This window comes from Lentzea pudingi (genome assembly GCF_014646255.1).
Taxonomy (GTDB): domain Bacteria; phylum Actinomycetota; class Actinomycetes; order Mycobacteriales; family Pseudonocardiaceae; genus Lentzea; species Lentzea pudingi.
This window is the reverse complement of record NZ_BMNC01000015.1, coordinates 55479-165971: the sequence shown is the minus strand read 5'-3', so window position 1 is coordinate 165971 and position 110493 is coordinate 55479. Positions and strand designations below refer to the sequence as shown.

Annotated in this window: 119 protein-coding genes and 1 tRNA gene (1 of these 120 cut by a window edge); 66 read left to right on the top strand and 54 right to left on the bottom strand. The window is 65.3% G+C overall.

Annotated elements, in window-relative coordinates:
- Positions 1-66: 66 nt before the first annotated feature.
- Entirely contained in the window at positions 67-2826 is a 2760-nt protein-coding gene (aceE, locus tag IEY88_RS35630; RefSeq protein WP_189159312.1) for a pyruvate dehydrogenase (acetyl-transferring), homodimeric type, read from the bottom strand.
- Between the two features lie 320 nt (positions 2827-3146).
- On the opposite strand from aceE, the gene IEY88_RS35625 reads away from it, so the two are divergent.
- The 3 genes from IEY88_RS35625 to IEY88_RS35615 all read left to right on the top strand — a co-directional run bounded on the left by IEY88_RS35625 (position 3147) and on the right by IEY88_RS35615 (position 4221).
- The gene (locus tag IEY88_RS35625; RefSeq protein ID WP_189159311.1) at positions 3147-3578 is read left to right on the top strand and encodes a DUF3052 domain-containing protein; all 432 of its coding nucleotides are present in this window, start codon (positions 3147-3149) and stop codon (positions 3576-3578) included.
- Between the two features lie 68 nt (positions 3579-3646).
- Positions 3647-4108 carry a peroxiredoxin gene (locus IEY88_RS35620; protein WP_189159310.1) on the top strand — a complete coding sequence of 154 codons (462 nt, stop codon included), beginning with the start codon at positions 3647-3649 and terminating at the stop codon, positions 4106-4108.
- 38 nt (positions 4109-4146) lie between these two features.
- A tRNA-Val gene (locus tag IEY88_RS35615) sits at positions 4147-4221 on the top strand.
- Here the strand turns inward: IEY88_RS35615 and IEY88_RS35610 are convergent.
- The 13 genes from IEY88_RS35610 to IEY88_RS35550 form a co-directional block, all read right to left on the bottom strand.
- The gene (locus IEY88_RS35610) at positions 4178-5911 is read right to left on the bottom strand and encodes a recombinase family protein (RefSeq protein ID WP_229694071.1); all 1734 of its coding nucleotides are present in this window, start codon (positions 5909-5911) and stop codon (positions 4178-4180) included. The two genes, IEY88_RS35615 and IEY88_RS35610, sit on opposite strands and share 44 nt — an antisense overlap.
- Before the next feature lie 295 nt (positions 5912-6206).
- The gene (locus tag IEY88_RS35605) at positions 6207-6473 is read right to left on the bottom strand and encodes a hypothetical protein (RefSeq protein WP_189159309.1); all 267 of its coding nucleotides are present in this window, start codon (positions 6471-6473) and stop codon (positions 6207-6209) included.
- A gap of 315 nt (positions 6474-6788) precedes the next feature.
- Entirely contained in the window at positions 6789-7100 is a 312-nt protein-coding gene (locus tag IEY88_RS35600) for a hypothetical protein (protein ID WP_189159308.1), read from the bottom strand.
- A 101-nt stretch (positions 7101-7201) separates the two neighbouring features.
- The gene (locus IEY88_RS35595; RefSeq protein WP_189159307.1) at positions 7202-7999 is read right to left on the bottom strand and encodes an antirestriction protein ArdA; all 798 of its coding nucleotides are present in this window, start codon (positions 7997-7999) and stop codon (positions 7202-7204) included.
- A gap of 19 nt (positions 8000-8018) precedes the next feature.
- Positions 8019-9074, bottom strand: a complete 1056-nt coding sequence (locus IEY88_RS35590; RefSeq protein WP_189159306.1) for a DNA-methyltransferase — start codon at positions 9072-9074, stop codon at positions 8019-8021.
- Complete coding sequence (locus tag IEY88_RS35585; protein ID WP_229694070.1) at positions 9071-9826, bottom strand: replication-relaxation family protein; 756 nt, start codon at positions 9824-9826, stop codon at positions 9071-9073. The genes IEY88_RS35590 and IEY88_RS35585 overlap by 4 nt, the downstream gene beginning before the upstream one ends.
- Positions 9827-9998: 172 nt before the next feature.
- A complete protein-coding gene (locus IEY88_RS35580) occupies positions 9999-12179 on the bottom strand; it encodes a type IV secretory system conjugative DNA transfer family protein (RefSeq protein WP_189159304.1) in 2181 nt (726 codons plus the stop codon).
- A gap of 731 nt (positions 12180-12910) precedes the next feature.
- Positions 12911-13489, bottom strand: coding sequence for an MT-A70 family methyltransferase (locus tag IEY88_RS35575; RefSeq protein WP_189159303.1), 579 nt, complete (start codon positions 13487-13489; stop codon positions 12911-12913).
- Positions 13490-13563: 74 nt separating this feature from the next.
- Entirely contained in the window at positions 13564-14271 is a 708-nt protein-coding gene (locus IEY88_RS35570) for a hypothetical protein (protein WP_189159302.1), read from the bottom strand.
- Entirely contained in the window at positions 14271-15314 is a 1044-nt protein-coding gene (locus tag IEY88_RS35565; protein WP_189159301.1) for a hypothetical protein, read from the bottom strand. Before IEY88_RS35565 ends, IEY88_RS35570 begins: the two co-directional genes overlap by 1 nt.
- Positions 15315-15352: 38 nt before the next feature.
- Positions 15353-16156: a hypothetical protein gene (locus tag IEY88_RS35560; protein ID WP_189159300.1), complete on the bottom strand. Its 804-nt coding sequence runs from the start codon at positions 16154-16156 to the stop codon at positions 15353-15355.
- A 96-nt stretch (positions 16157-16252) separates the two neighbouring features.
- Positions 16253-16516, bottom strand: coding sequence for a hypothetical protein (locus IEY88_RS35555; RefSeq protein ID WP_189159299.1), 264 nt, complete (start codon positions 16514-16516; stop codon positions 16253-16255).
- Positions 16517-16752: 236 nt separating this feature from the next.
- The gene (locus tag IEY88_RS35550) at positions 16753-17100 is read right to left on the bottom strand and encodes a hypothetical protein (RefSeq protein WP_189159298.1); all 348 of its coding nucleotides are present in this window, start codon (positions 17098-17100) and stop codon (positions 16753-16755) included.
- 140 nt (positions 17101-17240) lie between these two features.
- Here IEY88_RS35550 and IEY88_RS35545 point away from each other — a divergent pair, with 140 nt between their 5' ends.
- The 3 genes from IEY88_RS35545 to IEY88_RS35535 all read left to right on the top strand — a co-directional run bounded on the left by IEY88_RS35545 (position 17241) and on the right by IEY88_RS35535 (position 20993).
- Entirely contained in the window at positions 17241-19901 is a 2661-nt protein-coding gene (locus IEY88_RS35545) for an NACHT domain-containing protein (protein WP_189159297.1), read from the top strand.
- A 190-nt stretch (positions 19902-20091) separates the two neighbouring features.
- Entirely contained in the window at positions 20092-20460 is a 369-nt protein-coding gene (locus IEY88_RS35540; RefSeq protein WP_189159296.1) for a helix-turn-helix transcriptional regulator, read from the top strand.
- The gene (locus IEY88_RS35535; RefSeq protein WP_189159295.1) at positions 20460-20993 is read left to right on the top strand and encodes a hypothetical protein; all 534 of its coding nucleotides are present in this window, start codon (positions 20460-20462) and stop codon (positions 20991-20993) included. Before IEY88_RS35540 ends, IEY88_RS35535 begins: the two co-directional genes overlap by 1 nt.
- Positions 20994-21214: 221 nt before the next feature.
- Here IEY88_RS35535 and IEY88_RS35530 read toward each other — a convergent pair whose 3' ends face one another.
- Genes IEY88_RS35530 through IEY88_RS35520 form a run of 3 tightly spaced genes read right to left on the bottom strand, consistent with a single transcriptional unit; the run spans position 21215 to position 23978 of the window.
- Complete coding sequence (locus IEY88_RS35530) at positions 21215-21664, bottom strand: NUDIX hydrolase (protein ID WP_189159294.1); 450 nt, start codon at positions 21662-21664, stop codon at positions 21215-21217.
- A gap of 2 nt (positions 21665-21666) precedes the next feature.
- Positions 21667-22926, bottom strand: coding sequence for a DegT/DnrJ/EryC1/StrS family aminotransferase (locus IEY88_RS35525; RefSeq protein WP_189159293.1), 1260 nt, complete (start codon positions 22924-22926; stop codon positions 21667-21669).
- A complete protein-coding gene (locus tag IEY88_RS35520; protein ID WP_189159292.1) occupies positions 22923-23978 on the bottom strand; it encodes a Gfo/Idh/MocA family protein in 1056 nt (351 codons plus the stop codon). Before IEY88_RS35520 ends, IEY88_RS35525 begins: the two co-directional genes overlap by 4 nt.
- Before the next feature lie 480 nt (positions 23979-24458).
- On the opposite strand from IEY88_RS35520, the gene IEY88_RS35515 reads away from it, so the two are divergent.
- Entirely contained in the window at positions 24459-24662 is a 204-nt protein-coding gene (locus IEY88_RS35515) for a hypothetical protein (protein ID WP_189159291.1), read from the top strand.
- A 5-nt stretch (positions 24663-24667) separates the two neighbouring features.
- Here IEY88_RS35515 and IEY88_RS35510 read toward each other — a convergent pair whose 3' ends face one another.
- Both IEY88_RS35510 and IEY88_RS35505 read right to left on the bottom strand, forming a co-directional pair.
- The gene (locus IEY88_RS35510) at positions 24668-24925 is read right to left on the bottom strand and encodes a recombinase family protein (protein ID WP_189159290.1); all 258 of its coding nucleotides are present in this window, start codon (positions 24923-24925) and stop codon (positions 24668-24670) included.
- Positions 24926-25080: 155 nt separating this feature from the next.
- On the bottom strand, positions 25081-25269 hold the full coding sequence (locus tag IEY88_RS35505; protein WP_189159289.1) for a hypothetical protein: 189 nt from the start codon (positions 25267-25269) through the stop codon (positions 25081-25083).
- A gap of 137 nt (positions 25270-25406) precedes the next feature.
- On the opposite strand from IEY88_RS35505, the gene IEY88_RS35500 reads away from it, so the two are divergent.
- Together IEY88_RS35500 and IEY88_RS35495 are read left to right on the top strand one after the other, a co-directional pair.
- On the top strand, positions 25407-26834 hold the full coding sequence (locus IEY88_RS35500) for a helix-turn-helix domain-containing protein (protein WP_229694065.1): 1428 nt from the start codon (positions 25407-25409) through the stop codon (positions 26832-26834).
- Positions 26835-26964: 130 nt separating this feature from the next.
- Positions 26965-27246 (top strand): helix-turn-helix domain-containing protein, encoded by a 282-nt coding sequence (locus IEY88_RS35495; RefSeq protein WP_189159288.1) that lies wholly within the window; start codon positions 26965-26967, stop codon positions 27244-27246.
- Here the strand turns inward: IEY88_RS35495 and IEY88_RS35490 are convergent, their stop codons facing one another.
- On the bottom strand, positions 27247-28062 hold the full coding sequence (locus tag IEY88_RS35490) for an alpha/beta hydrolase (RefSeq protein WP_189159287.1): 816 nt from the start codon (positions 28060-28062) through the stop codon (positions 27247-27249). It abuts the gene before it with no gap.
- Between the two features lie 253 nt (positions 28063-28315).
- On the opposite strand from IEY88_RS35490, the gene IEY88_RS35485 reads away from it, so the two are divergent.
- Positions 28316-28699 carry a recombinase family protein gene (locus tag IEY88_RS35485; RefSeq protein WP_268241279.1) on the top strand — a complete coding sequence of 128 codons (384 nt, stop codon included), beginning with the start codon at positions 28316-28318 and terminating at the stop codon, positions 28697-28699.
- 14 nt (positions 28700-28713) lie between these two features.
- Here the strand turns inward: IEY88_RS35485 and IEY88_RS35480 are convergent, their stop codons facing one another.
- The 4 genes from IEY88_RS35480 to IEY88_RS35465 are packed head-to-tail and all read right to left on the bottom strand — an operon-like array spanning position 28714 to position 31791.
- The gene (locus IEY88_RS35480; RefSeq protein WP_189159285.1) at positions 28714-29364 is read right to left on the bottom strand and encodes an acyltransferase; all 651 of its coding nucleotides are present in this window, start codon (positions 29362-29364) and stop codon (positions 28714-28716) included.
- Between the two features lie 25 nt (positions 29365-29389).
- Positions 29390-29986, bottom strand: coding sequence for a histidine phosphatase family protein (locus tag IEY88_RS35475; RefSeq protein ID WP_189159284.1), 597 nt, complete (start codon positions 29984-29986; stop codon positions 29390-29392).
- A gap of 12 nt (positions 29987-29998) precedes the next feature.
- A complete protein-coding gene (locus IEY88_RS35470; RefSeq protein WP_189159283.1) occupies positions 29999-30649 on the bottom strand; it encodes an NUDIX hydrolase in 651 nt (216 codons plus the stop codon).
- 44 nt (positions 30650-30693) lie between these two features.
- A complete protein-coding gene (locus IEY88_RS35465; RefSeq protein ID WP_189159282.1) occupies positions 30694-31791 on the bottom strand; it encodes a tetratricopeptide repeat protein in 1098 nt (365 codons plus the stop codon).
- 522 nt (positions 31792-32313) lie between these two features.
- Here IEY88_RS35465 and IEY88_RS44600 point away from each other — a divergent pair.
- From IEY88_RS44600 to IEY88_RS35450, 3 genes are all read left to right on the top strand, one after another.
- Positions 32314-32934 (top strand): NucA/NucB deoxyribonuclease domain-containing protein, encoded by a 621-nt coding sequence (locus tag IEY88_RS44600; RefSeq protein WP_229694064.1) that lies wholly within the window; start codon positions 32314-32316, stop codon positions 32932-32934.
- Complete coding sequence (locus tag IEY88_RS35455) at positions 32922-33518, top strand: DUF6461 domain-containing protein (RefSeq protein WP_189159281.1); 597 nt, start codon at positions 32922-32924, stop codon at positions 33516-33518. Before IEY88_RS44600 ends, IEY88_RS35455 begins: the two co-directional genes overlap by 13 nt.
- Positions 33519-33631: 113 nt before the next feature.
- Positions 33632-34435: a hypothetical protein gene (locus IEY88_RS35450; RefSeq protein WP_189159280.1), complete on the top strand. Its 804-nt coding sequence runs from the start codon at positions 33632-33634 to the stop codon at positions 34433-34435.
- Positions 34436-34448: 13 nt separating this feature from the next.
- On the opposite strand, the gene IEY88_RS35445 is transcribed toward IEY88_RS35450, so the two are convergent.
- Together IEY88_RS35445 and IEY88_RS35440 are read right to left on the bottom strand one after the other, a co-directional pair.
- A complete protein-coding gene (locus IEY88_RS35445) occupies positions 34449-34808 on the bottom strand; it encodes a hypothetical protein (RefSeq protein WP_189159279.1) in 360 nt (119 codons plus the stop codon).
- Complete coding sequence (locus IEY88_RS35440; RefSeq protein WP_189159278.1) at positions 34786-35010, bottom strand: hypothetical protein; 225 nt, start codon at positions 35008-35010, stop codon at positions 34786-34788. The genes IEY88_RS35445 and IEY88_RS35440 overlap by 23 nt, the downstream gene beginning before the upstream one ends.
- 117 nt (positions 35011-35127) lie before the next feature.
- On the opposite strand from IEY88_RS35440, the gene IEY88_RS35435 reads away from it, so the two are divergent.
- A complete protein-coding gene (locus tag IEY88_RS35435; RefSeq protein ID WP_189159277.1) occupies positions 35128-35478 on the top strand; it encodes a histone-like nucleoid-structuring protein Lsr2 in 351 nt (116 codons plus the stop codon).
- Between the two features lie 82 nt (positions 35479-35560).
- Positions 35561-36310 carry a DUF5131 family protein gene (locus IEY88_RS35430; protein WP_189159276.1) on the top strand — a complete coding sequence of 250 codons (750 nt, stop codon included), beginning with the start codon at positions 35561-35563 and terminating at the stop codon, positions 36308-36310.
- Here IEY88_RS35430 and IEY88_RS35425 read toward each other — a convergent pair.
- Positions 36307-37401, bottom strand: coding sequence for a three-Cys-motif partner protein TcmP (locus IEY88_RS35425; protein WP_189159275.1), 1095 nt, complete (start codon positions 37399-37401; stop codon positions 36307-36309). The two genes, IEY88_RS35430 and IEY88_RS35425, sit on opposite strands and share 4 nt — an antisense overlap.
- A 155-nt stretch (positions 37402-37556) precedes the next feature.
- Positions 37557-37802, bottom strand: a complete 246-nt coding sequence (locus IEY88_RS35420) for a helix-turn-helix domain-containing protein (protein ID WP_189159274.1) — start codon at positions 37800-37802, stop codon at positions 37557-37559.
- A gap of 243 nt (positions 37803-38045) precedes the next feature.
- On the opposite strand from IEY88_RS35420, the gene IEY88_RS35415 reads away from it, so the two are divergent.
- The 4 genes from IEY88_RS35415 to IEY88_RS35400 all read left to right on the top strand — a co-directional run bounded on the left by IEY88_RS35415 (position 38046) and on the right by IEY88_RS35400 (position 44138).
- The gene (locus IEY88_RS35415; protein WP_189159273.1) at positions 38046-39164 is read left to right on the top strand and encodes a hypothetical protein; all 1119 of its coding nucleotides are present in this window, start codon (positions 38046-38048) and stop codon (positions 39162-39164) included.
- A 120-nt stretch (positions 39165-39284) separates the two neighbouring features.
- Entirely contained in the window at positions 39285-41918 is a 2634-nt protein-coding gene (gene hsdR, locus IEY88_RS35410; protein ID WP_229694063.1) for an EcoAI/FtnUII family type I restriction enzme subunit R, read from the top strand.
- Positions 41915-43357, top strand: a complete 1443-nt coding sequence (locus IEY88_RS35405) for an N-6 DNA methylase (RefSeq protein ID WP_189159272.1) — start codon at positions 41915-41917, stop codon at positions 43355-43357. Before hsdR ends, IEY88_RS35405 begins: the two co-directional genes overlap by 4 nt.
- Positions 43347-44138: a restriction endonuclease subunit S domain-containing protein gene (locus tag IEY88_RS35400; RefSeq protein ID WP_189159271.1), complete on the top strand. Its 792-nt coding sequence runs from the start codon at positions 43347-43349 to the stop codon at positions 44136-44138. Before IEY88_RS35405 ends, IEY88_RS35400 begins: the two co-directional genes overlap by 11 nt.
- A gap of 128 nt (positions 44139-44266) precedes the next feature.
- Here IEY88_RS35400 and IEY88_RS35395 read toward each other — a convergent pair whose 3' ends face one another.
- Positions 44267-45106, bottom strand: coding sequence for a DUF3846 domain-containing protein (locus IEY88_RS35395; protein WP_189159270.1), 840 nt, complete (start codon positions 45104-45106; stop codon positions 44267-44269).
- 350 nt (positions 45107-45456) lie between these two features.
- Between IEY88_RS35395 and IEY88_RS35390 the strand changes: the two genes are divergently transcribed.
- Both IEY88_RS35390 and IEY88_RS35385 read left to right on the top strand, forming a co-directional pair.
- Positions 45457-46275 (top strand): hypothetical protein, encoded by an 819-nt coding sequence (locus IEY88_RS35390; RefSeq protein ID WP_189159269.1) that lies wholly within the window; start codon positions 45457-45459, stop codon positions 46273-46275.
- Positions 46262-46885, top strand: a complete 624-nt coding sequence (locus IEY88_RS35385) for a ribonuclease D (RefSeq protein ID WP_189159268.1) — start codon at positions 46262-46264, stop codon at positions 46883-46885. Before IEY88_RS35390 ends, IEY88_RS35385 begins: the two co-directional genes overlap by 14 nt.
- A gap of 314 nt (positions 46886-47199) precedes the next feature.
- On the opposite strand, the gene IEY88_RS35380 is transcribed toward IEY88_RS35385, so the two are convergent.
- A complete protein-coding gene (locus tag IEY88_RS35380) occupies positions 47200-48468 on the bottom strand; it encodes a hypothetical protein (protein WP_189159267.1) in 1269 nt (422 codons plus the stop codon).
- 137 nt (positions 48469-48605) lie between these two features.
- Positions 48606-49037, bottom strand: coding sequence for a helix-turn-helix domain-containing protein (locus IEY88_RS35375; RefSeq protein WP_189159266.1), 432 nt, complete (start codon positions 49035-49037; stop codon positions 48606-48608).
- A 442-nt stretch (positions 49038-49479) separates the two neighbouring features.
- On the opposite strand from IEY88_RS35375, the gene IEY88_RS35370 reads away from it, so the two are divergent.
- From IEY88_RS35370 to IEY88_RS35350, 5 genes are all read left to right on the top strand, one after another.
- Positions 49480-49842, top strand: coding sequence for a hypothetical protein (locus IEY88_RS35370; protein WP_189159265.1), 363 nt, complete (start codon positions 49480-49482; stop codon positions 49840-49842).
- Positions 49843-49891: 49 nt separating this feature from the next.
- Entirely contained in the window at positions 49892-51091 is a 1200-nt protein-coding gene (locus IEY88_RS35365; protein WP_189159264.1) for a cytochrome P450, read from the top strand.
- 13 nt (positions 51092-51104) lie between these two features.
- Positions 51105-51590 (top strand): GNAT family N-acetyltransferase, encoded by a 486-nt coding sequence (locus IEY88_RS35360; protein WP_189159263.1) that lies wholly within the window; start codon positions 51105-51107, stop codon positions 51588-51590.
- A gap of 76 nt (positions 51591-51666) precedes the next feature.
- Positions 51667-51960: a hypothetical protein gene (locus IEY88_RS35355; protein ID WP_189159262.1), complete on the top strand. Its 294-nt coding sequence runs from the start codon at positions 51667-51669 to the stop codon at positions 51958-51960.
- A gap of 9 nt (positions 51961-51969) precedes the next feature.
- Entirely contained in the window at positions 51970-52995 is a 1026-nt protein-coding gene (locus tag IEY88_RS35350) for a saccharopine dehydrogenase family protein (RefSeq protein ID WP_189159261.1), read from the top strand.
- A 40-nt stretch (positions 52996-53035) separates the two neighbouring features.
- On the opposite strand, the gene IEY88_RS35345 is transcribed toward IEY88_RS35350, so the two are convergent.
- Positions 53036-53299, bottom strand: coding sequence for a CsbD family protein (locus IEY88_RS35345; protein ID WP_373294253.1), 264 nt, complete (start codon positions 53297-53299; stop codon positions 53036-53038).
- A gap of 151 nt (positions 53300-53450) precedes the next feature.
- On the opposite strand from IEY88_RS35345, the gene IEY88_RS35340 reads away from it, so the two are divergent.
- From IEY88_RS35340 to IEY88_RS35300, 9 genes are read left to right on the top strand one after another with little or no spacing between them, the layout of a single operon-like run.
- Complete coding sequence (locus IEY88_RS35340) at positions 53451-54008, top strand: RNA polymerase sigma factor (protein WP_189159260.1); 558 nt, start codon at positions 53451-53453, stop codon at positions 54006-54008.
- Positions 53999-54547 carry an anti-sigma factor gene (locus IEY88_RS35335; protein ID WP_189159259.1) on the top strand — a complete coding sequence of 183 codons (549 nt, stop codon included), beginning with the start codon at positions 53999-54001 and terminating at the stop codon, positions 54545-54547. Before IEY88_RS35340 ends, IEY88_RS35335 begins: the two co-directional genes overlap by 10 nt.
- A 4-nt stretch (positions 54548-54551) precedes the next feature.
- A complete protein-coding gene (locus IEY88_RS35330) occupies positions 54552-54899 on the top strand; it encodes an Asp23/Gls24 family envelope stress response protein (protein WP_189159258.1) in 348 nt (115 codons plus the stop codon).
- Positions 54893-55186, top strand: coding sequence for a hypothetical protein (locus IEY88_RS35325; protein ID WP_189159257.1), 294 nt, complete (start codon positions 54893-54895; stop codon positions 55184-55186). The genes IEY88_RS35330 and IEY88_RS35325 overlap by 7 nt, the downstream gene beginning before the upstream one ends.
- A gap of 57 nt (positions 55187-55243) precedes the next feature.
- Positions 55244-55684, top strand: coding sequence for an Asp23/Gls24 family envelope stress response protein (locus IEY88_RS35320; protein ID WP_189159256.1), 441 nt, complete (start codon positions 55244-55246; stop codon positions 55682-55684).
- Between the two features lie 11 nt (positions 55685-55695).
- On the top strand, positions 55696-55872 hold the full coding sequence (locus IEY88_RS35315; RefSeq protein WP_093600157.1) for a hypothetical protein: 177 nt from the start codon (positions 55696-55698) through the stop codon (positions 55870-55872).
- Positions 55873-55874: 2 nt separating this feature from the next.
- Complete coding sequence (locus tag IEY88_RS35310) at positions 55875-56222, top strand: Asp23/Gls24 family envelope stress response protein (RefSeq protein WP_189159255.1); 348 nt, start codon at positions 55875-55877, stop codon at positions 56220-56222.
- Entirely contained in the window at positions 56219-56737 is a 519-nt protein-coding gene (locus IEY88_RS35305) for a DUF6286 domain-containing protein (protein ID WP_189159254.1), read from the top strand. Before IEY88_RS35310 ends, IEY88_RS35305 begins: the two co-directional genes overlap by 4 nt.
- Positions 56734-57273, top strand: a complete 540-nt coding sequence (locus IEY88_RS35300; protein ID WP_189159253.1) for an alkaline shock response membrane anchor protein AmaP — start codon at positions 56734-56736, stop codon at positions 57271-57273. The genes IEY88_RS35305 and IEY88_RS35300 overlap by 4 nt, the downstream gene beginning before the upstream one ends.
- Positions 57274-57285: 12 nt before the next feature.
- Here the strand turns inward: IEY88_RS35300 and IEY88_RS35295 are convergent, their stop codons facing one another.
- The 4 genes from IEY88_RS35295 to IEY88_RS35280 all read right to left on the bottom strand — a co-directional run bounded on the left by IEY88_RS35295 (position 57286) and on the right by IEY88_RS35280 (position 61040).
- Positions 57286-58521: a phospholipase D-like domain-containing protein gene (locus tag IEY88_RS35295; protein ID WP_189159252.1), complete on the bottom strand. Its 1236-nt coding sequence runs from the start codon at positions 58519-58521 to the stop codon at positions 57286-57288.
- A gap of 72 nt (positions 58522-58593) precedes the next feature.
- A complete protein-coding gene (gene lipA / locus IEY88_RS35290; RefSeq protein ID WP_189159251.1) occupies positions 58594-59595 on the bottom strand; it encodes a lipoyl synthase in 1002 nt (333 codons plus the stop codon).
- 210 nt (positions 59596-59805) lie between these two features.
- Positions 59806-60696, bottom strand: a complete 891-nt coding sequence (locus tag IEY88_RS35285; protein ID WP_189159250.1) for an oxidoreductase — start codon at positions 60694-60696, stop codon at positions 59806-59808.
- Positions 60693-61040, bottom strand: coding sequence for a hypothetical protein (locus IEY88_RS35280; protein ID WP_189159249.1), 348 nt, complete (start codon positions 61038-61040; stop codon positions 60693-60695). The genes IEY88_RS35285 and IEY88_RS35280 overlap by 4 nt, the downstream gene beginning before the upstream one ends.
- Positions 61041-61088: 48 nt before the next feature.
- Here IEY88_RS35280 and IEY88_RS35275 point away from each other — a divergent pair, with 48 nt between their 5' ends.
- From IEY88_RS35275 to IEY88_RS35265, 3 genes are all read left to right on the top strand, one after another.
- Complete coding sequence (locus IEY88_RS35275) at positions 61089-61679, top strand: TetR/AcrR family transcriptional regulator (RefSeq protein WP_090070887.1); 591 nt, start codon at positions 61089-61091, stop codon at positions 61677-61679.
- Between the two features lie 67 nt (positions 61680-61746).
- Complete coding sequence (locus IEY88_RS35270; RefSeq protein ID WP_189159248.1) at positions 61747-62430, top strand: SDR family NAD(P)-dependent oxidoreductase; 684 nt, start codon at positions 61747-61749, stop codon at positions 62428-62430.
- A gap of 287 nt (positions 62431-62717) precedes the next feature.
- Entirely contained in the window at positions 62718-63323 is a 606-nt protein-coding gene (locus tag IEY88_RS35265; RefSeq protein ID WP_030474540.1) for a response regulator transcription factor, read from the top strand.
- A 174-nt stretch (positions 63324-63497) separates the two neighbouring features.
- On the opposite strand, the gene IEY88_RS35260 is transcribed toward IEY88_RS35265, so the two are convergent.
- Positions 63498-64469 (bottom strand): sensor histidine kinase, encoded by a 972-nt coding sequence (locus IEY88_RS35260; protein ID WP_189159247.1) that lies wholly within the window; start codon positions 64467-64469, stop codon positions 63498-63500.
- 546 nt (positions 64470-65015) lie between these two features.
- On the opposite strand from IEY88_RS35260, the gene IEY88_RS35255 reads away from it, so the two are divergent.
- The 3 genes from IEY88_RS35255 to ilvN are packed head-to-tail and all read left to right on the top strand — an operon-like array spanning position 65016 to position 67824.
- On the top strand, positions 65016-65831 hold the full coding sequence (locus IEY88_RS35255) for an AfsR/SARP family transcriptional regulator (protein ID WP_189159246.1): 816 nt from the start codon (positions 65016-65018) through the stop codon (positions 65829-65831).
- Between the two features lie 20 nt (positions 65832-65851).
- Positions 65852-67558 carry an acetolactate synthase large subunit gene (locus tag IEY88_RS35250; RefSeq protein WP_189159245.1) on the top strand — a complete coding sequence of 569 codons (1707 nt, stop codon included), beginning with the start codon at positions 65852-65854 and terminating at the stop codon, positions 67556-67558.
- Positions 67558-67824: an acetolactate synthase small subunit gene (gene ilvN, locus IEY88_RS35245; RefSeq protein ID WP_189159244.1), complete on the top strand. Its 267-nt coding sequence runs from the start codon at positions 67558-67560 to the stop codon at positions 67822-67824. The genes IEY88_RS35250 and ilvN overlap by 1 nt, the downstream gene beginning before the upstream one ends.
- 72 nt (positions 67825-67896) lie before the next feature.
- On the opposite strand, the gene IEY88_RS35240 is transcribed toward ilvN, so the two are convergent.
- Positions 67897-68379 carry an SRPBCC domain-containing protein gene (locus tag IEY88_RS35240; RefSeq protein ID WP_189159243.1) on the bottom strand — a complete coding sequence of 161 codons (483 nt, stop codon included), beginning with the start codon at positions 68377-68379 and terminating at the stop codon, positions 67897-67899.
- 162 nt (positions 68380-68541) lie between these two features.
- Here IEY88_RS35240 and IEY88_RS35235 point away from each other — a divergent pair, with 162 nt between their 5' ends.
- From IEY88_RS35235 to IEY88_RS35225, 3 genes are all read left to right on the top strand, one after another.
- Complete coding sequence (locus IEY88_RS35235) at positions 68542-68967, top strand: nuclear transport factor 2 family protein (protein ID WP_036013177.1); 426 nt, start codon at positions 68542-68544, stop codon at positions 68965-68967.
- A 25-nt stretch (positions 68968-68992) separates the two neighbouring features.
- On the top strand, positions 68993-70072 hold the full coding sequence (locus IEY88_RS35230; RefSeq protein ID WP_189159241.1) for an acyl-CoA dehydrogenase family protein: 1080 nt from the start codon (positions 68993-68995) through the stop codon (positions 70070-70072).
- A 246-nt stretch (positions 70073-70318) separates the two neighbouring features.
- Positions 70319-72070, top strand: coding sequence for an MFS transporter (locus tag IEY88_RS35225; RefSeq protein WP_189159240.1), 1752 nt, complete (start codon positions 70319-70321; stop codon positions 72068-72070).
- Positions 72071-72860: 790 nt separating this feature from the next.
- Here IEY88_RS35225 and IEY88_RS35220 read toward each other — a convergent pair.
- Positions 72861-73334, bottom strand: a complete 474-nt coding sequence (locus IEY88_RS35220) for a hypothetical protein (protein WP_189159239.1) — start codon at positions 73332-73334, stop codon at positions 72861-72863.
- Between the two features lie 144 nt (positions 73335-73478).
- On the opposite strand from IEY88_RS35220, the gene IEY88_RS35215 reads away from it, so the two are divergent.
- Positions 73479-74954 carry an amino acid adenylation domain-containing protein gene (locus IEY88_RS35215; RefSeq protein WP_189159238.1) on the top strand — a complete coding sequence of 492 codons (1476 nt, stop codon included), beginning with the start codon at positions 73479-73481 and terminating at the stop codon, positions 74952-74954.
- 51 nt (positions 74955-75005) lie between these two features.
- On the opposite strand, the gene IEY88_RS35210 is transcribed toward IEY88_RS35215, so the two are convergent.
- Positions 75006-76046 (bottom strand): ketoacyl-ACP synthase III family protein, encoded by a 1041-nt coding sequence (locus IEY88_RS35210; RefSeq protein WP_189159237.1) that lies wholly within the window; start codon positions 76044-76046, stop codon positions 75006-75008.
- A gap of 9 nt (positions 76047-76055) precedes the next feature.
- Positions 76056-76280, bottom strand: coding sequence for an acyl carrier protein (locus IEY88_RS35205; protein ID WP_189159236.1), 225 nt, complete (start codon positions 76278-76280; stop codon positions 76056-76058).
- 173 nt (positions 76281-76453) lie between these two features.
- Here IEY88_RS35205 and IEY88_RS35200 point away from each other — a divergent pair, with 173 nt between their 5' ends.
- Complete coding sequence (locus IEY88_RS35200) at positions 76454-76906, top strand: hypothetical protein (protein ID WP_189159235.1); 453 nt, start codon at positions 76454-76456, stop codon at positions 76904-76906.
- Positions 76907-76976: 70 nt separating this feature from the next.
- On the opposite strand, the gene IEY88_RS35195 is transcribed toward IEY88_RS35200, so the two are convergent.
- Positions 76977-77813, bottom strand: coding sequence for an NAD(P)H-binding protein (locus IEY88_RS35195; protein ID WP_189159234.1), 837 nt, complete (start codon positions 77811-77813; stop codon positions 76977-76979).
- Between the two features lie 142 nt (positions 77814-77955).
- Here IEY88_RS35195 and IEY88_RS35190 point away from each other — a divergent pair, with 142 nt between their 5' ends.
- On the top strand, positions 77956-79164 hold the full coding sequence (locus tag IEY88_RS35190) for a cytochrome P450 (protein WP_189159233.1): 1209 nt from the start codon (positions 77956-77958) through the stop codon (positions 79162-79164).
- A 51-nt stretch (positions 79165-79215) separates the two neighbouring features.
- Here the strand turns inward: IEY88_RS35190 and IEY88_RS35185 are convergent, their stop codons facing one another.
- Together IEY88_RS35185 and IEY88_RS35180 are read right to left on the bottom strand one after the other, a co-directional pair.
- A complete protein-coding gene (locus tag IEY88_RS35185) occupies positions 79216-80622 on the bottom strand; it encodes an MFS transporter (protein ID WP_189159232.1) in 1407 nt (468 codons plus the stop codon).
- On the bottom strand, positions 80619-81743 hold the full coding sequence (locus tag IEY88_RS35180) for an epoxide hydrolase family protein (RefSeq protein ID WP_189159231.1): 1125 nt from the start codon (positions 81741-81743) through the stop codon (positions 80619-80621). The genes IEY88_RS35185 and IEY88_RS35180 overlap by 4 nt, the downstream gene beginning before the upstream one ends.
- 119 nt (positions 81744-81862) lie before the next feature.
- Here IEY88_RS35180 and IEY88_RS35175 point away from each other — a divergent pair, with 119 nt between their 5' ends.
- Entirely contained in the window at positions 81863-83077 is a 1215-nt protein-coding gene (locus IEY88_RS35175; RefSeq protein ID WP_189159230.1) for a cytochrome P450, read from the top strand.
- A 13-nt stretch (positions 83078-83090) separates the two neighbouring features.
- Positions 83091-84101 carry an MDR family NADP-dependent oxidoreductase gene (locus IEY88_RS45185; RefSeq protein ID WP_189159229.1) on the top strand — a complete coding sequence of 337 codons (1011 nt, stop codon included), beginning with the start codon at positions 83091-83093 and terminating at the stop codon, positions 84099-84101.
- A 48-nt stretch (positions 84102-84149) separates the two neighbouring features.
- On the opposite strand, the gene IEY88_RS35165 is transcribed toward IEY88_RS45185, so the two are convergent.
- The gene (locus tag IEY88_RS35165) at positions 84150-84479 is read right to left on the bottom strand and encodes a hypothetical protein (protein WP_189159228.1); all 330 of its coding nucleotides are present in this window, start codon (positions 84477-84479) and stop codon (positions 84150-84152) included.
- 99 nt (positions 84480-84578) lie between these two features.
- On the opposite strand from IEY88_RS35165, the gene IEY88_RS35160 reads away from it, so the two are divergent.
- Positions 84579-85337, top strand: a complete 759-nt coding sequence (locus tag IEY88_RS35160) for an SDR family NAD(P)-dependent oxidoreductase (RefSeq protein WP_093600074.1) — start codon at positions 84579-84581, stop codon at positions 85335-85337.
- A 30-nt stretch (positions 85338-85367) separates the two neighbouring features.
- Positions 85368-86597, top strand: coding sequence for a cytochrome P450 (locus tag IEY88_RS35155; RefSeq protein WP_189159227.1), 1230 nt, complete (start codon positions 85368-85370; stop codon positions 86595-86597).
- Between the two features lie 48 nt (positions 86598-86645).
- Here IEY88_RS35155 and IEY88_RS35150 read toward each other — a convergent pair whose 3' ends face one another.
- Positions 86646-88064 carry an alpha/beta fold hydrolase gene (locus IEY88_RS35150; protein WP_189159226.1) on the bottom strand — a complete coding sequence of 473 codons (1419 nt, stop codon included), beginning with the start codon at positions 88062-88064 and terminating at the stop codon, positions 86646-86648.
- 115 nt (positions 88065-88179) lie between these two features.
- A complete protein-coding gene (locus IEY88_RS35145; protein WP_189159225.1) occupies positions 88180-88620 on the bottom strand; it encodes a DinB family protein in 441 nt (146 codons plus the stop codon).
- A gap of 152 nt (positions 88621-88772) precedes the next feature.
- Between IEY88_RS35145 and IEY88_RS35140 the strand changes: the two genes are divergently transcribed.
- From IEY88_RS35140 to IEY88_RS35130, 3 genes are read left to right on the top strand one after another with little or no spacing between them, the layout of a single operon-like run.
- Positions 88773-89096, top strand: coding sequence for a 2Fe-2S iron-sulfur cluster-binding protein (locus tag IEY88_RS35140; protein WP_189159224.1), 324 nt, complete (start codon positions 88773-88775; stop codon positions 89094-89096).
- A gap of 14 nt (positions 89097-89110) precedes the next feature.
- Positions 89111-89890, top strand: coding sequence for an SDR family NAD(P)-dependent oxidoreductase (locus tag IEY88_RS35135; protein WP_189159223.1), 780 nt, complete (start codon positions 89111-89113; stop codon positions 89888-89890).
- 1 nt (position 89891) lies between these two features.
- A complete protein-coding gene (locus IEY88_RS35130) occupies positions 89892-91109 on the top strand; it encodes an NAD(P)/FAD-dependent oxidoreductase (RefSeq protein ID WP_189159222.1) in 1218 nt (405 codons plus the stop codon).
- Between the two features lie 30 nt (positions 91110-91139).
- On the opposite strand, the gene IEY88_RS35125 is transcribed toward IEY88_RS35130, so the two are convergent.
- Complete coding sequence (locus IEY88_RS35125; protein WP_189159221.1) at positions 91140-91745, bottom strand: response regulator transcription factor; 606 nt, start codon at positions 91743-91745, stop codon at positions 91140-91142.
- 108 nt (positions 91746-91853) lie between these two features.
- Here IEY88_RS35125 and IEY88_RS35120 point away from each other — a divergent pair, with 108 nt between their 5' ends.
- Positions 91854-92441, top strand: coding sequence for a flavodoxin family protein (locus IEY88_RS35120; RefSeq protein ID WP_189159220.1), 588 nt, complete (start codon positions 91854-91856; stop codon positions 92439-92441).
- A gap of 5 nt (positions 92442-92446) precedes the next feature.
- Positions 92447-93454 carry a ketoacyl-ACP synthase III family protein gene (locus IEY88_RS35115; protein WP_189159219.1) on the top strand — a complete coding sequence of 336 codons (1008 nt, stop codon included), beginning with the start codon at positions 92447-92449 and terminating at the stop codon, positions 93452-93454.
- Here the strand turns inward: IEY88_RS35115 and IEY88_RS35110 are convergent.
- The 5 genes from IEY88_RS35110 to IEY88_RS35090 all read right to left on the bottom strand — a co-directional run bounded on the left by IEY88_RS35110 (position 93438) and on the right by IEY88_RS35090 (position 100814).
- Positions 93438-95294 (bottom strand): sensor histidine kinase, encoded by a 1857-nt coding sequence (locus IEY88_RS35110; protein WP_189159218.1) that lies wholly within the window; start codon positions 95292-95294, stop codon positions 93438-93440. The two genes, IEY88_RS35115 and IEY88_RS35110, sit on opposite strands and share 17 nt — an antisense overlap.
- Positions 95295-95345: 51 nt before the next feature.
- Positions 95346-97613: a sensor histidine kinase gene (locus IEY88_RS35105; protein WP_189159217.1), complete on the bottom strand. Its 2268-nt coding sequence runs from the start codon at positions 97611-97613 to the stop codon at positions 95346-95348.
- A 102-nt stretch (positions 97614-97715) separates the two neighbouring features.
- The gene (locus IEY88_RS35100; RefSeq protein ID WP_189159216.1) at positions 97716-98360 is read right to left on the bottom strand and encodes a hypothetical protein; all 645 of its coding nucleotides are present in this window, start codon (positions 98358-98360) and stop codon (positions 97716-97718) included.
- 19 nt (positions 98361-98379) lie between these two features.
- Positions 98380-100638 carry a TOMM precursor leader peptide-binding protein gene (locus IEY88_RS35095; protein ID WP_189159215.1) on the bottom strand — a complete coding sequence of 753 codons (2259 nt, stop codon included), beginning with the start codon at positions 100636-100638 and terminating at the stop codon, positions 98380-98382.
- A complete protein-coding gene (locus IEY88_RS35090) occupies positions 100635-100814 on the bottom strand; it encodes a hypothetical protein (RefSeq protein WP_189159214.1) in 180 nt (59 codons plus the stop codon). The genes IEY88_RS35095 and IEY88_RS35090 overlap by 4 nt, the downstream gene beginning before the upstream one ends.
- Positions 100815-101024: 210 nt before the next feature.
- Between IEY88_RS35090 and IEY88_RS35085 the strand changes: the two genes are divergently transcribed.
- The 7 genes from IEY88_RS35085 to IEY88_RS35055 all read left to right on the top strand — a co-directional run bounded on the left by IEY88_RS35085 (position 101025) and on the right by IEY88_RS35055 (position 107591).
- Positions 101025-101834, top strand: a complete 810-nt coding sequence (locus IEY88_RS35085) for an AfsR/SARP family transcriptional regulator (protein ID WP_189159213.1) — start codon at positions 101025-101027, stop codon at positions 101832-101834.
- A 158-nt stretch (positions 101835-101992) separates the two neighbouring features.
- Positions 101993-102244 (top strand): acyl carrier protein, encoded by a 252-nt coding sequence (locus tag IEY88_RS35080; RefSeq protein ID WP_189159212.1) that lies wholly within the window; start codon positions 101993-101995, stop codon positions 102242-102244.
- A gap of 28 nt (positions 102245-102272) precedes the next feature.
- Positions 102273-103208, top strand: a complete 936-nt coding sequence (locus IEY88_RS35075) for an aromatase/cyclase (protein WP_189159211.1) — start codon at positions 102273-102275, stop codon at positions 103206-103208.
- Positions 103209-103402: 194 nt separating this feature from the next.
- A complete protein-coding gene (locus tag IEY88_RS35070; protein WP_189159210.1) occupies positions 103403-104131 on the top strand; it encodes a hydroxymethylglutaryl-CoA lyase-like TIM-barrel protein in 729 nt (242 codons plus the stop codon).
- Entirely contained in the window at positions 104128-105396 is a 1269-nt protein-coding gene (locus IEY88_RS35065; protein WP_189159209.1) for a beta-ketoacyl-[acyl-carrier-protein] synthase family protein, read from the top strand. The genes IEY88_RS35070 and IEY88_RS35065 overlap by 4 nt, the downstream gene beginning before the upstream one ends.
- Positions 105393-106607, top strand: a complete 1215-nt coding sequence (locus IEY88_RS35060; protein ID WP_189159208.1) for a ketosynthase chain-length factor — start codon at positions 105393-105395, stop codon at positions 106605-106607. Before IEY88_RS35065 ends, IEY88_RS35060 begins: the two co-directional genes overlap by 4 nt.
- A 66-nt stretch (positions 106608-106673) precedes the next feature.
- Entirely contained in the window at positions 106674-107591 is a 918-nt protein-coding gene (locus tag IEY88_RS35055; protein WP_189159207.1) for an acyltransferase domain-containing protein, read from the top strand.
- A 183-nt stretch (positions 107592-107774) separates the two neighbouring features.
- Here the strand turns inward: IEY88_RS35055 and IEY88_RS35050 are convergent, their stop codons facing one another.
- Positions 107775-108551, bottom strand: coding sequence for a cyclase family protein (locus IEY88_RS35050; protein ID WP_189159206.1), 777 nt, complete (start codon positions 108549-108551; stop codon positions 107775-107777).
- A gap of 105 nt (positions 108552-108656) precedes the next feature.
- On the opposite strand from IEY88_RS35050, the gene IEY88_RS35045 reads away from it, so the two are divergent.
- The 3 genes in view from IEY88_RS35045 to IEY88_RS35035 are tightly spaced (at most 11 nt apart) and all read left to right on the top strand, a layout consistent with a single transcriptional unit that may run on beyond the window.
- Positions 108657-108956 carry an antibiotic biosynthesis monooxygenase family protein gene (locus IEY88_RS35045; protein ID WP_189159205.1) on the top strand — a complete coding sequence of 100 codons (300 nt, stop codon included), beginning with the start codon at positions 108657-108659 and terminating at the stop codon, positions 108954-108956.
- Positions 108956-109951 carry a CaiB/BaiF CoA transferase family protein gene (locus IEY88_RS35040; RefSeq protein ID WP_308426037.1) on the top strand — a complete coding sequence of 332 codons (996 nt, stop codon included), beginning with the start codon at positions 108956-108958 and terminating at the stop codon, positions 109949-109951. The genes IEY88_RS35045 and IEY88_RS35040 overlap by 1 nt, the downstream gene beginning before the upstream one ends.
- An 11-nt stretch (positions 109952-109962) precedes the next feature.
- A protein-coding gene (locus IEY88_RS35035) for an LLM class F420-dependent oxidoreductase (RefSeq protein WP_189159204.1) crosses the window boundary here: on the top strand, positions 109963-110493 show its 5' portion. Its footprint extends 399 nt past the window's final position; only the first 531 of its 930 coding nucleotides appear in the window; it begins with the start codon at positions 109963-109965; the stop codon falls past the right edge of the window.

The following is a 110493-nucleotide window of genomic DNA, read 5'->3' as shown; positions in this document are numbered from 1 at the left end:
GCCGTCCCGCACGGTGGCGGAACGGCCCCTCAGATCGCCTCACAGCGCCTTGATCGGCCTCTGGGACTACGCGAGGCCCGCGTCGCCCGTGGACGGGCCAGCGGCCTGCACGTCGTCGATGCGGTACTTGCGGGCCGCCTCGACGACCTTCGCCTGCTCGACCTCGCCGCGCCTGGCCAGTGCGGCCAGCGTGGCGACGACGACGGACTCCGCGTCCACCAGGAAGTGGCGGCGGGCGGCCGGGCGGGTGTCGGAGAAGCCGAAGCCGTCCGTGCCCAGGGTCGTCATGTCGGTCGGGACGTACGGGCGGATCAGGTCCGGGATCGCCGACGCCCAGTCGGACACGGCGACGACCGGGCCCTGCACGTCCTTCAACACCTGCGTCACGTACGGCACGCGCGGCTCGGCGTCCGGGTGCAGCAGGTTGTGGCGGTCGGTGTCGACGGCGTCGCGGCGCAGCTCCGAGTACGACGTGGCGGACCACACGTCCGCGGAGACACCCCACTCCTCGGCGAGCATCTTCTGGGCCTTGAGAGCCCACGGGAGGCCGACACCCGAGCCGAGGATCTGGGCACGGGGGCCACCGGTCCGCGGGCCGTCCTGGTACTTGTAGAGGCCCTGCAGGAGGCCTTCCACGTCCAGGCCCTCCGGCTCGGCCGGCTGCACGTACGGCTCGTTGTAGACCGTCATGTAGTAGAAGATGTTCTCGGCGTTCTCGCCGTACATCCTGCGCAGACCGTCCTTGACGATGTGCGCCACCTCGAACGACCACGCCGGGTCGTACGAGACGACGGCCGGGTTCGTGTGCGCCAGCAGCAGCGAGTGGCCGTCGGCGTGCTGCAGGCCCTCACCGGTCAGCGTGGTGCGGCCCGCCGTGGCACCGAGCACGAAGCCGCGCGCCATCTGGTCCGCCGCCGCCCACAGGCCGTCGCCCGTGCGCTGGAAGCCGAACATCGAGTAGAAGATGTAGATCGGGATCATCGGCTCGCCCTGCGTGGCGTAGGACGTGCCGACCGCCGTGAACGACGCCGTGGAACCCGCCTCGTTGATGCCCTCGTGCAGGATCTGGCCCTGCTCGGACTCCTTGTAGGCGAGCATCAGGTTCGCGTCCACCGAGGTGTACGCCTGGCCGTTCGGGTTGTAGATCTTCTGCGTCGGGAACATGGAGTCCATGCCGAACGTTCGTGCCTCGTCCGGGATGATCGGCACGATGCGCGGGCCGATCTCCGGGTCCTTCGCGAGGTCGCGGACGAGCCGGACGAACGCCATCGTCGTGGCGACCTCCTGCTTGCCGGAGCCGCGCTTGATGCCGTCGTAGACCTTGTCGCCCGGCAGCACGAGCGCCTTGGACTTCGTGCGGCGCTCCGGCAGGAAGCCACCCAGCTGACGGCGGCGCTCCAGCATGTACTGGATCTCCTGGTTGTCCTGCCCGGGGTGGTAGTACGGCGGCAGGTACGGGTCCTTCTCGAGCACTTCGTCGGAGATCGGGATGCGCAGGCTGTCCCGGAAGCCCTTGAGGTCCTCCAGGGTCATCTTCTTCATCTGGTGCGTCGCGTTGCGCGCCGCGAAGTGCTTGCCGAGCGAGTAGCCCTTGATGGTCTTCGCGAGGATGACGGTCGGCTGACCGACCGTCTCGGTCGCCGCCTTGTAGGCCGCGTAGACCTTGCGGTAGTCGTGGCCGCCGCGCTTGAGGTTCCACACCTCGTCGTCGGTCATCGGGTCGACGAGCGCCTTCGTCCGCGGGTCGCGGCCGAAGAAGTGCTCCTTGATGTACGCGCCGTCGTTCGCCTTGTACGTCTGGTAGTCGCCGTCCGGCGTGTTGTTCATCAGGTTGACGAGCGCGCCGTCGCGGTCGGCGTGCAGCAGCGCGTCCCACTCGCGGCCCCAGACGACCTTGATGACGTTCCAGCCGGCACCGCGGAAGAACGACTCCAGCTCCTGGATGATCTTGCCGTTGCCGCGCACCGGGCCGTCGAGGCGCTGCAGGTTGCAGTTGACCACGAACGTCAGGTTGTCGAGCTGCTCGTTCGCGGCGAGCTGCAGCAGGCCGCGCGACTCGGGCTCGTCCATCTCACCGTCGCCGAGGAACGCCCACACGTGCTGGTCGGACGTGTCCTTGATGCCGCGGTCACGCAGGTAGCGGTTGAACCGAGCCTGGTAGATCGCGTTCATCGGGCCGATGCCCATGGAGACCGTGGGGAACTCCCAGAAGTCCGGCATGAGGCGCGGGTGCGGGTACGACGGCAGGCCGCCGCCCGGTCCGGCGTGCGAGTACTCCTGGCGGAAGCCGTCGAGCTGGTGCTCGGACAGGCGGCCCTCGAGGAACGCGCGGGCGTAGACACCGGGGGAGGCGTGACCCTGGATGAAGATCTGGTCGCCGCCACCGGGGTGGTTCTTGCCGCGGAAGAAGTGGTTGAAGCCGACCTCGTAGAGCGACGCGCTGGACGCGTACGTCGAAATGTGTCCACCGACACCCACGCCGGGTCGCTGCGCGCGGTGCACCGTCATCGCGGCGTTCCAGCGGATCCACGCACGGTAACGACGCTCCACCTCCTCATCACCGGGGAACCACGGCTCCCGCTCAGTGGGGATGGTGTTGACGTAGTCGGTGCTGATCAGCGAGGGCACACCGACGTGGCTCTCACCAGCGCGTTCGAGCAGACGAAGCATCAGGTAACGCGCCCGCTGCTGGCCGCCGCCCTTGAGCACCTCGTCGAACGACTCGAGCCATTCCGAGGTCTCCTCGGGGTCGATGTCCGGCAGGTGCGCTGCCAGACCGTCGCGAATGACACGCACCCGCTCGGGGCCGGTGTTCTGCGGGCTCAAGGTGTCTCCTCGGCTTCGTTGGCGGTACTTCGCGCTGGCCCGGCAACCGTGCCACGCGTTCCTATCGTTGTCCTTGCGCGACGACTTCGTCATCGCTACCGGTCGGTAGTTCTGGATCGTGTCGCTCACGCGCGCGCGATAAGAGGTATGTAGAGCGTGCCTCATGCCAGTGTAGGTGTCTTCACAGGGGTGCCCGTTCCGGCGTGTCAAGTGGTCAACAGTTGCGCCGGAGGTAGCTGACAGTGTTCGCTAGCCCGAGTAACGGACTCTGGCGGCAGTCTTAGGGCTGTCGCTCTTGCGTAGTTGGAGGAGTGAAAACCGTGGTCGCCGCGGAAGACGCCGGCAAGCTCGGCGTCGCCGACAAGCTCGGGATCGAATCAGGCATGGTCGTCCAGGAACTCGGCTGGGACGAGGACGTTGACGACGCCTTGCGTGCCGCTGTCGAGGAGCGAATCGGGGGCGACCTCCTCGACGAGGATGCCGACGAGACGGTGAGCGTCGTCCTGCTCTGGTGGCGAGAGGACGACGGCGACCTGGTCGACGCCCTCCTCGAGGCCACCGGCGTGCTCGCAGAGGACGGCGTGATCTGGGTTCTCACCCCGAAGACCGGCCGCCCCGGCCATGTGGAGCCTTCGGACGTCGCCGAGGCCGTGCCCACCGCCGGCCTGTCGCAGACCTCCAACATCAGCGTCGCCGACGACTGGGCGGGCATCCGCCTGGTGTGGCCGAAGTCGGCCAAGGCCAAGCGCTGAGGTCTCGCATAGGGTTGCCCCGCGGGCGTTGACGCGTCCGTGGGTCCTGTGTGCGGCTGGAGGGGTTCATGGCGGTCGTCGGTTCGGAAGCCCCGGACTTCACCTTGAACGACTACAACAAGCAACCTGTGACGTTGTCGTCGTTCCGAGGCTCACGGTCCGTGCTCCTGGTCTTCTACCCGTTCGCGTTCAGCGGCACCTGCCGGGGCGAGCTCTGCCAGCTGCAAGACGAACTGGCTGTCTACGAGGACGCGGCCGTGCAGGTGCTGGGCGTGTCCGTGGACACGCCGTTCGCGCTGAAGGCGTGGGCGAACCAGGAGGGCTACCAGTTCCCGCTGCTGTCGGACTTCTGGCCGCACGGGGCTGTGGCGCAGTCGTACGGGGTGTTCAACTCCGCTTCGGGGATGGCGGTGCGGGGGACGTTCCTGGTGGATCTCGCCGGTGTGGTGCGGTTCGCCGAGGTGAACTCGCCTGGGGAGGCTCGGGATCAGTCGGGCTGGAAGAAGGCCGTCGCCTCGCTTCGGGCATGATGTAGTTGTGGCCCTGCGCCTTCGCGGCGTTGGGGTTGGGGCGTGTAGCTCAGCGGAAGAGCACTCGGTTTACACCCGAGCGGTCGCAGGTTCGATCCCTGTCGCGCCCACCAGATATGCGTCATTCAAACCACGCACCGTAGAGAACCATCTACGGTGCGTGTTGTTGTTATTACTATCTGTTACGTCGTTTTCTGGGAACGACGCCTGCAGAACTACCGAAGGCGTGGTGCGCTCAGCCGTGGCTCCAGCATCACTGCAATCAACGGCCTCAGCTGGCACCGTGCCTGGTTCCGCCTCTGCGGTGGCCGCGTTACCCAACAGCGGCCCCTGAACCGCAAGGAGCGCCTTGAACGGCTCGTTCAGCTCGTAGCGCTCGACCCTGCCATCCTCGCCGATCCACAGACTCTTGAAGAACCCGCGGTTGATCTGTCGCCGGATCTGGTTCGGTGCCCATGCGTACTCCGCTTCGCACCTCGTGGCAGCCCGTAGTGAGAGCTTCAGTGTCGACAGGACATCGGTAGTCGCCACCTGGGCAGCCCGGAGCTGTCCATCGGCCTCCGCCAACTCGCGCGTGAAGCGCTGCATCTCGCTCGCAAGGAGATCCTGCGGCACAGCTCCCGCGTAGTGCGCCCGGAGCAGCACTTGGCGCTCTGCCTCGACTGATGCGCGGCGTGCCTTCGCTCGCTTCGTCGTTCGCTCAGCATCTTTGCGCTGAGCCTCCAGGCTCCACTCAACGCCGGCTTGGATCAGAGCTGCTGCCTCCGGCTTGACTTGGAAGCCCTCGTAGAACCGAAGAACCTCCTCTTCGATGCGCTCCACCCGTACTGCTGGTCGTTGACAGTAATTTGCCTTCGTCTTCTTCTTGGAGCACATGAAGTAGATGTACTTGCCGCCGTTGCCCTTGGCTTCTGAGTACACCAAGCGTCCACCGCATTCGGAGCAGTGGATGGTACTTCGAAGGTAGTGATTGTGCTTTCGGTCCTTCTCGCCCGTGTTGTTGTGAGCGGCCAGAATATCCTGCACTGCAAGCCACTTCTCTGGCTCGACGATGGCCTTATGTCTGCCTTCGTAGTGAATTCCTCGGTAGGACACGATGCCGATGTAGTACGGGTTCTGTAGGATGTGGTACATCGTCGTCAGGGAGATGGGTGCTGCTGGCTTGGTACGAGTTGGGCGAGTGGTCAATCCTTTTGCTTGTGCGGCCAGTGTCAGATCGATCCCTGACCACTCGCCGGTTGAGTACTCGTCAAAGCACCAGCGGATGATATCCCAGCGATCCTCGTCTAACTCAACCCACGAGCGCTCAATTCCGCCGCGCATCTCTCGTCGGTTCGTATAGCCGATCGGTGCACGGTATGGAGTGCCGCCCTCTTCTGCTTTGGCGATGAGGCCCTTCATGACCTCTTCAGCCAAGTTCGCCGAGTAGAACTGTGCGATCTCGGCCATGACGCCGTAGAGCAAGCGTCCGCTCGGGCTGTCGTCGATGTGCTCCATGCATGACACGAGCTTCACGCCGTGCCTGCGCAGCAACAGATTGATTGCCAAGTCATCTTCGCGGTTGCGAGCGAGGCGATCGATCTTGTGGATAATGACGAAGTCTGGCCGCAGGCGCTTCACGTCTCGAAGCATGCGTTGGAGGTCATCGCGTTTTGCTGAACGGGCAGATTCCCCGGCGTCCACGTACTCGTTCGCGACAGTGGCGCCAATCTGCTCAGACTTTAGGTAGCAGGCACTGCGCTGAGTAGGAATTGAGTACCCCTCGGCGTTGCCTCCACGCTGAGCTTGCTCCTTCGTGCTCACGCGCAGGTAGATGAAGGCAATCGGTGAGGAACGCGAGCTCTCGGCAGCATGACGTTGAGCGCGTGGTGGCTGGCGCTGGCTGGCTGCCGCCAGCCTTGGAGAAAGATCGCCAACTTCCTCGATGGATTCGGGGACCTGCTTGGCTCGAAGCTCCTCGATGACGTTGGCTCGCGCTTCCCTGCGGCGGGCAATGTTTGCCAGGCTTGCCACGGTTTTGGGTGAGCGCTCGGTCTCCTCTTCGTGGGAGGAGTGATCGATCAGTTCTGACTTTTCGTTCTCGCCGTTGATGCGCACATCATGCCTCCTTGTTGGTTGATCTATCGATGAGTTGAATAATGTCGGTGCGAGTCGTGAATTCAACTTCCAGCTCGTCCAGCATGGCTGTGATCATGGCGAAAACTTCGCCGTGGCGAGTAAGCCTGCTGCAGTCCACGGTTATAAGGTGGCTGACTTGTGGGTTCTTGTTGAGGTAGTAGAAGAGTCCAATAAGTGTCTCGAATGTGGCCATGTGGCTTGCGCCGACGCCGATCACCGCAAACTCGTAAGTGATGTGAAGGCGCATGCTCTTGGCGTGTTGACGGCACAAATCACGTTGAGCCTCGGCCGATGATCGACTGTTCGCTCGAATGAAGGACACTGCAAGGTGCTTTCGGGATGCTGGCAGCCTTGCTCGTGCGATCCTTGTGTGCGTTGAGATTGTAGTTTCTTTCATTGTTGGAATCCTTTCTTTCAGGATTTTCTCAGTACTCTCGCGATGTGCCAAGAGAGGAAATCCTGTCCTAATCTGTTGGGGCGGTGCTGTGGAATTGACAGCTCGGTGTTTTGAGTGGGCGGTAGACGGCAGTAAATCTGCCGTCTACCGCCTTCGAGGGAGGTGTCAGCCTTGCGGCTCGGTCTTCTTCGCGCGGCTTGAGCCGGTCTTGCCCGGTGTGGCTTCGCCGAACAAGCCTTCAATGGCTGAACGCCGGTTGGCCGCCTCGCGCTCGATCTCTTCGAGTGCGGCAGCGGCCCTGGCCGCGAAGTCGGGCGCCGAGCGCTTCGTCTCCACGTAGAGCTCGACTGCGCGCAGCACGGCGTCACCCAGGTTCAGGTCGTCGAGCTGAGCCACGAGCGTGAACTGGGCGTGCAGTTCGCTCGGCAGCTTGATGCCGAGCGTCTTCACGCCGTTCCTTCCGTTGGGATCGGTCATGACACTGGTCCTCCTCGGTGTGGTGTGACCGCCCACGCCTGCCTGGTGCAAGGCGCGCGAGCGGCCACAGGCCACCGAGGAGCGACGGCCTGAGCTGGTGCTCATCTGAGAAATACGTGGAGCCGACCGTCGTGCCCCTGTACGGCATCCCATTGCTGCATGGCTTCGCGTGCGAAATTGGCGTAGTCGATCGCCACGTAGCTGCGAAGGTCAGGTTGCACGACCTCGTCAAGGTGTGACTCCCACTCAAGGTCACTGCCGACCTCGCGTGCCCATGCCTCCGGCGAGTCGTACGAGCCGACGAAGAAGTCGTTGAACTTCGCGAGCTCCTCGGCATCCCTGACGCCGGCAATCCCCGCCCATGCGGCGTACGCAGCGCCGTGCTCGCGGACGCCGCGGCCAAGCTGAGCGATGAGCTTCGGGTCGTTGAGGCCGTCGAGGTCGAGTCCCGCGAAGCTCTGCGTCGCGCTGACCTCCCACCGAGTCGCATTGACCGTGGGTGAACCCGCCAGCATGGCGACGACATCCGCGTCCTGCTCGGCTTCGATCCACAGTCCGTACTGGATGCCCCGCTCCCGGCTGTCGACGTCAATGGCGTACACCTGCGGCCGGTATCGGCGCTCACGTTCAGGCATGGCGTCGGTTGTCTTGGGCTCCGCGAACTCCACTGAGAGCGGCTTGCCGATGCTGTGCGCGTACTCGATTACCGCCTCGGCCTCATCTGGATCCATGCCGCCCTCGACGAGGTGTTCCAGCGCCGCGCGGTTGCGCTTCCGCTCAGCCGAGGCGTCGGCCCGAGCGCGCTCGATCTCTGCTTGTCTGTCCGGGTCATCAGTGCCGTAGCTGTTGACCTCTGGGCGCTGTTCGGCCCCCTTTCGTTGGTGTGGTTGCTTTTCCATAGCTTCTTTCCTCCTTTCGCTATGCATTGGTGTTCTCATTGGACGGTGTCGCTTGCTTCAAGGTGCGCCACTCCGCAACGCGCTGCTCAGCCATCGCGGCGTAGGCCGGGTTCAGCTCGACGCCGAGCCAGTCGCGGTGGTGTTGTTCAGCGGCGAGCGCGACCGTGCCAGCACCGAGGAACGGATCCAGCACACGGCCAGGGCGCCATGCTTCATGCCTGCAGCTGGCCCTTAGCGGCCCAACTGCGAGCCGCCGCCCGTTGATCACCTGTGTTGCCCTGCGCCAAGGCGTACCGCACGTAGTGCAGATGCGTTCTGGGCAGGTACTGAGTAGTGGACGGCGCACGAGGTCGAGCGGGAACGTCGCAAAGTGCGCGCCTCGGAAGCTGGCGGTGCTGAACTGCCAGACATCGCCGGGGTTCTTCCCCAACGGGTGGCTCTGGACTCCACGCGCTTTCATGTCCGCCAGGCCGCTGTTCAGATCGACGCGCGGTGTGGTTCCGCCGCCCAGGTTCTGCGCGGCTGAGCGTGGCGGGTAGCCAGGCCGTGCCAGCTTGCTGGCGGTCATGGTGGCGGTGGCCGGCTCGCGGATGGAGTCGAGGTCGAAGTAGTACTGCGGCTGCTTGGTGAAGAGGTAGATGAACTCGTGGGTGGTGGTGAGGCGGTCACCAACGGAGGACGGCATCGGGTTCTTCTTGGCCCACACGATCTGGTTGCGCAGGAGCCAGCCGGCCCGCGTCAGCTGCACCGCAACACGTTGAGGCGCTAGTAGGAGACTCTTCTTTGCTGCCCCATCGCGTGGGGTACGTGCGTAGGAGTCACCGAGATTCAGCCACAGTGCTCCAGTTGGTGACAGGACACGTGAGAGCTGAGCGCAGACGCTGGCAATCTCATCCGCCCACGCGTCCACGGAGGACTCGCTGCCGATCTGGCCGTCATGGCCATAGTCGCGGAGCGCCCAGTACGGCGGACTCGTGATGATGCAGTCGGCTACTCCGTCAGGTAGCTCAGCCAGCCGAGTTCGGGCGTCGCCGATCAGCACGCGGTTGAGGGGGAGTTCGGGCTTGGTGGTCATGACGCACCTCCTTCGGGCAGCGGTTGAGTGAGAAGCGGGACTGCTTCCGCGGTAAGGCAAATCTCGAAAAGCGCATGCGCCTCTCCAGGCAAACGCTTGAGGGCACGGCGGATCGCATCGAGGCGGCGGGCCGACGGCACGAGCCACCAGACCTTGGGATAGGCGCCGAGCGCACGTTGTTCCAGCCCGCTACGCCAGTGCGAGACGTACACCTCGCACTTGCGCACGATGGTCGGCAAGGACTCGGTGTCCATGTCCTGCTCGATGAACGCGAGCACCTCAAACTCGCCGATGCCGAGGCGAACGAAGGCATCCGGTTTGAGGACCACGGCTTGACCGCCGATGCCACCGAAGCGACGCCAAGCCTCCGGTTCGCCGGTGAAGTCGATGAGTTCCGCGACGCCCAGGCGGCTGGCTTCAACCAGCTGCACGTACAGCTCGCTGACTGCCAACACATGTGATTGGAAGGCGGGTTTGGTTTCGATGACCCGCCGCCGGCGCCGAGGTTCAGCCGTCGAGTCGAGCGCAAGCACCGCGTGCCCCCAGCCGCTGAGGCCGATGACGAAGCCTTCGCTGCCTGCTCGCATCCCGCCAACTCGCCGCGAGAGCCGAACGACGAGGTCGAGTTCGGCGAGGCGCCCGACCGCACTCCTCGCCTTGCGAGCTTGGGTCGTGAGGTCCCCTGCTGCGAAATGCAGCCTGCGGAGCTGCTTCCCGGTGAGCAGACGGAGCCGAGCAAGATCTCGAAGCATGTCGAGGTCGCGCTCGGAGAGCCGCTCACGAAGCCGGAGAGCTCGCCCGCGGCCACTCACAGGGCACCTCCGGTGGTGGCGAAGTGTCGGTGGCGCGAAGGATGCATCGTTGCTGGCCAGGCGGCTGCGTGCTTGATGCGAGAGGTAGGGCGAGCGGTAGGAGGACGGCGCGTCACGAAGTCCTCCTTCGCACGAAACCAACACCTCCATCGGGGTTGCTTCCGCCGCCGTCCTGCCACCGCTGAACAAGCCGTGCGTCGATCTCTTCGGGTAGCACTCCGAACTGCTGCCGGATCGCTTGGCGTGCAGCCGCCGGATCTTCTGTCGGCTCGCTGAGCGGCGAGGTGCTGACGATGAATGGGCGGCTTGTTGCCCCGTCGATGAGCACCTGCGCCGCGGCGTGGAACGCCGGGAGGCGTAGCAGCTCCTCTGGCGTCATGTCTCCACCGAGGACACGGGCGAGTTCCTTGGCGTCGGCTTCGGCTGGCCGGTACACCATGCGGGTGCGGGCATTGGCGAGCACGGCAGCTTTGAGGCTCGTTGTCAGCTGAGGCAGCAGCTGGTGTACCAACGTGAAGCCGCTCTCAAGCGCACGTGCGGTGGCCAGCATGTCGCCGAAATCCATGCCATCAACGAAGTTCTGCCACTCGTCCACGATGACGGAGACCGGCCTGCGCGAGTCCCGAGGCACCATGGATTGCCGCTGGATGGCTTCGCGTAGCTGCCGAAGCAGCAGCGCACCCAGCAGCTTGGCCGTTTCCGGGCCAACGGAGCCGGTGTTAAGGCTCACCAGCACGATGAGCTGTTCGTCCTTGAAGAGATCATCGAGTTGGAGAGCTGGAGCGGCCTGCCCGAGAAGATGGCGAAGCGGGCCGCGAGCAGTCCACGCCCGCGTCTTGTTGAGGATTGGCATGACGATGCGGGAACGTTCCAACTCGCTGAGACTGTCGAACCAAGCTGCCCACGGCGCAATCGTCAGAGGGTCGCTCACCTTCGCGAGCACACGGCGGCGGAAGCCGTCGTTGGTGAGGATGGCGGGGATATCTGTGAGTGTGCCGTCCTCGAGGCGCGCGGCCATGATCAGGGCGTGCAACAAGATGTCGCTGCTGCGTGGTCCGAGAGCACTGCCGAACAGCTCGCGGAACAAGCCGAGTAAGGAGTCTGCCCGGCGTTCTGCATCGGCCACCGGCCCGGCAAGTGGGTTGAACCCGATGACGGGACCCGGCACACCGGGCTCAACGAGGCGAACCTGCGGCCAAAGCTCCTTCGGCAAGCGGGCCAGCACATCGGTCACCAGGTCGTCCTTGGGCTCCACAAGGAAGATCGAGCGACCGGCCTTGATGTCTTGAAGTACCCACCTGGCCAAGGTGGTGGACTTGCCGGCGCCGGTGGGAGCAATCAGGTGCACGTGCGAGGCCAGACTCTTTACTGGAACTCGAACGGCTTTGTCTGTGCTCCGTGGATGAGTGCTGGTGCCGACAATCCGCTCTGTGGTGAGGGCCGCGTCATGATCGTTCAGCAGGAGCGAACGCGGTGGCGGTGCAAGCGCTGAGTCCTGGCCGGGTACCTGCACGCCGTCGACCGGCCAGCCGAGAAGAGCGGCCAGCTCGGCTGCGTTTACCGTCCCGCTCCAGCTTCGCGGCCGTCCGGCAGGCATGAACAGGCTCCTCGCGATGTTCTTCGATTGCCAGCTATCGACTACGCGGTTGTTAGGACCTGAGGCGAGCGCAAGAGCACTGACGGCTGGTCCGATGAGCTGGGTTGCACGGTGCGTGCTGGCGGCGAGCGCGCCAACGCGGCCTCGGACGCCGAACAACGGCTCGGCAACCTTGGTGCGCCAAGCAGCTTGATCTGAACTTGTGGGTTTCTGCACGGGCGTGAGCCCAAGTGCTTGCAACGGCGTAAGGCGCGCTGGAGGCATCGAGCGCGAGTGGCTTGGCCCGACGATCCACTGGAGCACAACGCTTTCGTCCTGCCCCAGCCGTTGCCGAAGGCCCAGAAGTCCGGTGGCAACCGAGGCCGCGGTGTCGAGCCGGAGCGGGTACGCCATGTTGTTAGGTCGTACTTCGCGTGCGGTGGTCGGCAGCTTCCTCGGCGAGTCCTGCACTGTCACCAACGCCAGGTTTGGAATCTGCGCCGCCAAGTCTCCGGCGAAGTGGCGGCCGAGACGCTCGTCGTAGCCAACGAGCCAGCGGGCGGACTCCTTCGACAGCCACAGTTCAAAGAGGACTGCGGGTTGCAGGCTTGCGAGCCCGAAGCGTGGCCGTCCCGCGAGCGCACGGACGAGGCCGGTGGCGGTGGTCAAGCTGAGGTTCCGCGGAGGAATCACCTCACGCCACATCAGGTCACTCATGGCCTTGCTCCTCTGCGGAGCCGTCGCCACCGCCTTCGCGGACCTCGGCGCTCTGCGGCTTCTTCTCCTCCGCCAGCCGCAAGCGAGCAAGGGCGATGCACGCTCGGGCCAGTGTGAGAACGGCCGGCTGCACATGAGGACTTGCTGTAATTACTACACTGGGTTCTTCGGCTGACCCGGACATGACTTGCCTCCTTTCGATAGCTCGAAACGAGATCGGAGTACACGCCAGCAACACGCTCTGCGCTTGACGATGATGCGCAGTCTGTGTGTAAATGGAATGTAATCCTCGTTTTCGAGGGTTCTGATACGGACGTGGGCTCTGCGCCGCTGTGTGCGTCGTAGAGGTGTCGGCCAAGACTTTCCTCTTCGAGTTGCCATGAGTGGCGCTGCTCTGTCCAACTTTATTATCTGCTAGAAGTTATTCATTTCTAATTAACTATTTGTATTCAACAACACCGACCGGTGGCCTCTGACCTCTGGAAGCAGTGCAGTCGAACGCGACTCGTGCACGGCCTTGAAGGCCTACTTTCTGCGTGACCAGGCCCAGCGGACGATGGCCACGGCGAGCCAGATGGCCACGGCCGTACCGCCGATCCCCACGGTCCACGCCCAGTACGTCCGCAGGTATGCCACGGTGATCTCAAGAACAATGAGTGCGCCGCACAGAACCAAAATGGCGCGAAGGACGTAGTGAACAGGGTCGCGGAGTGGTGACTTCTCGTTCATTGTCAGCTCACCCGCCGATCACTCGGTACTGGGTAGCCGGGGATAGCGATGTCGGAGTCGATCTCGTTTCCCCATACCGACCACGAGCGTGAACTCGGCGGGCGCCTGCGTGCAAACAACTCAAGGTATGGGCCGTCTGAGATGCGTTCGATGACCGCGTACTGCTCGTCGGGCTTCCGAGAGTGCCCCTGGACAGGGGCACTTATCCACGTCGGCTGCGAGCGGAAGTTCACTGGTGCTCGGCCGCGGGTCGCGAACAGCAGGTGTTCCGTGGCGGTACGTAGGTACTGCCCAAACCCAAGCCGGAACTTCACCCACGTGAGCGGGGCCCTGACGGTGAAACCCCACGCTGCAGCGACGTCGTAGCCGTCGCGGAGCGTTGCGTTGGTAACCCACAACCACAGGTGGCTGTTCGGTTCGGCGAGGTCGCCCACCGGCAGCGCTTTAATGCGCTCCATGCTCATCAGCGGGTAGTGCTGGTCTGCGCCGCGGTTTCCTTGCTGATGGACATCCCAAGGAGGATCGGCCAGAACGGTGCGGAACTTCTGCGCAGAGCTGCCGGGGACCGTGTGCTCGTTCATGGTTTCCTCCTTCCATCGGCCCGTGGACTGTCCAGCGGGCAGCTGACTTTTCTTGCTGCGGTTGAACGTTGCGATCATTGGGGCGGCTGGTCGCTGTCTCGGTGCGTCATGAGGCTGGCAAAGAGCGCTCTTGCGACCGATCCAGGCGAGTCACCCTGCTGGACTGGCGTCACGCTGATCGAGGGATCGAAGTTGTGTTCGCTGGCGTCGCCGCCGAGTAGTACTGCGTGCACGTCGCCTGGGAACGCCGCGAGCTCGCCGAGCACCTCTTCGACGTCGGAATCCAGAAGTGCGAAGTCGCTCAGCACTACCAGCGTCGCTTCGTGTTCTGGGTGCGTCCTGGCCATTGCCAGTGCCCGCCGTAGCGACGGGCCGAGCTCACTAGACCCGTACCTTCCGGTCGGAGCGCGCAGCCTTTGGCGGAGGGCTCGCACCGAACGCGATGTGAGAGGCCGCGGGGCGACATCTGCATCGCAGGGTGAGTCGAAATGCAGCACTGCAGCGAGTTCTCGCCGTGAGCCCCGCCGGGCGATGGTGCTGAACGCTTTGTCCATCTCGGCGTAGCGGTTCGCGAGCGGATCGGAGCCGCCCGAGCCAGTGACCGACGCCGAGTCGTCGGCTACCGCAATCAGGAGCGTGGGCACAGCCGCAGGCCGGCCGGGGTCGCCGAGGTCGTAGGTGACCTCAGCGCCATGTGCCTTGCCAGCCAGGCTGACGTCCGTTCCGCCGAGCAACTGAGGACCGAGGAGCACCGAGACCTGAAGGTGCTGTCCGGTGTCCATCAGATGTCGCCTCGCCTTGTGCGCCAGCCGATCGCTCCGCGCGATTCACCGGGCGCGAAGCCGTGCCCGAGCACACCGGGGTTGTTGCGCTGCACCCGCCAGCCAAGTGATTCGACCCGCTTGGCCGCAGCCTCTCCGCGTAGCTTGGCCTCTGTCTGGACTGACCCAGCTGTGGCGGCGTGGGCTGCCCTGCCGACGATGGCCTTGTGGTTGGCCAGGGCGAGGTAGCGCTTCTCAGCAAGAGCGACGCGCTTGCCCATCGACGCGAGTAGATCCGCGACGTCGTCCGAGGCCGAGTAGGTCAACAGCCCGGAGGCAAGTGCTGTGGCGGCGGCGAGCAATCCGAAGGTGAGGCCGGAGATGTTTCCCTCGATGGCAGCCCTGAGCGCGAAGATGCCCACGGCCACGAGCGCCACCACCAGGAGCGAGAGCGCACCGATGAGCTTCACGATCCCCACGCCGTCGTTGCGACTTGTGAAGAAGCGCTGGTAGCGGCGTTCGTCGTCGGTGAGCGAATCCAGGTCACGACGACGAACTCGTGCCATGCGCATGTCCTTCAACTCGGCGCCCACCAGCCCCGAGCAGGCTGCTGCGACGCCTGAGGCCAATGCCTGGAAGAAGGCGATCATCGGAACGTCGCCGTTCACCACTGCCGCTGACCACACGCCGCCGGTATCACCGAGCACAAGCACGATCCACGCGATCCAGTAGCGCAGCTTCTCGCCAGGCCCTCGTCGCACGTACGGAGCGAGCACCTGCGTGGCGTGTTGACGATCTGCCTGTGCTGCAACAACTTCCTTGCCTGCCTCGGCGAGAATGAAGGCGGTTGCGACAGCGGGTGTCTCAAGCCCCGCGGCGCTGGCAGCATGCTGGCGAGCGGAGTTCTCACCGCTTGCCGCCCATGCCGCTTCTTGCTCGTCGGCCAGCGCCGCGTACTCGTGTTCGGCGTACGTGGTGCCCAGCTGGTTGGGCCGGGTGTGGGCACCGACGTCAGCGAGACGCGGCAACGTGATCTGATCGGCTTCCCTGGCCCACGCTTCCACAGGCTGACCTGGTGCAGCCGGAAGCATCGCTGTCGACTTCATCGGATGGCGGTGGCGTAGTCGCTGACGGCAGTGCACGAGCTGGCCTCGGTGCGCTGGCACAGCTTGGTGTAGTAGCTGACGAGGCCCTCGACCATCGCGGACGGCGGTGCACCTTCAGCCACGCGGCCGAGGCCCGCGACAACCACGGAGGCTTCGCTGAGCTTGGGAACGGCCGGCTGCGTGGCGAGGAGCTCGGCGTCCTGCTTGCTCAGAGCTCGGGCAGCGAGGTCCATTCCGATGTTCTGGAAGCCGTCGGAGAGAACCGTCAGGTGCAGGCGGTAGTCGCCACCGAGTTGCTGCGTCCACTCTGCGGCCAGCCGGAGCTGCGCCGTGATGTCCGAGCCGGACTGCGGCAACGCCTGGACGGCCGGCGCGTACGCCGAGCGCACCTTGTTCATGACGTTGGTGATCGCTTCCGGGATCCGCTTCAGGCGGGCGTTCTCCGTGGCGCCGTCCATCTTGAGCGGGCCGTCGAACAAAACGACGGTGGCCGCGCTGGAGGAGCTGAAGACCACCACACGCAGATAGCCCGAGCACACCGCAGTGCGGCGGGCGATGGAGTCGACTGCAGTCATGCGCTCGGACGCAATGGCGTCCGAGTTGCTGGAGCCGGTGCCATCGATCTGGACTAGCGAGGCGGGAGGAGCGGCCGGGTCGCACGACTTCAGCAGCTCCTGGTTCGCGCCGAGTTCACCACGGGGTGAGGACTCGGAACTGCAACCAGCCAGTACCAAGGCCAGCAAGAGCGCGAAGAAGAAAATCGTGGCGTAGGAGGTCTCCCTCTTGATAGCGATAGTCACTTGCACCTCGGACATGATGAGTTCCCTTCAGATGGCGGTTCGAGAGCTGGGGAAAGCCGGGTCCGACAAGTGCGTCGACCCCGGAGCAATGCGTAACTAGAAGGACTGCGTTCCGGCGTTCCGGTAGCGCGCGGGCTTGTGCCTTCTGGCATGAGCACGGCGTCGATTCCGAATCTGCTTTACCGGGTTGATCGGCGGGATGACTGATGGGTTCTTGGCTTCCGTCTTGAACGCCGCCGAGAGGCGTTCAATCTGCTCACTCTGGACCTCGAGCGCGATGAGCTCTCCATCACGAACCTCGCGGGTGTAGCGGTTGCGGGGCATTGCATCTCCCTTTGGGCTGCACTTGGTGATGTGCATGAGCTGCACCCCAACGAGATTGCTGAGTCGGCACCGATTTGAGAACGAAACTGCCCAACACTGCCCAAGAAAGACGAAAACTCGCAGGTCGGGGTACACGTGGGCAGCGCTGGGCAGTTTTGGGCAGTGCGTAGCGAACCCCAGATTCCGGTGTTCAGGGAGGACAAAGCCCGCTCTGTGGGGAGCGGGCGTGGTGGAGTCCAGCCTGAAATTGGGTTGGTTGTACCGGGCGGGTGCTACGCGAAGATGTTCGGATCGAGGATCGGGTGCGGGCGAACGCCGTAGGAACTCGGGAAGACGTCATCTACCCGACGGAGAACGTGTATAGCCCCACCATGGCCAGAGGGCACGTAGTCGAGCGTTGTCGCATAGTGGTGCCAATGGTTCGCGATGACCTGTACGGCGAACTGCAAGATTGCGAAATCTCTCTGGCACACTTCGTTGCCGCCGCCGCGAACTACCCACGTGTAGATGTAGTCGGCGAGGCAGGTGTGGTCGTGCGGTGAGATTTCCTCTAGCGATGACTCGCCGACGAAGGAGTTGAACGAGTCGAGTATCGCCACCGAGGCTGCATAAGTGTTCACGTCAAGGCCTCCTTGTTCAAAGAGGCCGGACTCCAGGTCTATTTCAACACAATTGTATTAAATAATCAATAGGCGGCTGTAACGCCGCGCCCTCTTATGTCGATTTAATTGCAAGCGTAGTCTGGCTTGAGGTTCAGACGGTGAGTGGGGTGGCGGAAATGCGTGATGAGCTTGCGGCTAAACATGGCGATGTGCTCGATGATCTTCATAAGCTAACTAGTCATGAGCTGTCTCATCTGCGCTGCTCCGAGTTTCGAGGAATCGCGCGCGTTGTTTTGGGACAGCTAAGGATACGAGTCGAGGTTTCAGACAACTGTCGCGCGGACTTGCTCACGTGGCTACTTCCAAGGGTCGTCGACCACGTGCGGGATCGCGCCTTCGGCTCCTTGGTGTCCGGAAGTTATCGTCGAGATAAGACGCTCTTCAAGGCTGCTGCGGCGACAGAGCTCCTGAAGATAGACAAGGCGCACTGGGATGAGCAACGTAAGCGACTGTTGGTCGTGCGGCGAGAAGAGATGCCGGGCGATTCAGAGGTTACTGATCGGCCGCGCTACCGTCGCCTTCTCGCTGCCGCATGGCTTGGTGTTGGTAGAACTACTTTGCCAACTGAAGACGATGATGAACTGTTCGAGGCGTTCATCGAAGAGATGCTGGGATTCCTGCTTGATGCGAAGAATCGTGAATACCTGCAGGATCTGATTGCCCAGTGCGAGCCACCCGCTACAGCGGCTCAACCTGCCGTGCAGGCGCCTGTTCGCTCTGAGATTGATATGACTGCTGCTGCGCTGAATTTTGGTTCCCGTTCTGTTCCGGCTTCGATTCAGGAACCGCTTGGGAGGCTGGCTGGTCATGTGCGGCAGCAGCTTCAATATGAGCAGAAAGAGAACAGGTTTGCCGAGCCGCTGCCAATACGCCTCCGATGGTCAAAGCCTGAGGAAGCGGGATTAGTAAGCGAACCTGGCGTGATGGCATACCACTTCGGGCTAGCAGATGCAGCAAGCGGCCCTGAAGTGCCAGAGACATTGGAAGGGATCGCGAGGTTGCTTCACCAGCAACCTCGCGGCCGACTAGTGGTACTTGGTGATGAAGGATCGGGGAAGTCAACGCTAGTCACCGAACTTGCCCTTGAGTTGCTCGAAATACGTGGTCCCGGCGATCTCGTTCCTGTGATCTTCCGGCTTGCGTCGTGGGATCACAAGCTGGTCTTTGAAGACTGGCTGATCGAAGAGCTAAATAGCAGCAACGACTTCCTGAAGGCAAAGGATCACGAAGAGAAAAAGTCATTCGGAGCGCGGCTGGTTGAAGGTGGGCATATCCTTGCGATACTTGACGGCTTCGATGAGATTCCCGAAGCTCTGCGTCAAGAGGTTATTGCACGTCTCAATGCCACCCTCGTACGCAGTGACAAAGTAGTGATAACAAGCCGGTCTGCGGAGTACAAGCAGGCTGTCAGCGCTGAATCTGGTCATGTGTTAACCGGCGCGGCTGCGGTGACCTTGAGGGAACTGTCGCTGGGTGACATCGATCTGTATCTGCGTGGACGAAGTACAACCCTAATTGATGATAGTGATGCTATGCCAACGCCCTGGGATTCCGTGATTTCGGCACTATGGGCTCACCGTCGAAGTCCTCAAGTAGAGATGCTGTTACGGCTTTTCGAGACTCCGCTTATGGTGATGTTAGCAAAAGTGGTGTACGCCAACACGGACCCTGCGGAACTCCTCGACACGGTCAAGTTTGCTAATTCTGGCCAGTTTGAAGAACGCCTGCTAAGTGCGTTCGTCGAAGCTAGAATCGTAGAGGTTCCGAGACGTAGCAGTACGAAAAACTATTCATGGAAGCCAGAGAAGATTAAGTACTGGCTGGGTTTCCTTGCGACCCTTCTTGTTGCGGAGAAGTCCTCTGTCCTCGCTTGGTGGAGGATTGGTTCGCGAGCGGTTTTCCCGTCGATCGTGAGTCTGGCTGGGGTTGCACTCGTAGTCGGGATTCCGTCAATGGCCGGTGCTATTTTTTTGCATATGCCGTGGATGTATAGCTTGTCGCTCGGTCCGCTGGCGGTTGCTTTGGTGGCGATGTTTTCAGTTGCTGGAATCGAAGCTGACCCTGTTCACCTTGACTGGAAGCAGGTTGGCCCGATGCTTCGGGCGGAATTTCTTGAGGACTCAAATTACCTCGTGTCCTTCCTCTTCAAGTTGGAAGGTCGGTTCTATTTATTCCTCTTGCTTGCAGGTTTCTTCAGTTCGATGGGGTTTATGTTCAATGTCTCCGAGGTAGCTGCTCTGATCTTATTCCTTGTTGGTCTTCCGCTGGCGGTGTACGTATCGTTTGCTGTAACGCCCTACAGTGAAACAGAAGTTGCTACGCCACAGCGCTTGTTTTGGCTGGATCGTGCGGCTGGGCGTAGGCGAGCGGAAGCGTACTTCGTTGTTTTTGTGGTTCCAGCAGGAATTGCACTTGTCCTTACGGGCGATCTGAATTACCTGGGCACTTTAGGCGCGCTGATTGCCGTTTCGCTTCTGGTTGCGAACGGTACCGCTTCGGGCGCATTTCTTGTGGTGAGTCTGATGCTCAATCTCTTCGGGTTGCTTCCGAAGCGCGCGATGTCGTTCCTGCAACACGCCCACAAGCGAGGCATCCTTCGGCAGGTAGGCGGCGTGTATCAGTTCCGCCACGAGCTGCTGCGCGACCGCCTGGCGTACTGGTTCGTGCATGAAAACACACGTCATCCGCGGCTCATTTCAGGCATTGTGAGTCAGGCAGCTGAGAACCTTGGCTCGGCAGTTCCAGAGAAGCTGGTCTAGCTGTTGGCGGTTCGGATCGTATGAGCTGGGACTGTGCTATCGCGTCGCTTGCTGGGCGACGAGGTAACCCGGCGGCCGCCTGCCGTTTGGTGTACGTCGGCTGCGGGATTGAGAGTGCGCACCCAGCCTGCCTATGGCCCTCCTTCTACCTAGGTAGACAGGCGCGCGTCTACCTAGGTAGATTGCTCGCATGGCAGGGCCGAAGATGACGGCGCACACCCAAGAGCTGCTGCATGTGCTTCTTGGGCGCCGCACCGAAGAGGGGCGGCGGCACGAGGTGCTGACGCGAGGGTTGTACGGGCTGGAGCTGTCGAAGATCACCGGGCTTCCCAACGGGACACTGTTTCCGGTGCTTGAGCGCGTCCGGCAAGCAGGCTGGGTGGAGCGGTACTGGGAGCAGGATGAGGTTGCGGAAGCTGAGGGCCGGCCGAGACGGCGGTATTTCAAGCTTTCTGCGCAGGGTGCTCAAGCGGCCCCGATTGCTCTTGCTGAGGCTATGGCTGCAGAGTCCGCCAAAGGTAGACAGGCCTTGCGGCCTGGTTTGGCGGGTGGGTTTTGATGAAGCCCGACTGCGAAGAGGCGAATTCGAGCGGTGCACCCTTGAAGCGAATCTGGAGCATCGTGGAGTGGATCGCCGATTCAGTCACTCGCTTCGTGCGTACCACGGTATCTAGTGGTCGCGACGAGTTTCGTTCGATCGTGCCGCGGATCTTTCGGTCCATTTCCGCTACCGAACCAAATGATGATAAGAAGATCTATGGGGTTCAGCGGATAGGCTCACGCGAGTCCGGCGGTGGTGAGTCGGGAGAGAAGAGCCTGTTTGAGCGATTTGTATATCGCATATATCACGGTTGGGATGACGCCGGGCGCGGCGGTGTGGCGTTGCCGTCAAGTCAGCGCTCCCTTGCGCTTAGTGTTGCTGCCAGGCTTCTTCCTGGCCGAGAACGCGAAGACTGGCTTGAGGAGAACCGCGCTTACCTGGGGGATATAGACGGTCGTCTACGTCGACGCTGGTGGGTATTTCGTCAAGTCCTCGCCATGCCACGCTATTCTTACACCGTCCGTACTGATGTGGACAAGGAGACGGCATGAATCCCGGTGAGGAAGCCCGATCGCAGCCACCTATAGCCCACCGGTCATGGCGCGCTCGCCTGCTCGACCCAGTTTCACGGCAAGGTGCCCTGTTTTACTCAATCACGGGCGGACTCATCGTGTGGCTGCTCGTCGATGTCTTCCCGCGCATCCGCGTGGATATCAGCTGGGTTCCGTAGGTGGCGCCCCAGAACCTGAGCAGGGCACCACCACAAAGATGCTCAGCCCGCCTGCAGCTCCCGGTACGCCCCGAACACCTTCTTGACCGCGTCCGTCACGGGCAACTCGTCCTCAATCGGTGCCCACTGGTACTCGTCGTGCTCCTGCAGCACCACAGGTTCGGGCGCATCGACGGTCACGACGAAGTTGAACTGCCTGCTCTTTTTGCCGCTGCCCGACGTGTAGTCGAAGCTCCCGAGGTACGCCGTTGCGACCGCGACCGTGAGGCCCGTTTCCTCCTCGACTTCGCGCGCAAGCGCCGTCTTCAAGTCCTCACCTGGCTCCACCTTGCCGCTTGGCAGCTCGAAGATGCCGCCCATGAAGTCATCTGCGGGGCGCTTGAGCAGCAACACCTTGCCGTCATCCTCAACCACGGCGCCAACGACAAGTTGCACCACGCCATCCGCCTCGGCTTCCTTCGTCAGCCGTTCGAGCAGTGCGGAGTCGATCATTTTCATCCTTTGAGGTCGTGGTGGTGCTCGACCACCTTCTTGATGCCGTCCACGTAGGCACGCGCAAGCGGCACATCTTCCTCCCGATGCCAGACCGGAAGCTTGAGGGTGTGGTGGTGAACCGTCTCGGCCACGGGGAACTGCCCCGGCCAGTACTGCACGTGGTCCAGCTCCCGCTGAAACGGGAACAACGCGCCGGGATCTTGGAATAGCGGCAGCTGGTTCAGTGGGCAGGTGGATCCGGGCCGGTCGACCTCCTTGAGCCCTTCGGCCAGCAGCGTCTGGTGGAAGCGCTCGACTGGAAGGCCGCCGAGTTCATCTGGCACGTAGGTGAGCGGCAGGCCGTACCAGGCGGCCTGATGCTTGTCCGGCAGCTGCGGCACCGAGATGCCAGCAACCTCTGCGAGCTCATCGCACATCAGCTTGGCGATCTCGGCGCGGCCGGCAAGGTACTCGTCAAGATGGCCAAGTTGGTCGAGCGCGAAGGCGGCAGCCAGCGGGTGGATGCGGAACTTCAAGCCGGTTCCGGTGGTGGCGAAGCGGTGCAGCGTGGAGTTCGACGGGATCTCGCTGCGGCAACGCTTGTTGTAGTGCGCGAACATCAGGGTGCGGTAGTAGACGTCGTCGTCGTTGGTAAGCACGAAACCGCCCTCACCCGCTGACAGCGGCTTCGGCCCGTTCATCGAGAACGCGGCCGCTTTGCCGAAGCTGCCGACCTTCTGCCCGTCGAGGCTGGCGCCGTGCGCGTGAGAGCCGTCCTCGATGAGAGCCAGGTGGTGCTCCTGCGCGAGTGCCCGCAGAGCGGGCACGTTGGCAGGGATGCCCCACATGTGTGTCGCCACGATCGCCGCGGTGTTCGGCGTGATCTTTGAGGCCACCTGGGTCACCGAGATGTTGCCGGTCTCGTCGCAGTCGGCCAGCACAGGAATCGCGCCGAGGTGCAACAGCGGCGTGGCGGTGGCGAAGAAGGTGTACGCGGGCACGATCACTTCGTCGCCGGGCTCGATGACGCACGCGGCGTAGGCCGCGTGCAGTGCCGCCGTGCCGGAGCTCATCAGGACGGCGTGCTTCACGCTGAAGTAGGCGGCCAGTGCGTCCTCCAGCTCGGCGATGACGCCAGAGCGGTCATAGATGGAGATGCTCTCGGCGAGCTGGTCCGCCACCACCTTCTTGCTGCGGTCGGTGATCGGGGGCCAGCTGAAGTGTGGCCCAGGCTGACGGATGGCCTGTTCCCCACCGAGGAGAGCCAGGGGCGAGTTCACAACAGCTCCTTCGGGTTGACGTGGGCCCGCGAGCGCGCGGACTCGTAACAGCTCTGGATGAAGGCCAGGTGGGTGAGGTTCTCGCTCGGGCCGCTGACGTTCTCCCGCATGCCCTCGATCACCCGGCAGAAGTGGTTGATCTGGCTCACCGCAGCCGAGGGCCAGGCCTGCTTACGGGAGAGCGACTCCACCACGTCGCCGCCGTTGGTCAGCCGGCGAATCCTGCCGCGCTCGAGGTGGACGATGCCCTTGTTCCCGATAAGGCGGATCTCCTCGGCCTTCGGCCCGATAAAGCGCGAGAGCAACAACGAGCCGTACAGCCCGCTGTCGTAGCTGAAGTGGATGAGCGCAGTGTCCTCGGTGTCGTAGCTACGGTCGGGCCGAGCGCTCACCGACATGTCGGCCAGCAGCCGATCCGGCAGGCCGAAATACCAGAGCAGCATGTCCACCAGGTGGTAGCCCATGTCGATGATGCAGCCGCCACCAGCCTGCTCGGAGCGGCCCCGCCATCCTTCTGACGGGTCGGTGGTATGGATCGTGTACGCCGCGTTCACCATCATCGGCGTGCCGATCTGGTCCGCCAGCTGCGGGAAACTCGTGTAGATCGGGTTGAAGCGCCGCTGCAGCGTCACCATGAGGCGGATGTCGGCCTTCTTGCAGGCGTCCGCCAGCTGCTTGGCTTCATCGACGGAGGTGGCGAACGGCTTCTCCTTCAGTACGTGGATGCCGTGCACCGCTGCCAGCTCGACGATCCGCCGTCCTTCGTTATGCGGCACGCACACCACGACGAGATCGAGCTGCTCAGCGGCGAACATCGCTTCGGCGTCGGTATAACCGGACACCTTCAGCTTGTACTGCTGTTCGCGGAGCACTTCGCCGCTTGAATCGCAGATGGCGACGAGCTCGGCGGCGTCCGAGCCGAGCAGGCCCGGTATGTGATCTTCCAGCGCTTGCTTGCCGAGGCCAACCACACCAGCACGAAGCTTGGTGGCTCGCTCGACTACTTGAAGCCCGCGCTGACGCGCGAGCGGCAGCTGTGCCAGTTCGGTCATAAGCTGCGACTCCCTCCTCTGTAGGACAGTGCTGACCAACGCCGCCCCTGCTCCGAGGAGCTGGGGCGGCGGTAGCGGGTGGTGTAATGCGGCTTCTTGCCTTCAAGAGCGGCGAGAGGTTGGGTTCTCGCCTGAGTCCATGTCTCTCAGTCCACTAAGGACACGCCGGAGTAGCTGCGGATCTTGCATGGCAACACTGGCGCGAGCAGGACCTTGAAGCCGCTGCCGCCGCGGGATGCCGGCCGGGGTGTGTAGTCCAGCCTCTTCCTGCGCCAGGATGGTGCGCACGGCACACCACATCACCCGTCGTCCTCGACCTGGAAAGTCGTAGCCACCATCTCCAGCTGTGCTGGCCGGGAGCGCGTGCGGCGCTTCCCTGCGGGAATCCCAGACCTCGACGACGACGGCTCGCGGAACCAGGCGCAGGCGAAAGGCCAGGTAGTTCAGAACCTTTGGCCTTCCGCTCTCGGTGGTGATGGCTTGCTGAACGAGTGCTTCTGCGACATCGCCAAGCTCCTGCTCGCACGTAGGCGCAAGGTGCCACTTGAACGCGGCGTATCCGACCAGGAGCCGAGCACAAGTGACCGCGCTCGGTACAGCCACGAGCTCAAGTTCGAACACGCGAACCTCGCCACGGGGCTGAGGAAGATGCGGCACCACAGCACCCTGTTCGTGAGCTTCTAGGAGAGTCACGGTGCGGCTCCCGTGCCCTGCTGGGGAAACAACACCAGCACGCGCGCGCCAGTCCTCGCCTCCAACAAGTCCTTCATGGCCAACTGCACACCCTCGGAATATCCAAAGTGGTGCAGTGCAGGCACAAGGACGTGGGAAGCCTCGCCCTCATCTATTGCGGCGAGAAGCTCTGTGAAGGCCGTGGTGTGCTCGAAGAACTTGTCCACCAGGACGCGCGTGATGACGAAGCCTTCAAGACTGGCGAACGCCGCCATGGTGCGCCGCAACACCTCGACGCGTACTTCGGGTGTATCTGGCCGCACACGGAGGTAGCAGAGGAGCGGCCGTTGGCCTGATGGGCGGCAGGATCGGCGATGGGCTTCGGGGGGTGCGCAGCACCGCCGACCCTGCCTGTCTGGGGGATTCATGGCTACAGCACCGCCAGGTTGTGATCGGCCAGCACTACTTGCTGGCACGGCCAACTGGTGCCGCAGACGGCGCAGCACTCGGCGGTGTTGAGGTGGCAAGCGAACACCGCGACGGCGATTTCGGTCAGGCGGTCGAGCGTGGTGAGTGGATCGAGAGCGCCGTTTTGCATCAGCGTCTTTTGCCTGGTCATGCCCTCTCCCGCCGCCGTTGCCGTCCGGCCGGGTGTGGCCGTACTCTCACCAAACCGGTCGTAATGGGCCAAACACAGGGCGTATAGATCGGCGGTTTCCGGACATGAACCGGACGCCGGGGCGATGACCTGGCCAAATGGAAGGCCTGGCGCACGGGGGAGAGGGGGCGATGGTGGACGAAAAACCAAGTCCATTCGCCAGACGGCGCGAAACGATGGGGTTTTCCCAGGAGGCCCTTGCCGAGCGCCTTGGCATCGACGTGCGCACCGTGCGTCGTTGGGACACCGGCGACTTCGTCAAAGGCCCCCAGCCGTGGATCCGGGACAAGCTTGCTCGCTGTCTTCAGGTCACACTTGAAGGACTTGATGAACTCCTGACGGCTACCGTGAAGCACGAGGCGTTGGTGGCGGCGGGCGAAGTGGTTTCGCCTGAGATCACCACGGTGCCGCCAGGTGCGGTAATGCTCCCGGTTCTGGTGGACGGCAAGCCAGTCCTGCTGCCCGTCGATCCGAAAGCCCTTGCAGGGAGGGGGTTTCCCACGCTCGCCACGGAGAGCCGAGAGGACGCGATGAGCCCACTAAGCCGCCGCTCTCTGCTGAGGTTCAGCATTCTCGCCTCGGCTCTTCCCGCGTTGGATGTTGAGGCCCACCAACACATCGCCGCGGCCATGGAAGACGCCCGCCGCTATCTCGACACCGATCTGGTGCAGCGGCTGAGGGACCAGCTAGTGAGCTGCAAGTCGAGCGATGGCGGCTCAGAAGCGATGAAGACGCCGCCACTGCCGATAGTGCTTGGAATCCTTGGTGCCATTGAAGAAGCGGCACGTGAAGTGCAGCCGGGCGTTCGTCACCAACTGCTCTCGCTCGGTGCGGAGTGCGGGGAGTTCGCAGGTTGGTTGTACCGGGATGCCGGCGATCTCACCCGAGCCTTGTACTGGCATGACCGCGCGATTGAGTGGTCACAGGTGGTTGGGGACACCACCATGCAGGGCTACGTGCTGCTCAAGAAGGCGCAGCTCGCTTACGACGAGCGCGACCCGCACCGCATGCTCGATCTGACCCAGGCTGTGCGCGGTGGTTCGTGGAAGCTGCCGCTTCGGGTGCAAGCCGAAGCGGTGCAACAGGAAGCACGTGCTGAGGCCATGCTCGGGGCGTCGCTTGCTTCTGTCGAGCGAAAGCTCGGCGAGGCACGGCAGCTGCTCTCCAACAGCATGAACCAGGAATGTGCGCTCGGCGCGCACTACAACGACACGTTGCTCACCATGCAGACGGCCGTCTGTTACACGGAGGCAGGGAAGCCACGCCGGAGCGTCGACCTCTACAGCGAGGCGCTCACAGAGAACAGCTTCTCGCCGCGCGACTACGGGTTCTTCCTCTCCTGGATGTCCGCCTCCCTGGCGCTCGCCGGCGAGCCGGACGAGGCGGCGCGAACGGGCCTGGAGTCGGCGAAGCGCGCGAGCAACTCCAGCTCGCAGCGCACGCACCGTGAGTTGGAGCGCGTCGTCGAGGTGCTGGCACCGTGGCAGAACCGCCCGGCAGTGAAGGAGCTGCAGGCCGTCGTGTAGCTCGCACAGGCGCTGATGTTGTCCCGGATTAGCGCTGAAATTTGCGATTCTTGCAGGTAGACGCCCTACGTTCCCTTGAGCGTCGGTTCGTGGCCAGCAGCTCGCCACCGAGCGTCTCCAGTCTGGCAACGTGACCAACTCAGCCGAGGAGCCGAAGAAGCTCTTCTTCACCGTCGCCGAGGCGGCCAAGCTGCTGCGTGTTGATGTCGCCACCATCTACCGCTCGATCCGCGAAGACGCTTTTCCTGCGGTCAGGCTACGTACACGCTACGTGGTTCCAGCTGCCGCCATCGACCAGCTGATCGCCAGCGTCATGGAGTCCGGTGGCGTTCTGGACATAGCGGAGATGACGCGGCAGCGCCGAGACGCGAGAGAGTTCGAGCGCCAACAGCAGCGTGGGCGCGGATGGTAGTCAGCTCAGCCAGTTGGTGACGGCCTCGATCACCTCGGCCTGCCACTTCCGGCTCTGCGGGTGCGCGTACTCCGGGTCGGCGTGGACAGCGAAGCCGTGCTGCGAGCCTTCGAGCTCCAGCAGCTGGTGCTTGCAAGTGAGTTGGCGGTTCGCCTCGCGGGATGAGTCCACCGGGATGAACGTGTCCTCAGTGCCGTGCACGATCAGGGTGGGCGCCGTGATCTCTCCGAGCACCTTCCGCGGCTGCAACCAGAACACCTCGTTCAGGATCGGCCTGCCGAGCTTGAAAGTCGGCGAGTGGCCCACGAACCCCTGATCGAGGAGTTGCTCGGCGCCCTTCTCGCTGATGTAGCCGTTCTCCCACGCCTTCTTCTCGTCGACGAAGCGCTTCCGGTAGTCGATGAGCGGGTTGAACAGCACCAGGCGGCTGATCGCCTCTGGCCGCTTCGCCGCGTAGTACGCCGCCGTGCCACCGGAGAAGCTCGCGGCGATGATCGAAGGCGGCGTCACGCCCGTGAGCTCGTTCAGGTGGTCGAGCCCAGAGTCGATGGCGTTCAGCACTGCGGACAGGGACAGATCCTCCTGCCGCCCCTCGCTCTCACCGTGGCCAGGAAGGTCGAACCGCAGCGAGGCGACGCCGGCCTCGGCGAGAGCTGCGGCGAGTCGCGTGAAGAAGCCGCCCTCTTCGCGAGTGACGCCAGCGCCATGAACGAGTAGCACCGAGTGCCGCGGCGAACCGTCAGGCGCGTCGAACATTCCCGCGAGCTTCAAGCCGTCATGCGTGCGCACGGTGGTGTTGGTGCTCTGGGTGCTCATCCAAGGCTCCTTGAGTTCGAAGGTGACCTCTTCATGATTCCCGCTTCGACCCCTGCCTAGCTACCTGGTGAGGCAGGAAGAACACGAAGCATCTCGATGTGCGCTCCGGAGTTTGTGCAGCTCAAGCACAGTGATGTCCGGTTCCTGCCCGCAAACCGTCCTGTTGGGCGACGGCGATGCGCTGCTCCACTGGAGTTCCTGATAGACCTGCGAACTACACGCATGACTTCTCAGTAAATTGGGGTATCGGAACATGAGTACAGGGCGTCGACCTCGTCTACGGACTGGTGGGCCAGGACGAGGACTAGATACGACCTTAAATAGCACTCCTGTAGCTGGTTACATTCGGAGTGCTCGCCTTGCTCCGGTGGAATCTGCAACTTGGCAATCGGAGATGGAAGCTTATGGGCGCGCAAGAGGCTATCGGTTGCAAATATTTTTCGAGTTCGGGGTCAGTGCCGTCCGCGCAAACAAACCAGTGCTCGCACAGGTCATTGCTGAGCTGAGACGTGGCACCTACGCTGGCCTGCTCGTTCCTGCCATGTCGCACATCGCGGCGACGGACCGGCAGATGCAGCAAATAGCGGCGCAACTTGAGGAGTGCCATGCATGGATCGAAGAGTGCTCGAAAAACTGAGCGAGCGCAGGCGCCTAAAAGTCCTGGTCAAGCCTATGGCCGATCTTGGCGACCCTGATCGCGGGCACCCCGGCATATACGAAGCCTGATTCAAGGCTCTTGACGACGACTGCGCCCGCACCAATGACGACGTCGCTGTGAATAGTCACCCCAGGTAGAACGGTCGCTCCCGCGCCGATCCATACATTGCTTTCTATAACAACGGGCGCCACCGCCTCAGTTTGCAGCTGAAATGGAGTGCGGTCAACGGTGAGGAAGTGCCCATGCTCAGACGAGAGGATCATGACTCCGGGACCCATCATTGACCACGGCCCAATGGTGACGCCACCATGCCCGTGCACAATACTGTTTCTACCTATCAGTACATTGTGGCCGATCTCGATTCGGCCGCCGTATGCCGCACACCATATATTCTCCTTCAGGCGACAGTGATCTCCGACTATGAGACTGACGCGATCAGGCGAGGTTCCATCAAAAGTCGAATTGCGCTGAATGGCGACGCCGGCGCCGATTTTGATCCGAGGCGGATCTGCTATCCTTGTGGAAAGTGGAATCGGTGTGCCGGCGCCAATGGCCGCTCCTAGGGCTCTAAGTCTGTAGGCATTGAGGTAGCCCAAGAAGCCCCGATTCGATGCCCCGCGCACGGGCGCGTGTTCACTCTGCATCCTACTCTTATGATGCTCGCCTTGGTCACCTGTCATTTTGGCACTCCGGCGGCCAATCGACTGTCTGCATCTCGCAGTTCCCCCATGGCACCTCCTTGTAGCCGCCTCCCTTATGTGGAGTTCTGCCAAGAAAAATGTTCCAAAGCAACACAAGGACTGACCGTGTTGCTATCAGGACCGCATCGTTCTGCATATTCCTTGCCAGCCACTCAAGGAAGGTGGTGCCGCGTTTGTAGAACACGATTGGATCTTCGGCCCCGGGCAGCCGCAGATCGCCGATCTCAAGTGTTCCTGCGCGCCAGGCATCCATGCGAGAAGCTGCTGCGGGGTCTCGTTGACGAAACTCGCTATGGGAGATCCCGTCTGCTATACCGAGATGGTAGGGAGATATATTGGTTGCAACAGTAGGTTTGATTCCGAGACAACCTCCGATTAGCAATGCAGTATCTTTGCACTGCTGGCGATCTATGTAGTAGATGGCATCGATAGTGTGGCTTTGCAGTTCAACCGATACTTCTGCGATCTGTGCAATACCAAGAGCGGTAAGGCTGCTTCCTGTGCCGCCATGAGTATCGCGCAGGTTCTTGAAGGCCTCAGCGTGACGAAGTAAGAAGACCTGCACTATCGTGCCTACTTAAATTGCGAGGTGGCTGTAGCCCTTCAGCATGAGATCGGCCATGATGAAGATCTTGTAGTAGTAGCTGTCTACCCTAGGAATGAAGTCCTCCAGAGGGACCTCGTATTCGATCGATGCCCAAGACTGCGAATCTGAGCGGTACTCGATGCCGCGCGCGGTTGCGGTTGACCGACTCGAAGTCTTTGAGAACAGCTGAAGCCCTTCGGCAATCGATACCTCGACCAACCCTTCCACTTCATCGGGTGCAGGGGAGTAGCTTTCAATTGGCTTGTCCTCGCGAAGCAGGAAGGTTTCGCAGAACTCGCGGTTGAGAATCCCAGGGGCGAGGCCGAGGTCGATCTTGATTCCCAAGGGAATAAGCTTTTCAAATGGAACGTCGAGTCCCAGCTCCTCGACAATCTCTCGAACGCCGTCCGAGACGCTCTCTCCGGACTGGTAGTGGCCGGCTGCGCTGATGTCCAGCGCATTCGGAAAAAGCTCCTTCTCCGCGCTGCGTTTCTGAAAAAGTACCGATCCGCCGTCTCCTCCGCGGATAATCCAGCAATGTATCGACTTGTGCCACAGACCGGTTCGGTGGGCGACCGACTTCATCTCGGTTCCCTGTAGGTTAAGGTTTTCGTCGTAGATGTCGATCAGTTCGTCCGCCACGGGCTGTGCTCCTTGCTTGCTTTACATGATCAATTATAGGGCATTTAGCTGTTGAACTCGTTCATTACGCCAGGTACGGGTGTATCGGCGAGCAGTTCGTCGGCTTCACGCTTGTACGCTGCTGCTTGTACTTCGCGGCCTTCAAGGGCTGTCACACGAGCCAGGCCTAGAAGATTGATGATTTGCTCATCGCGGCGGCCGACCTCGCGTGCTTCACGCAGTCCTCGTCGAAAGGCATCTTTGGCTTCCGCTGCCCGGTCCAGCTTCAATAGGATCCGTCCGCGGAGCGAGCGCACCCGCACAGCTCTGGTTGCATCCCCAACCTGCTTACGGATTACCTCGGAGGTATCGAGATGCGTGAGCGCTTTAGCGTTCTCGTTATTTCTGTATGCGCACTCCGCAAGTCCATACTCGATGCCGGCTAGCATTTCGTCCCGAATGAGGTTTTCGGAGATGGAACCAGCGATCTTGGCTGCTTCAGCGAGATGGTCATAGGCCTTGTTGTAATTCTCCTGGCCGATCGCAATGCCAGCTAGGTGTCGCTCGGCCTTCGCTTGCCAGTATGAATCGCCCTCCTCGATTGCCACAGTCTTGCCGTGCTTGATGTGACGTTCTGCCGTCGCGTAATCGCGTTTCGCAACATGAGTCCAGCCGAGATCGTCAATAAGCGCGGCGGCCTGGGCTGATCTATTACCGAGCTGAATCGCGGCATCCTCGGCGAGTGTGCCGAGTTGGATCCGCTCGTCAAGATTCCCTTCAAGCCACAAGGTGCGACTGAAGGCTTCGCGATACCTAATGATGCGAGCGTAATCGCGGTTCACCTGTAGGCCTGTGATCTCGCGGACAAGAAGCTTCGGGAACGTGTCATCAAGGGTTGAAGAACTGGCAGCTTTCTGCACTCGCAAGAAGGCGAGAACGAGTTCAACGATGAGAAACACGTTCGCTATTAAGCTGCAGTATAGGATAAGACTTTGCGTGGTCTTTGACAGGATGGTGACGTCAAAAGCGTCCAGGCCAGCCTTTATAGCGAAAGCACCGCCGCTGATAGCGACAAGTCTCGTACCGCTCTTCACGAAGTCTACCTTGGTGAGCGCGTGAGGGCTGGCTGGAACTACCGCCTTGGAGGGCTCAACGTCCGTCACCAACCACTCCCTACGGTCTGTGCCCCGTCCTTGGAGCATCGTTGTGGGAGTATCGCATAGAGCTTCGGGTTAGTTACGCGCGATGTGCTGCACCTGTATACGCTGCAGAGACCCGTCAACGGCCACCCGATCGGGCGATTGTGTGCACTTTTGGGCCGGACTGTGCAGCCTGCCGAACATCTGGCGGATACATCGGTTGGGTTGTTTCCATTACCCCTTCTGGTCGAATCGCGGCGGAACTGGCCATGGCCGAGGTGTATCAAGGTGCAGGTTTGTGCCTGAGTGAGTACTGCCGAACCCTGATTGTGGTCTTGGCGGACACTCGGCGTGATCACGAGTGTTGTTTGCGTATCTAACGACTGCCGACGCCCGGCAGGCCGTGCTGGCGACCGAAGACAAGTCCGTGTGTTTGTCCAGTTCAACTCGGTGGCGCCCGGTTTTTGTCCTTGAATTGTCCTGTTCATGAGTTCCGAAACTTGGAGACGCTTGCCTTCCACGTGGATAGGTGTGTGAGGGGCTGCAGTGGCGACGAAGACCGGCTTAGGGATCCTGCCGATTTTGCTGATCGGTGGTGCGGTGGTTGTGCTCGGCCCGCAGCTGGTGCCGGGCTTCCCGGATCTCCTTGGCGACCTCACTACCGATACCGCCGTCGCCTACCAGGTGGCGCCCGGCGCGAAGCCGAAGACCGACAGGTGCACCGCGGATCAGCTGCTGAAGCAGCGCCAGTGCGACGACTTGAAGGTCGTCCTCATCGACGCCGCCAAGATGCCCTTCATCGCCCAGAACATCGCGCTTGCATGGGCGGAGGGCAAGCCGTTCGCTCTGCACAAGGGAGCACCCGGCTCAGACGCAGGCCGGCGGGCTGCGGTGTGCGGCAACTTCAAAGCTCAGTTCGCAAAGGGCAGTTGCGACGAGTACGCCTTCGCCTCGACCACGGAAGGTGGCGTACCCGCCAACGTACGCATCATGGAAGTGCCCCTGCGCGAACAGAACTGCCAAGGTGGCACGCTTCGGCAGGAGTACCGCCGGGCTGGCATCGTGGAAGGCAGTGCCTTCACCGTGGTGATCACCAACCCGGAGAAGATCGCCACAGGGCCATACGCGGGCGTGGACATCGCGAAGGAGCAGTCGTGCGGGAGTTGATTGACCGCTACCAGTGGGTGCAGCAGCTCGATGTGGTGATGACCTTCGCCGTCATTCGGGGCCGAGGCGCAGATGAGGTGGTGCGCATCTACGGGGGAGACCCCGAGCAGCGCCAGCTCATGACCACGGTCGAGGCTGAGGATGCCGGGCTCGACGATGGCGACGAGTTCTACTTCCAGGTGTTCGAGCACCAGGACGCCGTGGTGGCAGTGGAGAACAACGGCTGGAGTGGCACGGTGCCGGAGATCGCTCGTTGCGCCTCCGCGGCCGAAGGCCACTTCTTCGCGGTGCACTGGAACGGCAATGGGATGTTCCGCCTTGTCGAGGCGCGCGGCGGCAAGGTGACGGCGTACTTCGAGCCGACGTTCGGCACGGAGCTGGCCGCTCCCGACGACGTCATCCCCGCATGGGCGCAAGGGCTTGAGCTCCAGCCCGGTGAACTCCGCGCCGCCTGCCTTGCCCTCGTGGAGCGGCAGACCGAGGTGGCTTTCGAGGAGGAGTGGCTAGTGAAGAGGCTGCCCACGTTCCGCATCCCCGACCCAGATGAGTTGCTCCGCGGCGTGGAAGGCACGCGCGCACCGTAGAAGGTGTTGCCGATGGATCGAGACCGCTTGGCGGCTAGGCGCCGAGTTCGAGCCCAGCTACAACAGAGGTTTCGCTCATTTCGTCGATGACGTCTGTTGCTGGGAGTGCCACCGTGACCACCAGTTCGCCCGAGAGCGTCAGCCTCCCGCTCTACTTCGGCGAGGTGAAGACCCTCGCCGAGATGACGGAGGTGCTGAGCGAACTGCAGCTCGCGTACCAGGAGTGTCTGCAGGCACTGAATCCTCCGCCAGATAGCCAGGATGGCCGTCCGCGCATCTTGATTCGCACCGGATCGCTGTTCGTCGAGTTCACCGCCGCTGCGCAGTCTGGTGCGTGGACTGTGGCGGGTTTGATCCTGCTCAGAGCGCTTCTGACAGATACCAAGCCTGTTGTAGATCTCGCGCTTCTTCCTGGCGAACTGATCAAGCAGGTAGGCGATCAGTGGCACGGCATGCGGATGACCTGGCGGGAGCGAAAGCTTGCGAACCGGCAGTTCAAGATCGATGAAGAAGCGCGAGCCGCGCGTGAAGCGGCCGAACAAGACCCGGCTGCTGGGACGCTGGAATTCGAGCCAGCGGTTCGACCTGATCCACCGCAGTCTTCGCTTCCGCCTGCAACCTTGGACCCGCCCGCTCAAAGTTCAGGTCTGCCGTCGAGCTCTGGCGGCAGTATTAGCCTTACCCAACAAGCACTTTCCGCAAGTGCTGGGCGCGTCGACGAGTTGTTGGCGAGAACTTCTGGCGTGCAGACGGACGTCAGCGACTTGGCTGGGTTCGTGAGAGCGGTTCTTGGGGATCTGCCTGACACGGCTTCGGTAGTAGAACCACTCGAAGCCGTACGTCTCGGTCTTGAAGAAGTACTAGGTCTGCTGGCCGCCTCGCGGGAGCACATCGTTCAGTACAGCGACTCCCTGTGAGTTGGTCAGCGTTCTACTGCGGTCCAAGGGCATCTAGGTACCTCTCAACATCGAATCCCACAGCCTCCATCCGCCGTCGTGCGATCTCCAGCTCATGCTCGGCGAACAACTCGGCGTAGCGCGGGTTCAGCACCAACGCCTCGATGCTGTGCTGCAGCATGTTCTCCCGCCGCAGCCGCTCGAACCCGTCCGAGACGGTCGGTGTGCGCAGCAGCGTATGAGCGGTAGCTTCGCCGCCGTTCATCGTGACCATGTGGATGAACGCCTTCGCCTGGTACCTGATGGTCCGCACCAAGAAGCGGTAGCCCTCCAATGTCGCCTCGTGAAACTCTCGCGACAGCTGTGCACGATCAGGTGCGGTAGCGCCGGTCATCACGGTTCCTCTCGACAGAGTGGCTTGCGATGCGCTGGCGGAGCACCAGTAACAAGCTGGCAACTGCGACGCATCTCGTGCCTGCCGCGGTCATCCACCAGCTCGACATCTGAACCGCCACCACCGCGTCGACCACGAAGAACACCGCCGCCAGCAGTTCAAGCCGGCGCGGGTCGACATCGCGGGCTTCACGGGGGTGCATGTTCGCTCCGTCGTTTCGGTGAATCCTGGTGTTACTCCAAGCGAGCCTCTGCTGATAGCCCTCTCCGCCAAAGTGATCTTGCTAAAGTCACCGCCCAAACCTCAAAGGAGTTCAGGCATGGCGCAGAAAGTTCTTGTTCAGCTCATCGATGATCTCGACGGCACGGCGGCCGGAGACGTTGAAGCCGTGAGCTTCGGCCTCGATGGCGTCACCTACGAGATCGACCTCAAGCCGGGTAACGCCTCCAAGCTCCGCGGCGGCTTGGCCGACTTCGTGGCCAGGGCTCGCAGTACCAGCGGGCGCACCAAGAAGGCTGCGAACACCACGCGCACCGTCGTGGCGGAGTCCCGCACCAAGGAGCAGACGAAGGCCATCCGTGAGTGGGCCAAGTCCAACGGCCACGAACTTTCCGAGCGTGGCCGTATCCCCACCAGCATCATCGAGGAATTTGAGAAGGCGCACCGGTGATCATGTAGTGGCTCAACTGGCCCTGGCGGTCTGCTACGCCGACAAGTCAGTAGCATCGAACTCCGCCCTGAGATGGAGAGCCATGTCTGACAGCAGTCCGATCGAGTGGACAGAAGCGACGTGGAATCCCACCACCGGTTGCGATCGCATCTCGAAGGGCTGCGACAACTGCTACGCGCTCACGCTCTCCAAGCGGCTCAAGGCGATGGGTGCGGCGAAGTACCAAACTGACGGTGACCCACGGACCTCTGGGCCTGGGTTCGGCGTCGCGATCCACCCGGATGCGCTCGAGCTGCCGTACCGGTGGCGTCGGCCGCGGGTGGTCTTCGTGAACTCGATGTCGGACCTGTTCCACGCGAAGGTGCCGATCGGCTTTGTACGCGACGTCTTCACGGTGATGCGTGAGACGCCACAGCACACCTACCAGGTGCTCACGAAGCGCTCGGCGCGCCTTCGCCGGATGGCGGAACGGCTGGACTGGCCTTCAAATGTGTGGATGGGCGTTTCCGTAGAGGACGAGAGCCAGCTCGCTCGCGTCGATGATCTACGCGAGGTCGGTGCTGCGGTGCGCTTCATCTCCGCAGAGCCCTTGCTCGGGCCGCTTCCGTCGCTGGAGCTCGAAGCCATCCATTGGGTGATCACTGGTGGAGAGTCGGGGCCTGGTGCGCGGCCTTGTGACCCGCACTGGGTGCGAGGTATCCGGGATGCCTGCGCGGCTGGCGGCGTTGCGTTCTTCCACAAGCAGTGGGGTGGCCGTCATCCGAAGGCTGGTGGCCGGGAGCTCGACGGACAAGTGCACAACGAGATGCCGGCCGTTCTGAGCGGGGTCTAGGAAGCGGGCGTACGAACCTCGGTTCCGTAGGTGATGCGGCCGGGCTTCCTGGTCTCTACCTTGCCCTGTGCTCGCAGGGACTCGATCGTTGGGATGATGTGCTGCTTGCGAAAGACGGTCTCGCACAGGGTGTAGTCGATCAAGGTGCCGATCTTGCGGCCGTGTAGACCGGCTTTTGCGATCTCAGGCAGCACAAGCCTGCCGAGGGGCGCGAGCTGTGGCTCGTCGACGGCGAAGAGTGCCTCTTCCTGCTGATCCCGAGGGTCGCGGAAGCCGACGCCGTATGCGCGGTCGACCTCCCAGAGCGCGTCCTTCATCTTTTCCACGCCGAGCTTGTGTCTGGTGCCGAACACGAGATAAAGCACGTTTCCGCGGCGGTCGACCAACTCGAAGTCAAGCAGGAAGCCGAAGCCCGCTGACTTCAAGGTGTGCCGGTAGCAGTCCAGCAGATGCCGGCGCTTTGTCGGACCATCGGGCAGATCTGCCACCTGACGCCAGACCCGGTCGCCGCCGAAGACTTCGTCAGCAGAGTCGCCCAGTTCGGTCACGAAGCGAACGAAGTACTGCGGCTCGAAGGTGACGATGACCTCGCTGGAAGGGTTCGCAGCCAGGCGTTGCAGCAGCCGGAACGAGACTGGTGCGTTGCCCCACGAGTCGAGAACCGCGAGGATTGGCTGGCCCCAAGCGTTGATCTTGGTGAGCTCGTCTTCGAGGATCTCTTCGCACTTGCCCTGCTGCACTTTGATCGGCATCGAGGGGGCCGCGCGTGGCGAACTGGCCACGACTGGCGCGAGCTGCTCGTTGAGGAGCTTGATGCACCGCGGATCGTCGTCGATGAACAGGAACCGGCTGATTCCCTTGGTAGCAGGGACCTCCTGGTGGAGGGCATGGATCGCGATCATGGGTGATCCAGGCTCGCCGTCCTCATAGATGCCCGGCCCTGAGAAGCCCTCTGCATAGGTCGCAGATGGGTAGGCGTTTGCGCCGCCGATGAGGATCGGAAACCAACGATGCAAGTAGTGCCTGTAGATATCGTGCTTCGCGGACGTGTGCTCAGGGATCGGCCAGGGAACCTCACCATGCACCGGCATGCTGACCTCCTCGTGCGGGCACTCGTTAGGAACCATACCTACGGCGAACTCGTGAGGGGTCGGCAAAACTGCACGTCCGCCTACCGGAGCATGCCAATCGATCACCTGATCGATTGAAGAAGCGTGGCCGTAGCGGGTACCTGAACTCCACGTTCCTACCTCGTTAGCTCACCTTCGAGCCTCGAGACCACGGTGGAGAGCGTCGTGCCCAGCGCCTCGGCCACCAGGCGCAGTTCGACCACGTCGAGCCGACGCTCGCCGGACTCGTACTTGCTCACGAAGGACTGCGGTTCATCGAGGCGGTCTGCCACCTGCACCTGGGTCAGCCCTGCCTCGGTGCGGATCTCCCGGAGAAGCGTGCAAAGCCGCTGGTACGCCGCCGAGTAGATCGACTTGTCCATGCGGCAAGCGCACAACCGTCATTGCAAATATCCCAAAATCGGATATTGTCGTTTCGTTCGGCGCGGGTTCGCCGTGCCGCGTCCCATCGAGGGGGTGAACCACATGCGCATCGCCATGAGTGGTGGAGGCGGCGACACGTGATGCCTGCCTAGGTTGCGACGGCGAGGCCCTGGGTGTCTGTAGCACCCAGGGCCTCGCTGGCTATTCAACACTATTACAAAACTTGCTACAATTGATGGTGAATGCAAAAGCCGCTTCACCAGCTCCGCAAAGTCATGCTGCAACTCGTTGTTGTGGTTCTTGTGGCCGTCGGAATCGGCTTGATCGTGGTGGGCTACGGACTCGACCCTGCGGCCGCGTCGGCGGAGCGATGGTCGGCGGCACTCACGGCCTTCGGCTTCGCCTTCTTCACCGCGGGCGGTGTCACGATGATCTGGGAGTTCTACCTCCGCAGAGTGAACGAACAGGCCGCTGAGAGATCGCTCGATGCAGCTCTACGCCGAGCTGTGCCTGCCTTCCGCGACGCCTTCCTCAGCAGTCTGGCCTTCGATGCCGAGACGCTGAAGGGCGTGGCTTCAGACGAGCACCTTGATCGTATTGCGGCCAATGCCTTGGCGCTCAGGCTCAAGGACAAGCAGCTTGCTCACGAGCTGTACGCCGATGTGCGTGATCAGGTGATCAGCGCGCCTGAGCGCTGGCATGACGTGAACACCACCGTTTCACTCCAACCGTGGACGGACGGTCCCAGTTTCGGCAAAGGCTCGATGTTCGTAGCCACGATCCGTTGGGAGTACAAGACGGTGCCCGCGAGCGGCGCCATGCGCTTCGCCTGCGTCTCCGACAAGGCTGAATACCGTGAGCTTCTTCGTGATGACGGCACCACCTCTGCGTGGTACCACGGTCAGGCCAGCGGGCTTGATGCCGCTGACCCCAAGGTGTTCGCGCTACTCGCGTTCACCGTCGATGGTGAGGAGCGGAAGATCCGCCGCACTGCCAGGAACGGTGCACAGATCTACGCTGTGAGCCTCGGCGGCGCCAGCCACGGCCGCGAAGTGACAGTCGCCTACACCTACCGCGCACTCGTTCAACGCCACGGCCATCTGCTGTACCTCGACTTGCCTCGGCCAACCAAGGGCCTGCGCATCCAACTTGACTACACGCAGGCAGGTATCAGGCGCATGAACACCGTGGACTACTTCGCCAGCAGCCACGAGAGCAGAGTGGAACAGGCTCGCACCTTGGGTGACGCGAAGACGGTGAACATCAGCTTCGACGGCTGGACGCTGCCGCGGGCAGGTGTGGCGTTCGTATGGGTTCTCGACGACGAACTGTCACAAGTGACGAAGCTGGCTGACCCCTGACCGTAGTCATCGGCCGCGCAACGAGCTCGCTGTCCTTGGCTGTCGCAGAGCCACATGCTCGCCCCGCCACACCGTGGCTGGCACCAACCAGGCGTCCCTGAGGGCTTCCCGCAGCTCGAAGTGGACGATGACCAGCTCGCCGACCTGGAGGCCATGAAACATCGTGTGTCAGCGATTGATCAAGTAGAGCTGTCGCCGGCCCGACCGCGAGGTTCCACGGCAGCGAGCGCTGCCCGAGACTTCGGCAGCAAGCGTGTCTCGCCAACAATGCTGTCGGTGGTGGCCCGTAGGATCGTCGCCGTGGGTGACCCAGACAAGGCGCAACTTACCGAGACAGAGATCCGCACCCGGTACATCACGCCTGCTCTTAGTGCTGCTGGCTGGCCTCTTACGTCGCTCAGAGAAGAGTACTACTACTTTTCGGCTGGGCGAATTCAGGTGGTCGGCAAGTCGGGGGTGCGGAAGAAGCCTAAGAAGGTTGACTACTTGCTCGAATGGCGCCCGAATCTGCCGATTGCTGTCGTTGAGGCTAAGGACAACATCCACGGGCCTGGGGACGGTATGCAGCAAGCGCTTGAGTACGCTGAGCAGCTCGATGTGCCATCCGTTTTCACTAGCAACGGGGATTCGTTCGTATGGCACGATCGGACAGGTGTTCGGGACGAGGTTGAAATCGAGATACCTCTCGATGCGTTTCCATCGCCTGCCGAGCTGTACGGCATCTATAAGCAATGGAAGGGTATTGCGGACGCTGATGAACCTGTCGTGGCGAGTGAGTTCCATGACGACGGGTCGGGGCGTAGGCCACGCTACTACCAGCGCATCGCAGTCAACCGGGCAATTGAAGCCATCGCAAAGGGGCAGCGACGGCTGTTGCTTGTCATGGCCACCGGAACCGGTAAGACCTACACTGCCGCTCAAATCATCTGGCGGTTCATGGAGTCGTTCAAGTCTGTCAATCCCGGCAAGTCTCAAGCCCGGGTTCTCTTCCTAGCTGATCGCAACATCCTAATCGATCAGGCAATGATGAATGACTTCGCCATGTTCAAGGGGCGCATGGCCAAGCTCAGCGCCTCGCGTGGCACTATTACCAAGGCTGCTAATCATGACGATCCGGAAGGCGTCGGGAGTAAGGCTGTCGACAAAAGCTTTGAGTTGTATCTCTCACTATATCAAGCGGTCAGTGGATCCGAGGAAGTAGACAACGTCTACAAGAAATTCTCGCCAGACTTCTTCGACCTGGTGATCATCGATGAGTGTCACCGTGGGAGCGCCAGGGAGGAAAGTGCTTGGCGTGCCATTCTCGAATACTTTAGTTCGGCGTGTCAGCTGGGGCTGACTGCAACGCCCAAGGAAACGGCGACTGTCAGCAATATCGACTACTTTGGCGATCCTCTATACACCTACTCGCTGAAGCAAGGGATCGACGACGGCTTCCTGGCTCCGTATAAGGTCATCCGCACCGCCCTCGACATCGACACCTTCGGATGGCGCCCCAGGGATGGGCAAGTTGATGACTCGGGAGCCTTGATTCCCGATCGGCATTACGGCGACAGGGACATCGACAACGCGATCATCTTTCCCGAGCGAGATAAGCGTGTCGCTGAGCGTATCACCGAGTACCTCAAGGGTACGGACAGGTATGCGAAGACTATCGTTTTCTGCGAGGATATCCCGCACGCGAATCGGATGCGCCGAATCCTTGCAAACCTGAATGCGGACGAAGTGCGCAAGGACTCGCGGTACGTCATGCAGATCACCGGTGACGATCAGCAGGGCAAACAGGAGCTCGACAACTTTATTGACCCAGAAATGCCCTACCCAGTTATTGCTACAACCTCAAAGCTCCTCTCCACCGGCGTGGACGCACAGACCTGCAAGCTCATCGTGATGAACAGCAATATCGAAAGCATGACCGACTTTAAGCAGATGATCGGCCGTGGCACTCGAGTGCGCACAGACTACGGCAAATGGTTCTTTGTAATCATGGATTTCAAGAACGTGACGAGGCTGTTTGCGGACAAAGAATTTGACGGCGAACCCGTAAAGGTCTACGAATTGACGCCCGGTGATGATATGGTCGATGCCGTTCATGGCATCGATGATATCGATGAAACCGAGGATGATGATAAAGACCCCGAAACGCTAGATCAATGGGTGGAGAGGCCGGGCAGCCGCACTCCTCGGCGCAAGCGGATCGTGGTCAGTGGCCAGCAGGTCACGATCATTGGCGAGCAGGTGCAGATGATTGGGGCTGATGGCAAGCCGCTTACATCCAGTCTCAGGGAATTCGTTCGTAAGAACCTGCTGGAGCGCTATCCAACTGTGGATGTCTTCGTGAGTTCCTGGTTGGCGGCAGGCCAGCGATCAGTTCTGTTGGATGAACTGACTGAAGCTGGTGCGCCGCTGGAAGACCTCGCGGAGCTCCAGGGCGAGGATATTGATCCGTTCGACGCTGCCCGGCATGTCTGCTTCGGCCATTCACCTCGTCGGCGGCGGGACCGAGCTGATGCGGTTCGTGCCAGTGGCTACCTCAACAGGTACCAAGGCGGGGTGCACTCTGTGCTTGAGGCACTTCTTGAGAAGTACATTGAATCAGGTGTGCGATCCATCGAAGATATAGCCGTCTTGCGAGTGGAGCCGTTCCGGTCGATGGGTAGGCCCATCGAACTCATCCAGCCTTTCGGTACCCGTGAGACTTACCTCAAGGCCGTACATGACCTTGAGCAGCAGCTGTACCAGGAGGCGCAGTGATTTCGTCCACGCTAATCAAGTCCATCCAGGACATTATGCGGCAGGACCAGGGCGTTGACGGTGACGCGCAGCGCCTTAGTCAGCTCGTATGGATGATTTTCCTTAAGATTCTCGACGACACTGAGCAGGAATTGGAGTTGATGGTTGACGGGTATGTGTCCGCCGTACCGGTCAAGTATCAATGGCGATCGTGGGCTCGTGACGAAGAAGGGCTTACTGGGGATGATCTCAATAATTTCGTGAATAATGACCTTTTTCCCGCGCTGCGAAAGCTAACGGCGGGAGCCAATCCACGCACATTGATAGTTCGGGAGGCGTTCGAAGACTCGTACAATTACATGAAGAGTGGTACGCTGCTGCGGCAGGTCGTCAATAAGATCAACTCTATTGACTTTACCGTGCGGGCTGATAGGCATCAGTTCAACGATCTCTATGAGAAGCTCCTCAAAGATCTGCAGAGCGCAGGGAACGCTGGCGAGTACTACACTCCGAGAGCGCTGACTGAGTTTATTGTAGAGATGGTGAATCCCAGGCTCGGTGAAGTCATTTTGGATCCCGCTTGTGGGACCGGTGGGTTTCTCGCCAACGCCATTGATCACATGCGTGGTCAAGCGAAGAAGCCTGAGGACGAAAAGCTTCTCCAGTCATCTCTGCGGGGCATAGAGAAGAAGCAACTACCTCACTTGCTGTGTCTGACCAATATGATTCTTCATGGAGTAGATGCTCCAACCACAATTCGTCGCGCAAACACATTGACGAGGCCGCTCCGTGACTACGGGCCAGCTGACCGTGTGGATGTGATTGTCACAAACCCGCCGTTTGGCGGAATCGAAGAACCTGGCGTTGAGCAGAATTTCCCGCAGACGTTCAGAACTCGCGATACGGCCGATCTGTTCCTGGTTCTCATTATGAGGTTGCTTAAGCCGGGTGGCCGAGCTGGAATTGTCTTGCCGCATGGGACGCTATTCGGTGAGGGTGTTAAAACTCGCATCAGGCAACAGCTGCTCGAGGAGTGCAACCTACATACGGTCGTGCGAGTGCCTAGCAGTGCCTTTTCTCCCTATACGAATATCGCGACAAACCTACTCTTCTTCAGCAAGGGGGAGCCAACAAAAGAGGTGTGGTTCTATGAGCACCCTCTTCCTGATGGCCTGAAGGCGTATAACAAGAGCAAGCCAATTCGCTCCGAGGAGTTCGATGGCGAGCGAGAATGGTGGATCGCCCGCGCTGAGTCTGAGCACGCATGGCGTGTAAGTATTGATGAGATACGTGATAGAAATTTCAATCTCGATATTAAGAACCCCAATGCAAAACTCGGTGAACAGGAGAGCCTTGGGGACTTGCTGACCGAGTATCGCCGCAAGCAGCAAGCTGCAACGCAAACGATTGACGCTATCCGTGACCTACTGAATCAGGCGTTGAAGAGCTATGAACGTTAGTGAACTGCGGCTCCTGGCTGAGAACCTGGATGACGTTGCTCGCATCCCTGGTGGCATCGCAAGGATAAGGGAGGCTATTGTTGATCTTGCTTTGACGGGTCATCTCGTGGAGCCAGCGCCGCAGCATGAGACTACAGATCAATTGCTGGAGCGTATTGCGGTCGAGAAGGAAAGCTTGGGGCTCAAGGGTGGCGTGAATGTCATGCAGTCGGACGGCTTGCTCGCGTTGCGCGACACGTGGCGGCTCGTGATGCTTGGTGATATCTTGGCTCACTGTAGGAATGGAACGTCCGCGAAACCCAATGATGTAGGTGCGGGTTATCCGCTACTCCGGATTAGTGCAGCGACTTCTCGAAAAGATGGCACCGCAGACTTGGCAGATCACAAGTTCGCGGAGATTTCTGGATCTGAGGCGGAAAAGTATGCGGTTCGACCTGGCGATCTTCTCGCATGCAGATTCAATGGCAATCTCCATTATGTCGGTAGGGTGTCGCAGGTACCTGAGCACGTGAGCGGTCTAATTCTTCACCCTGACAAGCTCATTCGTATGCGCGCTATCACAGTTTCGCACGCCTATCTCCGTCATGTACTAAATTCTCGATATGTACGCAGGCAGATCGAGGGCGTCGCGGCAACAACCGCGGGAAATATCGGCATTAACGGCAAGCAGCTCAAGGCTCTGGTCGTCCCATTGGCGCCCTTGTCTGAACAGAAACGCATTGCGAAGAAGCTAGATGAGGCGTTCCTTTTGTTGGATGAGCTCGCAATGCTGGTGGGTTGAGCTTTCACTTCGTGGACCTGATGCGATGCCTCGCCTACCGCGCATTTGTAAGTTCATCGCTTGCGTCCATTCGAAAAGGCTTAGCTTGAAGATGCCCGTTGCGTGCTATGGCGCAACGGGCTTGAGGGTCAGTACTCCATCTGCAAGCACTGCTCCTTGGTGGCAGCGAGCAGCTGTGCAACGAACTTGCCGAACTCGCCGGCTTTGATCCGCGGCCAGAGCGCCGTGCGGCCAGCTGCTACCCCATGGCGGATTACGAGCCAGTCGTCTCCGCCCTCTTCCATGCAGATGAAGCAGGCATCGCGGTAGTAGAAAGCCGTGCCGAGCACCCACCAGCACTCGCCAACACGCTGCTCGAGCTCTGCCAGCCTGAAGCAGCCCATGAAGCTGTCCTTCGTGAACGCAGGATCGACAGCATCGTGCAGCGGTGGTGTGGCGATGCCGATCTCGTACCAGGTGTCGAGCAGCTCTGCGGGGAGCTCGGGTACCACGCGAACGTCCGCGAACACGCTGCGCCACTCCAAGCCGAGTTTCAGCGCCAACCTGTACCCGTCAGTCCACAGAGAGACGGTGTCGAGGGTTGTGTGCCAGCTCCGCCCATCAACCTTCCGAGCTTGCACGCGGTACGCCGCAGTGTTGAACAGCAGCTCGACCAGTTCCGCGGGTGCGTCCTGGTCGTCACCTTCAGGATCGGGAGGGCCAACGATGAGGCCGCTGCCCATGATCACGTCCTCGCCGCGGAACAGCTTGTTGTGCATCCACAGCAGCATGGTGAGTCGGTGGTTGATCGGCAGCTCCTGGAGCTTGCCCTCGTCATTGAAGTACACGCCTGCGGCGGGATCGGTGAGCTGCACCGCTTCTAACCTGCCGCCTACGATCCGGCGGAACGCGCCGGCATCGTGCTTGTCGAGTTGCTCCAGCCTGATGGGCTCGGAGAGGTCCGCGGGGACCACGATGGCTTGCACCATGAGTGCTCGCTTATGAACCACATGACCCTTGCCTAGCGGGAGGGTTCGTATCCACGCCAGGCCGCGGGCTCCCTGCACCTGGAGCCTGTGGCGTCGCGTCGATCTTCTGCTGTAGTTCTATTTACGCAGGCCAGAGTCAATCTGCATATGGTGGAAATTGCAGCGCAAACGAAGTGCTTCGACGAAACTTTCGCGTTGTAAGAGATGGAGTTCAGTACAGGGCTATCGAACCTTGCGGCGAAGCCGCAGTCTGATGGTTGCCAGCTGGCTGTACGGAGCCGGTGGCCGTGTACGATTCTCGGCACCCGTCGTCGACGTACCCGGCTGGCGGTCTCATGATGGAGGAGAACATGGCTTCTTCCGAGGGTGAGCGCCCGCGCCGCGCCCTAAGCACCTACAAGGCGGTATTTATCGCCATTGGTGCAGCCATCGTGGGGCTCGGCTTGCTTTGGCTGGCCGGGTCTGTGGACGCAATCAAGGGCAATCCGGGATTGCAGAGCGTGTTCAACAACCTGGGAAGTGCGCTCATTACCGGCATGGCACTGGTTGTGCTTTGGGAGCTAGTGAGTAAACGATCTTTCGCGCGAGAGGTTATTGAAGTAACCCGCTCTGCTGCAGATATTGAGCGCTCTGGAATTACGCATGCGGGAACCGAATATCTTCGGGATGCTGATTGGGACGGCCTGTTCTCCCGGGTTCAGAAGTTGGATATATTTTTTGCCTACGGGCATACGTGGCGCGGGAGTAACCTGACTAACCTTCGTGCGCTTGCAAGGAAGAAGGGTTGCCGGATCCGGGTGTATCTGCCCGATGTGGAGGATTCGGATACCGTGCGCCAGCTCGCTACTCGCATCAAGGGGACTCCCGAGAAGATGATCGATCTGATCGTCGAAGCGCGTAGCCACTTCGAGAGCTTGTACGAGCCTGGTGGTGCAGAGATATCCGTGTTCTATCGTCCAGGTGAACTACTATTTAGTGCGTATCGCTTCGATAGTACTGCGGTCATCACGCTCTTTGCTCACCGTAAGGAGCGTGGAGGTGTGCCGACGATCGTTTGCCAGGAACCGGGCACGTTGTACAGCTTCATCAAACTAGATCTAGATGCGGTCAACCGGCAGAGTAGGCAGGTTTTTCCTCAGCCTGTGGTGGTGGGGAATGCCGACTCCTGAGGTTCTTGCACGTGATATCAGTAGCTGGCATCTTGATGCTCTGCTTCAAGTCGATACCGTCGCGTGGGATATCGAAACAACTGGTCTCAACTGGCGAACCGAACGCATCGCAACGTGTCAGCTTCACGCGCCGGGAGTGGGCACACTCATCGTGCAGCTCCGCGGCGAGGCTCTGCCGGTTCGATTGTGTCGGCTACTCGCCGATGTTCGTGTGAAGAAGATCTTTCATCACGCTCCCTTCGATCTGAGATTTATGCATCGCTGGTGGGAGGTGACTCCATCGAACGTCGTGTGTACGAAGGTTGCTTCTCGGCTGCTCGACCCTTTCGGTGGTGGCTCGGTGCACACCTTGCGCTCTTTGCTTAGAAGTTTCCTTGGGGTGAATATCAGTAAGGAACAACGCCTAAGTGATTGGCGGGCTCCCGATCTATCTCCTGCGCAACTCGCGTACGCTGCGGCAGACGTTGAGTATCTCATTCCGTTGCACGATGAGTTGTGCTCCAGGCTGGCAAGCTCGGGCCTGATCGAGATCTTCGCGGACTGTTGCGCGTTCTTGCCTGCTCACGTCCAACTGCAGGTGCGGGAGTGGCCGGACGTGTTCGCGCACTGAAATAGCGTGTGTCGCTAATCGATCTTCTTGGTGTGTTCATCGGAATCAGTGCGATTTTGCTGATCCACTTTTTCTTTGAGTTCCATCAAGATATGGAGCAAGATCCTCGAAACCTCGGGTGTGAGTGCAGGTAGTTCGTCAGGCAGGTTCACGCGTACCGACTTCTGCTTGCACGTCGACTTCGGGGGGTCAGTGCCTGTGGCGTAAGCGGTAGCCTTGCCTTCATTCGAGTTCATTATGCGATCAGTATGCGGCCAGATTGGCCGTCCTGCTCGATCGCGTGCGGTGACTGATCGAGAGAGCCTGGTGCTCGGCTATCGTCGAATGCAATTAGGAGAGTTTTGAGGAGTTGAGAACTTGCACGTGTACTTCTTGTCATCTTCGCTTCTGCTTAGGTACCTGCCCACGCATTCGTTTTCATCCGAGATGCCGCGGCTTATGCAGAAGGCTAGCGGGCCGTATCCATCTTTGAATCTTTCTCCTTCATGATACAAGAACCAGTATCCTGGGTTTAGTGAGCCGTAAGCCGAACTGCGAACCCGGGTGATCTTGGTTCCCGTCTTCTGTTCCAGCTTGCCTACGATATCAAGCATCTGGGCTTCCGTTACCTTGCCTACGCTGTACGTGCCGAGTTGTGCCACCCATATCCCTTCTCCGAGAGGGACCGACGGCACGGGGGGCGTTGGCTCGGGTGCGGAAGATATTATTGGTGCAGACGTCGATGTATAGCCGATTTCCCTGAGCCTGCTGAGTAAGAGATCGATCGAGGGCGAGTGGTCGCCTGGTGCGTCGATTGCCTCTTCGAGTAGCTTGATATTCTTTTGAATGCACTCGCTCCGGTCGAGTCCGAATCCTAACCCCTCCTTTACGAGATGGATGACACGGTCGACGGCGTTTAGGTTCATCAGCGTGAAAGGGTCACTCTTCAGAACATTGCCATCTATGGAGACAAGTTCTGCGGACGCCGAAACGATCCCTGGCCAACCTGCCTCACCTACGTACTCTTCTCCGACGGTGATGGCCAGTTGATCGTTTGCTTGTCCGGCTACCTCGAAGTCTTCTTTTTTGGAGGGTAGAGGTAGTGGCAGTTGACTCCTCTTTATATCACCTGGGACGGTGAAGTCATACAGGACCGATGTTCTGCTAGGTCCGGCGCCATGGCAACCCTCCGGGGCCCAATAATCTAGCACCTGCACTTTGGTTTCTTTAATCAAGGCGGGTTGGGCTCCTTGATTGTGCAAAGTGATCTTTGCTGCCGAAACCTGGATATTCTGATTTTTAGAGGTGTCGGCTGGTGCGCCGTTGAAGATTGTTTCTTCGCTTAGCTCCACGGTTGATGTTAGATCGAGTTTAATGATAGAAAGGTCCGCATTTTGCGCCTGCTTATTCGCCTCTTCGGCCAAACTGGTCGAGCGGATGGACGGATTTAACGCTATTAAGGCGATAATTAAACTCGCTACACCGGCTATCCCTCCCACTGTGCCTGCGGCAGTACTGTGTCGGCGCAGGAATCCCTGTTTGCTTGGCGGTGCGGGCTGCTGGCTCGTTTGGCGCTTTCGCTTCTTGTTTTGTTTGGCTGACACTGGCGAACCTCCAGTATGTTTTTGCGCAGCCGATGTAGCGAACTGAAGAAGATATCGCCAGCTGGTATCAATTCGTTACGCTGAATCTGACTCCGGTTGCAGTTGGCGGAAGAGAGGGCAAAGAAGCAGACTTCTGCTTAGCGCTCATGCGGCCCACGCATCACAACCCCTGCTTGATGCAACCGCTCGCGTACCGTTTCGGCGCCTACACCGAAGTGCTTGGCAATCTTCTTGCAACTCCAGCCGTCGGCGTAGAGCTGGGCTGCTTCCATCATCTGGTCTTCGCTGAGTGCTGGGGCTGTGGTGTCGATGCCCTGGGCACGGAGGTGTCTGCCGATGGTGATGCGGTGGATCCCGTACTTCTCAGCTAGCTGGTAGACGCTGGAGCCGGCTCGGTACTGCTCGACGAGCTCATCGATCTCGGCAGGCTTGAGCTTGCGGAGGGTCTTGAAGGGTCTGGTTGGCATGGTAGGGCCTGCGCCGTTCGGCGCATCCGACCAGGTCCTTGCAAGATCAAGAAGCCACTGAACAGCGGTGGAGGGGTTTGAAAGGGCCTCAATCGCCCCCACCAGTCAGAACGGCGCCTCCGCGGGCGTCAGAAGGCGTCGTTGCCATCACCGACTGACTCAGTCGGGCTCTGAGTGCCGTTCCATCCGTGTGGCCAGCCGTTTCGTTTCGTCCAGCACGTGGCCGTAGATGTTCGCCGTGGTCGAGATCGACGCGTGGCCCAGCTGCTCCATCACCTCCCGAGTACGCGGTGCTCTTCTCGGAAGACGAACGTCGCGTGGCCCGTCGGCGTCTCGAAGATCCTGGATTCGACGTGGATGAATACCTTGCATCGCTCCCCGATGGTCGATGAGTGCGTGGGGAACTCATCACCAATTCCGTCGCGAGAGGTGATCGGACGTCGTTCGGTCTGTGGTCGGCTGTGGAACGTGCCGCCATGGTGCCGTACCTTGTTCGAGTTCGTCGGGGACGTTTGGACCCGCCACCTCCGAAGGACCACGACCTGTGAAGCGCAAGGGCAAGGCCGCGAAGCCCGTCCCCACCACCGTCACGCAGGAGCAGGTCAAGCTGCTCGCCCTGGTGGAGCAGGGAGGCGTGCACCGCGGCGCCACGAGCTGGTACCTGGAGCACCGGCCCGCGAAGCAGTGGGACGCGGACGACCTGGAGATCCTCCGGGGCAGGGAGTGGATCGTCTGGGAACAGCGCCTGCACCACGGGATGGCGGCGCCGGTCGACATCACGGCTCAGGGGCGGGCCGCGTTGCGGCACCACCTGCCGGAGTGGGTGCTGGGGCGGAAGGCCATCGCCTCCGAGCCGCCGCGGTTGCCGTCCGTTGAGTCGATCAGGACGTTGGACACGTTGCCGTAGCGCGGTAGAACGGTCTTTAGTCGAATCCAAACGGAGGCGAAGACCGGCCATGTCGAACTTGTTGACCGGCGGCGACTTGCGCGCACGTGACCACCACCGGATCGAGGACGACGCACGGGCTGAGGGGCCTCTGCATGCCGTCACCCTGCCCAATGGCGTGGAGATGCAGGTCGTCACTGTTGGGCTGGAGCTCACCCGTCAGCTGCTCACGGACCAGCGGCTCTCCAAGGACAGCGCGCGGTTGCAGCGTGAGATCAAGCGGCAGCTCGCCGAGTTGGGGAGCACGCAGGAGAACCTCGCCGGGTTGTTCGGGCCGAGCATGCTCAACAGCGACAACCCGCAGCACGCGCGGCTCAGGGCGCTTGCGGTGAAGGCGTTCAACGGCAGGGCGGTGCAGCAGCTCGCGCCGCGCATCGAGGAGATCAGCGCGGAGCTGATCGGCCGGCTTCCCGAGGGTGAGGAGGTCGACCTCGTCGGAGAGCTGGCCGTGCCGATGCCCATGCACGTCATCGGCGAGGTGCTCGGGCTGCCGGGGCAGGATCGGGCGCGGGTTCGTGCGTTGATCGAGACGATGATGTCGATGGAACCCGAGGTGTCGCAGCCGGCGAGTGACGAACTGGGCGGCTACTTCCACGGCCTGCTCACGAGTGGCGCGCTGGACCCGGGCTCGCTCTTCGGGTCGTTGGCCAGGGCTGACGAAGAGGGCGACCACCTGAGTCACGACGAACTGATGGCGATGGCGTTCCTTCTCGTCGTCGCGGGCCATGAGACGTCGGCGAGCCTCATCTCGAACGTTGTGCACGACGCGTTGGACAACGGCTGGTGGCGCAAGGCCGCTGAGGATCCCAGCCTGGTGCCGCGGCTCGTGGAGGAGACGTTGCGCCACAACCCACCGGTCCGCAGCGCCACGCACCGCATCACCACCGAGCCGGTCGAGATCGACGGCGTGGCGGTCCCCGAGGGCACGCTGCTGCTGATCAACCTCGGCGCCGCCGGACGGTGCCCGCGGGCGCACGAGAAGGCCGGCGAGTACCGGCTTGACCGCGAGACGACCGGCCACGCGACGTTCGGGCACGGGCCGCACTTCTGCCTCGGTTCGGCGCTGGCCCGCCTGGAGACCGAAACGGTGCTGCGGCAGCTGACGAGCCGGTTCCCGCGTGCCGTGTTCTCGGGCGATGAACAGCCGGAGATCACGCACAACGACATCATGGCCAGCCTTAAATCGCTACCGGTCGTGCTCAGGCGCTGACACGCTGGTGATCGTGGAGATCATTCAAGGGGGGTCCGGACACGTCGACGTGGCCGCGTTGATCTGGGCGCACGCGGTCGCCGTGAGGGACGGTTACGACGAGGTTCCGTCGCTCGAAGAGGCGCGGCCCGGGGTGGAGAGCGCTCTCGCGAAGGAGCCTTCGCTGTTGCTGCTCGCCCTGGAAGGCGGCCAGGCGGTGGGTTTCCTCGCTGGAGGTCCACAGGAGACGGACACCGCCTACGTCAACTACGTCGGTGTTCATCCCGACTCGTGGGGCAAGGGCGTCGGCGAGGCGTTGCTGCGTGCGCTGCCGGAAGTGTTGATCAAGAATGGATACGAGAAGGCCGAGTTGCTGGTCTACGTCGACAACGCGCGGGGCGTGCGGCTCTACGAACGGCTCGGTTGGATCAAGGTCGGCGACCCTGCGCCGCATCCGCGCAACGGCCGTGTGGAGCAGCGCTACGCGTTCTTGCCCGAGAGGGGACTCGAAGGTGTTTAGTCGGGGATTAGGGGATCAACCCCAATGCGGCTGACCAGGGCTATCCCAAAGTCCATTTGAGACCTACCTTTTGCTCATGTCAGTGCGCACCCTCGCCGTTGTGGTCGGTCTCGCGTTCTTGCTCGGCGGGGGTGCGATCCTGTTCGTGATGCTGGCCGTCGAGGCACCGAGCGGGACGCTGGTCCCGTGCGGCAACAGCCTGGGGCTCGGCTTCGACGAGCCCGCCGCCTCTGCCGTCAGTCCGGCCTATGTGGACATCTGCGCCGATCTCAGGCATCGCCGGCTGCTGTGGGGGCTGCCCGTGATCGGGCTGGGCGTACTGCTGCTGATCGGCTCTTTGGTCGGTTCCCGACGGGCTACTCGCCGGTAAGGTCGCGGCATGACGTGGATGGTCTACGGCGCCAACGGCTACACCGGACGTCTCATCGCCGAGCTCGCGGTCGAGCGCGGGGAGCGGCCGATCCTCGCCGGCCGCTCGCTCGAGAAGGTCGAGCCGATCGCGACCGCCCTGGGGCTGGAGTTCCGTGCGTTCGCTCTCGCCCAGGCGCGGACGCACCTCGAGGACGTCGACGCCGTCGTGCACTGTGCCGGGCCGTTCTCGCAGACGTCCACCGCGATGGTCGACGCGTGCCTGATGACCCGAACGCACTACCTCGACATCACGGGCGAGATCGACGTCTTCGAAGCCATCGGGGTGAGGGACGTCGACGCGCGCAAGGCGGGCATCGTGCTGTTGCCCGGTGCCGGGTTCGATGTCGTGCCCACGGACTGCGTCGCCGCGATCCTGAAGAACGCCCTGCCGTCCGCCACGCACCTCGACCTCGCGTTCGTCGTCGGGGGAGGGGCGAGTGCCGGGACGACCAAGACGTCCGTCGAGGCCGCTGCCGTGGGTGGGCGCATCCGCGTGAACGGTGACCTGAAGAGCGTCCGCATCGGACATCGCAGGCGCACCGCGTACTTCCGATCGGGGCCGCGCGAGGTCGGCAGCATCCCGTGGGGCGACGTGAGCACCGCCTACCGGTCGACCGGCATCCCGAACATCACGACGTTCACCACCGTGCCGGGTCTGCTCGGACAGCTGCAACAGGTGTTCGCGCCCGTGCTGCAGACGTCGCTCGTGCAGAGCGTCGCGAAGACCGTCGCCGGCCAGGTGAAAGGCCCTGACGAGCGCAAGCGCGCCAACACCAGGGCCGAGGTGTTCGGCGAGGCGTGGGACGCGCAGGCGAAGGTCGAATGCGCGATCACCACCCCGAACGCCTACAGCCTCACCGCGGACGCCGTGCTCCGCGCCATCGCCAAGATCAACGGCGTGGCGCCCGGCTCGCACACCCCGTCGAGCGCGTTCGGCGCCGACTTCGTGCGCGAGCTCGACGGCGTCGTCGCGGGTGAAGTCCGTTTCACGTGAGTTAGAACCTCTAACTTCACGTCTGTTAGACCTTCTAACGTCACTTCTTGAGGTGCTTGGCGACGCTGTCGACGACTCCGCCGACGGCGTCCTTCACCTTCTCCACGCCGTCCTTGACGGCGGCCTTCGCCTGGTCCGCGCGACCCTCGTCGGCGAGTTCCCGGTCGCCGGTCGCCTCGCCCGCGGTCTCCTTGACCTTGCCGCCGAGGTCCTCCGCCTTGTTGCCGATCTTGTCCGACAGCGACATCGCGTCCTCCTGAGCTGAACCTGCGCCGAACTCCGGGCCGGAGTTCGACTGACGCATGTTCGACACCCGCCGCCCCTCCTTCGTCACGCCACTGTCGGGTGAAAACCGGGTGAGGGCGATCACGGGCGGGAAATCAGGGAACCGCGTGACGTTCCGCGAGCGAACGTGTCCATCGAGCGACAAAGCAAATTTGGGCGGGGGTGTGCGCATGGGCGTGGCCGAAGCAGCCGCACTCGACGATGCCACGCTGGTGGCACGGTCACGTGACGGCGACATGAGGGCATATGAGCAGCTCGTGCGCCGTTATCAGGGGCCGATGTACCGGCTGGCGTTGCGCATCGTGGGCAGCTCGGGTGATGCCGAGGACGCGGTGCAGGACGTGTTCCTGACCGCGTGGCGGCGGCTCGGGCAGCTCAACGACGACGGGGCCTTCCTCGGCTGGCTCTACCGCACCACCACCAACCAGTGCCTGAACGTGCTGCGCAAGCGCAAACCGCACGCCGACACCGAGCTCGACGAGCACGAGTCGCCGGCGCCGCGGACCCGGCCCGACCGCGCGGTGGAGGTGAACGCGCAGCTCGACGCGCTGCAAGCCGCACTGCGCGGTCTCACGCCGGAACAGCGGGCGTGCTGGGTGCTGCGTGAGGTCCACGGCCGGTCGTACGACGAGATCGCCGAGGCGATCGGCACGACCCAGCAGTCGGTGCGCGGCAGGCTCGCGCGGGCACGGGCACAACTCGCGGAGGTGATGGCGCCGTGGCGGTGACGTCCGAGTCCGACTACGTCCTGCCGTGCGGGCGGGACGTCGAAGAGGTCTGGGAGGCGATCGACCTCTCGGACGAGCACACGCGCTCGTGCCCGCACTGCGCTGCGGTGCGGGAGAGCCTCCTGGTGTTGCGCGAGGCCACGAAAGAGATGGCCCGCGAAGAAGTCGAGCCACCGTCCGACCTGGTCAGCCGCGTGATGTCGGCCGTGCGCGCGGACGTGCGGCGGTCCGATGTCGTGCCGTTGCCCGGTGACGGACTGGCTCGGGTGAGCACGCGCGCGGTCGCGGCGGTGCTGCGGTACGCCGCGGACGGCGTCGACGGTGTGCGGGCACGAGGGTGCCGGGTCGTCGAAGCGCCTGAGTCGACCGTGCCGGACCCGGTGATCGAGGTCGAGCTCAGCATCGTGATCACCGCGGGACGGGTCACGCACCTGGCGTACGACGAGGTGCGGCGCAGGGTGCTGGCGGCGGCCTCCGCACGGATCGGTGTGCGGCTCGCCCGCCTGGACCTCGTCGTGTCCGACGTTCTCGAAGGATGAGCGAGTGATCGAAGCAGTCGTGTCCGCTCCGGCGGTGGCGGCGGTCGCGGTGCACGCGGCCGAACGGGTCGCCGGGGTGCGTGTGCAGCCGGGAGTGGCAGGCCTGGTGGGTTCCGTGGTGCGCAAGGCGAGGCAGCAGATCAAGGGGCTGCAGCCCGCCCCGGTCGAAGGCGTGCGGGTGCGGTGGTCCGGGACCGTCGCGCTGCTGGAGGTGGACGTGGTGATCTCGGGACAGGACCAGGCCGCGGCCGTGGCTCGTGCCGTGCAACGGTCGGTGCGCGCGCTCGTGCCGGAACTGACCGGCGTCGAGGTGGAGTCGGTGTTCGTCACCATCGTGGACGTCGCATGGTGATCGTGGCGGAGTTGTTGAAGGCGCTGGAGAAGATCGACGGGCTGCGGCCGTCGGTGCCCGAGCCCGCGCGCTCGTGGACCTCCTGGGACGTCGACGCGCTGGCCGTCGACGTCGAGGACGAACTGGTGTGCGTCCGGGTCGTCGCCACGCGGCTGCCGCTGGCGCTCGCCGGGGCCGGTGAGTCGCTGCGGGCTGTTCTCCTTGGCACGCAATGGGAAGACGCCGTAGTGCGGATCGTGGTGACCGATGTGGACAAACGTGCCCTCGATCACCTGAACGGGTCGTGACGTTTCGGCGAGAGCCGGTGTCGATCTGATGTGACCGCTTCGAAGGAAGGAAATGCGATGAGCACCCAGACTGTGGAGAAGAACGGTGTCACGGCAGGGAAGCTGGTGACGGACAAGGGTTCCACCACGATCGCGGACGTCGTGGTGCAGAAGGTCGCGGGCCTCGCTGCCAAGGAGATCCGCGGCGTGCACGCGCTGGGCGGCGGCGCCACCCGTGCGCTGAGCGCGTTGCGCGACCGCATCCCCGGTGCGACCGCGAGCGCGGGCCAGGGCGTGTCGGTCGAGGTCGGCGAGAAGCAGGCCGCCGTCGACCTGGAGCTCGTCGTCGAGTACGGCGTGCCGATCGCGGAGCTCGCGAAGTCGGTGCGCACCAACGTGATCACCGCGATCGAGCAGATCACCGGCCTCGAGGTCGTCGAGGTCAACATCAACGTCAACGACGTGCACATCCCGAGCGACACCGAGGGCGAAGAGCCCGAAACCGCACGCGTGCAGTGAAGGGGAACGCCATGAGCACCACCGCACTGGGCCTGTTGACCGGGCTCGCGCTCGGCCTGGCCGCCGCGTTCGGGGGCTTCAGCGCGTTCCTGCTCGTGCTCGTCTTCGGCGCGCTCGGCCTGGTCGCGGGCCGGGTCGCCGAGGGCAAGCTCGACCTCGCGCAGCTGCTCGGCAGGGATCGGGACTGACGATGACGACAACGCTCACCGCACAGCCGGGCACTGCCCAGCCAGGTTCGGCTCAGCCAGGTTTGACCACCGTCGCGGACCGCGCGGTGGGCCGCATCGCCGGACGTGCCGCCCTGGAGGTGCCGGACGTGCTCGACTGCGCCGTCACCGCGAGGGTGACCGGGGGAGTGGCCACCCTCGACACGCGCCTTGACCTGCGCTACCCGGCGCCGGTCGCGTCGACGGCCGCCCGCGTCCGCGCCCACCTGGTCGAGAGGGTCGCCGCGCTCACGGGCCTGCGGGTCTCCGTCGTGGACGTGTCGGTCGGCGTGCTGCGCGCGGAGGCGGTCCCGGTGAGGAGGGTCCGGTGACCCGCCGCTCCCGCCGTGCCCTGACCGCCACGCTCACGGCGCTCGTCCTGCTGGCCGCGTCGGTCCTGGTCGCGCTGACGGCCGTCCAGCTCGCGCTCGGCGAACCCCCGTTCCTGCCCTACGACTCCCTCGTCGGCACGGTGCACGACCTGACGTGGTCGTCGCGGGAGGTGGCCGTGGCGGGCGGGGTCGTCGCGGCCATCGGCCTTCTGCTGCTCCTCGCCGCGGTGGTGCCCGGACGGGCGCGGACCGCGACCCTGGACCAGCACACCGCGGTCTCGGTGCGCGGTCTGCGCAACGCTCTGCGGTCCGCGGCCGTCGTCGACGGCGTCGAGTCGGCCGCCGTGAAGGTGCGCCGCCGCCGGGTCCGCGCGGTGGTGCGCACCCGGCGTGCCGTGGCCGACGGCCTCGGCGACGCCGTCCGCACGGCGCTCGAACACCGTGTCGGCGAGTTCGCCCTCACCCGGCCGCCTCAGGTCGTGGTGCGGGTCAAGGCACTCAGGAGCACACCGTGAACCGCTTCGTGTTGGGCCTGCTGGGCCTCGTCCTGTTGCTCGCCGGCGCACTCGCGGTCGCCATCCACCTCGATTTCGTGCCTCAGGTGGATCGCGACGCCTCCCTGCTGCCCGGTACGGCGCTGCCACCGGCCTGGGTGCTGTGGGTGGTCGCCGCCGCGGCGGTCGTGGTCGCGCTGCTGTGCCTGCGCTGGCTCGCCGCCCAGATCCCACGCCGCAAGGTCGTGTCCTGGCGCTGGGCCGACGAGGCGGGTGCCACCCGCATCAGCACCGCGACGGCCACCGCGCCGTTCGCCGAGGAGATCACCGCCTACCCCGGTGTGCGCAAGGTCGAGGCCGAGCTGACCGGCCCGCACACCGCCCCGCGCCTGGCCCTCGTCGTCCGCGCCCACGGCGACGCCGATCTGCGGGGGATCCGCCGCCGCATCGACGACGAGGGCCTGCCACGGCTGCGTGAGGCACTCGGCACGCCCGATCTGCAGGCCATCGTGGAGTTCCGGATGTCGAACTCGAAGGGCGACGCCCGCGTGCGCTGATGCCGTGTCCGGTCAGCGATCCCCCGTTTCCGTTAGATACCGATCGATTGCCTTGATGTCGCGGAAGCGTTCATGCCGGTAGTTCGGGAAGTTGTCGCTCCGCTGCAGCTTCGTCGGACTCAGCCGCACATCGGTGAACGGAACGGGATCCGACGGCAGCGGTCCGGCGTTGTCGATGACCAGGCAGGTCAGCTGCTGGGCATCGGTGTGAGTGATCAACTGGTAGATCCGGTGCATGCCGTCGACCACGACGAGTGCGCCGCCGGGCTGCCTCTCGACGATGGGAGGCAGCACCAGCCTGCGGCCTCCACTGCTTTCGATGGCCGCAGGTTCAAATGGATCCAACGCGTACTTTCGGTATCCCTCGATCAACGCGGAGGCGCCGGGCAGTTTCGCGGTCTTCACCGTCCGGCAGCACGACTGCAACGACGCTCGCGAGACGTTTTGCAACGAGATGTCGTCCAACGTCAGGTGTCGGTAGTGACTGATCTGCGACAAGATCCGGTGCAGATCGTTGGTGGACAACTGACGGCGGTCCACGATGATCCCTTGCGGTAAGCCGGCCCAGATGGACCCAAAGAGCTGATGCAGCATGGCGATGTAGCTGAGGTCTCGGTCCGGAAGGTATCTGCGCGCCTCGTAGTCGAACGACCTGTCACTACCGGACTGCCCCGTGGCCATGGTGATGCGTTGTTTCGGTGTCTTGACGACCGTCAGTGCCGTGCCCTGGTCGGGGCTGACTTCCGCATCGGCCACCATGCCGCGGACTTTCACCAGGTCGCCGTCGTAGTACCTGACCTTCACACCGGCCGCGAACAGCGTCCGGACCTGGTCCAGCAGGATCGGGGTGGAGGGCCACTTGCACAGCACGTGGACCGAAGCTCCGGCCTTGGTGCGTGCGCGGAGCACGTCCTTGTTGGCGCGAGCCCAGGACACGTCACCCGCGAAGACCTCCACGGCGTGGTCTGCTCCGGACAGCACCGTTCGCCACGCGAGGTCGACTTTTTCCTTGCCCTCGAACCTGTTTGGGTCGCGGTAGAAGATCTGCAGGACGACGAGCGTCGCGAACGCTATGAAGGAGATGACAATGGCGGTGATCGCGACAGCCCGGTTGAGGGGAATCAGCTTGTCCAGCGTCATGCCGGTGATACCGACGACAATGCTCGCCCACTGGATCGTGGTGACAACTCGCTGACTCATCGCCGCCTCGATTGTTGTGGTTCCAAGCCCCAACCAGCTGATCGACACCGCGAGCGCGCTCGTTACGCCGCGAGCGGGCAGGTGGGAACCCCTGCCCGCTCGCGGGAACGCCTCTGGGCTCTAGCGAGGTGCTAGCAGGCTCGTGATCTCCTGGGACGCCGACACCGTCAGCAGGTGCTGGAGGTTCTCCGGCAGGTCCTCGCCGCGCTTCTGCTTCGCCTGCGCGTAGAGGCGGCCGGCGCGGTACGAGGAGCGGACGAGCGGGCCCGCCATGACACCGAGGAAGCCGATCTCCTCGGCCGTCTCCTTGTGCTGGACGAACTCCTCGGGCTTCACCCAGCGCTCGACCGGGTGGTGCCGCGGCGACGGGCGCAGGTACTGCGTGATGGTGATGATGTCGCAGCCCGCGTCGTAGAGGTCGGCGAGCGCCTCCGTGACCTCCTCGGGGGTCTCGCCCATGCCGAGGATCAGGTTCGACTTGGTGACCAGGCCGAACTCGCGGGCCTTGGTGATCACCTCGAGGGAACGCTCGTAGCGGAACGCCGGGCGGATGCGCTTGAAGATCCGCGGGACGGTCTCCAGGTTGTGCGCGAGCACCTCCGGCCGGGACTCGAAGACCTCGGCCAGCTGCTCGGGGACCGCGTTGAAGTCCGGGATCAGCAGCTCGACGCCCGTGCCGGGGTTCATCTCGTGGATCTGGCGGACCGTCTCGGCGTACAGCCACGCGCCGCCGTCCTCCAGGTCGTCACGGGCGACGCCGGTGACGGTGGAGTAGCGCAGGCCCATCGCCTGGACCGACTCGGCGACGCGGCGGGGTTCGTCGCGGTCGAGGTCGGCGGGCTTGCCCGTGTCGATCTGGCAGAAGTCGCAGCGCCTGGTGCACTGCTCCCCGCCGATCAGGAACGTGGCCTCGCGGTCTTCCCAGCACTCGTAGATGTTGGGACAGCCGGCCTCTTCGCAGACCGTGTGGAGGCCTTCGCGTTTGACCAGACCCTTGAGCTCCCGGTATTCGGGGCCCATCTTCGCCCGCGTCTTGATCCACGGGGGCTTCTTCTCGATCGGCGTCTCGCTGTTGCGGACCTCGAGCCGCAGCAGCTTCCGACCCTCAGGTACCACAGTCACGTCATCACCCTACGCTGCGCACTCAAGTGTCCGGGGTCACGCACTCCCAGGTCAGGCTAAGTGCGGGAACCGGGCTTTCAGTGGAGCGCCCGTTGTTCACGATCTGTTGTCGACGCAGGTCACGTCCAACATGAATAACACGATCGGGCTGAAGATGTTCCCGGCCAGGAGGTGACGACCGCGCCCCTCCTGGTCGAGGGCGCCGGTCCCCTACGGAAGATCTGGAGCGATTCCGGTCAGCTTGATCGTGAGCTCCCAGAGGCGGTTCGCGGCGAGGTCGTCCCTGGCGGCGGCCGTCATCCGCGCGACGGTGGGGTAACCGCGAGCGCCGTTGAAGCTGTCCGGGCCGTAGTACTCGCCTCCGCGCGCTTCGGGGGACGTCGCCGCGTAGAGCTGCGGGAGCGCGCCCATCTCGACGGACTGCGAGAACAGGTGGCTGATCTTGCCGCCGACCCTCATGACCACCGACTTGTGTGCGTCGGCCATGTTGTTGGTGAGCTCGGTGGCCGTCATACCGGGGTGGGCCGCGATGGACGTCACGTCCTGCGAACGGCGGTCCAGCTCGCGCGCGAACAGGATGTTGGCGAGCTTCGACTGCCCGTAGGAGCCCTGGAGGCTGTACGGGCGGCGCTCCCAGTTCGGGTCCTCGAAGTCGATGCGCCCCGCCCGGTGCATCAGCGACGAGACCGTGACGACGCGGGCGCCGGGGCGTTGCCTCAGCGCGGGCAGCAACAGCCAGGTCAGCGCGGCGTGGCCCAGGTGGTTGGTGCCGAACTGGCGCTCGAAGCCGTCGACGGTCCGGCCGTTCGGGACGGCCATGATGCCCGCGTTGTTGACGAGGACGTCGAGCGCCTCGACCTTCTCCGCTGCCGTGCGCACGGAGCTGAGGTCGGCGAGGTCGAGTTCGAGGACCTCGGCGGAACCCTGCACGGAACGGCGCGCGGTCTCCCCGCGCTGGACCGAGCGACAACCCATGATCACGTGGGCCCCGTTCGCCGCGAGCACCTGGGCGGTGCGCAGGCCTAGACCGGAGTTCGCACCGGTCACGAGGACTGTGCGGCCGGTCTGGCCGGGGATGTCGGCTTCGGTCCAACGACTCATGGAGTCATTCCTACCGTCCGGTAACTGCTGAGCGAAAGGTGTGCGTCCAGTACGGCTCGCAACACCGGCTCTTCGGCGGCCAGTTCCGCGATGACGCGGTCCTCGTCCACGGGGCCGTTCAGTCCGGCGTTCTCCATGCGGGCGGTCAGCTTGTTCTGCCAGCGGTGGTCGAGTGCCAGCAGCAGTTCGTGCAGTGAGCCGAAGACGTCCGGATCCACGATCAGCGGCGCGGACGGGTCGCGGCGAGCGTCGCTCAGGACGGCGTCGAGCGCGTCACGGCGGCGGTAGTGGTGTGCCCAGCCCATCTCGTACCCCCGGTCTCTCGCATACTGTCGGTATGACACGACCATACCACCGGTACGTACCGGTGGTATGTGAGATACGTTTCGTGTGTGCGAACACGACGCGCCGAGTACTCGGAGTCGACCAGGCAGGCGCTCGTGGACAGCGCCGTGCACCTGTTCACCAAGCGCGGCTACGCCGGCACCTCGCTCGACGAGGTCGTCAAACGCGCCCGCGTGACAAAAGGCGCGCTGTACCACCACTTCAGCGGCAAGCAGGCGTTGTTCGAGGCGGCCTTCACCCAGGTCGAGACCCAGTCGATCTCCTCGCTGACCGCGCTGATCACGGCGGACGGCGACCCGTGGGAGACCGCGGTGGGAGGCCTGCGCGCGTACGTCCGCAAGTGCCTGGAGCCCGAGTACCAGCGGATCATCGTCCACGAGGCGCCGGTCGTGATGGGCTGGGAACGCTGGCGTGAGGCGGAGGAGCAGTTCAGCTTCGGTCTGCTCCGCACGGCCGTGCAGTTGCTCGTCGACGCCGGTGAGATCGAGGAGGCGCCGGTCGAGATCATGGCGCGGCTGCTGTTCGGAGCACTGTCCGCGGGCGCGAGCACCATCGCGAGTTCGTCCGATCCGAAGCGCACCGGGCGTGAGGTCGAACGCGCGATCCTGCGTGTTCTGGAGGGATTGCGCAAGAAGTAGTCGAGTTCGGCCCTAGTGGCCGAGCGGAACGTCGATCACCACGCGGACAACAGAGGTGGTCGGCATCATGATCGAACCTGTCAGCACGCGCCTGGGACTCGACGGCAAGATCGCAGTGGTCACGTCGGGAACGCACGGGCTCGGTCTCGCCATCGCGAGCAAGCTCTGCGACAACGGCGCCCACGTCATCCTCACGACGTCCGACGAGGACAACGTCGACCTGGAGCGCGCGAAGCTCGTCCTGGCCGGCAAGCCCGGCTCGGTGAGCGTCACCCAGCTCAACATCCAGGACGAGCACTCGGTGCGGCTCCTGCTCGACCGGGTCAAGGAGGAACGCGGCCAGTTGGACGTGTTCGTCCACCACGCCGTGTCGCCGGACCTCACGCCGTTGCTCAACATCGTGGAGCCGCTCGCCAAGGCGCTCGTCGACGGCGGCCGCGTGGTCGTCGCGGGTTACACGGTGACACCGGTGCACGGCGTGATCCGGACCCTGGCGCTGGAAATGGCTTGGTACAAGGTCGCCGTGAACGCCGTCGTCACCACCGTCGTCGACAACGGCCCCATGAACATAGATCCCGACCTGGTCGACCGGCTCGCGATCAAGAGCCCGTCCGGTCGCGTCACCCTGCCCCAGGACATCGCGAACGCGGTTTCGTTGCTCTGCACCGACGAAGCCGCCTGGATCCAGGGTCAGGTGATCACCGTCGACGGCGGTCTCGAACTGCTGGAGCGCTGGGGTGAGACGCGCTGAACGCACCCTCGACGATCGGCTCTGTCGGTTGTTCGCACCCTGCCGCACGGACCGAATCGCTTGTACCGTTTTGCGCTCGTGCAGTCCTGGAGCCGTCCCGGTCGTCGATTCGGTCCTTGAGCGATCTGTGAGCGCGCGGTGACCCCAAGTCATCCACCGATTACCCTCATTAATTGCTCCTAGCGCATTTGGAGTAACGCTCGCCGCAGCCGGACTCAATGCTTGTCCTGCATGGTCACCGAGTGTAAGACTCGAAATGGTGACCTGGGGGCAAGCAAGGGGGTCGGATGATCAGAGTGCTACTAGCCGAGGACGTGCAAATGGTCCGCGGTGCTTTGGTCGCCTTGTTGAATCTCGAACCAGATATTGAGGTCGTCGCGTCTGTCGCAACGGGTGATGAAATCATCTCGGCAGTGGAGAAGAACAAACCGGACGTAGCGGTGCTCGACATCGACCTGCCCGGTATGGACGGCCTTTCCGCCGCGACCGTCATCCACGACACCGCACCGGAGACGCGCACTCTCATTCTCACGAGCCTCGGCAGACCGGGCACACTGCGCCGTGCGCTGAACGCCCGAGTCAACGGGTTCATCCTCAAGGATGCTCCGGTTGGAGAACTCGCTGACGCCATTCGCGGCGTCTCAATTGGTCGCCGCGTGATCGACTCGCAGCTCGCACTTTCCGCGTGGGACACCGACGAGTGCCCGCTGACTCCTCGGGAACTGGAAGTGCTGCGGCTCGCCTCGGACGGTGCGGACGCCATGGAGATCGCCACGACGCTGTTCCTGTCGGTCGGCACCGTTCGCAACTACCTGACGGCGGCGACGGCCAAGCTCGACGCGCGCAACCGGGTCGACGCCGTCCGCATCGCCCGCAAGTCCGGGTGGTTCTGAGCGCCGGTCGGCGGGTGGTCCGGCAGGCGGTGCGGGCACGGAGATCCTGATCTTCACCTGGCCCTTGCAATGACTCTTTTGACGACGAAGTCCAAAGAGTCATTGCTAAGGGCCAGGTGGACGAGGGTGCGCGAAGATCGTCTTTGGGGTGAGCGGTGGCGGGACCCCTGAGAGCTAAGGCTGCGGGACGGCCGGGATGGCGGCGTGGACGTGGAACGAGCCGTCGCCGATGTGGCGGGCCGTGAAGGTGCCGCCGGCTGCCTTGACGCGTTCGGCCTGGTTGCGGACGCCGTTGCAGTCGGCTGAGCTCGTGCGGTCGGCGGCGCCGTTGTTGATGACGTCGAGCAGGATCGTGGCGCCTCGCTGGTGCACGCCGATGGTGCAGATGCTGGCGTCGCTGTGGCGCAGGACGTTCGTGACGGCCTCGCACAGGACCGCGGCGAGGACGGTCTCCACCGGCTCCGGGAGCGGGTCGTGGGCCAGTTCCACGCGGACGTCGATGTTCGAGGCCGCGAGCATCGCCTTGGCCGAGTCCGAGGTGTCCGCGAGGGACAGCGGGCGGTAGCCGCGGGCCATGGAACGCACGTCGGCCAGGGCGTGGTGGGTGATGTCCAATATGTCGGTGATGTGTTCCTGCATGAACTCCCAGCCGTGGTCCGGGCGGTCCGCCACGATCCGGTGGGCCAGTTCGCTCTTGAGCTTGATGGCGCTGAGGCTGTAGCCGAGCAGGTCGTGCAGGTCGCGGGCCACGCGGACGCGTTCCGCGGTCACGGCGGCGGTCGTGATGACGACGGTGTCGGCCAGGGGCTGCGGGGCCGGTTCGGGGGTGGGGTGCGGGGCCGGTGAGGGCCAGTCGCGGTGGGTGGCGAAGCCCGTGGCCAGGCCCGCGAGCAGCAGGGCGGTAGCCGCGGTGGCCACCATCGCCTCGCCGTGGACGGCTTGGGCGAGGCCGGTCGAGACCACGGTCGCGACGAAGATCGACCAGCCGAAAGCCGGGCGCAGGATCAGCAGCGCGTTGCCGGCGACGAGGCCCGCGACACCCGTCCAGGAATGTCCGAAGAGGGCGTACGGCAGTAGCAGCAGTGCCGCTTGGGTTGCCAGTGCGAGGTGTCGCTGGAGTGCGGTCAGCGGCCTGAAATACGACACTTGCAGCAGGACAAGTACCGCTAAATCAATGACCGATACCGCCAATTCGGTGACCTCGCCGGCGAGAAGTAGCGCGCGGGTCAGGTCGGTCAGGCACACAGCGGCGAAGACCGCCACGATGATCGCGCGGTATCTCGGTATCGCTGGTGTTGCATTCACGTGCCCCCCAAGAGCTGACAGCTCCAGAGCAAAGTCTCCGAGTCAACGCCGGTCAAAGACCGCAGCACGGCGCTCGCCCAGGCCGAATACTAGACAAGGGAAGGCAGTTCAGGACGGCAACTGAATCGGTTCAGAATGCGAAGTCGCATTGACTCGCGACTCAATGTCATGCCAATGGACGAGTATTTCTGAGTAACCGTCACGGCATGTGGTCGGACGATTACCGGCCGGGACGGTTTGGGTTCGTCCGAGTATATGAATTTCTCACGCCGGGCGCAGTAGTTCGCCATCCGAGAGTCATGGCGGCATACGTGGCGTCCGATAGCCCCGCTCAGGTGAACTTGATGGCACGACCAAGTCGTCCGCCGCAGAGCAGGGGAGGCTCCAATGGAGATCAAGGTTCTGGGACCGCTGGAGGCACGGGAGAACGGCGTCTCGATCGCACCGAGCGCGGTGAAGCCCAGGCAGGTGCTCTCGCTGCTCGGCCTTCAGGCGGGGCACGTGGTGACGGTTCCGACGTTGATCGAAGAGCTCTGGGGAATGACACCCCCACGCAGCGCACTCACGACTTTGCAGACCTACGTGCTGCAGGTCCGCCGGCGCATCGAGGCGGCCATGCCGGGAGAGGGTCCCGGTGTCGCGAAGAACGTTCTGGTGACCCGCTACGGCGGCTACATGCTGGACGTTCCGCCGGAGAGCGTCGACGTCCGCAGCTACGAGCGGCTCGCGAGTGCGGGTCAGCGCGCGTTCGAGGTCGGTGACCTGGAGTCCGCGAGCCGTTTGCTGCGCAGCGCCGCCGAGGTGTGGCGCGGACCGGTGCTGGTGGACGTGCAGATCGGCGTCCGGCTCGGCATGGAGGTCACCCGTTTGCAGGAGAGCCGCCTCGGCGTGCTGGAGACCCGCATCGAGGCCGACCTGCAGCTGGGCAAGCACCAGTCGCTGCTGTCCGAGCTGTCGGTGCTCACCGCGCAGCACCCGATGCACGAGAACCTCTGTGCGCAGTACATGCTCGCGCTCTACCGGGCGGGACGGCAGTGGAAGTCGCTGGAGGCCTACCAGTCCCTGCGCGACACGTTGATCGAGGAGCTGGGGCTTGAGCCGTCCGAAAGGCTGCGTCAGTTGCAGCGGGCGATCCTGAGCTCCGAGCCGTCGCTCGACAAGCCGTTGTCGCCTCGCCAGCTGGAGCGCCAGCTCGCGGGCTGAGATCAGTTCGGGGAGCAACCGTGGACACCACCGGTGCAGGTGCGTTGATCAAGGCGCTCGAGGACGTCGGCTGCGAGGTGATCTTCGGAATGCCGGGCGGTGCGATCCTTCCCGCCTACGACCCGTTGTACGACTCGAAGATCCGGCACGTCCTGGTGCGGCACGAGCAAGGCGCCGGGCACGCCGCCCAGGGGTACGCGCAGGCGACCGGACGAGTGGGCGTCTGCATGGCGACTTCGGGACCCGGTGCGACGAACCTGGTGACACCACTGGCGGACGCGTACATGGACTCGGTGCCGATCGTGGCGATCACCGGCCAGGTCAACAGGTCGGTGATCGGGACGGACGCCTTCCAGGAGGCGGACATCCGCAGCATCACGCTCCCGATCACGAAACACAGCTACCAGGTGCACGACCCGGCTGACATCCCCCGCGTGATCGCCGAGGCGTTCCAGCTCGCGGCGAGCGGGCGGCCGGGCCCGGTGCTGGTGGACCTGCCCAAGGACGTGCTGGCCACCGCCACCACCTACACACCCGTGAAGCCGGCCGCCCAGCCGCGCCCGGTGCTCTCGCCGGTGCAGATCCGCAACGCCGCCCAGCTCATCGGCAGCTCGAAACGGCCGGTGTTCTACGTCGGCGGCGGTGTGATCCGCAGCGGTGCGGCGCCCGAGCTCCGGAAACTCGCGGAGAAGACCGGGATCCCGGTCGTCACCACGCTCATGGCCCGCGGCGCGTTCCCCGACTCGCACCCGCTGCACCTGGGGATGCCCGGCATGCACGGCACGGTGCCCGCCGTCGCCGCGCTGCAACGGGCCGACCTGCTGATCGCGCTGGGGACCCGGTTCGACGACCGCGTCACGGGGTTGCTGCCGGAGTTCGCCCCGCACGCCGCGGTGATCCACGCCGACATCGACCCCGCCGAGATCTCCAAGAACCGCAAGGCGGACGTCGGCATCGTCGGCGACTGCCGCGACGTCATGGCAGCGCTCTCAGCGGTCATCACGCGGAAAACCGACCTCGCCGGCTGGTGGAACTACCTCGGCGGCCTGCTCGCCACCTACCCGCTCGGCTACGACTGGCCCACGGACGGCGCGCTCGCCCCGCAGTACGTGATCGAACGGATCAGCAAGCTCACCGGCCCGGAGGCCATCTACACCGCGGGCGTCGGCCAGCACCAGATGTGGGCCGCGCAGTTCGTGAAGTACGAACGCCCCGGCTCGTTCATCAACTCCGGCGGCGCGGGCACGATGGGCTTCGCCGTGCCGGCGGCGATGGGCGCGCAGGCGGGAGCGCCGGACCGCACGGTGTGGGCCATCGACGGCGACGGCTGCTTCCAGATGACCAACCAGGAGCTCGCGACGTGTGCCGCCGAAGGCATCCCGATCAAGGTCGCGATCATCAACAACGGCAACCTCGGCATGGTCCGCCAGTGGCAGACCCTGTTCTACGAGGGCCGGTACTCCAACACCCGGCTCGGCACGCACCAGCGCCACCCCGACTTCGTGAAGCTGGCCGACGCGCTCGGCTGCGTCGGGCTGCGGTGCGAGAGCCAGTCCGAAGTGGACGGGACCATCCTCGAGGCGATGGCGGTCCGCGACCGGCCCGTCGTCGTCGACTTCGTGGTGGGACAGGACGCCCAGGTCTGGCCGATGGTCGCCGCGGGCACGGGCAACGACGAGATCATGGCCGCGCGGGGCATCCGGCCCCTGTTCGACGAGGAAGAGTGATGACCAGACATTCGCTTTCCCTGTTGCTGCGCAACGAACCGGGAGCGCTGGCACGGATCGTGGTGCTGTTCTCCAGCCGGGGCGTCGACGTCGAGTCGCTGAGCCTCGCGCCGGCCGAGCGGGGTGACCTGTCCCGTCTCGACGTCGTCGTGGACCTGCAACCCGGCCGCACGGTCGTCCAGCTGATCAAGCAGCTCGGCCGGATCGTCGACGTCAAGAGCGTCGTCGACCGCACGCACGACGAGGCGCTCGAGCTCGGAGCCTAGACAGCGCGAAGAAACGGCCGCCCCGGAGGCTTGGGGCGGCCGTTTCGTTTGCCTGAGAGGGTTCCGGGCCTCTCAGGCAGCCTTCGGGACGTGCTTCTCGATGACGCGGGCGTACGTCTCCAGCGTCTCGCCGGGCGACGGGCCGTCGAGCGCCTTGTGGATGCCCTCGGCGATGTCACCGTGGCGGTGCAGGTCGGCGTGCGTCAGCGTGACCTTCGTCGTCGTCGGCCCGACGACCTCGAAGTCCACCTTGATGAACGAGGCCTTCTCGTCGTCGAAGATCGGCTGCCAGTACGGGCCGACCCGCCACGTCATCACGAGGCGCTTGGGCGGATCCCACTCGGTGATGGTGCCCCAGGCGATCTCCTCGCCGTCCGCGCCGCGCTCGAAGTAGCGCCCGCCGACGAACGGTTCGATCGTGATCGCCTGGCGGTCCTTCACGAACACGTGCGACTCCGGCCACCACTCGATCGGCTTCGACGCGAAGATCGCGAACGCCTGCTCGATCGTCGCCTCGACCGTCACCAACTTGGCGACATCGGGAGTTGAGGCCATGTGGCCCTCCTCGCGCAATAGATAGGGGAGATGTCACCGACGACCGTGCCCGGTTCGTCTCGACCCCACCTGGAACCGGGGTCGAACCAGGACGGCTCGACCGGATGTCCAGCGCCCGCACCCATATTCGCGGTAGCCAAACCGGCAGACCGAGGAGTTGTCGTGTCCCCTGTCAATGTTGCGGTCCACATCGAGGTCCAGACGTTCTACGCCCAGCAGATGCGGCTGCTCGACGCGTTGGACGTGGAGGGCTACGCCCAGACGTTCACCGAGGACGGGGTCACCGACCACGCCCACCGGAGCGAGAAGGTCGAGGGCCGGGCGGCCCTGATCGCCGGCGCAAGCGCCGCGCTGCCCCGTTACAAGGGCGTCGCCGTGCGGCACTGGAACGACCACTACCTGATCGAAGAGGTCGACGAGAACACGCTGAACGTCAGCTACGCGTCGCTCGTCACCCGCACGACCGCCGAGGGCGTCGTCAGCTTCGAGCCGACGTTCTCCATCGAGGACGTGCTCGTGCGCATCGACGGAAAGCTCTACACCAAGTCCCGCACGATCCACCGCGACCTGCCCGTCCAGGCCGCGTAGAACCGCTTCTCCAGGAGGTGACGAGGTGACTGCTCAGAACACCGGACTGGCCGCAGCCGCGGAGAAGGTGAAGCTGATCGCCGCGGAACACGCGGCGCAGGCCGACGCCACCCGCAAGCTCGCTCCCGAGGTCGTGGAGGCACTGCGCGACGCCGGGTTCGCGCGGCACTTCGTCGCAGCCGAACGGGGTGGCGCGGAAGGTTCGTTCGCCGAGCTGACCGAGGCCGTCTTCACCGTCGGGCAGGGGTGCGCGTCAACGGCGTGGTGCGCCTCGCTGTCCGCGCTCTCGTCGCGGTTCGCGGGGCTGTTGTCGCGGGAGGGCCAGGACGAGATCTGGGCGTCCGGCCCGGACACGTTCGTCGTGACCGGCCAGCCGCCCATGGGCAAGGGCACGGTCGTCGACGGCGGCCACCGCCTGAGCGGCCGCTGGCTCTACGTCAGCGGCGTGGACTTCGCCGACTGGGCGCTGCTGTGCGGCATGGTCGGCGAGGAAGGCCGCTTCTTCGCGGTGCCGCGCAAGGACTTCACCGTCCTCGAGACGTGGGACAGCGTCGGCATGAAGGCGACCAGCAGCCACTCCGTCGTGGTGGACGACGTCCTCGTGCCGTCGCACCTCTCGTTCGACCGGGTGGATCTGCTCAAGGGCACCAGCTGGTCGCCGGTGCCGAGCCACAACGTCCCGTTCCAGGCGGTCGGCGGCCTCACGTTCGTCGCTCCGGCCGTCGGTGCGGCGATGGGGGCACTGGACGCGTGCATCGCGGTGCTGTCGGGGAAGAAGCAGTCCGTGATGAACGCGGTCGACCTGGTCCGCGCGTCGGGTCAGGTGGAATCGGCGAGGCTGCTCGTGGAGCAGAACGCCGCGGTGCTCGACGACCGCGAGTTCACCCCGGCGGCGATGGCGCGCAACGAGCGCAACGTCGCCTACGTCGCCGAGGTGCTGGTCGACGCGGTGGGCGGCCTGGTGCGGGCCGCCGGCACCAGCGGGCTCGCGGAAGGCGGTGCGCTGCAACGGTTCTGGCGTGACGTGGTGAGCTGCTCCAGCCACGTGGCGCTGCGGTACGAGACCGCGTCCGTGCGCACCTATCCGGCGTCGGTCCTCGGCTGACCCGGAAGTCGTAAGGCCCTGGTGCCCATCTCCCCGGCACCAGGGCCTTCGGCATGCGCGCCAAACGCTCCGCCGCGACCTGACCGGGACTCAAGCGGAGGGGATCACCCTGAAGGTCATCGACCGGCAGTCGTTTTCAGGCAGGAGGTGGGACCTCGTTCAACTCGACCGGCTTTCCGCCACAACGAGTAGTCCTGAGCCATCGCCTGTCGTGCGCAGCGAAATCAAGTCCTCTGAGGAGAAATCGTGACCTCCACCAACACCAACCACGACCTGGAGTCGCCGTCGGCGACTGCCGGCGCGCAGGCGGCTCCGGTCGTTGACGCGCCGGCAGCGGCCGACCCGCGGCGCTGGATCGCGTTCATCATCATGACCGTCGCGACGTTCATGGACATGCTGGACGGCAGCATCGTCAACGTCGCACTTCCCGCGATCCAGCACGGCATGGGCGCGAGCTTCGTGCAGCTGCAGTGGATCACCGCCGGATACGTGTTCGCGTTCGCGCTCACACTGATCACCGGTGGCCGACTCGGCGACATCTACGGCCGTCGCCGCATGTTCCAGCTCGGCGTGCTCGCCTTCGTCGTCACGTCGTTCCTGTGCGGTATCGCGACCAACCCCGAGATGCTCGTGGCCTCCCGCCTCGCGCAGGGTCTCGCGGCCGGCCTGATGGTCCCGCAGGTCATGTCGATCATCCACGTCACCTTCCCCGACAAGGAGAAGGGCGCGGTCTTCGCCATCCAGGGCACCATCGGTGGTCTCGCGGCCACCATCGCGCCGCTCGTCGGTGGCCTCCTGGTCGCCTGGAACGTCTTCGACTGGAGCTGGCGGACGATCTTCCTGGTCAACGTGCCGATCGGCATCCTCGGCTACGTCCTCGGCTGGAAGTACATCAACGAGTCGAAGGCCCCGAGCCGCATCCGCCTCGACCTGATCGGTGTCGTCATCGCGACGGTCAGCCTCACCGCTCTGCTGTTCCCGCTCACCTTCGGCCGTGAGCTGCACTGGCCGGCGTGGGGCTTCGTGCTGATGGCCGCCTCCGTCATCGGCTTCATCGGCTTCGTCGCCTACGAGAAGGCCAAGGACCGCAAGGACGGCATGCCCCTCGTGCCGCTGAACCTGTTCAAGTCCCGCAGCTTCTCCGCGGCCCTCGCGCTGATGCTGGGCATGTTCAGCTTCACCGGCATGTTCATGCTGGCCCTCTACCTGTACCTGCAGGAGGGCCTGGGCTTCTCGCCGCTGCGGACCGGTGTCACGCTGCTGGCGTTCTGCATCGGCGCCTTCATCACCGCGTCGGCCTCGGTCATCGCGCTGGTGCCGAAGTTCGGTCGCGCCGTCCTGCAGGCCGGCGCCGTCGTGATCGCCATCGGTGTCGCGGTGCTGCTGTTCTCGATCAGCCCCGACATCACCAGCTGGGGTCTCGTGCCCGGGCTGCTCCTGATCGGTCTCGGTTTCGGCATGACCGCGACCCCGATCGCGCTGTTCGCCCTGCAGGAGGTGCCGCACGAGGACGCGGGTGCGGCATCCGGCCTGATCAACACCAAGCAGCAGCTCGGCTTCGCGGTCGGCATCTCGGTCGTGACGCTGGCGTTCTTCGCGCCGCTGGCCTCCAACGGCGCGACCAACGCGGAGTCGCTGGCCCCGCAGTTCCGCCAGGAGATCGTGGCGGCCGGTGTCGCCGACGCCAGGGCCACCGAACTGGCGGGCGCCTTCCAGACCTGTGCCGCCAGCACGTTCTCCGGCACGCCGGACGCTGCGGCGTGTGGTGCGGTCCAGGCCGACCCGCAGGCCAAGGCGATCGCCGACAAGTACACGCACCAGGCCGCGGGCCAGTCCTTCACGGACGCGTTCCGCACCACGCTGTACGTCGGCTTCGGCTTCGCCGCCCTGGCGTTGCTGCTCGCCTCCTTCCTGCCTCGCTGGCTGAAGCAGGAGGAGTGGGGCGCGCCGGCCGAGGAAGGCGCCGAAGAGGGCGCTGAGGACACCGCCAAGGCGTAGTTCTCCCGCTGGAATCCTGAGGCCCCAGGCGATGCGCCTGGGGCCTCAGGGCGTTTCAGGGGCTGCGTGCGGTGCCTGTGGAAGTCGCTGATGAGGTTTGAGTACGACGCGGGGCGGGCGCGTGGTGCCAGCCGGAAGTCGTCGACGCAGGCCGACCTCGACGCGGGCCTGGCGCGTGGTGCCAACCGCACTCGCCAACGTAGGCCGACCTCGACGCAAGCCCGGCGCGCGGTGCCAACCGGAAGCCGTCAACGCAGGCCGACTCGACGCAAGCCCGGCGCGCGGTGCCAGCCGGAAGTCGTCGATGCAGGCCGACCTCGACGCAAATCTGGCGCGCGCTACCACCCGCACTCGCCAGCGCAGGCCGACCTCGACGCAAGCCCGGCGCGCGGTGCCAACCGGTCAGCCAGCAACGCAGGCCAGCCATCTACGAGTCCTGGCGTGGCGATGCGTAGCGAGCCGTGTGAACCTCGTGCACCTTGGTTCCGGTGGGCCCAGTGAATGGCGATTGGGGCTTTACCTTGAGGGGGCGGGATGCCACCCTCACGGGCACGGCCGGGCGCTTTTCAGCCCGGCCTTTTTCCGGCCGTCTACGCATCCCGCCAGAGGCTCAAGGTCAAGCCCCAATCGCTAGCCCTTGATCCGTCATGACCCGCGCGAGCACCCTCGCAAGGCGACCGTGCCCCAGGGACGCGACCAACCCCGCTGGAACCGGCACCAACAAACGCAACCCAGCAAATCGAAAAGGCCCCCTCCCCGCAGGGAAAGGGGCCTCTCGCGTTGCGGGACTTCAGATGCGCTTCGCGTCACCATCGACGTCGACGGGCCCCTGCCACGGGGTGCCGTCGTTCATGTTGATGTACGTGTGCGCCTTGGTCGTGAACTTCTTCTTGTTGGCGCTGATCTTGCCCAGGTGGCTCGCGTTGATCGACCCGACCGGGTTGCCGTTGGCGTCCCGGTGCGCGTGGTGGGTGATCCAGAAGCTGAACTGCCCGTCCTTCTGGGCCGTCCAGACGCCACGGCCCTCGAGCTCGTCGGGGTAGCCCGGCTTGGTGACGCAGTGCAGCTGGTAGTCGGCGGTGAAGTCGCAGAACAGCGGTGTGAGCAGCGGCGGTTCCTCGATGTGGATGGTGACCGTGAGGTCCCAGCGGCCGACGAGGGCGTTCTCGAAGTTCGGCTTCGCGGTGGCACCAGCGGCGGCGACGACGGGGACTGCCAGTGCGACGGCGGCTACGGCGGCCAGTGCCTTCTTGCGGACGTTCATGGGGGATTTCGCCTCCGATTGATGCGGCAGCGGACGCGCTGAGTGTTGTTCGGGCAGCTCAAACACCCCTGTAGCGCCAGTTGTGACCCGAGGGGGAGTCGAGGCGGCTTGCGCAGGATGGGGGAAAGCGAGAGGAGCTGGGGCATGTCTGCATCGGTGACCGACGCGTTCCGCTGCCGGGCGGCGAGGACGCCAGGCGCGGTCGCGCTGTCCGCGGAACGGGGTTCCCTGAGCTATGCCGAGCTGGACAGGTGGTCGGACGCCCTGGCCGGTGAGCTCGTCGAGTCCGGGGTGCGGCCCGGCGACAGGGTCGCGGTGTGCCTGGAACGGTCGCCGCAGCTCGTCGTGGCACTGCTGGGGGTGCTCAAGGCGGGTGCCGCCTACGTGCCGATCGACCAGGAGGACCCGGAGTCGCGGGTCTCCATGATGCTCGCGGACGCCGACGTGTCCCTGGTCATCGGCCGGTTCTTCGCCGGCTACACGACCCTGAAGGTCCCGCCGCCCACTCTGAAGTCCACTGTGGAGCTTCCGGTCGTGGCGCCGGAGGACCTGGCCTACCTGATGTACACGTCGGGGTCGACGGGCCGGCCCAAGTCGGTGATGGTCGAGCACCGCAACATCACGAACCTCGTCACCGCGCCCAACTACGCCGACATCACCCCGGACGACCGGGTGCTGCAGCTCGCGCCGGTCGCGTTCGACGCGGCCACGTTCGAGATCTGGGGCGCGCTGCTCAACGGCGCGCGGGTCGTGCTCGCCCCGCCCGGCGTGGTGCAGGCGGAGGAGCTGGGGGACCTGTTGCGGTCCAACGAGATCAGCGTCCTGTGGTTGACGGCGGCGCTGTTCCACCGGCAGATCGACGTCGACGCCGACGCGTTCAAGGGCCTGCACACCGTGCTGACCGGCGGGGACGTCGTGTCCGTGCCGCACGTGCGCAAGCTGCGCGAATCGGTGCCGGAGCTGCAGATCGTCAACGGCTACGGGCCCACCGAGACCACGACGTTCGCCACCTGCCACCGCATCGGCGCGGACGAGGACCTCGGCGGCGCGGTGCCGATCGGCACGCAGCTGCAGAACGTCGAAGTTGTCGTCGTCGCGGACGGAAAGCCGGTCCCCGAAGGCGCCGACGGTGAGCTGTGGATCGGCGGCGCACAGGTCGCGCGCGGTTACTGGAAGCGCCAGGACCTCACGGACGAGAAGTTCGTGCGCGGCAGCTGGAACGGCGAGCGCTACTACCGCACGGGCGACCAGGGCCGGAAGCGCGCGGACGGCGTGGTCGAGTTCCTCGGCCGCATCGACGACCAGTTCAAGCTGCGCGGGTTCCGGATCGAACCGGGCGAGGTCGAGAACGCGCTGACCGAGCACCCGCAGGTGCGCACCGCCGCCGTCAGCCTCCGCGTGCACCCCAGCGGTGACCGCAGGCTGATCGCGTGGGTCGTGAAGTCCGGCGAGGAGCTGGACAAGCGGGCGCTGAAAGCCCACATGCGCGCGAGCATGCCCGAGCACATGGTGCCGGCCGGGTTCGTCGTGCTCGACGAACTGCCGATCACCACCAACGGCAAGACCGACCGCAAGGCGTTGCCGGAGCCGGACTGGACCTCGAAGTCGCTCTACGTCTGAACGCGAGAAGGGCCGGGCTCGCAAGGTGAGCCCGGCCCTTTCACGAGTTCGTCAGACCCAGGAAGGCACTTCGAGGATCTCGATCACGGCCGCGGTCCAGACGTAGCCCGCGCCGGAGGACTGCAGGACGATCAGGTCGCCGGGCTTCGGGTCGCGCTCGGCCAGCACGTGGTCGAGTCCCAGGGCGACGTCCGCGGTGCCGACCATGCTGTACTGCTTGGCCCAGTCGTACGTGGTGGAGGCGCGGTCGACGCCCAGCAGGCCGCAGATGCCGTGCGTGACGATGGTCTCCGCGAGCTGCTGGTGCAGGAAGAAGCGGGCGTCCGCGAGCTCGATCTCCGCCTCGTACAGCGCCATCTTGAGCGAGTGCCGCACGCCACCGCCGATGCGCGCGATCATGTCGTCGAGGTCGACGTCGGCGTTCTGCAGGAAGTCCTCGACACCGCTGCTGAGCTGCAGGGTCTGGCCGTCCGCGAACGGCCCCGTGGTCCACGGCTGGAAGCCGCGCGACATCTGCTCGAGCGTCGAGTCGGAGTGCGAGTGGATCGAGCGGATCCGGGCGAAGCCGGAACGGTTCGACAGGACGAGCGCCCCCGCGCCGTCCCCGTTCACGTTCTGCTCCTCCGAGGCCCACCGGTCGAAGTACGGGAGGTGGAACGCGTCGCCCGCGGTCACCAGCGCCGCCGGCAGGTCCCGGTGCGAGGAGAGGTACGAGGCAGCCAGGTCCACCGCGGCCATCAGGCCGTTGCAGCCCTGCTTGACCTCGAACGCGGGCCCGGTGCCGCCGACGGTGTTGGCCTGCACGTAACTCGCCGGCGTCCACAGGTCGAGCCCTTGGTGCGACAGGGAGGCATGCACGGTCAGGCCGAAGTCGAGCGGGCTCAGCCCGGAGCGCTCCACCGCTTCCAGGCCGGCCTTCGCGGCCATGACGGGTCCGGTCTCACCGGGAGCGGCGACCCGCAGCTCCCGATAGCCGTTCATGGCCTTCTTCTCTTCTGTGTACCGGCCGGCCGCGATGGCGTCGTCCACCGTCTCGACCTGCTCGGGCAGGTATGTGCCCACACCGGCGATGTACAGGTCATTCCATCGCATCTCGAACTCCTAGGCTGCCTGGTCCAGCTGCTTGGCGACGGCACGTGCCGTCGGGTCCTCGTAGAAGCTGCGCAACGGGACGCGGACGCCGTACCGCTCGTGGACCTGCTTGACGAGCTTCGACGCCAGCAGCGAATGACCCCCCAGATCGAAGAAGTGGTCGTCCGGCTCGATCCCCGGTACCCCGAGCACCTCCCCGAACAGCTCGCAGAGCTCTGTCTCGCGTTCGGCCACGGCGTCCTCCCTGTCAGCTCATGAGTAACGAAAACTTTGCGTTACCCGGGTCGAGATGAGCTTGGGCCGCAGCGGAAAACGACGTGTTCGAGTCGTTCTGAAGTTTGCGTCGAGAGGAGTCGTCCACGGTTGCGCGCGTCCGTCGCACGCCACCTGGATCAGGAGCCACACAGATGCAGACGTTCACTCCGAAACGTTCGGCCTTCTTCGCGCGCATAGGAGCGATCACGGCCGTGGTCCTGCTTGCCTTGTCCGGCATGGCGACCGCGGCGAACGCGACATGCACACCGGTCGGCAGCTGGACCGGCTACGTGACCCGCACGGACGGCGACCACCCGACGCAGCTGCAGTTCAAGGCCAACGGCAAGGTGTTCGTCACCAACGAGCAGAACACCACCACGCAGGGCACCTGGTGGGTCACCGGTCTGAACAAGTTCCACTTCAAGTTCCGCGGCGAGAAGGTCTACGACGAGAACGGCGCCTACTTCGCGTACGTCGACTTCGACCAGGACGCCGTCCAAAGTGGACCGAACAGCTTCACCAGCGCCGGCCCGTCCACGTTCTTCCTCGCGGACGGCACCAACCTGGGCACCTCGAACATCACGTTCACGATGTCCCGCGTGTGACGCGCGACCGGAGCCGGGGTGGGTCCGCCGCCCTCATCCCGGCTCCAGAGGCACGAGTCACGCCCAAGGATCAAACGAGGAAAGCAGCGTGCTCTTCCACCCACTGGCGGAAGGTGCGGGCCGGCTTGCCGGTGATCCGCTCGGCCGTGGCGCTGGTGTCCGCGACGACACCGACGGCGGCCTCCCACTGGTTGAGCAGTGAGGTGAGCACGGGCGGGGGCACGAAGTTGCTCATCTGCGCCTCACCCTCCTCCCGCGTCAGCCCGTTGATCACGAGCTTGCGGCCGAGCACGTCACCGACGATCTCCAGCTCCTGGCGGAACGTCAGCGACTCGGGCCCGGTGAGGTCGACGATCTCGTCCCGCAGCTTCTTCTCCGTCAACGCGACCACGGCCACGTCGGCGATGTCGTCCTCGTGCACCGGGGCCACCTGCGCCTCGGGGAAGACCTGGTCGATCGTGTCGCCCTGCTGCAGCGAGTAGCTCCAGCCGAACGCGTTGCTCATGAAAGCGCCGGGCCGCAGGATGGTGTAGTTCAGGCCCGAGGCGACCACGGCCTCTTCGACGAGCACGTGGTGGTGTGCCAGCGGGTCCTTCTCGGCGCCCGGCAGGCCGACGGTGTTCGACGACAGCAGCACGACCTGCTCGACGCCGGCCTTCTCGGCCTCGTCGAGGAACTTCACGATGCCGTCCGGCTCCGCGTAGAGCAGGACCTTGGAGACACCGGCGAGGGCCGCGACGAACGTCTCCGGGTCGTTGAGGTCGAGAGCGACGGTCTCCACACCTTCTGGGACTTCGAGCTCGGCGGGATTGCGGCCGGAGGCGCGGAGGCTGTGACCGGCCGCGTAGAGCCGCTGAAGCACGCGACGGCCGACGTTGCCGCGCGCCCCCGTGACGAGGATGGTCATGTGGATCTCCCGGAGTGGGTGGTTCGCCTGAATGGCTGATCACGCTCAGCGTTCACCCGGTCACTCGAACGGCACTAGATCGTGCTTCAGGTCAGGGCTCCTAACCTGCGGAAACACCAACCGACATGACGAGGAGCGCACGGTGGTTTCCTTTCCCGTCCCCGGATCCAGCTACCGCGGTCCGGCGCCGGAGTTCGCCGGTTTCCGCGCGTCGAGTCCTGTCGTGCGCCTGCCCGCGAACGGCGGTGGTCACTGCTGGATCGCCACCACCCAGGACTCGGTCCGCGTGGTGCTCGACGACGTGCGGTTCTCCCGCGCGGCGTCCTACGAACCGGCCGCGCCGACCTTCCCCGGACTGTTCCAGGCGCCGCCCGGAATGATCATCTCGCTGGACCCGCCCGCGCACACCCGGTTGCGGGACCTGGTGTCGCAGGCGTTCTCGGTCGACCGGATCGAGTCCATGCGACCGAGAATCCAGCAGCTCGTGACAGAGTTGCTGGACCGGGCGGACGAAGAGGCGCTGGAAGGTCCCGTCGACCTGCTCGGCAAGTTCACGTTCCCCCTGGCCATCATCGCGATCAGCGACCTGTTGGGTGTGCCCGCCGGCGACCGCGACACGTTCGCACGGCTGATCCGCGAGTTCGCCGCCGTCGACGCGCCGGAGCTGGCCGCCGCGGCGGGGGAGCAGCTCGGCGAGTTCATGGCCGGGCTCGTGTTCGGCAAGATGGCCGCGCCCGGTGACGACGTGCTGTCGGCCCTGACCGAGGCGCGGATCGGCGACGACAAGCTCGAGGTCGGTGAGCTCATCGGCCTCGGATACACGTTGCTGGGCGCGGGTGGCGACTCCACGGCCTGTCACCTGGCCAGCTCGGTCCTGACGCTGCTGGGGCACCACCGCGACGAGTGGGTGCGGCTCGGCGAACGGCCGGACGAGGTGCCGGCGGCGGTCGAGGAGCTGCTGCGCTGGATCACGTTGTCCACCAACGACACCACCGGTCTGCCGCGGATCGCGACGGAGGACGTGACGCTGTTCGGCGTCACGATCCCCCAGGGTGACGCGGTGTTCGTGTCGACGAACTCGGCGAACCGCGACGAGACGTTGTTCACCGATCCCGACGCGCTCGACTTCACGCGGACCGACAACGCGCACCTCGCGTTCGGGTACGGGATCCACCGCTGCCTAGGCGCCCCGCTCGCGCGCATCGAGCTGACCACGGCGTTCGAGGAACTGACCCGGCGCTTCCCGGCCGCGCGGCTCGCCGTCGCGGAGGAGGACCTGGAGTGGCAGAAGGCCGACATGAACCACCGGCTCGTCGCACTGCCGGTGGACCTGCACGGCAAGGGTTTCTGAGAACGCGGAAAGGCCCCCGGCGGCGAACCGGGGGCCTTTTGCTGTACGGGGCTACTTCTTGCGAGGAACGGCGAGGGCCGCCAGCGCGCCGCAGAAGGTGAAGGCGGCCGCGCCGAGCAACGCGAGCCCGTACCCGGACCCGAGCGAGTGCCGCAGCGGTTCGCCCTGAGCCAGCAACGAGTCCGCGCGGGCCGACGACATCGTCGCGAGGACGACCAGTCCGATCGCGCTGCCCATCTGCCGGATCGTGTTGAGCAGCCCGGACGCGAGGCCCGCCTGCTCGCGCGGCACACCGGACGTCGCGGCGTTCGTGGTCGCGTTGAGCACCGCGCCCATTCCCAGTCCCAGCAACGTGGTCGGCACCAGGATCGAGCCGAGGAACGTCGACGTCTCGTCCGCTGTGGACACCCACAGCAGCCCGGCGGTCGCGGTGAGCAGGCCGGCGATCAGCACCGGCCGCGGCCCGATCCTCGGCACGATCCGCGCCACGCCGAACCCGCCGAGCGCGATGCCGATCGACAACGGCAGGTAGCCGATGCCGGTGGCGAGCGCGCTGAAGCCCATCACCTGCTGCAGCACCAGGGTGAGGAAGTAGAAGGTGCTGAACAGGGCGGCGATCGCGAAGAACGCCACGATGTTCGTCGCCGTCACCGCGCGGTTGCGGAAGATGCCGAGGGGCATCAGCGGGTGGGCGGAGACCATCTGCTGGCGCAGGAAGAACGCGAACAGGACCACGGCCAGCGCGAGCGAACCGGCGACCTGCCAGGAACCCCAGCCCAGCTCGTGCGACTGCGCGATGCCGTAGACCAGCGCCATCAGGCCGATCGTCACGGTGATCGCGCCCGGCACGTCGAGGCTCTTGCGGCCGCCGCCACTCGGCGTCTCCGGCACGGCCCTGCGGATCATGGTCACCAGCGCGATGCCCAGCGGGACGTTGATCAGCAGCACCCAGCGCCAGCCGAGCGACTCGGTGACGATGCCGCCGAGCAGCACGCCGACCGCTCCACCCGTGCCGGACACGGCGCTCCACCAGCCGAAGGCCTTGGCACGGGCGTTCGGATCGGTGAACGTGGTGCCGAGGACCGTGAGCGACGCCGGTGCCATCACGGCCGCGCCCAGGCCCTGGAACCCGCGGGCCGCGATCAGGGTGCCGGGTGAGGTCGCCATGCCGCCGACGGCGCTCGCGACGGTGAACAGGGTGGCACCGAAGAGAAACACCCGGCGCTGCCCGAAGAGGTCGGCGAGCCGGCCGCCCAGCAGCAGGAAGCCGCACACCGCGATCGTGTACGCGCTGTTGACCCACTGCAGGTCGTGCCGTTCGAACCTCAGCTCCTCGAAGATCGAGGGCAGGGCGACGTTCATGACCGACGCGTCCAGCACGTTCATGAACTGCGCCAGGCAGCACACGGCCAGAACAAGCCCGAGCTTGGTGCCGGGCCTGTTCAGCGTCGCCGTCATGAGCGCACCAGGCGGAAGAACGTCCGCAGCTCCTCGACGAGCACGACCGGGTTCTCCAGCGCCGGGAAGTGGCCGCCGGACGGCATCTCCCGCCAGTAGCGCAGATCGGTGAACCGGTGCTCGGCCCACGCCTTGGGCATCCGGGCGTCGGCGGGGAACACCGAGAAGCCCGTCGGCACGCCGACCTGCGTCAGCGGCGACTTGTTGTAGCTCTCCCAGTACAACCGGCCCGACGACGCGGCGGTGGCGGTGAACCAGCACACCGAGACCATGTCGAGGATCCGGTCGCGGGAGATGATCTTCTCCGCGTCGCCGTCGTGGTCGCTCCACGACCAGTACTTCTCGCCGGCCCAGCCGAGCTGTCCGATGGGGGAGTCCGTCAGCCCGTAGGCCAGCGACTGCGGCTTGGTGTTCATCACCGCCGCGTACGCGGACTCCTTGGCGGCGAACTCCTTCAGCGCACCGAGTCCCTTGTAGTCCTCCTGTGTCAGCTGGACTTCGGCCTCGGGAGCGGGGGCGAACGGCATGACGAGGTGGATCGCCTCGACGTTGTCCGGCGCGATGTGTCCGAGGATGCCCGTGATGAACGAGCCCCAGTCGTTGCCGTGCGCGTAGAACTTGTCGTAGCCCACGCGGCCCATCAACGTGACGAGCGAAGCCGCGATCTTCTCCAGCGTCCAGCCGGTTCCGGTCGGCTTGTCGCTGAAACCGTAGCCCGGCAACGAGGGCGCGACGACGTGGAACGCGTCGGCCGGGTCCGGCGGGTTGGTCAGCGGCTCGATGACGTCGAGGAACTCGGCGACCGAACCGGGCCAGCCGTGCGTGAGCAGCAACGGCTTCGCGTTCGCGTGCGGGGAGCGCGCGTGCAGGAAGTGGATGCCGACACCGTCGATCTCGGTCTTGAACTGGGGGATGGCGTTCAGGCGGGCTTCGGTGGCGCGCCAGTCGTAGACGCTTCCCCAGTACTCGGCCAGCTCCTTGGCGTAGGCCAGCGGCATGCCCTGCGACCAGTCGTCCACGGTCTCCGCGTCCGGCCACCTGGTCGCTGCCAGCCGCCGGGTGAGGTCCGCCAGTTCGGAGTCGGGAACCTCGACCCGGAACGGCACGAGTGCAGTGTCCATAGGCGCGAAGGTAGGGACCGGACCTCGACTCCCGGTCGACATCCAGGTTTCGAGCCACCTTCGAGGTGCGGGTAGCAAGGTTCGGCGCGAGGCCAGGCCGAATACTCCGGAGGTGTCCCGTGCTGCCCCTTGAACTGGACGAGGTGTTCCCGTTCAGCGGTTCCTCCTACCGCGGCCCGGACCCCAAGTACGACGAGCTGCGCGCGCAGTGCCCCGTCGCGAAGGTGCAGACGAACTCCGGCACGCCGACCTGGGTGATCACCAAGTACGAGGACGTCCGCGCCGGGCTCGCCGACTCCAGGCTGAGCCGCGCGTTGACGTGTGCTGAAGGTGCTCCCCAGGTCGGCGGCGCCATGACCACCACACCCGAGATGATCATCTCGCTGGACGGTTCCGAGCACTCCCGGCTGCGCAAGCTGGTGATGGGCGCGTTCACCGTCCGCAAGGTCGAGGCCATGCGCGCCGGCGTGCAGAAGGTGGCCGACGAGCTGCTGGACGCCGTCGAGCTCGAGGGCGGCCCGGTCGACCTGGTCGAGAAGCTCTGCGTTCCGTTGCCGCTCACCATCATCGGCGACCTGCTCGGCGTGCCGACCGAGGACCTCAAGATCTTCGAGACGGACGCGCGTGCGTTCGCGACGTTCGACGAGAACGACCCCGAGGCGCCGATGCGGGCGTTCGGCCGGCTCGCCGGGTACGTGATGGGCCTGATCGCGCAGAAGCGCGAGAACCCCGGCCAGGACATGCTGTCCGACCTGATCTCCGCGCGGGACAACGACGACAAGCTGAGCGAGCAGGAGCTGGTGACGTTCGCGTTCACCCTCATCGGCGCCGGCTTCGACACCGCCGCGAACCAGATCTCCAACTCCGTGCTGGCGTTGCTGCACGACCACCCCGACACGTGGAAGCGGCTGGTCGCCGACCCGTCACTGATCCCCGCCGCGGTCGAGGAGTTGTTGCGGCACGTCAACCTCTTCGCCACCGACACCACGGGTTTCCACCGCATCGCGGCGGAGGACCTGGAGCTCGGCGGGCAGCAGATCGCCAAGGGCGACGCGGTGTTCTTCGTGCTGTCGTCGGCCAACCGCGACGAGGACGTGTTCGAGAACCCGCGGCAGCTCGACATCGACCGCGCCTCGAACCCGCACATCGCGTTCGGGCACGGCGTGCACTACTGCCTCGGCAAGCAGCTGGGGCGCATGGAGATGGCGATCGCCATCGAAGGCCTGACCCGCCGCTTCCCGGACCTCCGGCTGGCCGTGCCGTACGAGGACCTGAAGTGGCACCAGGGCGAAATCAACCACTCACTCGTCACCTTCCCCGTCACCTGGGGATAGAAGAAGGAGAGCCATGAGCATCCCCGAGAAGCAGTGGGAGGTCAGGCTCGCCCAGCACGTCGAGGACGACCTGACCCTCGAGCACTTCGACGTCGTCGAGGTGGCCGTCCCCGAGATCGGTGACGGAGAGGTGTTGGTGCGCGTCGACTACGTGTCGGTGGCCGCCGCCTTCAAGGAGTTCATGAGGTCCGACTGCCAGATCCCCGGCGTGCCGCCGTGGAAGGTCGGCGAGCCGGCCGGTGCCGGTGGTGTGGGCACCGTGGTCAAGTCCAACAGCCCGGACCTCGCGGTCGGGGACCTGGTGCAGTCGTTCGGGCCGTGGCAGGAGTACTGGTCCGGGCCGGCGCAGCAGTTCATCAAGCAGAACGGGCAGTACGTGCCGTCGCCGGTCTACTTCCTGTCGCAGGGACCGACGGCGTACTACGGCATGGCGACCATCGCGCAGGCCGGTGAGGGTGACGTCGTGTTCGTCACCGGTGCCGCCGGCGGTGTCGGGTCGCTGGCCGGGCAGATCGCCAAGGCCCGCGGTGCCAGGGTGATCGGCTCGGCCGGCAGCCAGGAGAAGGTCGACTGGCTGGTGAACGAGCTCGGCTTCGACGCCGCGTTCAACTACAAGGACGGCCCGGTGGCCGACCGGCTGCGCGAGCTCGCTCCGGACGGCATCAGCGTGTTCTTCGACAACGTCGGTGGCGAGCAGTTCGAGGCGGCGATCCAGGCGGCCCGTCCGCACGCGCGCTTCGCGTTGTGCGGTGCGCTGTCGAACCAGAACGACAGCGGGGCCGAGCACCCGCGGATCGACCTGATGACGGCGATCACCAAGCACCTGGAGATCCGCCCGTTCGCGTGCTACCACCTGCCGGAGCAGATCCAGGACTGGGTCGTCCACTTCGGACAGTGGTTGCAGGAGGGCAAGTTCGTCTTCCCGCACACCATCGTCGAGGGTGGGGTCAAGGCCGCGCCGCAGGCGTTGCTGTCGCTGTTGGCGGGCAAGTACACCGGCAACGTGACGGTCAAGTTCTCCTGACGCGCGCTTTGTAGAAGGGGGCGCCTCGTGTTGGCGCCCCCTTCGAGGTCATCCGAGCCTTTGTGCCGTGATCCGGATCGCCGCCTCACGTGCTGTCGTGCCGTTCGCGAGGCGCACCACCGCGTTGCCGTTGCTGACGAACTCGTCGCCGCGCAGCACGGCGTCCTGGGCGATCTCGATCGTGCCCGGTGCCTCGGCCAACTCCTCGTTGATCCGGTAGCTGAACGTGTCGGGCCCCGTCTGGGTCCACGTCCCGGATCCCGTGCCGCCCACGACCAGCATCGCTGTGCCGTCGCGCGCGAACTCGAACTCGCTCTCCGTGTGCCCGCCGGGTCTGCCGACCCGTGCGCGCCACCTGCCCACCGCAAGGATTCCCATGCTCTCCAGGGTTTCCGCCCCAGCTAGACCTGGACTCAAGGGTCAACCAGCAGGGTTGACGGTGACTGCACTGCCGAGTGGAAAGAAGCTGGAGGCGTCATGTCGGACGCACCATTTGCCGGACAGCAGGTCGTCGTGACGGGTGGGGGAACCGGCATCGGCCGCGCGGCGGCGCTGGCGTTCGCCGACCTCGGCGCCGCGAACGTGATCATCACCGGCCGCCGGGAGAACCGGCTCACCGAGGTCGTCGCACTGCACCCCGCGATCACCGCCGTCGTCGCCGACGTGACGACCGACGAGGGCGCGCAGAAGGTCGCCGACGCCGTGAAGCTGGGCGGCGGCAAGGTGGACGTGCTCGTGCACAACGCCGGCATCTTCCGGTTCACGCCGGTCGCCGGGTTCGACCTCGCCACCGCGCGCGACGTCCTGGAGACCAACCTGGTCGGCCCGCTGGTGCTGACCGCCAAGCTGTTGCCGCAGCTGACTTCGCCGGGCGGCAGCATCGTGTTCGTCTCCAGCAACGCCGGGCACATCGCGGTGCCGGGTGGTGGCGTGTACGGCGCCAGCAAGGCCGCCGTGGACAGCCTGGTGCGCAGCTGGGCGCTCGAACTGGCCCCGCAGGGCATCCGCGTCAACGCGGTCGCGCCCGCCGCGGTGCGCACGGAGGTGTACTCGGCCAACGGGTTGAGCCCCGAGGAGGTCGAGGGCTACTTCGGTTTCCAGGCCTCGCAGACACCGCTGGGGCGCACCGGCGAGGTCGACGACGTCGTTCCGTGGATCACCCGGTTCGCCGAGCCCGCGAGCTCGTGGGTCACCGGTCAAGTCATCACGCTCGATGGCGGCGCTGATCTGGCGTGAGCCACCCTTTCGACTAGGAGGAAGACCCAGATGACCAGCACCGCCGAGCCGGGTGTGGACACGTTCCCGTACAAGCGCACGTGCCCGTTCACACCACCCGCGCAGTACACGCAGATGGCCGAGGAGGACGTCGTCGAGGTGACGCTGACCGGCTCCGGTCTGCGGATCTGGACGATCAGCGGCTACCACACGATCAAGCAGCTCCTCACGGACCCGCGGATCAGCGCGTCGCGCAAGCACGACAACTTCCCGTTCTACTTCATCGCGCCGCCGGAGTTCCGCACCGAGACGTCGTTCATCGGCTACGACAACCCGGAGCACACCAAGACCCGGCGCAAGGCGGCCGTGACGTTCACCAACCGCCAGGTGAAGCGCCTTCGCCCGCGCATCCAGGAGATCGTCGACGAGTACATCGACAAGATCCTGACCATGACGCCGCCGATCGACTTCCACCGCGAGTTCTCGCTCGCCGTGCCGATGACGGTCATCTGCGAGCTGCTCGGCATCCCGCAGGACGAGCACGACTTCTTCATCGAGCACGGCACGTGTCTGCTCGGCGGCCACTCGACGCCCGAGCAGCGCCAGGCCGCGATCGTCGAGGTGAACGCGTACGTCGACAAGCTGATCACGCAGAAGGAGCAGGAGCCCGGCGAGGACCTGCTGTCGCGGGCGATGGCCGAGTACGCGGCCTCCGGCGAGGAGTACACGCGCCGCGACCTGTTCAACATGATCCGCCTGCTGATGAACGGTGGCCACGAGACCACGGCGTCGATGCTGTCGCTGGGCACCGCGGCCCTGCTGGAGCACCCGGACCAGCTCAAGCTGCTGCTGGACGACCCCGAGGGCATGATCGAGCCGGCCGTCGAGGAGCTCGTGCGCCTCGCGACCATCGGTGACACCGCCATCCCGCGCGTCGCGCTGGAGGACATCGAGATCGGCGGCAAGACCATCAAGGCCGGCGACGGCATCCTGTGCCTCGGCCTCAACGGCAACCGCGACCCGGAGATCTTCCCGGAGCCGGAGAAGCTGATCCTGGAGCGCGGCACCCGCAAGCACCTCGGGTTCGGCCACGGCCTGCACCACTGCATCGGTGCCGACCTGGCGCGCCTCGAGATGCAGCTCGTGTGGTCGACGCTGTTCCAGCGGATCCCGTCGCTGCGGCTCGCCAAGCCGTTCCTGGAGATCCCGCGCAAGGAAGGCGCCGTGATCTACGGCCTGTGGGAGCTCCCGGTCACCTGGGACCTCCCCGCGGAGGACTGAGGTACGAGAAAGGGCCCCGCACTTCGGTGCGGGGCCCTTTCGCTTTTCCTAGTCCTTCGGGATGTTCGGACGCCGCACGTGCCCGGGGATCCTGGTGTGCTTGGTCGCGGGCAGCACACCGTCGACGAGGTAGTCGTCGACCAGGGCGTCGAGAACCTCGTTGCCCGCCAACCCGTACACCTCGTGGTCACCGGAGTCCTCGATGACGACCAGCGGGTGGTCCAGCAGCGCGGCCAGCTCGACGCCGCCCTCGACCCGGTCCATCGGGTCTCCGTCCGCCTGCACGACGAGTCCCTTGGGGTAGCCGGGCTGCGCGAGCTTCGTCGGCGGCTCCAGGCTTTCGAACGTCCGGAACGCGCCGACCCACGGCTGGGCCCGCAGCACGCCGTACCCGTACGGGTGCTGGGCGCGGTGCTTGCGGACGTCGGCGTAGTAGACCTCGGGGTCCTGCGGCCAGTAGGTCTCGAGCGTGATGGCCTCCAGCACGCCGACCCGCAGGTCGCCCTCGGAGTCCTGCGGCCGCCACGTGGCCTGCCCGACGATCAGCGCCCGCGCCTTCTCGTAGTTGGCGTCCTGCAACGTGGTGCGCAGGTCACCGATGAGGTAGCCCAGCGAGTCCCACTGCGCCCGGTCCGTCGACCGCGTGCCGACCGCGCCGTCGAGCAACGTGCGGAGCTGGACCTGGTCGCCCTCCTCGAGCTTCTCGACGACGGCCTCGATCTCCGCGATCACCTGGTCCGACGTCTTGCCGAGGTGGAAGTGCCCGTCGCGCTCCGCCGTCCACTCCGCCCACAGCGCGACGTTGCGGTAGACCGCCTCCGCCTGCGTGACGAACTGCTCGCGCCACGTCCACTGTGGATTGATGCACGAGTCGAGCACCGTGCGGTCGAGGTTCTCCGGGAACATCGTGCCGTAGACCGCGCCGACGTACGTGCCGTACGCGTAACCGACGAACGAGATCTTCTCCTCGCCGAGCACGACCCGGATCAGGTCCATGTCCCGCGCGGTGTTGCGTGTCGTGATGTGCTTGCGCAGCTCGCCGCCGGCCTTCTCGCAGCCGAGTTCGCGCAGCCGCATGTCCTCGGCCAGCTGGGGGAAGAGCGAGTCCGGCGGCCGGGAGTCGAAGGGCGCCTTGGGAATCGTCACCTCGCTGTAGAGCTTGGTGGACTCGCCGTACCCGCGCGGGTCGAACCCGATGAGGTCGTAGGCGGTCCGGACCCGCTTGCCGAGCAGCTTGATCAGCCCGAGGCCGTCACCGCCGTCGCCGCCGGGCCCGCCGTTGACGGCCAGCAGGACGCCACGCCGCTTGGACTTGTCCGTCGCTTTGAGGCGGGCGATCGCGATGGTGAGCTTGGGACCGTCCGGGTCGGAATAGTCGCGTGGCACGACGACCGTCGCGCGTTCAAGGCCGTCCTCGAACGGCGGTGACCAGTTCACCTGCTGGTCGTAGAACTCCTTGAGGGGCACGGTGGAACCTCCGCGGGTGGGTGTACGCCGACACCGCAGAGTCGCAACAGCTGCTCGAATGCCAGCGGAGCAACGGGCCAGGTGCCGGGTTCGTGCGGATACGGGGTGTTCGAGGTCAGCGTCCGGTAGCGCCGTCGATCAGCTCGCGGAGGATGTCCTCGTGCCCGGCGTGCCGGCCCGTCTCCTCGATCATGTGCGCGAGCCGCCACCGGACGTCCTCGGCAGCACTGGCGTCGAGCACCTCGTTCGAACGCTCGACCGCCTCCCGATAGCCCGCCACGACATCCGCGATGCTGTCCGTGGAGGGCACGTGGAAGGTCGCCTGCCAGCTCCGCGGCTTCTTGCCGAGGAACGTCGCCCGCTCCACGAACGTGAGGTGGCGCAACAAGCCCAGCAGGTTCGTCCCGGACGGCACCATCGCCGCCCGCACCCGGGGTTCGGGCGCACCCTCCACCTTCGCGATCACGGCCGCGCGCAGGTAGTCGAGGAACCCGCGCAGCACCTCGGTTTCACCACCGCCGGTCCTGGGCGGCGGCTGGTCGCGTTTCCTGGCCATGGCTCGATCCTCGGTCGACCCGGAGTCGAACGCACGAGAACTTGCCGTTCCAGCAAGGTCGTGAACGCTCAAGGTGGTCTCCACCACGTGCAAAGCGCCGCCCCCCAAGGTGAACCACGTCCGGCGAGCCGCAGATCCGTGGGAGAACTGCCATGCCAAAGATCACTTACGTAGCGCACGACGGGGTTGAGACCGTTGTCGACGTTGCCCAGGACGACACCGTGATGCGCGGCGCGGTTCTCAACGGCATCAAGGGAATCGTCGCCCAGTGCGGCGGTGGCGCCTCGTGCGGTACGTGCCACGTGTACATCGATCCCGAGAACACCAAGCCGCTGTCGCAGATGCACCAGGTCGAGGACGAGCTCCTCTACTTCACGGCCTGTGAGCGCAAGGACAACAGCCGGCTGAGCTGCCAGATCCCCGTGACCGAGGAGCAGGACGGGCTCGTCGTGCACATGCCTGAGAAGCAACTCTGAGGGAGAGAAGAAGCATGAGCCAGCGACGGGTCGCCCTGGTCACGGGCGCTACCAGCGGTATCGGTCTCGAGGTCGCGCGCAGCCTCGGCAAGGAGGGGCACGCGGTCTTCGTCGTGGCCCGCAACGCCGAGAACGTCACGACCACGGTGAAGCAGCTGAGGGAAGAGGGCATCGAGGCCGACGGCGCGGCCACGGACGTCACGTCCACAGAGGACATCCGCACGGCCGTGCAGAAGGCCGTCGACGTCTTCGGGCCCATCGAGATCCTCGTCAACAACGCCGGACGCGGTGGTGGCGGCATCACCGCCGAGCTGGACGAGAACCTCTGGCTGGACGTGATCGACACCAACCTCAACGGTGTCTTCCGCTTCACCAAAGAGGTCCTGAGCACCGGCAAGATGGTCGAGCAGACCTGGGGCCGGATCATCAACATCGCCTCCACCGGCGGCAAGCAGGGCGTCGTGTTCGCCGCGCCCTACTCGGCCTCGAAGCACGGGGTCGTCGGCTTCACCAAGGCCGTCGGCATCGAGCTCGCGAAGTCCGGCATCACCGTCAACGCGGTGTGCCCCGGCTACGTCGAGACGCCGATGGCCGGCCGGGTGCGCCAGGGGTACGCGAACCACTGGGGTGTCACCGAGGACGAGGTCCTCGAGAAGTTCAACGCCAAGATCCCGCTGGGTCGGTACAGCACGCCGGAAGAGGTCGCCGGTCTCGTGACGTACCTGACGACGGACACCGCGTCCTCGATCACCGCACAGGCGCTCAACGTCTGCGGCGGGCTGGGCAACTACTGACATGCGCGGCGAGTCGGTAGTCGTCGTCGGGGCCGGGCAGGCGGGCTGCCAGGTCGCGGTGTCCCTGCGCGAACAGGGACACCGCGGCCCCATCACGCTCATCGGTGACGAGGCGGCCGCGCCGTACCAGCGGCCCCCGCTCACGAAGGCATACCTGGCGGGGGAGACCGACCTCGCCGGCCTGGTCCTGAGGCAGGACTCGTACTACGACGACCACGGCATCAAGCTCGTGCGGAACGAGCGGGTGATCGGGGTCGACCGCCAGGCGCGGGTCGCGGTGCTGGGTTGTGCCCGCACGGTCAGCTACGACCACCTGGTGTTCGCGACGGGAGCGCGGCCGCGGCCGTTGCCCATCCCCGGCGCCGAGCACGTGCTGAACCTGCGCACGGTCGCCGACGCGGACGCGATCCGGCAGCGGCTCGAAGGGCAGATCGGACTGGACGTCGTCGTCATCGGCGGCGGGTTCATCGGCCTCGAGTTCGCCGCCGTGGTCAGGAAACTGCGCCACGAGGTGACCGTCGTCGAGGCCCAGCCGCAGGTGATGCAACGGGCGGTGTCGGCCGAGACGGCTCAGCACCTCGTCAGCCGCCACCGCAGCGAGGGCGTCCAGATCCTCACCGGGACGGGCGTCGCCGCGGTCCGGGAGGGCCTGGTGGAGCTCACGGACGGCACGGTGCTCGTCGCCGACCTCGTGGTCGCGGGCATCGGCGTCGTCCCGAACACCGAGGTCGCCCAGCGCGCCGGACTGCTGGTCGACAACGGCATCGTCGTCGACGCGCACCTCGGCACGGTCGACCCGCGCATTTACGCGGTCGGCGACTGCGCGCGGTTCGCCAGCACGCACGCCGGCGGCCTGATCCGCCTGGAGTCGGTGCAGAACGCCACTGACCAGGGCACCACGGTCGCGGCGGCCATCCTGGGCAGCGCGGAGCCCTACACCGCCCTGCCGTGGTTCTGGAGCGACCAGTACGACGTGAAGCTGCAGACCGCCGGTCTCACCAACGGCCACGACCGCACGGTCACCGTCGGAGACCCGGCCGAGGGCAGGTTCTCGGTGTTCTGCTTCAAGAATGACAAGTTGATTGGAATCGAGGCGTACAACCGCCCCATCGACTTCCTGATGGGACGCCGAATCCTCGAGGGCGGCAACCGGCTCACCCCGGAGATCGTGGCCCAGCCGGGCTTCGACCTGCGGGCGAGCCAGCAGAGGGCAGCCTGACCGATGCCGTCCGCACAGCCGGGAACCGGCCTACAGCCAGCCGGCTTCGTCGGCGATGCGGATGGTGTCCACCCGGTTGCGCCCGTTGAGCTTGGTCATGATCGTCGTCATGTAGTTGCGCACGGTGCCGACCGAGAGCGACAGCGCGACAGCGATGTCGGGCGCGTCGGCGCCGTTCGCCGCCAGCCGGAGGACCTCCAGCTCGCGGTCGGTCAGCGGGCACTCGCCGCGGTCCCACGCGGCCAGGGCGAGCTGGCTGTCCACGACGCGTTCCCCGGCGGCGACGCGGCGGATCGCGTCGGCGAGCTCCGTCGGCGGCGCGTCCTTGAGCAGGAAGCCGTCCACGCGGGCCGCCAGCGCCCTGCGCAACGTCCCCGGCCGGCCCAGCGACGTCAGCATCAACGTCCTGACCTGCGGCATCGTCTCGCGGATCGTCGACGCGGCACTGAGCCCGTCGAGGATCGGCAGGTCGATGTCGATCACACAGACGTCGGGGGTGTGCTGGCGCGCCGCCGGCACGATCTTGTCGCCCGAGCTCACCTCGGCCACGACCTCGATGTCCGGTTCGAGGTTGAGCAGCGCGATGAGAGCACCGCGCACCATGTGCATGTCCTCCGCGAGCAGAACCCTGATCATCGCGCCCCTCCGCGCGACACCATATCTCCCAACGTTCATGTCGCGCTCCACGCCACATCAAGGCGGCCCGGCAAGGGTGAACCGAGCTGCCTCGCGAAGGGATGCGTCATGGAACGCAGCGTCAACGTGACGGTCGTGTACTACTCCTCGACGGGAACGATTCACCGGATCGCCACGGAGATCGCCGAGACGGCCCAGAAGCACGGCGCCGACGTGCGGCTGGTCCGTGCCGCCGAGCTCGCGCCCGAGACCGTGTGGCGGTCCCGGCCGGCCTGGGCGGCGCACCTGGAGGAGACCGCGGACGTCCCCGTCGCGTCGGTCGACGACGTGCTGTGGGCCGACGCCGTCGTCCTCGGCACGCCCACCCGCTTCGGCAACGTGTCCTCGCAGCTCAAGCAGTTCATCGACACGCTGGGGCCGGCCTGGTTCAGCGGCTTGCTGGCCGACAAGGTCTACAGCGCGTTCACCTCCGGCGGCAGCCTGCACGGCGGCATGGAGACCACCCTCGTGTCGATCTACAACATGGTCTGCCACTTCGGCGGGATCATCGTGCCGCCGGGCGGGAACCTGAACCCCTACGGCACCTCTCACGTCCTGGGCGCGGACAACGTGCCGGTCGACGAGATCGCGCTGCAGGCGGCCCAGATCCAGGCGGAACGCGTCGTGCGCGTGGCACGCGCGCTGAAGGAGGTCTGACCGCGGTGCGAGTCAAGGATGTCTTCGTCAACGGCAGTGGCGTGCGCCTGCCCTCGACGCTGAACGTCGCGGACGCGATCGCGTCGGGAGAGTGCGAGCCGAAGCTCGTCGCGCGGACGGACGTCGAGTCCGTGTCCGTGTCCCCGCACGAGTCCGCGGCCGAGATGGCGGTCGAGGCGGCCAGGGTCGCGTTGGGACGGGCGGGATCCGAGCCCGACGACGTCGACCTGATCCTGCACGCCACCACGTACCACCAGGGCCAGGACCTGTGGCCGGTCGGTTCCTACATCCAGCGCGAGACGGTGCGGAACTCCTGTCTGGCGCTGGAGATCCGGCAGATGTCCAACGGCGGCCTGGCCGCGATGGACCTCGCCGTGTCGTACCTGATCGCCCGTCCCGGCAGGGACGCCCTCCTCACGTCCTCCGACCGCTTCTGCCTGCCGGGGATCGACCGCTGGAGGACCGACCCCGGAACGCCCTACGGCGACGGCGCGTCGGCTCTCGTGCTGTCCACCCGAGGTGGTTACGCGAAGCTGCTTTCGTTGGCCATCAACGCGGACAGCGATCTCGAACCACTGCACCGCGGCGACGTGCCGTTCGGCCTCGCGCCCTTCTCGCACCGCATCCCGGTGGACTTCGAGGAGGCCAAGCACACGTTCAGCCGCGAGTTCGGGCTCTCCTACGGCATCAACAAGGCCAACGCGGGCCAGGCGCTCGCCGTCGAGCAGGCGCTGTCCGACGCCGACATGAAGATCGGTGACGCGGACTGGATCATCCTGCCGCACTTCGGCCGCCGCCGGCTGGACGTGAACTACCTGCGCCCGTACGACATCGAGCCGGAACGCACCACGTGGTCGTGGAGCCGCACGGTCGGGCACCTCGGCGCCGGCGACCAGTTCGCGAGCTTCGACCACCTCGTGACGACGGGCAAGGCGACCTCGGGCCAGCGGATCGTGATGTTCGGCGTCGGCGCGGGTTACAGCTGGGGCTGCGCGGTCATCGAGATGCTGTGACGGCCAGCGGGATCTCGGCGCGCAGCCGGTAGGTGTGCTCCGGCGTGGGCCCGGCGTGCAGGTCGCCGCCGAGCGCTCGCACCCGAGTCGTCAGGTTGCCGATCCCGCTGCCGTCACCTGACTTCCGTTCGGTGGCGGGGATTCCGTCGTTGACGATGTCCATCGTGACGAGGTGCGGTGCGCTGGAGAGCACGATCTCGCAGTGCTCGGCCTTGCTGTGCCGCAGGAGGTTCGTGACGCCTTCGCGCAGCACCGTCGCCAGAGCCACGTTCACCTCGGTGGGCAGCTCGGCCGCGTCCATCCGGACCGTCACCTCGACGTCGGCGGCGGACAGCAGCGCCTGCGCCGACCGGGTTTCCTCGTCGAACGAGAGTTCGCGGTAGCTCAACGCCACGGACCGGACGTCCGCGAGCGCCTGGCGGGAGATCTCCAGGACCTCGGTGAGCTCCTGGCGGGCCCTGCCGGGATCGAGCCGGTGCGCGAGTTCGCTCTTCAACGTGATCGCGGACAGGCTGTAACCGAGCAGGTCGTGCAGATCGCGGGCGAACCGCAACCGTTCCCGCGTGACCGCCGCCGTCGCCAGCTCCTCCCGGGCTTCCTGCAGTTCGGTCACCATCGACCGCAGCCGGGTCAGCGCGTACAGCACCAGCCCGTGGTTCGTCGCCGCGATCAGGCCCCACACCACGTCGGTCGCCGGGAAGCCCCAGACGGCCTGCAGGACGCCCTGGCTGACGACGACCGCGCCGAACGCGGCCCAGCCGGTCCACCGAGGCAGGACCAGCAGCGCGGAGCCCGCGAGGAAGCCGGGGACACCGCCGAGGAACGGGTCCTGGAACACGAACTGCGGGACGTACACGCAGAGGGCGATCCCGGCGAGGGCCGCGTGGCCGAGCGCCGGCCGCACGTGCGGCCGGCTGACGACGCCGAGCACCAGAGCCCCGATCACCGCGCTGCTCGTCGCGGCGACCGCAGGCTCGACGAGGCTGGTCATGTCGTAGGACGCAAGCAGCGTCGCCATCACGCCGTACCCGATCACCACGGTCGTGAGCAGCTTCGTGACGCCCTCCCGCGGCGCGGAGACCTCCCCGGCCGGAGACGGCTCGCGGTAGCTCGACGCCACCGCCCGCACGTCCGTCAGGGCCTCGCGGGACAGGCCGATGATCCGGGTGATCTCAGCCGACGCCCGATCCGTCTGCTCGCCGACCATCCGGCGGGCCGTTCCGGCCTTCAGCATGATCGTGGCGAGGCTGACGCCGACCAGGTCCTGCAGGTCGCGCGAGAACCGCAGCCGTTCCCGCGAGACGGCCAGATCGGCGACCTCCGAACGGGCGTTCTCGAGCCGCAGCACGAGCGAGGGCAACCGGGACAGGCCGTAGACGGCGAGGCCCGCGGTCAGCGAGGACGCCACGTAGTAGGCCATCACGCCGGTGGGGATGCCGTAGGCGATCTTGGACGCGGGGTTGGCCAGCGCCACGGCGACGAACGCGAACCACCGCACACGACCCGGCAGCACCAGCAGGCAGCTGCCCGCGAGGAACACGGGCATGCCGCCCCACGCGGTCGGGAAGAACGGCACCGGAGCGAACACCAGCAGCGCCATCGCACCCAGCGCCAGGTGCGCCGTGCCGGACCGCGGGTTCGTGCCCGGCCGGGAGAACACCCCGAGCTGCAGGTACCCGATCGAGAACAGACAGGCCAGCGACCCCGTGATCCGTGCCGGGGTCGCGCCGGTCTCCAGGACGTACAGGAACGCGTTCAACAGATAGTTCGCGAACACAACGGTGATCACGACGTACGCCAGCCGACGGGACACCGATGAGTGTTCCTGCCGTAGCGCCACGGGCAGCATGATAGGCCCGCTACCTGGTAGTTCCCGTGTTCTTCGAGGGTCTCAGTTGAACGGCAGCGGGATCTCGGCGCGCAGCCGGTAGGTGTGCTCGGGGGTGAGCCCGGCGTGCAGGTCGCCGCCGAGCGCGCGGACGCGGGTCGTCAGGTTGCCGATCCCGCTGCCGTCCCGCGACCGCCGTTCGATCGTGGGGATCCCGTCGTTGGTGATGTCCATCGTGACGAGGTGCCGCGAACTCGAGAGCACGATCTCGCAGTGCTCGGCCTTGCTGTGCCGCAGGAGGTTCGTGACGCCTTCGCGCAGCACCGTCGCGAGCGTCACCTTCACCTCCGTCGGCAGCTGGTCACACGCGTCGATCTTCACGGTGACCTCGATGTCGGCCGCGGACAGCAGCGCCTGCGCAGACTGGGTCTCCTCGTCGAACGAGAGCTCGCGGTAGCTCAACGCCACCGACCGGACGTCCGCGAGCGCCTGCCGGGAGATCTCCAGGACCTCGGTCAGCTCCTGACGGGCGCGGCCGGGGTCGATCGACGCCAGCCGGTGCGTGAGCTCGCTCTTCAACGTGATCGCGGAGAGGCTGTAGCCGAGCAGGTCGTGCAGGTCGCGGGCGAACCGCAGCCGTTCCTGCGTGACCGCCGCCGTCGCCAGCTCCTCCCTGGCCTCGTGCAGCTGGTTCACCATCGACCGCAGCCGGGTCAGCGCGTACAGCACGAGTCCGTGGTTGGTCGTCGCGATCAGGGCGTACCCGATGGCCACGGTGTCCTCGCCGAGCAGGCTGTAGATCACCCCTTGCAGGCCGACGACCGCGAGGAACGCCATCCACCCCGCCCGCCGGGGCAGCAGCAACGCGCACGCCCCGGCGAGGAAGCCGGGCACACCCGCGAGGTAGGGGTTGCCGAACACCAGCGGGGGCACGTAGACGCATGCCGCCAGCCCGGCGAGCACCCCGAGCCGCAACGGGGGGCTCAACCGCAGGTGCGGGCGCGTCACCACGCCCAGCACGAGCGCGACCGTGCCCGCGATGCCGACCGCCGCGACCTCGATCCCCAGAACCCCGACGGGGTAGTACGTCACGAGCGTCATCGCCATGGCCGCGTACCCGATGACCACGGCCGTGAGCAGCACCTGGGCGAACCGCGTCGCGATCAGCGGGCCCGCGAAGCGCGGCGTTCTCGCCTGCTTCTCCTGGCTCTCCGGCTCCGGCTCGACCGGCACCTCGGCGTGCAGCCGGTACCCGCCGTCCGAGGTCGTCTGGGCGAGCAGCGAGCCACCGATGGCGGTGGCGCGGGTGGCGAGGTTGGTCAGGCCGCTGCCGCGTTCGCCCAGGGTCTCCGCGGGCGTGCCGTCGTTGACGATGTCGATCGACGCCAGCCTGCCCGTGCCGGAGATGGTGATCGTGCAGCGGGTCGCGTCGCTGTGCCGCAGCAGGTTCGTCACGCCTTCGCGCAGCACCGTGGCGAGCACCGTGCGGGAGCGGGGGGAGAGCTCGGGGTGGTTCGCCTCGATCGTGGTGCGCACCCCCGCGGCGATCAGCACCGACCGCGCCGACTCGATCTCGTCGGACAGCGACAGCTCCCGGTAGCTCGACGCGACCGCACGAACGTCCGTCAGGGCCTCGCGGGCGATGCCGAGGATCTCGACGAGCTCACGCGTGGCGCGTTCGGTCTGGGTGCCGAGCATCCTGATGGCGAGCTCGACCTTGAGCGTGATCGCCGAGAGGCTGAAGCCGAGCAGGTCATGCAGGTCGCGGGCGAACCGCAGCCGTTCTTGTGACACCGCGAGGTCGGCGAGGTCCGAACGGGCGGTCTCCAGCTGTTTGACCAGCGACGGGAGTCGTGACAGACCGTAGACGACCATGCCGGCGACCATGGCCGACACCGCGTAGTAGGCCAGCTGGGCGGGATCGGAGACGAACTGCGATCTGATCAGGCTGTTGCTGAGCGCCACCGCGAAGAACACGAGCCATCGCACACGGCCCGGGAGGACGAGCAAGGCGCTGCCCGCCAGGAACCCCGGCATGCCGTGCCAGGCGTTCGGGAAGAACGGGTACGGCACGTAGACCAGGCAGGCCATCGCACCCAGCGCCAGGTACGCCTTGCCCGAGTGCAGGTTCGACCCCGGCCGGCTGAACACCCTCAGCTGGAGGAACCCGATCGTGACCAGGCAGGCGAGCGAGGTCGCGATGCGCACGGGTGTCGCGCCCGCCGCCAAGACGTACGAGAAGGCGTTGCCGAGGTAGTTGGCGAAGACCACGCTGACGACGACGTATGCCAAACGACGGGACACGGACGAGTGTTCCTGTCGTAGTGTCACAGCAGCGGCTCCCACGCGAGGGTCGGGACGCGGCCATGATACGGGCGCTTCCTGGGAAATCTCGCGTTTTGCGATCCGCGATCGGAGCAACATGGCGGCGGCTCAACGCCTCTGGACGACGGCGAGTCCTGCCCCGGCGAGGTAGGCGACGACGTCGGCCACCAGGTTCTTCTCCACCTGCAACGCATCCGCGACCAGAGCGATGGTGGTCCCGGTGTGCAGCAACGACTTCGCGATCTCCGTCGCGGGCGCGCTGTGCAGGATCACCTGGTAGGAGAGTCCCGGGCAGGCCAGCGCCTGGTCTCCGTTGAGCCGCTCGATCTCGGTGCGCGGCCGCATGGTGACGACCTCGTCCTCCTCGATGTGCGGCAACGCGAACACCGCGTCGCGGGCGACCGCGACGACGGACAGGATCGGCCCGGCCCCGTCGTTGAGCCCGAGCGACGGCACGACGCAACCACCCAGTTGGTCGAGCGTGTTCTTGAGCTTGCGCCAGATCAGGCACGGCCCGGAGCCCGTCTTCCAGCGCACGAAGTTCTCGTGCAGCGCGGAGATGTTCTCGAGCGCCACCGGGCCGAGGCTCATGCGGTGCAGCGCCTCGCGGACGAGCGGGCTGGTGTCGGCGATCTCGATCGCGCCCCAGCGCCCGTACACGGTCAGGTGTTCGGCCCCCTCGTCGACGAACGTGTCCTCCAGCAACGACCACAGCGGCCGGCCGGCCGGGATGTGCGACTGGGTGGGCACCACAGCGCCTCCGCTCTGGTAGTCACATGAACAGCGGGATGGGGTTGAGCTCGTCGTAGCCGTGTGGCCGGGGAAGCCTCCCCAGTTGTACAGGCACGTCGTAGAGGCGCCCTTGAGCGAACCTCGACCAGAAGTGCCGCAGCCCCGGCACGACCACGCGGACGACGGGAAGCTCGAAGTCCGGCCTGGTCTGGTCGAGGACGAGCACCTCCATTCCGCGGTCCTCGACGGTGCGCTGGATGGCGCGGACGTCGTCGGCCAGGTCCGCCCGGTGCGTGTAGCCGATGTCCCGGACGTCGCGCGGCGGCTCGGCCGGATCGGGGGCGAGCCACGGGTGATCGGCGACCCTCGTGTTCTCGAACCAGTTCCGGACGTCGACGTCGAGGCCGTTCAGATCGGAGGCCCCGCACACCATCGGCATGCACTGGTTGAGCTCGGTGAGCGCCCGGCGCGCGGCGATCCGCGGGTCGAGGTGCGCACCGCAGCCGAGCATGACGTCCTCGCGCTCTCCGCCGGTGCGGCGGGAGATCGCGACCATCACCGGTACACCGAGGTCCGCTGTGACGTCGAGCAGCCACACCTCGCGGCCGAGGCTCGCGTGGACCTCGCGGTTCTGGGTGATCCACGGGTCGTGGAACGAGTCCAGGTCCATGCCCGGCATCGGAGTGCGGTTGTACCACCAGATGGCTACCGCATCGCGTTCGACGAGTTCCAGAAGTCCTTGCAGGACAGCGTCTTCCAGGCTGCTGCCGGCCGCGCACCCGTTGGAGTTGGCTGTCACGCTCGGCGGGCAGGGAGCGCCGAAGTACAACATGCCGGTGGGCAGGAGCCTGTGCCGCTGCTCGGTGAGCGACCACAGGGGAGTCCAGTCCATCACCTCTTCGTCGTCGAACGGAGCGGTGACGTGCTGGAAGTTCGAGTGCGCCGCGTTCCACAGCTCGCGGCCGGCGAACTGGCGAGGGTGGTACTGCTGCACGGTGTCGGGGTGGATCGCCCGGTCCGCGAGGGTTTGGTAGCTGCCGCGCACCCGAGCCTCGTCGCCGACGAACGCGCCGCTGCGTCGTTCCACGGCCTCGCACAGGGCCCCGACCTGGGCGTCCAGTGCCGTGACCCCCTTGCCGCCGGTGTCCGCGCGCAACGCCGAACGCAGCCCATCGATGCCTTCCCCCGCGGCGATGTTCGAGCCGGAGCGGAAGGAGTTGAAGAACTCGGGGCCCTCGGTGTTGCGGCGGATCTCCTTGATGATCCCGGTGACCGGGCCGATCAGGTGCCGGTAGCCGTCGAGCACCTCCTGCGGCGGCGACGACCGGTGGCCGCCGCCGTCGCAGGAGTGTTTCACGCGACTGACGAGTTCGACCGGCTCGAACGTCCTGCGCGCGACAACTTCGGGGTCGCCGCAGCCCGAGCACTGCGGGCGGGCCCGCACCTCGTGCTGCGCGACCTTCATGGTCAGGCTGTCGTAGCTCCAGATCGACCGCTGCGCGTCCTGGCGGATGCCGGCCAGCCACTTCGCGGTCTCCACGGACGCGATCTCCAGCGCCATCGCGGTGAGCGACGGCAGTCCGATGAGCGGTCGCGGCGCGGGACCCTCCTGCCCGCACCGGCGCCGCACGTGCGCCTCGGCCTTGCGGTTGGCGGAGAGCCTCGCCGCGAGGCAACGCCAGCACGGGCCGTCGTCCGGGGTGAAGAAGGGACCGACGGACACCTCCGCGCCCACCGGCTTGACCAGCAGCCAAGGCCTGCCGGCCGCGCGGTGCTCCGCGTCGATGTCGCGGAGCTCGGGAGCCAGGTAGTCGGCACACGCCACGACCGTCAGGTCACCACTCCCCGAGGTGACCGTGAGTTCGTTGCCGTGCAGGGCGTCCACGAGCGCGTCGCGGTCCAGGTCCCCGAGCGCGACCACGGAGACGAGCGACGTCGTTGTCGCCGCCACCGCGTCAGCGGGGTCGAGGCCCGCCGCGTCCCAGTAGGCGAGCGTGGCCTCGGTCGTGGCCGAACCGTCCTCCTCGCAGCGCCGCCCGATCAGGCCGGCCGCGGCCAGCCTGGTGAGCATGCGGCTGACCATGTCCTCGGTCAGGCCGGCGGGCAGGTCGCGCAGCACGGCGGCGAGGTCACGGGTGCCGTCGAGCAGCGGCGCCAGCGTCTCGACGTGCGTGCCCTGGATCGCGGTGACCCCGGACTCGCCGATCAGGTAGACGGCCTCGCCCCGCACGATCTGGGGCCGGAGGTGGCGTCGGAACCCGATGCGTCGTTCGTCCGGTTCGGCCAGTTCGGGTCTCATGCCGCGAGCGCCTCGTCGGTCGAGCAGAACGTGCCGGGCCTGCACGAGGTCCAGGCGAAGTCGACGGTGAAGTCCGCCGAGGACTCACGGTCGAACCGGTAGATCTTCATGTCGTCGGAGTCGCCCTCGGTGGTGGTGACGGAAGACAAGTGCTCCACGGTGACGGTGGGGTACATGTGCATCTCCGATGTTTGCGTATGAATTGTTGTGGGTAATGATGCGGACCAGTGCTAATGGATCGGTAGTTACCGGCTAATGCGCCTCCGTATGAAGTTTTCATACCCGGCACGGGCAGAACTCACCTGACATCGATGGCCTGTGCACTAACGCCGCCTCGTTGGGCCGAGCAGACTAATCCCGTGCTCGGAACCGAAGGAGGGGTCGCGATGCAGATCAAGGTCCTGGGGCCCGTCGAGGCCAAGGTGAACGGTCGCTCGGTGACGCCCACCGCGGCCAAGCCACGTCAGATCCTGGCGCTGCTCGCGCTGCACTCCGGGCAGGTCGTGTCCGTCCCCACCCTGATCGAGGAGCTGTGGGGCGACCGTCCACCGCGCAGCGCCCGCACCACCCTGCAGACCTACATCCTGCAGCTGCGCAAGCTCATCGGCGACGCCCTGGCGACGTCCGGTGAGGGTGCGGCGAAGGAGGTGCTGGTCACCCGGTACGGCGGCTACCTGCTCGACGTGCCGCCGGAGGCCGTCGACGTGCACGAGTTCGACCGCCTGGCCCGCGCGGGCCAGCAGGCCTACGACGTCGAGGACTTCGCGTCGGCGTCCCGGCTGCTGCGCCAGGCGCTGGAGATGTGGCGCGGCGCCGCGGTCGTCGACGTGCGGCCGGGCATGCCGCTCGGCATCGAGATCGTGCGCCTCGAGGAAGCCCGGCTGGGCGTGCTCGAGGCACGCATCGACGCCGAGCTGCGGATGGGCAAGCACAAGGCGTTGCTGTCCGAGCTGTCCGTGCTGACCGTGCAGAACCCGATGAACGAGAACCTGTGCGCGCAGTACATGATCTCGCTGTTCCGCGCGGGCCGGCAGTGGCAGGCGCTCGACTCGTTCAAGGCACTGCGCAACACCCTGATCGAGGAGCTCGGCGTCGAGCCGTCGTCACGTCTGCAGGGGTTGCAGCACGCGATCCTGACGTCCGACCCGCGCCTCGACAGCGCCGAAACCCGTCAACTGCAACGCCTTCTCGCCTGAGTTTCTCTCCAACGGCCCGCGCCACACTGTGGCGCGGGCCGTTTTTGCTTGTCGTGCAACGGTTTCTTCGAGAATCTCTCCACTGACTTACAGGTGTGCGGTGGCAACCTCAGTCGTGGGCGCGCGGGAATCGCCCGCTGGAGGAAAGGAAGCTAGCCGTGAGCGCACTGACCATCGAGGGCCTCAAAGAGGTTCTCAACGAGGCCGCGGGCGACGACGACTCGTTCAAGCCCGGCCAGGACATTCTCGACCTCCCGTTCCTCGAGCTGGGCTTCGACTCCCTCGCCCTGCTGGAGACGGTCGCGCTGATCAAGCGCAAGTACGGGGTCGCCATCGCCGACGACGAGATGGCGTACATCGAGACGCCGCGTCAGCTGCTGGACAAGGTCAACGGACAGATCGCGGCCTGACGCCGGCGACTCGGATACGGAGACGGACATGACGCACACCACCACGCACACGGTCATGATCGGGGCTCCCGCCAAGGTGGTGTACGACCTGGTCGCGGACGTGACGACCTGGCCGTACATCTTCGGACCCACGGTCCAGGCCGAGGTGTTCGAACGGGACGGCTCGACGGAGCGGTTGCGGTTGCACGCGTTCGCCAACGGTGACGTGCGCACGTGGACGTCCCGGCGAGTGCTCGACCCGGCGAACCTGCACATCTCCTTCGAGCAGGAGCGTTCGGCGGCCCCGGTGAAGACGATGGGTGGGGAGTGGCGGATCGTCCCGATCGCCGATTCGGCGACCCGGGTCGATCTGCTCCACCACTTCACCGCGGCGCAGCCCGAGGCGGTCGACCTCATCCTGAACGCCGTCAACAACAACAGCGACGCCGAACTGGCCGCTCTCAAGCGGGCGGCCGAGTACGGCGACGACTACGACAAGCTGGTGCTGTCGTTCTCCGACAGCATCACGATCCACGCGAGCCGCAAGGACGTCTACGAGTTCCTGTACCGGTCCGACCTGTGGCCGGAGCGCCTGCCGCACGTGGCACGCCTGGACCTCACGGAAGCCGTCACCGGCGTGCAGTCCATGGAGATGGACACGCGCAGCCCGGACGGGTCGATCCACACCACGCACTCGGTGCGGGTCTGCACCCCGTACGACGGCATCGTCTACAAGCAGACGCACACGCCTCCGATCATGGCGGCGCACGTCGGCAGGTGGACGTTCAAGGACATCGGCGACGGCATCGAGGCCGGCATCGAGGCGACGTCGCACCACACCGTCGTCATCCGGCCCGACGTCATCCCCGAGGTCCTGGGTGCCGACGGGACGATCGAGCGCGCTCGCGAGCTCATCCGCCACGCCCTGGGCACCAACAGCCTCACGACGTTGCGGCACGCGAAGGAATTCGCCGAGAACGGGTGAGGTGACGCGATGGGGTTGGCTGGCGCGGACTTGCTCACTGCCGCCGCACGCGCTGCGAGCCGCAACGGACTTTACGTGGTGTCCATGTACCTGGAGAAAGCCGCGGTCGAGCACCAGCGCAAGGGTTGTCCCTCGGAAGTGGGGCACTGCGCCTACGAGATCGAGGCTTCCCGAGTACTGCTGTCGGGGTTCTGATGAAGCTCTACGACATCTCGCTGCGCCGCACCGGTTCGTCCATCTCGGACAGACTGGTCGCGGCGCGGCGCCTCGACGCGCTCGGCGTCACGTTCGTCGACGGAGGCAGGCCCGGCCGGTCGTTCTACCCCAGAGGATTTTTCGGCAGGGCGTCGATCGAGCTCCGGTTGCGGATCGCCACCCTCATCGCGTCGGGCGGTGCGGAGGACCTCGACGCACTGCTGGCCGCGGAGACACCCGCGGTGGCGGTGGTCGTCCAAGGGCACGGCATCTCGAAGGTCAGGGACGCCGTGCGTCAACTCGTGCGCGCCGAACGACGAGTGGTCGTCGAGGCGCGGGACTTCTTCGACGGCTGGCTGATCGACCCCGAACACGCGTTGGAGGTCGTGCTGGCAGCCGCGGAGGCTGGGGCGGAAACCGTGTTGCTGCACGACACAGCGGGCAAGCTGTGGCCGGACCAGATCGGCGAGATCGTCGCGTCGGTCGCGGAAACCGGTGTGCCCCTTGGTTTTGGATGTCACGACGAAGGCGGAGCGCCCGCGAAGCAGCTGTTCGCCGTGGACGCGGGGGCAAGCCTCGTACAGGGGTCCTACGCCGTCGTTCGAGGTGGCCTCGATCGGGCCGTTCCACCATCGGTTCATACGGCAGAGACAGGTATCGCTCCCGTGCCCTGTCCGAGATTGGAGCAGACCGTGTCCGCACACAAGGCGATTGGAGGTGTCCGATGAGTCGTCGCGCCGTCATCACCGGGGTGGGCGTGGTCGCACCTGGTGGAATCGGAACGAAGGCGTATTGGAAACTGCTGTCCGAAGGGCGTACGGCGACTCGCAACATCACGCACTTCGACGCGTCTCCGTACCGCTCCCGCATGGCGGGGGAAGCAGATTTCGATCCAGTGCGCGAAGGCTTGACGCCGCAGGAGATCCGCCGTCTCGACCGGGCCGCGCAGTTCGCGGTCGTCGCGGGTCGTGAGGCGATGTCCGACTCCGGCATCGAGTTCGACCAGCTCGACCCCGGCCGCATCGGTGTCTCGCTCGGCACCGCGGTCGGCTGCACGACCTCGCTGGAGCGCGAGTTCATCGTCGGTTCCGACCGGGGCAAGTACTGGGAGGTCGACGCGTCCTACGCGGTCCCGCACCTCTACGACTACTTCACGCCGTCCTCGATGGCGACGGAGCTGGCGTGGACGGTGGGCGCCGAGGGACCGGTCTCCGTGGTCTCCACGGGCTGCACCTCCGGCCTCGACTCGGTCGGTTACGCGGCCGAGCTGATCATGGAGGGCTCCGCGGACGTCGTCGTGACCGGCGGCACCGAGGCCCCGCTCTCCCCGATCACCGTGGTCTGCTTCGACGTGATCCGCGCGTCGAGCACCCGCAACGACGACCCCACAACGGCGTGCCGGCCGTTCGACAAGACCCGCGACGGCCTGGTGCTGGGCGAGGGTTGCGCGATCATCGTGCTCGAGGAGCTGGAGCACGCCCGCGCTCGCGGTGCGCACATCTACGGTGAGGTCGCCGGCTTCGCCTCGCGGTGCAACGCCTACCACATGACGGGCCTGCACCCCGAGGGCATCGAGATGTCCGACGCCATCAACATCGCGCTGAAGCAGGCGCGGTCGGACGCGACGGACGTCGGTTACATCAACGCGCACGGGTCGGGCACCAAGCAGAACGACCTGCACGAGACGGCGGCTTTCAAGCGCTCGTTGGGTGCGCACGCGTACAAGACCCCGGTCTCCGGCTTCAAGTCGATGATCGGGCACTCGCTGGGCGCGATCGGTTCGCTCGAGATCGTCGGCTCGCTGCTGGCGTTCGAGCAGGACCTCATCCCGCCGACGGCGAACCTCCACGAGCAGGACCCGGAGTGCGACCTCGACTACACGCCACTGGTGGCGCGTGAGAAGAAGGTCGACACGCTCCTGACCGTGGGCAGCGGTTTCGGTGGATTCCAGAGCGCCATGGTGCTCAAGAAGGTGGAAGGGGCAGGCCGGTGACTCGGGCGGTGGTGACGGGAATCGGCATTGCGTCGCCGAACGGATTGGGGCCGACCGCGTACTGGCGGGCGACCCTGCACGGTGAGGCGGCGATCAGGCCGATCACCCGGTTCGACAGCGCGAACTACTGGGCGAAGATCGCCGGTGAGGTGCCTGGCTTCGAGGCAGGGCGGCACCTGCAGGGTCGCCTGCTGCCGCAGACGGACCACATGACGCGGCTGACACTGGTCGGCACGGACTGGGCGTTGCGTGGTGCGGGTGTGCAGCCGAACGACATCCCCGACACGGACATCGCGGTGATCACCGCGGCGACCGCCGGCGGGTACGAGTTCGGGCAGCGCGAACTGCAGAAGCTGTGGCACCAGGGACCGGAGTACGTCTCGGCGTACCAGTCGTTCGCGTGGTTCTACGCGGTCAACACGGGCCAGATCTCCATCAGGCACGGCACGCGCGGTCCCGGCGCGGTCGTGGTGTCCGAGCAGGCCGGTGGCATCGACTCCATCGGTCACGCCCGGCGCCAGCTGCGCAAGGGTGTCCAGCTCGCCCTCACGGGTGGCATGGACTCCTCGCTGTGCCCGTGGGCGTGGGTGGCCCACCAGGCGTCGGGTTGCCTGTCGCGCAACAACAATCCGAAGCGCGCCTACCTGCCGTTCGACCGCGACGCCTCCGGGTACGTCGCGGGCGAGGGTGGCGCGATCATGGTCGTCGAGACACCCGAGTCGGCGGCAGGGCGTCCGGGCACGCGCATCTACGGTGAGATCGTCGGGTACGCCTCGACGTTCGACTCGAAGATGCCGTCGCGGGAGCCGGGTCTGAAGCGGGCGGCCGAACTGGCGTTGCGCGACGCCGGCATGGACGCCTCCGAGATCGACGTGGTGTTCGCCGACGCGGCGGGCATCCCCGAGCTCGACAAGGCGGAGGCCGAGGCGATCAAGGGCATCTTCGGGCCGTACGGCGTGCCGGTGACGGCCCCGAAGACCATGACGGGCCGCCTGTTCGCCGGTGGTGGCTCCCTGGACGTGGCGTCGGCGATCCTCTCCATCTACTGGAGCGCGATCCCGCCGACCATCAACGTCGAGAACCCCGTCCCGGAGTACGAGCTCGACCTCGTGCTGAACGAGGCGCGGCACGGCAAGATCAAGGCCGCGCTGGTGCTCGGGCGCGGCAAGGGCGGCTTCAACTCCGCCATGGTGGTTCGCGAGTACAGGTGATGTCCTGCCTCAAGGGCCGTGAAGGTGTTCCCTTCGCGGCCCTTGAGCCGTTTCTGGAGGCGTGTTGTGGACGTAGCACTGATGTTTCCCGGGCAGGGGTCGCAGTACCCGCGGATGGCGGCCTCCCTGTACGGCACGGACGCGGTGTTCACCTCGGTGATCGACGAGGTGTTCGAGCTGTTCGGCGAGGTCGGCTCTCTTGCCTGTGAGGACTGGCTCTCCGGTGCCGACATCGACCACGTGTCGCGCGCGCAGCCGTTGCTGTTCGCGGTCGACTACGCGCTGGGGCGCACCGTTCTGTCGTGGGGCGTCGAGCCCGTCGCGTTGATCGGGCACTCCGCGGGCGAGGTCGTCGCGGCGACGCTGGCCGGGGTGTTCTCGTTGGAGGAGGCCGTGTCCCTGGTGCGGGACCGGGTGCTGTCGGCCGTGCCGATCCCCTCCGGCGGCATGCTGGCCGCGGCGGCCTCGGAGTCGGACCTGTTGCCCTACCTGGAGGGTGACGTCGCGATCGCCGCCGTGAACTCCGCGCGGCAGACGATGCTGGCCGGGTCGGACGAGCCGCTGGCGCGCGTGCGTGCGCGGTTGGAGGCGGACGAGTTCATCGTCGTGACGGTGCCGGCGTCGACGCCGTTCCACAGCCCGGCCATGCAGCCCGCCGTGGACGAGGCGCTGGCGTCGTGGAGCGCTTCACCGGTCGCGCCTTCGATGCCGGTGTACTCGGGGTACACGGGCAAGCTGATGACCTCGGAGGACGCGCTGTCCGCGCGGTTCTGGACCCGTCAGCTGACCGATGCCGTCTACTTCGGACCGGCGCTCAACGAGCTCGTGGCGATGTACGACGTGCTGCTCGTGGAAGCCGGTCCCGGTCAGACCCTGACGTCGTTCGCGCGCCGCACCAAGGCAGTGAGGTCCGGTGCCTCGCAGGTGTTGCCGTTGCTGGACTCCTCGGACACCGTTGACGCCGCGCGCGCTCGCTTGGCCTAGAACGTATAAAAGGGCCGCCCTCTCCCAGTCCGATTTCTGGGGAGGGCGGCCCTTTAGTGACTTCTAGTCGATGCCGCGGACGATGTGGTCTTCGTTCTCTGGTGGCCATGAATCGTTGTTTTCCATACCTACGAAGGTAAGTACGGTGATTCAGCTCTCACTTGAGGAACGGTTGGCCGGTTTTCAGTCGTCGAGCAGCGCGACCGCACGCGTCCAGCCGGCCCCGGCACCCTTGATCTTGACGGGGAACGCGACGACGGTGAACCCGAAGTCCGGCAACGCGTCCAGGTTCGCCAGCCGTTCGATCTGGCAGTACTCGCGGTCGCGGCCGGCGAAGTGCGCGGGCCACAGCACGCTCTCGTCCTTCGTCTGCAGGTAGCGCTTGACGATGTCCGGGAACGGCGCGTCGAGGCTGAACGCGTCGGTGGCGATCACCTTGACCCCGAGGTCCAGCAGGAAGTTCGTGGCCGGGCCGTCGAGTCCGGTGTAGTCGGTGAAGTAGGTCTGGGTGCCCGCGTGCTCGGCGGCGCCGGTGTCGAGGATGACGATGTCCATCGGCTTCGGCGTGTAGCCGATGCGGGCGAACTCCTTCTCCAGCACCTCGACACCGATGACGCCGGTGCCGTGGCCGCGGACGTCGAGCTTCACGCCGGGGTTGTGGAACCACTCGAGCGGCATCTCGTCGATGTGGCGCGGGATCCCGTTGCCGTACGTGGTCTTCGAGCCGTAGTGCGACGGCGCGTCGACGTGCGTTCCGGTGTGGGAGGTCAGGCTGATCCGGTCCAGCGTCAGGAACTCGGAGTCCCGCAGCACGGAGACGTCGAACTCGATGCCGAGCCGTGCCTTGAGCTGCTCGGCCATGTGTTCGGCACCCTGGGCGGCCGTGAGCACCTCGTGCGTCACCGGGTCCGCTTCGTACGCGGATGCGTCAATGTGGGAAGACAGATCGATGATGCGCATGATGAAGAGCCTGGCGGGCGTTCCTTGAGCACGTCTCAAGACGCGGTGTGCAGAGTTTTCCTCGGCCAGACACCATTTCAGCGTCCATTCTTGGGGAGCTCCCGCATGATCACCTTCCTGAACCGCTTCACGCTCACCGGCGACCCCGAGGAGTTCGAGAAGGCCTTCGACGAGACCGCGGCGTTCCTGCGCGAGCAGCCGGGCCTGATCCAGTACACGCTGTCGCGTCAGCTCGACGACCCGGCGTCGTACATCAACATCGCGCTGTGGGAGAGCGCCGACGCCCTGCGCGCGGCCCTGGCCCACCCGGACTTCGGCAACCACGCCAAGGCGATGCGCGGCCTGGCCGAGTCCACGGGCGCGATCTTCAACCCGCGCCTGTCGTTCGTGGCCTCCGAGTCCTGATGTCGCCTTTGGACGGACTGAAGGTCGTCGAGTTCGGCGGCATCGGTCCCGGCCCGCACGGCGCGATGCTGCTGGCGGACCTCGGCGCGGAGGTCGTGCGCGTCGAGCGTCCGTCCGGCGGGCTGTCCGTGGTGCCGGACGCCTCCCGCGACTTCCTGTTGCGCGGCAGGCGTTCGGTGTCGGCGGACCTGAAGTCCGCTGAAGGACGTGCGTCGGTCCTGGCGCTGATCGCGTCGGCCGACGTGGTGATCGAGGGCTTCCGCCCCGGTGTGCTGGAACGGCTCGGCCTCGGCCCGTCCGACTGCCTGGCGGTCAACCCCGGCCTGATCTACGCGCGGATGACGGGCTGGGGTCAGGACGGTCCGCTGGCCCAGCGCGCCGGGCACGACATCAACTACCTGTCGGTCACCGGGCTGCTGCACGCGATCGGCAAACCGCCGCTGAACCTCGTCGGCGACTTCGGCGGTGGCTCGCTGTACCTGGTGCTGGGCGTGCTGGCGGCGTTGTGGGAACGGCAGCGCACCGGTCTCGGCCAGGTCGTCGACGCGGCGATCGTCGACGGGGTCGCGTCGCTGGCGCAGATGATCTGGTCGATGAAGGCGCAGTCGGTGTGGGAGGACTCGCCGGACTCGAACCTGCTCGACGGCGGGTGCCCGTTCTACTCGATCTACGAGTGCGCGGACGGCCGTTCCGTCGCGGTGGGATCGCTGGAGCCGCAGTTCTACGCCCTGCTGCTGGCCGGTCTGGGGCTGTCCGCGGGCGACCTGCCCGCGCAGCTGGACCGCGACTCGTGGCCGTTGCTGCGCAAGACGTTCGCCGAGGCGTTCCTGACCCGGACGCGCGACGAGTGGTCGGAGGTGTTCGGTTCGTCCGACGCCTGCGTGACCCCGGTGCTGACCCTGGAGGAGGCGGTGTCGCACCCGCACCTGGTGGCCCGCAGGGTGTTCACGTCCCAGGGAGCGGCTGTTCCTGCACCGCGCTTTTCCACCGACTAGATTTGGTCTTCGTGGAACTTCGCATCTTCACCGAGCCCCAGCAGGGGGCGAGCTACGACGACCTGCTCCGCGTGGCCATGACGGCCGAGGACGCCGGCTACGGCGCCTTCTTCCGCTCCGACCACTACCTCAGGATGGGCTCGGCCGACGGTCTGCCCGGCCCGACCGACCCGTGGATCACGTTCGCCGGCCTCGCCCGCGACACGTCGACGATCCGCCTGGGCACGCTGATGACCGCCGCGACGTTCCGCCACCCCGGACCGCTGGCCATCAGCGTCGCCCAGGTCGACCAGATGTCCGGCGGCCGCGTGGAGTTCGGCATCGGCGCCGGCTGGTACGAGGCCGAGCACACCGCGTACGGCCTGCCGTTCCCGTCGCTGGGGGAGCGCTTCGAGCGCTACGAGGAGCAGGTCGCGATCATCACCGGCCTGTGGGAGACCCCGCTCGGCGGCACGTTCTCGTTCGAGGGCAAGCACTACGCGCTGACGGACTCGCCCGCGCTGCCCAAGCCCGCGCAGGAACGCGTCCCGCTGCTGATCGGC

What these genes read in the sequence shown, in the direction of transcription:
- IEY88_RS35600 (WP_189159308.1), bottom strand. Translation starts at nt 7,100, where the DNA reads ATGACCGATCCCAACGGAAGGAACGGCGTGAAGACGCTCGGCATCAAG.
- IEY88_RS35530 (WP_189159294.1), bottom strand. Translation starts at nt 21,664, where the DNA reads ATGATCGACTCCGCACTGCTCGAACGGCTGACGAAGGAAGCCGAGGCG.
- IEY88_RS35040 (WP_308426037.1), top strand. Translation starts at nt 108,956, where the DNA reads ATGTCGCCTTTGGACGGACTGAAGGTCGTCGAGTTCGGCGGCATCGGT.
- IEY88_RS35425 (WP_189159275.1), bottom strand. Translation starts at nt 37,401, where the DNA reads ATGCCGGTGCATGGTGAGGTTCCCTGGCCGATCCCTGAGCACACGTCC.
- IEY88_RS35345 (WP_373294253.1), bottom strand. Translation starts at nt 53,299, where the DNA reads ATGCGTCAGTCGAACTCCGGCCCGGAGTTCGGCGCAGGTTCAGCTCAG.
- IEY88_RS45185 (WP_189159229.1), top strand. Translation starts at nt 83,091, where the DNA reads ATGAGCATCCCCGAGAAGCAGTGGGAGGTCAGGCTCGCCCAGCACGTC.
- IEY88_RS35075 (WP_189159211.1), top strand. Translation starts at nt 102,273, where the DNA reads ATGACGCACACCACCACGCACACGGTCATGATCGGGGCTCCCGCCAAG.
- IEY88_RS35135 (WP_189159223.1), top strand. Translation starts at nt 89,111, where the DNA reads ATGAGCCAGCGACGGGTCGCCCTGGTCACGGGCGCTACCAGCGGTATC.
- IEY88_RS35420 (WP_189159274.1), bottom strand. Translation starts at nt 37,802, where the DNA reads ATGGACAAGTCGATCTACTCGGCGGCGTACCAGCGGCTTTGCACGCTT.
- IEY88_RS35325 (WP_189159257.1), top strand. Translation starts at nt 54,893, where the DNA reads ATGGTGATCGTGGCGGAGTTGTTGAAGGCGCTGGAGAAGATCGACGGG.
- IEY88_RS35140 (WP_189159224.1), top strand. Translation starts at nt 88,773, where the DNA reads ATGCCAAAGATCACTTACGTAGCGCACGACGGGGTTGAGACCGTTGTC.
- IEY88_RS35270 (WP_189159248.1), top strand. Translation starts at nt 61,747, where the DNA reads ATGATCGAACCTGTCAGCACGCGCCTGGGACTCGACGGCAAGATCGCA.
- IEY88_RS35555 (WP_189159299.1), bottom strand. Translation starts at nt 16,516, where the DNA reads ATGCACATCACCAAGTGCAGCCCAAAGGGAGATGCAATGCCCCGCAAC.
- IEY88_RS35180 (WP_189159231.1), bottom strand. Translation starts at nt 81,743, where the DNA reads ATGGACACTGCACTCGTGCCGTTCCGGGTCGAGGTTCCCGACTCCGAA.
- IEY88_RS35430 (WP_189159276.1), top strand. Translation starts at nt 35,561, where the DNA reads ATGTCTGACAGCAGTCCGATCGAGTGGACAGAAGCGACGTGGAATCCC.
- IEY88_RS35365 (WP_189159264.1), top strand. Translation starts at nt 49,892, where the DNA reads ATGTCGAACTTGTTGACCGGCGGCGACTTGCGCGCACGTGACCACCAC.
- IEY88_RS35085 (WP_189159213.1), top strand. Translation starts at nt 101,025, where the DNA reads ATGCAGATCAAGGTCCTGGGGCCCGTCGAGGCCAAGGTGAACGGTCGC.
- IEY88_RS35160 (WP_093600074.1), top strand. Translation starts at nt 84,579, where the DNA reads ATGTCGGACGCACCATTTGCCGGACAGCAGGTCGTCGTGACGGGTGGG.
- IEY88_RS35535 (WP_189159295.1), top strand. Translation starts at nt 20,460, where the DNA reads ATGAAGCCCGACTGCGAAGAGGCGAATTCGAGCGGTGCACCCTTGAAG.
- IEY88_RS35155 (WP_189159227.1), top strand. Translation starts at nt 85,368, where the DNA reads ATGACCAGCACCGCCGAGCCGGGTGTGGACACGTTCCCGTACAAGCGC.
- IEY88_RS35510 (WP_189159290.1), bottom strand. Translation starts at nt 24,925, where the DNA reads ATGGCGGCGTTCGCCAGTCTTGAAGGCTTCGTCATCACGCGCGTCCTG.
- IEY88_RS35340 (WP_189159260.1), top strand. Translation starts at nt 53,451, where the DNA reads ATGGGCGTGGCCGAAGCAGCCGCACTCGACGATGCCACGCTGGTGGCA.
- IEY88_RS35480 (WP_189159285.1), bottom strand. Translation starts at nt 29,364, where the DNA reads ATGCAGAGTGAACACGCGCCCGTGCGCGGGGCATCGAATCGGGGCTTC.
- IEY88_RS35095 (WP_189159215.1), bottom strand. Translation starts at nt 100,638, where the DNA reads ATGAGACCCGAACTGGCCGAACCGGACGAACGACGCATCGGGTTCCGA.
- IEY88_RS35620 (WP_189159310.1), top strand. Translation starts at nt 3,647, where the DNA reads ATGGCGGTCGTCGGTTCGGAAGCCCCGGACTTCACCTTGAACGACTAC.
- IEY88_RS35120 (WP_189159220.1), top strand. Translation starts at nt 91,854, where the DNA reads ATGGAACGCAGCGTCAACGTGACGGTCGTGTACTACTCCTCGACGGGA.
- IEY88_RS35215 (WP_189159238.1), top strand. Translation starts at nt 73,479, where the DNA reads ATGTCTGCATCGGTGACCGACGCGTTCCGCTGCCGGGCGGCGAGGACG.
- IEY88_RS35585 (WP_229694070.1), bottom strand. Translation starts at nt 9,826, where the DNA reads ATGCTTCGAGATCTTGCTCGGCTCCGTCTGCTCACCGGGAAGCAGCTC.
- IEY88_RS35595 (WP_189159307.1), bottom strand. Translation starts at nt 7,999, where the DNA reads ATGGAAAAGCAACCACACCAACGAAAGGGGGCCGAACAGCGCCCAGAG.
- ilvN (WP_189159244.1), top strand. Translation starts at nt 67,558, where the DNA reads ATGACCAGACATTCGCTTTCCCTGTTGCTGCGCAACGAACCGGGAGCG.
- IEY88_RS35490 (WP_189159287.1), bottom strand. Translation starts at nt 28,062, where the DNA reads ATGAGCACCCAGAGCACCAACACCACCGTGCGCACGCATGACGGCTTG.
- IEY88_RS35050 (WP_189159206.1), bottom strand. Translation starts at nt 108,551, where the DNA reads ATGCGCATCATCGATCTGTCTTCCCACATTGACGCATCCGCGTACGAA.
- IEY88_RS35130 (WP_189159222.1), top strand. Translation starts at nt 89,892, where the DNA reads ATGCGCGGCGAGTCGGTAGTCGTCGTCGGGGCCGGGCAGGCGGGCTGC.
- IEY88_RS35310 (WP_189159255.1), top strand. Translation starts at nt 55,875, where the DNA reads ATGACGACAACGCTCACCGCACAGCCGGGCACTGCCCAGCCAGGTTCG.
- IEY88_RS35200 (WP_189159235.1), top strand. Translation starts at nt 76,454, where the DNA reads ATGCAGACGTTCACTCCGAAACGTTCGGCCTTCTTCGCGCGCATAGGA.
- IEY88_RS35065 (WP_189159209.1), top strand. Translation starts at nt 104,128, where the DNA reads ATGAGTCGTCGCGCCGTCATCACCGGGGTGGGCGTGGTCGCACCTGGT.
- IEY88_RS35605 (WP_189159309.1), bottom strand. Translation starts at nt 6,473, where the DNA reads ATGCGCCTTCACATCACTTACGAGTTTGCGGTGATCGGCGTCGGCGCA.
- IEY88_RS35355 (WP_189159262.1), top strand. Translation starts at nt 51,667, where the DNA reads ATGTCAGTGCGCACCCTCGCCGTTGTGGTCGGTCTCGCGTTCTTGCTC.
- IEY88_RS35435 (WP_189159277.1), top strand. Translation starts at nt 35,128, where the DNA reads ATGGCGCAGAAAGTTCTTGTTCAGCTCATCGATGATCTCGACGGCACG.
- IEY88_RS35045 (WP_189159205.1), top strand. Translation starts at nt 108,657, where the DNA reads ATGATCACCTTCCTGAACCGCTTCACGCTCACCGGCGACCCCGAGGAG.
- IEY88_RS35265 (WP_030474540.1), top strand. Translation starts at nt 62,718, where the DNA reads ATGATCAGAGTGCTACTAGCCGAGGACGTGCAAATGGTCCGCGGTGCT.
- IEY88_RS35315 (WP_093600157.1), top strand. Translation starts at nt 55,696, where the DNA reads ATGAGCACCACCGCACTGGGCCTGTTGACCGGGCTCGCGCTCGGCCTG.
- IEY88_RS35505 (WP_189159289.1), bottom strand. Translation starts at nt 25,269, where the DNA reads ATGACCAGGCAAAAGACGCTGATGCAAAACGGCGCTCTCGATCCACTC.
- IEY88_RS35350 (WP_189159261.1), top strand. Translation starts at nt 51,970, where the DNA reads ATGACGTGGATGGTCTACGGCGCCAACGGCTACACCGGACGTCTCATC.
- IEY88_RS35255 (WP_189159246.1), top strand. Translation starts at nt 65,016, where the DNA reads ATGGAGATCAAGGTTCTGGGACCGCTGGAGGCACGGGAGAACGGCGTC.
- IEY88_RS35165 (WP_189159228.1), bottom strand. Translation starts at nt 84,479, where the DNA reads ATGGGAATCCTTGCGGTGGGCAGGTGGCGCGCACGGGTCGGCAGACCC.
- IEY88_RS35285 (WP_189159250.1), bottom strand. Translation starts at nt 60,696, where the DNA reads ATGAGTCGTTGGACCGAAGCCGACATCCCCGGCCAGACCGGCCGCACA.
- IEY88_RS35575 (WP_189159303.1), bottom strand. Translation starts at nt 13,489, where the DNA reads ATGAACGAGCACACGGTCCCCGGCAGCTCTGCGCAGAAGTTCCGCACC.
- IEY88_RS35185 (WP_189159232.1), bottom strand. Translation starts at nt 80,622, where the DNA reads ATGACGGCGACGCTGAACAGGCCCGGCACCAAGCTCGGGCTTGTTCTG.
- IEY88_RS35320 (WP_189159256.1), top strand. Translation starts at nt 55,244, where the DNA reads ATGAGCACCCAGACTGTGGAGAAGAACGGTGTCACGGCAGGGAAGCTG.
- IEY88_RS35540 (WP_189159296.1), top strand. Translation starts at nt 20,092, where the DNA reads ATGGCAGGGCCGAAGATGACGGCGCACACCCAAGAGCTGCTGCATGTG.
- IEY88_RS35145 (WP_189159225.1), bottom strand. Translation starts at nt 88,620, where the DNA reads ATGGCCAGGAAACGCGACCAGCCGCCGCCCAGGACCGGCGGTGGTGAA.
- IEY88_RS35590 (WP_189159306.1), bottom strand. Translation starts at nt 9,074, where the DNA reads ATGACCACCAAGCCCGAACTCCCCCTCAACCGCGTGCTGATCGGCGAC.
- IEY88_RS35395 (WP_189159270.1), bottom strand. Translation starts at nt 45,106, where the DNA reads ATGGTGCAAGCCATCGTGGTCCCCGCGGACCTCTCCGAGCCCATCAGG.
- IEY88_RS35520 (WP_189159292.1), bottom strand. Translation starts at nt 23,978, where the DNA reads ATGACCGAACTGGCACAGCTGCCGCTCGCGCGTCAGCGCGGGCTTCAA.
- IEY88_RS35400 (WP_189159271.1), top strand. Translation starts at nt 43,347, where the DNA reads ATGAACGTTAGTGAACTGCGGCTCCTGGCTGAGAACCTGGATGACGTT.
- IEY88_RS35415 (WP_189159273.1), top strand. Translation starts at nt 38,046, where the DNA reads ATGCAAAAGCCGCTTCACCAGCTCCGCAAAGTCATGCTGCAACTCGTT.
- IEY88_RS35390 (WP_189159269.1), top strand. Translation starts at nt 45,457, where the DNA reads ATGGCTTCTTCCGAGGGTGAGCGCCCGCGCCGCGCCCTAAGCACCTAC.
- IEY88_RS35440 (WP_189159278.1), bottom strand. Translation starts at nt 35,010, where the DNA reads ATGCACCCCCGTGAAGCCCGCGATGTCGACCCGCGCCGGCTTGAACTG.
- IEY88_RS35125 (WP_189159221.1), bottom strand. Translation starts at nt 91,745, where the DNA reads ATGATCAGGGTTCTGCTCGCGGAGGACATGCACATGGTGCGCGGTGCT.
- IEY88_RS35195 (WP_189159234.1), bottom strand. Translation starts at nt 77,813, where the DNA reads ATGACCATCCTCGTCACGGGGGCGCGCGGCAACGTCGGCCGTCGCGTG.
- IEY88_RS35210 (WP_189159237.1), bottom strand. Translation starts at nt 76,046, where the DNA reads ATGCGATGGAATGACCTGTACATCGCCGGTGTGGGCACATACCTGCCC.
- IEY88_RS35485 (WP_268241279.1), top strand. Translation starts at nt 28,316, where the DNA reads ATGAGTACAGGGCGTCGACCTCGTCTACGGACTGGTGGGCCAGGACGA.
- IEY88_RS35220 (WP_189159239.1), bottom strand. Translation starts at nt 73,334, where the DNA reads ATGAACGTCCGCAAGAAGGCACTGGCCGCCGTAGCCGCCGTCGCACTG.
- IEY88_RS35385 (WP_189159268.1), top strand. Translation starts at nt 46,262, where the DNA reads ATGCCGACTCCTGAGGTTCTTGCACGTGATATCAGTAGCTGGCATCTT.
- IEY88_RS35570 (WP_189159302.1), bottom strand. Translation starts at nt 14,271, where the DNA reads ATGGACACCGGACAGCACCTTCAGGTCTCGGTGCTCCTCGGTCCTCAG.
- IEY88_RS35580 (WP_189159304.1), bottom strand. Translation starts at nt 12,179, where the DNA reads ATGAGTGACCTGATGTGGCGTGAGGTGATTCCTCCGCGGAACCTCAGC.
- IEY88_RS35445 (WP_189159279.1), bottom strand. Translation starts at nt 34,808, where the DNA reads ATGACCGGCGCTACCGCACCTGATCGTGCACAGCTGTCGCGAGAGTTT.
- IEY88_RS35070 (WP_189159210.1), top strand. Translation starts at nt 103,403, where the DNA reads ATGAAGCTCTACGACATCTCGCTGCGCCGCACCGGTTCGTCCATCTCG.
- IEY88_RS35500 (WP_229694065.1), top strand. Translation starts at nt 25,407, where the DNA reads ATGGAAGGCCTGGCGCACGGGGGAGAGGGGGCGATGGTGGACGAAAAA.
- IEY88_RS35090 (WP_189159214.1), bottom strand. Translation starts at nt 100,814, where the DNA reads ATGTACCCCACCGTCACCGTGGAGCACTTGTCTTCCGTCACCACCACC.
- IEY88_RS35240 (WP_189159243.1), bottom strand. Translation starts at nt 68,379, where the DNA reads ATGGCCTCAACTCCCGATGTCGCCAAGTTGGTGACGGTCGAGGCGACG.